This window comes from Vibrio sp. R78045 (assembly GCF_042466085.1).
GTDB lineage: Bacteria > Pseudomonadota > Gammaproteobacteria > Enterobacterales > Vibrionaceae > Vibrio > Vibrio cyclitrophicus.
In genome coordinates this window covers 980,418-1,095,760 of sequence record NZ_JAXHBS010000008.1, presented here as the reverse complement: position 1 = coordinate 1,095,760, position 115,343 = coordinate 980,418, and the positions used below count along the sequence as shown (strand labels likewise).

The window sequence follows — 115,343 nt, the reverse complement described above, 5'->3', positions numbered from 1 at the left end:
TCAATGTTAGCAAGTGCTAGAGACAATGCTTCAAGGATGTGTGCACGGTCGCGCGCTTTCTTCAGTTCAAAGATAGTACGACGAGTCACAACTTCGCGACGGTGGTCTACGAAGCACTTAAGCATGTCTTTGATGTTGAACAACTGTGGTTGACCATTGTTCAGCGCAACCATGTTGATACCGAAAGTTGTTTGCAGTTGAGTTTGTGAGTAAAGGTTGTTCAATACAACTTCACCGACAGCGTCACGCTTACATTCAATAACAATACGCATACCATCTTTATCAGATTCGTCACGTAGAGCACTGATGCCTTCAACTTTCTTATCTTTAACCAGTTCAGCAATCTTCTCGATCAGGCGAGCTTTGTTTACTTGGTAAGGAATCTCAGTAACGATAATGGTTTCTTTACCATTTTTCTCTACTTCAATATTCGCTTTTGAACGCATGTAAACTTTACCGCGGCCAGTTTTATAAGCATCTACGATGCCTTTACGACCACTGATAAGTGCTGCTGTCGGGAAGTCAGGACCAGGGATATAGTCCATTAGCTCATCAATAGTAATATCTTCATTATTGATAAATGCTAAACAGCCATCAACAACTTCACCAAGGTTATGTGGTGGGATGTTGGTAGCCATACCTACTGCGATACCAGAAGCACCGTTTACCAATAGGTTAGGAATTTTTGTAGGAAGTACTGCTGGAATTTGTTCTGTACCATCGTAGTTCGGTACGTAGTCCACAGTTTCCTTATCAAGGTCAGCCAGGAGCTCGTGAGCAATTTTCGCCATACGAACTTCGGTATAACGCATTGCAGCCGCGGAGTCGCCATCGATAGAACCAAAGTTACCTTGGCCATCAACTAGCATGTAACGCAGTGAGAACGGTTGAGCCATACGAACAATAGTATCGTATACAGCACTATCACCATGCGGGTGGTATTTACCGATTACATCACCTACTACACGAGCAGACTTTTTATATGGTTTGTTCCAATCATTACCCAGTACATTCATCGCGAACAAAACGCGGCGGTGTACAGGTTTTAGGCCATCACGCACATCTGGAAGGGCACGACCAACGATGACGGACATCGCGTAGTCTAGGTATGAACCTCTAAGCTCATCTTCAATATTTACGGGCGTGATCTCTTTCGCTAGATCGCTCATAGAGCCATTTTCCCTCTATAGTCAGATCGTATTTTTGAATACGTATAAGACCGAAAAATATAACACAAATTTACCTACGGAGGCATCACTTTCCCTCTCCTTTTACCATCTTGTGACCCTTGTAGCCAATCAATTGATGAGAAATTGCACCTCCGCATCATATCTCGCTGAAACATGGTCACTTTACACCCAATAAGTTCGCAAAATTGTAGATCTTCTGGTCAAGGCGAAAAGGCAAGTTATAATGCCTGCAATTTCATGGATGCCGTATTTAACTTGGAAATGCCGATTATGACTAAATCACAGAATGTAGACCCAGCAGAAATCAAGAAATTTGAAGACATGGCGTCACGCTGGTGGGATCTAGAAGGCGAATTTAAGCCTCTACATCAAATCAACCCACTACGCCTAAACTACGTGCTAGAAAAAACTGAAGGTTTGTTTGGTAAGAAAGTGCTCGATGTTGGTTGCGGTGGTGGCATTTTAGCGGAAAGTATGGCAATCGAAGGTGCTGTAGTGACAGGGCTAGACATGGGCAAAGAACCACTTGAAGTGGCACGCTTGCACGCACTAGAAACTGGCACCAAGCTCGATTACATCCAAAGTACCATTGAAGACCACGCAGAAGAGAATCCACAAACTTACGACGTGGTCACTTGCATGGAAATGCTAGAGCACGTGCCTGATCCACAATCAGTGATCACCGCATGTTCAAAATTGGTCAAACCGGATGGCCACGTTTTCTTCTCTACGTTGAACCGCAATTTTAAATCTTACTTGTTTGCGATTGTTGGTGCAGAGAAGCTACTAAAGATAGTTCCTGAAGGCACTCACGAGCATGACAAGTTCATTCGCCCAGCTGAACTTATCAAGATGATTGATAATACATCTCTACAAGAACTCGGCATCACTGGGCTGCACTATAATCCACTGACAGACACTTACCGATTAGGTCGCAGTGTTGAAGTCAATTACATCGTGCATACGCAAAATTTCGCTTAAAAAATATCAGCTATCCTACCGTAAAATTTTTTCTAAAAAAGACTAATGAAAAAGGTTGCAATTAACATAAGTTTGCGACTTTTTTCAGTCTAAATTTCGTGCGCTAGCTTCCATTTTGACCACCTAGATTTAAATTTAATCGCCTAAAATCCATCGCCCATTTTGCTCAAAGATCAAGGGATTTTTTTTTATAGGCGTGCAAAAATAAAGCATCATTAAAAGCCGACTTTTATACAATCAAGTCTCATCTATCTTCATCAGTTAGTGGTCACTTACAGTTTTTTTTCAATCCACCACTTATCCACAAGCAACCCAATTTCTTTACCTTGAAAAAGTTCGGTTGTAGCACTATCTTGTAACCCAACAAACAAATGACCCCTATATGTTGTGTTTGAACTACAATATATGGGTAGACCAAGATCACAAAGCCGACACGTAATTTACAAAAATTACACAGAAATACACAAAAACACGGCCTTGTTCAGTTTTGTTAGGGAAATTAAGCAGAATGAACCAACAACTTACTGTTACCAAGCGTAACGGGCGCAAAGAAACCATCGATCTAGAGAAGATTCACCGCGTGATCACATGGGCAGCTGAAGGCTTGCACAATGTTTCTGTATCACAAGTAGAATTGAAAGCTCACATTCAGTTTTACGACGGCATCACCACGACTGACATTCATGAAACTATCATCAAGTCAGCAGCGGATTTAATCTCTGAAGAGACTCCTGATTACCAATATCTAGCAGCACGTCTGTCAGTATTCCACCTACGTAAAAAAGCGTATGGCGAATACGAGCCACCTGCGCTTTATGACCACGTTTCAAAACTGGTCGATATGGGTAAATATGACAGCCACCTAATGCAAGATTACACGAAAGCTGAGTTTGAAGAGCTAGACCAGTACATCGACCATAAGCGTGACTTAGACTTCTCTTACGCGGCAGTTAAGCAGCTTGAAGGTAAATACTTCGTGCAAAACCGTGTAACAAAAGAAATCTACGAGAGTGCTCAGTTTCTTTACATCCTAGTGGCTGCGTGTCTATTCGCTAAATACCCTAAATCGACTCGTCTTGACTACATCAAACGTTTTTACGACGCATCGTCTACGTTTAAGATTTCTCTACCTACACCGATCATGTCTGGTGTACGTACGCCTACGCGTCAATTCAGCTCTTGTGTACTGATCGAATGTGGTGACAGCCTTGATTCAATCAACGCAACAGCAAGCTCAATTGTTCGTTACGTATCTCAACGTGCTGGTATTGGTATCAACGCAGGTCGTATCCGTGCGCTGGGTTCTGAAATCCGTAATGGTGAAGCGTTCCACACTGGCTGTATCCCTTTCTACAAATACTTCCAAACAGCAGTAAAATGTTGTTCACAAGGTGGTGTTCGTGGCGGTGCGGCAACGGTATTCTACCCACTATGGCATGGTGAAGTTCAGTCTCTATTAGTACTGAAAAACAACCGCGGCGTTGAAGAGAACCGTGTTCGTCACATGGACTACGGCGTACAGCTGAACAAACTCATGTACTCTCGTCTTGTTCAAGGTGGCAACATCAGCCTGTTCTCACCTTCTGACGTACCTGGCCTTTACGATGCGTTCTTCGAAAACCAAGACCGTTTTGAAGAACTATATGTTAAGTACGAAAACGATCCTTCAGTGAAGCGTGAAACGGTTAAAGCCGTTGAGCTGTTCTCTCTGCTAATGCAAGAGCGAGCTTCGACTGGTCGTATCTACATTCAGAACGTTGACCACTGTAATACACACAGCCCGTTTGATTCTGAAGTGGCTCCTGTTCGTCAGTCGAACCTATGTCTAGAAATCGCGCTACCAACTAAGCCACTTTCTAACGTAGAAGATGACGAAGGTGAAATTGCACTATGTACGCTTTCAGCGTTTAACCTAGGCGCAATCAACGAGCTAGACGACCTTGCTGAGCTTTCTGAACTGGTTGTTCGTGCACTTGATGCATTGCTTGATTACCAAGACTACCCACTTCCAGCAGCACGCAAGTCGACAATGAACCGTCGTACTCTAGGTGTGGGTGTCATCAACTACGCATACTACCTAGCGAAAAACGGCGTGAAGTACTCTGATGGCAGCGCAAACAGTCTGACTCACCGTACTTTTGAAGCAATTCAATACCACTTGTTAAAAGCGTCTGTTGAACTGGCGAAAGAACAAGGCCGTTGCCCATCTTTCCACGAGACCAACTACGCGAAAGGCCTACTGCCAATCGATACTTACAAGAAAGATATCGACTTAGTATGTGAAGAGCCACTGCACTACGATTGGGACACGCTACGCGAAGAGATCATGGAGCACGGTCTGCGTAACTCTACGCTAACAGCGCTTATGCCTTCTGAGACTTCGTCTCAAATCTCGAACGCAACTAACGGTATCGAGCCACCACGTGGTTACGTATCAGTGAAAGCATCGAAAGACGGCATCCTTAAGCAAGTGGTTCCTGACTTCTTAAATCTTAAAGAGAACTACGAGCTACTTTGGAACATTGGTTCGAACGATGGTTACCTGCACCTAGTGGGTATCATGCAAAAATTCGTTGACCAAGCTATCTCTGCAAACACTAACTATGATCCAAGTGTTTACGACAGCGGTAAAGTACCAATGAAGAAGCTGCTTCAAGACCTACTTACAGCGTACAAGTACGGTGTTAAGACGCTTTACTACCATAACACTCGTGATGGTGCTAAAGACGACCAAGGCGATGCAGTTCAAGTGCCGGAAGAAGATTGTGAAGGCGGCGGTTGTAAGATCTAAACCGCAATAAACATTAAGACCCCAGAGAAGAGTTATCTTCTCTGGGTTTAAAGCATTAACAGGGCCCGTTTTATTACGGGTCTTTAAAGGATTTGAGGCATTTATGGCTTACAGTACTTTTTCTCAGCAAAAAAATGACCAACTAAAAGAACCAATGTTCTTGGGTCAGTCGGTAAACGTTGCACGTTACGACCAACAAAAATTCGAAATCTTCGAAAAGTTGATCGAGAAGCAGCTTTCTTTCTTCTGGCGTCCAGAAGAAGTAGACGTATCTAGCGACCGTATCGACTACAACAAGCTTCCTGAGCATGAAAAGCACATTTTCATCTCTAACTTGAAGTACCAAACGCTTCTAGATTCTATCCAAGGCCGCAGCCCTAACGTTGCCCTACTTCCACTGGTATCTCTACCAGAAGTTGAAACTTGGATTGAGACTTGGTCTTTCTCTGAAACGATTCACTCTCGTTCTTACACACATATCATCCGTAACATCGTCAATGATCCAGGTGTAGTATTCGACGACATCGTTGAAAACGAAGAGATCCTGAAGCGTGCGAAAGACATCGCGTTTTACTACGATGATTTAATCAAGCTGACGGCTGACTACCACCGCTACGGCGAAGGCAACCACAACATTAACGGCGAAGACGTTAAGATTTCACTTCACGACCTGAAGAAGAAGCTTTACGTATGTCTAATGTCTGTAAACGCACTAGAAGCGATTCGTTTCTACGTGAGTTTTGCATGTTCATTCGCATTCGCTGAACGTGAGCTAATGGAAGGTAACGCGAAGATCATCAAGCTAATCGCTCGTGATGAAGCTCTTCACCTTACTGGTACACAGCACATGATTAACTTACTGCGTAATGGCCAAGATGACTTCGAATTCATGCAAATCGCTGAAGAGTGTAAGCAAGAGTGTTTCGACCTATTCAAAGAAGCAGCAGAGCAAGAAAAAGAGTGGGCAGAATACCTATTCAAAGATGGCTCTATGATTGGTCTGAACAAAGACATTCTTTGCCAATACGTTGAGTACATCACTAACATCCGTATGCAAGCGGTTGGTTTAGGTACTGCTTACCCAGAAGCAACGTCGAACCCAATCCCATGGATCAACGCATGGTTATCTTCAGATAACGTACAAGTTGCTCCACAAGAAGCTGAAATCAGTTCTTACCTAGTTGGTCAGATCGACAACGAAGTAAAAGCTGACGACTTTGAAGGATTCGAGCTGTAATGCCAACAATCAAAATCAACAAGCTGACTTCGATTGAATCTAACCCTTCAAACACTCTATTGGAAACAATGGAACAAGCTGGGTTAGAGCCAGAATACAACTGCCGAGATGGGCATTGTGGCGCTTGTCGTTGCACGTTGGATTCTGGGGAAGTCGAGTACGTTGGTTTTGCTATGGCTTACACGCAAGGTAATGAAATATTACCTTGTATCTGTAAAGCAAAGACTGAGCTATCGCTGAGTAACGTTATTCACAGAAACAAGCAAAAACGCGCATAAGCCAACTGGCTTTAGGTCGCTTTGTTCGAATATCGTCAATAAGAATTAAAAAGGGTCCGCTTCCTTTAGGAGTGCGGACCCTTTTCTGTTTATGTCTTTAGGTATCTGAAACAACTCGTCTATCACTCAACCAAAATCTTCCTGTTCGCTTGTGTCATACAAAACCAAACGTTTATTGCTGAGTCAGGTTAAGAGTCACAGAGCCAATATAACAAGCGCTTCGGCACTCTCCACAGCCGTTACACTTATCTTTGTCCACTGTAGGCAACTCTCCTACTTCAATGTGTATCACACCTGCTGAACACGCAGTTTTGCATGCTGAACAGTCCATTTGCATGTAATTATTGCAGCTATCAGCAAAGCTCGGCTTGAGGTCGATATAAGGCGTGACCGTTGGATGAAGTGCGCCAGTTAGGCACACTTCAGTGCATTTGTTACACATAGAACAACTGTTGTAATCCAAATTCAACAGCGCACTACCCTCTAGCGTCTCAATCACGCTATTCGGACACGCTTGCTCACACAGTCCACAACTGTCGCAAAGGCGCTCAAACAGCACCTCATCGACAGCCCTAGGTGGTCTAGCATGTAAGCGCTGTGATTTCTCTTCATAACTTGCAGCAGCTTTAACTGGCTTAGAGAGTCGAGTTAAGAAACCACGCCTATTCGAATTTATTTGCTCAGACATTAGTCGATATATAACTTTTTAGTGGCAACGTTTAAATTATATTCAGATGTTAATTGATTAAGCCAATTTATTACATCACTTGATAGCTTCTTATAAAATGATAAATCTGATGCTGTATTTAATTTATCTAAATAAGTAGAAGACCAAGGTAATAAGTGACACTCAAGCAATTCACGAGCTGAATTAATATTATTATTTTCTAACAAATACGCATGAGCGAATAACATTAAACCAAATTGATCTTCTGGCTCTCTTAAACCTGTATCCAATTCAATTTGGTTTAATTCTAGAAACTGTCGATATTCCACAGTCGATGCACCAAACACCACACGGTCTTTATCTAGGTACACAGACCCCCAAGGCGGAGCTGGCATGTCTCCCACACCTTCGAACAAGCGGCTGAACTCTGCTGCGAGCGCATCTTCATCTTCACTTCTCAATGCCTGCAAGCATTCTTCAGAGAGCACTTCGCTCTCAACCAAAGCTTCAACAATGGTGACCAACTGTTCTTTACTTGTCGCTTGATAAAATAGCGAACCCAATAATTTATGCGTATCGATAATCATTATTATTTATACCGTTATAGGTTTAAAGATAATTATATAAATAAGACGATTTAATTCTTTGATCTATTTTATACATTCGATTCATAAGATTTAAATTTCGCTCTTATTTGATGCCAATCAATCAACAATCCAAAATAAAAAAATAAAGAACAAACTACCTATAAAGTACTAGCCATCAATAGCAAAAGGCATCTTAGAATGACGAATAAGAAAGAATCTGGGGTAATGAACCTTACTCGAAGAGGCTTCATGAAAGCTTCTTCTGCAGTAGGTAGTGCAGCCGCACTTGCGGGCGGTATCGCTTTACCTTTCAAATCCAAACCAGTAGCGGCTGCGGTTGCTGAGAATGTGGATGAGAAAATCGTATGGAGTGCATGTACAGTAAACTGCGGCTCTCGCTGTCCACTACGTATGCATGTACAAAACGGTGAAATCAAATACGTAGAAACAGATAACACGGGTACTGACGAATACGGTCATCACCAAGTGCGTGCATGTCTACGTGGTCGCTCTATGCGCCGCCGTGTTTACAACCCAGATCGCCTGAAATACCCAATGAAACGTGTGGGTAAACGTGGTGAAGGTAAGTTTAAGCGTATTAGCTGGGAAGAGGCTTTTGATGAAGTCGCTGGCACTATGCAACGCCTTATCAAAGATTACGGTAACGACACTATCTACCTAAACTACGGCACAGGTACGCTTGGTGGTACGGTAACTAAGTCTTGGCCACCAGCACAAACGCTGATTGCGCGTCTAATGAACCTAAGTGGTGGTTACCTAAACCATTACGGTGACTACTCAACAGCGCAAATCGCGAAAGGCTTGAGCTACACCTACGGTGGTTGGGCAAACAACAACTCTTTCTCTGACTTAGAGAACACTAAGCTTAACATCCAATTTGGTAACAATCCTGCTGAGACTCGCATGTCTGGCGGCGGTCTGATCCACCACTACATAGAAAGCAAAAACAAATCAAACGCAAGAACGATCATCATCGATCCACGCTACACCGATACTGCCGGTGGCCGTGAAGATCAGTGGATCCCAATTCGTCCTTCTACGGATGCTGCATTGGTAGCCGGTCTTGCACACGTGATGATCACTGAAGACCTCGTAGACCAACCGTTCCTAGACAAATACTGTGTCGGTTATGATGAGAAGACCCTTCCTGTATCAGCACCTAAAAACAGTGACTACAAATCTTATATCTTAGGTTTAGGTGAAGATGGCGTAGAGAAGACACCAGAGTGGGCTTCTAAAATCACAGGCATTCCGGTTGATACTATCGTTAAACTAGGCCGTGAAATGGGCACAGCGAAACCATGTGCCATCCACCAAGGTTGGGGCCTGCAACGTACTGCGAACGGTGAACTAGCTTGTCGTGCAATCGCGATGCTATCGCTACTCACCGGTTCTGTGGGTGTATCAGGCGGTTCAACAGGCGCTCGTGAAAGTGACATCAACATTCCGTTTGTTCGCTTCCCTACTGTGCCAAACCCAGTTGAAACGTCAATTTCAATGTTCATGTGGACTGACGCAATTCACCGTCACCACGAGATGACAGACATCACTGATGGTGTTCGCGGTGCTGAGCGCCTTAAGAACCCAATCAAGATGATCTGGAACTACGCAGGTAACTGCATCATCAACCAACACTCAGACATCAACAAGACACACGCGATTCTTCAAGATGAAAGTGCTTGTGAAATGATCGTTGTGGTTGATAACCATATGACTTCTTCTGCGAAATACGCCGACATCATCCTGCCTGACTTAACGACATCAGAGCAAGACGACTGGTGTATGGATGGTAAAGCATCGAATATGCCTTACTTCATCTACGCACAGAAAGCGATTGAGCCTCAGTTCGAAGCAAAATCTATCTACGAGATGTGTACGCAACTTGCTAAACGCATGGGCGTAGAAAAAGAGTTCACAGAAGGCCGTACTCAAGAGCAATGGATTGAGCACCTTTACGCAGAAACTCGTAAGAACGATCCAACACTGCCAACCTTCGAAGAGATGAAAGAGCTGGGTATCTACAAACGTAGCTACGACCACCACTACATCGCTTACGAAGATTTCCGTAAAGATCCTGAAGCGAACCCACTGACCACACCAAGTGGCAAAATTGAGATCTACTCAGAGCAACTGGCTGATATCGCGAAGACTTGGAAGCTGAAAGAAGACGAAGTGATTCACCCACTTCCGATTTACGCGGATTCGTTTGAAGGTCATAACGATCCACTAGCAGAGAAGTACCCACTTCAGCTAACCGGTTTCCACTACAAGGCTCGTACTCACTCGACTTACGGCAACGTTGCAGAAATCAAAGCAGCAGCACCGCAAGAGTTATGGATCAACCCAATCGATGCAAAAGAGCGTGGTATCGAAAACGGCGACATGGTGAGTATTTTCAACGACCGTGGCGAAGTACACATTCCAGCGAAAGTGACACCAAGGATTCTTCCTCGAGTTGTCGCACTAGGCGAAGGTGCATGGTACGCACCGGATGGTCAGAAGATCGACCATGCAGGCTCCATCAACGTGCTGACGACTCAGCGCCCGAGCCCACTTGCTAAGGGTAACCCTCAGCATACAAACCTAGTTCAAATCAAAGCGCTAAACAAAGCATAAGGTAGGTTGGAATGAAACAATACGGCTTTTACATTGATTCAAGTAAATGCACGGGTTGTAAAACCTGTCAGCTTGCTTGTAAAGATTATAACGATCTAGACATCAAAACGAACTACCGTCGCGTATACGAATACGCAGGTGGTGGCTTCACTCAAGATGGTGATACTTGGGTTCAGAAAGATGTCTTTTCTTACTACCTATCTATCGCTTGTAACCACTGTACTAACCCAGCGTGTGTGAAAGTGTGTCCTTCGGGCGCGATGCACAAACGTGATGAAGACGGTTTGGTTGTGGTTGATGAGAGCGTATGTATTGGTTGTCAGCACTGTAGTAATGCATGCCCTTACGGCGCACCACAATACAATGCGAAGAAAGGTCACATGACCAAATGCGACGGTTGTTACCAACGTGTTTCTGAAGGCAAACAGCCTATCTGTGTTGAGTCTTGCCCACTTCGTGCATTGGAGTTTGGCGAAATCAATACACTTCGCGAGAAGTACGGCTCTGGTGCGGATGTGGCTCCACTGCCATCTTCAACCGAAACGCTACCGAACATCGTGATTAAGCTGAACAAAAACGCGAAGCCGACTGGCGATACCAGTGGTCACCTAGCAAACCCGAAGGAGGTTTAAGATGATTTTTCATGAGTGGTCTTTAATCTTCTTTACGGTGCTGGCTCAAACAGCAGTGGGTGGTTACTTATTGATTGGCGCACGTGCACTGGTACTGGGTCATGACGAAGAGAAGCTGAACAGCTACAAGGTTCCAATGTTCATTCTATGGGCACTAATGGGTCTTGGCTTCATGTTCTCGACAACGCACCTTGGCTCTCCACTGCGCGCGTTTAACGCTTTTAATCAGCTCGGTTCGGCTTGGTTGTCTAACGAAGTGTTCTTCGGTGCGGCATTCTTCGCTGTCGGTGGCCTGCAATGGCTATTGTCTGTGGTTAAGAAAGGTGGCGTAGCTATCCAGAAAGCACTGATGGTTGGCGCGATGGTACTGGGTGTTATCTTCATGTATGCGATGATCAACGTATACATGATCAACACCGTACCCACGTGGGACAACATCTATACACCACTGAGCTTCATCATGACGATGGTTGTGGGTGGTTTGTTGCTATCTCAGTTCGTTCTTGTGTTCGCAAACGACAGCCACTTTACGGTTGACCGTAACATCACCATGTTGGCTGTAATTACTGTTGCGATAAGCTTACTTGTGACAGTAGGCAAACTGAACCTAATCGGTGACATCCAAACTTCAGCAGCAAAAGCATCTGAGTTGGTTGACGGTTTAGGCAGCTATGTGATTCTTCAAGTTGCATTACTGATGGCAAGCTTACTGATTTGGATTCTACCTATGCTGAACAAAGCAAAAGTGAATCCAGTAAACCTAAGCCTAGCATTGGTACTGTTCTTAGCTTCTGAGTTAATCGGCCGTGGTTTGTTCTACAGCCTACACATGACAAGCGGTTTGTAATCGAGTTCTTACAGACATGAGTTACGTGTAAACATCGCTGCTGGTTTGGTTATCTAGAAGGCTAGATAAACTAAAGGCCCAACACCTATTTAGATGTTGGGCCTTTTTATTTCGTTTTTCCTAGCATTTCCAGTACAGGCTCCGTGAGTTCGCCTAAATGCTTACTTAATAATAGTCGCCGGAATAAACATGTCTTTCAATCGCTTAACTGAAGAGTATGTGCCGAACATCGGTTTGTTATCTAGATGCCTTCTCAACATATCGGCGGCAACGGTCTTAATCACGTTGCGTTGATCTTCACGCGAGTACTGGCGATAAAATTCAAGCACCTGACCCCATTCGCCTGCTTCAGTCGACAATGCAACGCTGAATGTATTGCCTTCCAGCTTACCAGTCACCAAAGCCAATTCAGTTCCGCATTTCTCTCTTGTTGCTCCAGCCAGAGCAAAGGTTGCGGCTAACGGATCGCTCTTTTCAAGTTCGCTCTCTTTTGGCTCAGCCATCACCCACGAATGTCCAAAGCAATCTTCAACCTGCTCATTCAATTGCAGCCACGCTGACAGTGCGCCTTTGGTCGACACTTCAGACACAGATAGCGTCTTCTTTTTTTCCGCCATGATGTGGCCAATATGGTCAATCATCGGCTCGTCAACACTGACTACGTTACTTTCTAATAGTTTGTAAACCATCTGCATTAACTTAACGCGAGTTTCTAAACCAGATTTTGGCCCAAACAGCTTCACCTCAATAAATGGCAGATAAGAGCGGTAACCTAGCTCATAGCCTTCAGGAAGCTTCAGTTGGTCTAACACATCAGAGATACCGGACTCAGATAAACCAAACGTAAACAGCCTGCTGCATTCAGAAGCAACCACTTGAGGGTATGTACGCGATAAATCAGGAAGAATCTCAAACGTCACCATGCGTTTGAATTCACTCGGGACACCCGGCGTGAAATAGAAAGTCGCATCGTTGATTTTAAGTTTGAAACCACACGCAGTACCAACTGGGTTATCGACAATCTCTGAGCTAGCAGGAAGCAGTGCCTGCTTAAGATTACTGTCAGGCATTGGCATACCACGTCCAGAGAACATCTCTTCCATACGAGCAAGCCATTCAGGGAACATGACGAGTTTCTGCTCGGAAGCAGTAGCTGCCGCTGCAGCACTCATGTCATCGGTTGTCGGCCCTAGGCCACCATTAACGATAACCACATCATAGTTAAAGCTCAGCATCAGCAGTTCTTCAACAAGAGCATTCATTTGATCACCCACGGTTGAGCGCTTAGCAAGAGCAAAACCATGCTGATAAAACTCAGCAGACATCCAAGCTGCGTTTGTATCTACAATGTCTCCATGAAGAACTTCTTCACCTGTGCTTAACATTGCGATTTTCGTCATATTTCTATCCCTTGTTGTCATAAAAAGACACTGCATTATTTACAAACTGGTCTATGGTTGAATTTGGAACAATTCGCCTTTTCACTAATATTAATCATGTTAAACCTAAGGTTTTCTTAGGAAAAGCGATAAATTATTAGTTCCCTAAATCAGGCATTTAATAGATAATTGTGACCCTGATCAATTCCAAACTTTCTCATGGAGACCCTTGTGGCCAAATCACCGTTACTAGCAAAGGTTACTGCTGCATTTTCAATGCTAATGTCAGTTAACTCGGTTGCAAGCCAATACGACTTCGACCAGCCAATCAACCTTTCTTACTCGGATGAATGTGCTCAAGATTACTGTTTTAATGACAACTTGTACACCTACAAGCCTAGTACCAATTACGCACTGAGCGAACCAAGTGACGAGTACGACTTCTCAATCCAACAACCAAAACATTTGTTGGTGAGCCAGGAGAAAGATTGGGATTACCTAATGGGTCAAACCTACACTATTCTTGGCTTAAGTGTCGCGACAGTAGGTCTAATGACTCTTCTCCCTGAAAGTATCACTAAGTGGGATGATGACCAACGTGATATCAGTTCGTTAGGTAAAAAGTGGAAAGATAACGTTTCTGATGGCCCAGTATGGGACCGTGATGAGCACTTCTTAAATTACGTGATGCACCCGTATTTCGGTGGGGTTTACTACACCGCGGCTCGCCACGCGGGTTACGATGAATTTGAGTCTTTCCTATACTCTTGGACCATGTCGACATTTTTCTGGGAATACGGCGTAGAAGCATTCGCGGAAGTACCTTCCTGGCAAGATCTCTTCATCACGCCATTCTTCGGTGCCGTTGTCGGTGAAATGATGCTAGAAGCAGAACAAGACATCGTTGCTTCAGGTGGCGAAGTGATGGGCTCTCAAACCATGGGGGATGTGTCTCTATTCTTCCTAAACCCTGTTGGCCATATCCATTACTGGGTAAGTGATGCATGGGGCGGTGACGCAGAAGTGAACCTGAATACTAACCCTTGGTGGGATAACCAAGACGCAGCGCGATTTGCCTACGACGCAGGCGCACCATACGATTCTCAATTTGTTGGTATGAACTTTAAAGTCACGTTCTAAACCAGCCTCCACGTGACTTGCTAAGCCGTTTACTCGTTGCTTGCTAAGCTTCTGAATCACAAATAACAGCGACAACTCTTTCAAAAAGCGGCTCTCTAGCCGCTTTTTTTGTGCCCTACTCTTCATTCTCTTTTTTTGTATCACAGCTTAGTTTCAAAAATTGACGTAGGTCAAACATTGTTCGATGTAAACTTCTACACTGAAATTAAAGAACTTTATCGCATGATATCAAACATTTAATTAGTAACGATTAATTGAGACTTTGGGGGCTGATATGAACAGTACATTTATCGTAAACTTTATTGGAAAGGCATCACCAGCAACAATCAAACAACTTGCTGCGGTTACTCACGAAAACGACGGGAAATGGCTCATCAGTAAAGTGAACTTTATTGAAGACCAAGTCGCAGGCGTACTCAAGGTTCAACTTCCAGCCATCAACGAATCAATTGTCAAAGAAGCTTTCAGCGCCAATACTGACTTGATCGTGCAGTTTGTTGATTCAGACCATACTCATAACGCACAAGATACAATACATCACCTACGACTCGACTCGAACGACCGAGCAGGTATCGTCAACGAAGTAACACATGTATTGGATAGACAAGGGATCAGCATTCTCGATATGGATTGCCACCGAGTCTTCATCGCTGGCGGCGGTGGTGTTAGCTCAAGTTTGTTCACTTCCAAGATCGCCGTTAAGCTACCAATAGAAGTTTTGATTGATGACGTAGTGAATGAACTCGAAACACTCAGTGAAGATACTCGAGTGATGATTGAGAGCTAACAGATAGCGCTTAACTTCTATCTTTTCACTGGTAACATTTATCTAAAAACAAAAAAGAGCAGCTCATCGGCCGCTCTTTTTATCGTTCTAATGCAATGTTTGGTTACTTAACCGACCATTGTGACAATGAACGTTTAAAGTCTTCATAGCCAAACTCATTCAACTTTTGAACTTCGCCACCGCTACGCTCGCAGTAGATTGACGGCATTTTTAGGCCATTGAACCAGTTCAGTTTCACCATGGTGTAACCCGCGCTGTCTAGCAGGTGCAGCTTTTGACCAATCTTAAGTGGCTCATCAAAGCTTGCTTCACAGAACTGATCGCCCGCAAGACATGAACACGAACCAATTACATAGTCATGGCTACCATTTTCTGAAGCTTCCAATACCGATGCCGGTTCATTGTAGATAAGCGTATCAAGGCGATGCGCTTCGGTTGCCGAGTCGACAATTGCCGTTTTCTTCACGTTCTCTACGATATCAACTACTGTCACGACCAGATCCGTCGTTTTAGTAATGATCGCTTCACCCGGTTCAAGGTACATCTGCACGCCGTGCTTTTCAGAAAAGGCTTTTAGTGCAAGGCCCAACTTCTCGATGTCATAACCCGGCCATGTGAAGAACACACCTCCGCCCATGCTCACCCAATCCAACTTATCGAGGTGATCGCCAAACTGCTCTGAGATTGAATCAAGCAGGCCGATAAATGCATCGACGTCTTTGTTCTCGCAGTTCATGTGGAACATCGCGCCATTAATCTCGTCGAAGATCTCAGGCTTAATGTGATCAGCCTGAACACCTAAACGAGAGAATTGACGCGCCGGATTTGCTAAGTCTTGTCCTGCGTAACTTACGCCCGGATTTAGACGTAAACCCAGCGACGCTTTACCTTCAACAATATGGCGGTAAGCTTCGAATTGGCTTTGTGAGTTGAAAATCATCTTGTCGCAAATATCCGCAACTTCTCTCACGTCATCTTCGCTGTAACCCACACTGTAAGCATGCGTCTCACCACCAAAGGTTTCGTGACCAAGTTTCACTTCGTATGGGCCAGAGCTTGTCGTGCCATCGAGGTAAGGTTTGATGATGTCAAACACACCCCATGTCGAAAAACACTTCAGTGCCAATACCAACTTCACACCTGAAATCTCTTTCAGCTGCTTAGCTATCTCTAAATTTGCAATCAACTTGTCTTCGTTGATCATGAAGTATGGGGTTTTTAGTTCGTTGTTTTGCATGTTAATACCTTGCGGCCCTCGAGTTCACGAAGGCACATGATAATCGAACAAAGCCGACGCAACAGCATCGGCTTGTATTTGTACGTTCTTGTCATTCTGAAAACTTTGGATTGAATACGCAGAACTTTACCCTTGTAGCTAGGACATCGCGCGAAGTTTACGAATGTAAATAAGCACGATGGACAACGCAACGAGGGCAAAGAGCCAGAATTACTTCAAAGTATGGATCAGAGGTAAACCAGCTGCAGGCTCTAGCTCTTGGACATGCCAATCTAGACCGATCTCAGGCATCGTTGCTAGAAACGGGTCTGGGTTTAGCTGTTCCATGTTGAACACACCTTTATCAGCCCATTCGCCACGGAAGAACTGAAGTGCAGCCGTAATCGCTGGAACACCTGTTGTGTAAGAGATCGCTTGGTGCTCTACGTCTTCGTAAGCCACTTCGTGGTCTGCGTTATTGTAGATGAATACGCTGCGCTCTTTACCGTCTTTCTTACCTTGAACCCAAGTACCGATACACGTTAAGCCCGTGTAACCCGGAGCCAAAGATGTTGGGTCTGGTAGTAGTGCTTTAAGAACATGCAAAGGCTGAACCACAGTACCATCGTGCAGTGTTAGCGGATCTGGGCTAAGAAGACCGATATCACGCATGCAGTTGAAGTAGTTCAAGTATGCATCACCAAAGCCCATCCAGAATTCGATACGCTTAGCTGGGATGAACTCTTTCATTGAACGAACTTCATCATGCGCCATTGAGTAAACTTTGTGAGAACCACAGTTCGGGAATTCAAATTCAAGCATACGAGAGTGACAAGGTACTTGTTTCCACTCTTCATTTTCCCAGTAGAAAGAATCGCCTTGGATCTCAAGCATGTTGGTTTCTGGGTCAAAGTTTGTCGCAAACTTCTTGCCGTGATCGCCAGCATTCACGTCCATCACGTCAATTGAGTCAATCTCATCGAACAAGTGCTTAACCGCGTACGCTGCAAAGATTGATACCACACCTGGATCAAAACCAGCACCAAGAATACCTGTGATGCCCGCTTCAGCGAACTTCTCACGGTAGCCCCACTGCCAATCGTAAGCTTGTGGTACTTGTTGACCTTCAGAACATAGGTCAACCGCTACCGATGTATCTAGGTAAGATACTTTAGATTGGTAACACGCTTCCATGATCGCCATGTTTACCCAAGGAGGACCAGCGTTGATAACTAGATCAGGCTTAACTTCTTTAATCAAAGCAACAAGCGCATCAACATCGTCAGCGTCTACTGAACGTGCTTCTAGCTTCTTAGTTAAATCTTTAAGGTTGTTTTTACCTTTAATCGATTCGATGATTTTTTCACATTTCGCGATTGTGCGCGAAGCGATTGTGATATCACCCAGTACTTCGTTATTTTGTGCTGCTTTATGTGCAACAACCCAACCAACGCCGCCTGCACCAATTTGTAGAATAGCCATAGTATTAATTACCCTTGTTGTTCTGCTAGCTCAGTGGCTAGAGTCTGAATTTTGTTAATTAGAGATTTGAAATCTGATGTTTTTAAGCACGGGTTCAAGATAGTAAATTTCAGCGCGCTTTTACCATCGACGACCGTTTCGCCAAGAACGGCAACGCCACGAGTCAGCGCCTCCAGTCTTAACGTCTGATTCAGTTTGTCTAAATCAAGAACGCCGTTTGCCGATTGCTCATTGCTAGGCACCGAGCGGAACAGCACAGTAGACAGTGACGGCTCAGCAAGTAACTCAAAATCGTCATGCTTCTGAATCAGATCGGCAACTTGAAGCGTCTGCTCTAAGAGATGGTCGTACATATCGCCCAATTGCTTTGGCCCAACGCTTTGCATCGTCATGAAAACTTTCAGTGCATCGAAACGCTTGGTGGTAGCAATGGATTTATCGACCAGATTCGGCAGCTCATCGTGCTCACGATTCAAGTAATCTGCGTGATGCAGTAAGTACTTAAAGTTCGCTTTGTCTTTGAGCAGCACCGCACCACAGCTGATTGTTTGGAAGAACAACTTGTGGAAATCAACGCTGACAGAGTCCGCTTTTTCGATGCCTTTTAGACGAGCTTTATGACTACTTAAGATAAGCGCGCCACCATAAGCACTGTCGACATGGAACCAAAGATCTTGTTGGTTAGCGATATCAGCTATCGCTTCCAGGTCATCAATCGCACCATGATCGGTTGTGCCCGCCGTGCCAACCACAGCAAAAGGAATCAGACCTTGTGCTTTAAGTGCTTTCACTTCTGCATCTAGCAAGTCAGCTTTGATGGTGCCGTTTGCATTGGTATCGACACAGCACACTGCAGCTTCGCCTAATCCCATTAATGATGCGGATTTTTGAACCGTGAAGTGAGATTTCTTTGAACATAGGATACGCAGTTTGCTCGCGTACTCAGGTAACCCCAACTTTTGAATCGAGTGACCGTCGTGCTTATCGGCAACCCAGTCTCTTGCTAGCAACAAGCCCATTAAGTTACTTTGCGTACCGCCGCTGGTGAAAACACCGTCAGCTTGTGCACCAAGTTGGTATTTGTCACACATCCAATCCACGACGCGCTGCTCAACATAAGTCGCAGCCGATGCTTGGTCCCATGAATCCATCGATTGATTCAACGCCGCGATAATCGATTCAGCGGCTACCGAAGCCATAAGAGGTGGAGTGTGAAGGTGTGCAATACAGTCTGGGTGTTGCACAAAGATAGAGTTTGCAGCGACAAGGTCTGCAGTGCTATCTACAACATCAACCAAAGCGTATTGGTTGTTATCGAGATCGACAGCATTGATGGCGGCTTCTAGCACTTTTGGATCTAAACCCGAATAAGGGCTTTCAACCTGTTCAAAAACGGCTTTCATCGCTTGAGTAGTTTGGTTCATCACGCTAGCAAATTCGTCGCTACCGCCTAAACCCGTCTGGATGAAATGCTTGTTCCATTCCTGATTTGATTCTTCGCTTTGTGTTTGGTCTTGTCGTAAACCACCACCCGCTGCGATGATCGCTTCTTCCATGACGCGCAATGCAAAGTCGATCTGCTCAAAAGAGATAATCATAGGTGGAAGGAAACGAATTACCGAACCATCACGACCACCCTTTTCAACCATCAAGCCGCGCTCTAATGCTGCTCGTTGAATAGCTAGGGTTAATTGGCCGTCTGATTGCGGCTCGCCAAATTTGTTGAGTTCGCCGTTTGGTTGCTTGATCTCAGCACCAAGCATCAGGCCTTTACCACGAACTTCAGCAATACAGTTCACACGCGATTGAATCTTCTCAAGCCCATGACGTAAGTATTGGCCTGCGATGTTTGCGTGCTCAACTAAACCATCTCGCTCGATGATTTCCAACGCCTTAGCGCCAGACACCATTGCTAACTGATTTCCACGGAATGTGCCGGTGTGTTCACCAGCTTTCCAAGTATCGATACTCTTATCGAATACAAGCAACGACATCGGCAGTCCGCCGCCAATCGCTTTAGACAAACATAAGATATCAGGATTAATACCTGACTCTTCAAACGCAAAGCGATGACCCGTTTTACCCACACCACACTGAATTTCATCAAAGATCAGTAAGATGCCGTGTTCATCACAGATACGACGTAGACCTTGTAACCAAGATGCTGGAGCAGGGATCACACCGCCCTCACCTTGTACAGGCTCAACGATCATCGCAGCTGGTTTCATGATGCCGGATTCATCATCATTCAACATACGTTCGATGTAACGAATGCTCGCGTTAGCACCTGCTTCACCACCAATACCAAACGGACAGCGCAGGTTGTATGGGAAAGGCATAAAGTGCACATCAGACATCAAGCCGCTACGACGCTCTTTAGTGCCGAGGTTGCCCATCATGCCCATAGTGCCGTTTGTCATGCCATGGTAAGCACCACGGAAAGCAAACATGGTGTTACGACCTGTGGTTTGCTTCGCTAGCTTGATAGCCGCTTCTACAGCATCAGCGCCTGATGGACCACAGAATTGAAGAACCGAGTTATCTGAAAAGTCTTGAGGAAGAAAAGCTTTAACTCGCTTGATAAACGTCTCTTTCGCTTGAGTCGTGATATCAAGAGTCTGGTATGGCAAACCTGAGTCAAGTTGGTCTTTAAGTGCTTGGTTAATTTCAGGGTGGTTGTAACCCAAAGAAAGTGTACCTGCACCGGCTAAGCAATCGAGAAATAGTTGGCCACGAGTATCTTCAACTAAAACGCCACATGCTCTTTTAATTGCAATTGGCAAGCGTCTTGGGTAAGAGCGAACATCCGATTCATGCTGTTCTTGCTCAAGCAAAATAGCGTCGGGTGTTAGATCGTGCGTTCCTTCTAAGATAGGAACCATAGTTGAAAATGAGTTTGCGATACTGTTGATATCGACTTCAAAGGCTGTAGTCATAAAAGTCCCCTTGAATGTGTTCATACTCACCTCCATCAGACGCAATTACACTCTGTCCCTCTATTGATTTAGAGAGAATTCATAGTGAAACACGCGTATTGTCTAGAAATGAGATATAGCTGTACGCTCGCATAAGTCAAATGACAAATACGAAATTAGGCCGTCTTAGGACAGCAAAAATTGGTTAGCGCGAGCTCAAGGTTCAGTAATACTACTGTTTTGAAGAATTGGGCATTTTTGCAGGATCGGGCAGCTATGAGGAGCTGGCCCCTTTGGAAATGCAGAGCTGATTAGCAATGTAGTTTTAAATGAGTTCAATGTTGGGTTTCCCATTAACATGACGAATTGCGCCATAAGTATCCCGTCTATCAGCTAAAGGACTAGCCAATACCTACCCTACGTAATGTCCCAATCAGCAAGAATGGTCATTACGCGTATCCCCCAGAAGCGATCGCTGCTCTTTTTGAACATCGGTCATTCCGAGATTGCGCGGGAAAGTAACATAAAGTGAAATGAACGATCAATAGTTTTTAATAATAGCTTGATAAATAACAACGGTGATTGAGGAATTGATGTAAATATCGTCAACACTATCGTTTAAGAAAGAGATTCCCGATTCATTGGTTCCTCATGCCCGAGGAGGATGACGAGAATATACAAATGCTAGTACGGTGACTTTAAAGCTGCTAGAGAGGCTTTGAGGTCTGGGCGTCACTCCCTAGAGCGAGAAACGAGTTCATAGAGAATCTCGCTTTTTAAAACTAACTTGTCTAAACAAACTTGATTGCGAAATTTTGAAGTAGAGTTAGAAATAGGTATGAATTTTGAGTTCGAACAACAAGAGTTCTTAAACGTAAAGCTAAACGCCAGAAACCAAAAAGCCCGAACATTTCTGTTCGGGCTTTTTAATTTGGAGCGATACATCGGGTTCGAACCGATGACCTCAACCTTGGCAAGGTTGCGCTCTACCAACTGAGCTAGTATCGCATTTGCTACATCCGTTAAGACGTAGACTTTAATAGATGGTGCCCCGGGCCGGACTTGAACCGGCACAGCGCGAACGCCGAGGGATTTTAAATCCCTTGTGTCTACCAATTCCACCACCAGGGCACGCAATTCTTTATTGCGATGCCGATTACTGAAAAGTAAAACACCATCTTAATGCTGACGCCAATCAACATTACAAATTTTGGAGCGATACATCGGGTTCGAACCGATGACCTCAACCTTGGCAAGGTTGCGCTCTACCAACTGAGCTAGTATCGCATTTTCATTCATGTTCTTTCTAGTAAGAAAGAGAGAATGGAGGCGCCTCCCGGAGTCGAACCGAGGTCCACGGATTTGCAATCCGCTGCATAGCCACTCTGCCAAGGCGCCTTAGTAACTCCAACCGAATCGCTTATTGCCATCCTCTTGGGTACGGGATGCATTCTACGGATTCAGACGATTGAGTCAATATTATTTTTGTATTTTTAATTCGTTTGAATAGATTTCATACGAAACAGCCTAAATAGCTGACTTTATGTGCAAAGCACGCTGTGAACAGGCTCTTCAAAGGAGATCTATATCACATTAGATATCCACTATTGATCACTTAAACTTAGGTTAAAGATCAAAAAAGCGAGCCTCAGCTCGCTTCTTCATCAATGGTGTTTTTCATCCAACAAATCGTCTTTGGCAGCCATCAAGTATTGTGCCATTGACCAGTAAGTAAGAACAGTTGCCACATAAAGTGCAATGTAACCCACCCATACCATCCAATCATCATAGCGCCAGATAAGCACCCAAAGGGCGAACATTTGAGAAACGGTTTTTACTTTTCCAACCCAAGATACCGCAACACTTGCGCGTTTACCGATTTCAGCCATCCATTCACGAAGTGCCGAAATGATAATTTCACGAGCTATCATAGTCACTGCTGGAATAGTTATCCAAATCGAGTGGAAATGCTCAGTAATCAAGATAAGAGCCGTAGCAACCAGTACTTTGTCGGCTACAGGATCAATGAATGCGCCGAAACGAGAAGTTTGTCCAAGTTTACGAGCTAGCATGCCATCTAGCCAATCTGTAAAACCCGCTACCCAAAAAACCATCGCTGCAGCAAAAGGAGCCCATTGATAAGGTAGGTAAAAAACGACAACGAATACTGGGATCAAAAATAGTCTCAGTAAGGACAAAATGTTAGGTATATTCAAACGCATATTATTGGGCTCTTATTAATTGCGCTTTAATGGTGCGGGATTTTTACTATTGTTTCAATGCTTGATAAATGTTTTCTGCCAAAGAATGACTAATGCCCGGTACTTTGGCTATTTCTTCGACAGTTGCACGCTTAAGTTCTTGTAAGCCACCCATATATTTCAGCAAAGCTTGACGACGTTTAGGCCCCACACCTTCAATTCCTTCCAAAGCACTCGTTCTTCGCGTTTTACCACGTTTCGCTCTATGCCCTGCAATCGCATGATTATGGCTTTCATCACGAATATGTTGGATAAGGTGTAGTGCTGGCGCATCACTTGGTAAATTGAACTCTTCACCTTCAAGGGTCACTAAGGTTTCCAAACCAGGTTTACGTGTTATCCCTTTCGCTATACCCATCATTCTTGGTCGAAACGGCCAATCGTCCCAATATTGAGAAATAATCTCATGAGCACGATTCAGTTGGCCCTTACCACCATCAATGAAGATGATATCTGGGATCTTGTCGACATCAAGTTGCTTTGAATAGCGCTTTTCAAGTGCCTGAGCCATCGCGGCGTAGTCATCGCCTCCAGTAATACCAGTAATATTGTAGCGGCGGTATTCCGGTTTAACGGGGCCTTCCTGATTGAACACTACACAAGAAGCTATCGTACTTTCACCCATAGTATGACTGATATCAAAACATTCCATGCGCTTGATAGCATCCATCGACAACACTTCTTGAAGCTCTTTGAAGCGTTGGTTGATGGTCATCTTATGATTAATCTTGGTGGTAATTGCCGTTAAAGCATTGGTATTCGACAATTTAAGGTAACGACCTCGAGTCCCTAAAGGATTGGTATTGAAGTGGATCTTCCGACCCGCAACTTCACACAAAGCTTCTTGAATCGGTGTGACATCTTCCATCAAATCGGCGTTGAGAATGAGGCGAGTTGGTATAGTTCTCGCTTCGTTATGTGCGAGATAATATTGACTTAAAAAGCTCGAAAAAACTTCTTCTCGCACCGTATTGTTGGGAATTTTAGGAAAATGGCTTCTACTGCCTAATACCTTACCTTGACGGATCATCAAGATATGAATACAAGCCACGCCATTCTCTTGAGCAAAGCCCAACACGTCCATATCTTCCATTGAATCATCAGATACGTACTGTTGCTCTTGCACCCGTCTAATCGCTTGGATTTGGTCGCGGAAAGCGGCCGCTTGCTCAAAGCGAAGCTCTTGGCTAGCCTTGTCCATTTTGTCGATAAGCGTTTCAAGGACGAGCTTGTCTTTCCCCTGAAGGAATAGACGAACGTAGTCGATAAGCTCGCTGTATTCTTCATCAGAGATAATTGAACTGACACATGGCGCAGCACAGCGGCCAATTTGATACATCAAACACGGGCGCGTTCTGTTGGCATAAACCGTATCTTCACACTGGCGAGCAGGAAAAATTTTTTGTATTAAGTGTAACGTCTCACGCACAGCGCCAGAATCAGGATAAGGACCAAAGTATTCACCTTTTTTCTTCTTAGCACCGCGATGCATCGACAAACGAGGATGCTTATGGCCACTAATAAAAATATAAGGGTACGACTTATCATCACGCAGAAGTACGTTGTATTTCGGTAAATACTGCTTGATGTAGTTGTGCTCAAGAATAAGAGCTTCTGTTTCCGTATGAGTCACAGTGACATCGATTTTGTCGATATTACTGACTAGAGCACGTGTTTTTTCACTGTCTACTTTTTTACGGAAATAGCTGGAAAGGCGTTTTTTGAGGTTCTTAGCTTTACCGACGTAAATAACGACAGCCTCGGCGTTATACATTCGATAAACGCCAGGCTGCTCTGTTACTGTCTTAAGGAATGAGACTGAGTCAAACAAGTTGGTCACTATACGATCTCAGTGTTAAAGGGTCTCAGTGTCTAACATTCCATGTCTAATCGCTAAATGCGTCAACTCTACATCACCACTGATATCCAGTTTGCTGAACAAACGGTAGCGGTAGCTGTTAACTGTTTTAGGACTTAGATTGAGTTGTTCCGAAATATCCGTCACTTTCTGACCTTTGGTAATCATCATCATGATTTGAAGTTCACGTTCAGATAAGTCTGCGAATGGATTTTCAGACGCAGGCGAGAATTGGCTCAAAGCCATCTGCTGCGCAATTTCTGGTGAAATGTATCGTTGGCCACTGTTGACCATTCGAATAGCATTTACCATTTCATCCGGACCTGCACCTTTAGTAAGGTAACCTGCAGCTCCAGCTTGCATCACTTTAGTTGGAAACGGATTTTCCGTATGAACAGTTAAAACGATGATTTTAATATCAGGGTTGAAACGCAAGATCTTCTTGGTTGCTTCTAAGCCACCAATACCAGGCATATTCATATCCATCAAAATAACGTCAGTATTGTTAGTACGACACCATTTTGCAGCATCTTCACCGCTTTCAGCTTCCCCTGCTACGTTCATTCCACGGACGTCTTCAATAATACGTCGTATCCCTGTGCGAACCAGCTCGTGATCATCTACAAGGAAAACATTTATCAAACTTGTATCTCCACACTATTAATTGGCTCTGCAACCACTGTGTCGTTTCATCTGTTTGAAACAATTAAACAAAGGAACAGTGGATCGCAGCATCAAGTACATCTTAACTTAATTAGTAAAAAAAAGCTCTGTTGAATATGTGCTGAAACACGAACTTTAGCAAGTACTTATTTATAAATAAGCCAACTAAAACAATAAGCTTTTGGTTAAAATCAACTAGTTAAGACAACACCCAATAAAATTACACAAGACAAAGATATTTTCAATAACATTAAATCACCATTCGCGACAATTTCGGTTATTTGCTTATAGAGTCCCGTTATTTACAACGATTAACTAGAATTTAGTGACTATTTCTGCCGTCTATTGTGCGTAAAGGATAGCTAAATGGTAGTATTCGACTCCCCATTTCAATAGGTTACTACATTGGATATTCAGCAAGGATTCGTACTCACAAGACAAGCAAGAGACTTTTCAGGGCGTACTCAAATCGATTTATGGCTAAGTACTCCCCAAGGCCCTACTTTGCTGACGATTCAAAATGAAAAACCTGTGTTCTTTGTCGCTCAATCTGACGTGCAAGCATGTCAGGCGATTGCGACTAAAGAAGCTATTGACTGCCAATTTAAACTACTAGAATTGGCCACTTTTGAGCAAACGCCTCTGGCCGCGTGTTATACCTCTTTATCGAGAAGTAGCTTCGGTTTAGCGCAAGCCTTTCACAACGACGAAATCCAGACTTTTGAAAGTGATGTTCGATTGGCTGACCGATATTTGATGGAACGCTTTATCAAAGGAAGTATCGAGTTTACTGGGGCTGCCATCCAAAAGAACAAACATCGTAGAGTTTCTAATGCAAAGTGTAGATCAGGCGATTACTTACCTAACTTGTCAGTAGTGTCACTTGATATTGAATGCTCAGAAAAAGGCGTGCTTTATTCCATTGGCTTAGACAGCCCGATGGACAGCCGAGTCATCATGGTCGGCGAACCACAAGAAGCAGACACCAACATCCAATGGGTTGTCAACGAAAAAGTGCTGCTTGAAGCGATGATAGCTTGGTTCTCGGAGTTTGATCCTGACATCATCATTGGTTGGAATGTCATCGACTTCGATTTTAGGCTTCTGCACAAACGAGCTGAATGGAATGAGGTAAAACTCACTATTGGTAGAGACAACCAACCAAGCTTCTTTCGCAGTTCTGCACAAAACCAGCAAGGCTTTATTACCATTCCCGGGCGCGTTGTCCTAGATGGCATCGATATGCTAAAAACGGCAACCTATCACTTTCGCTCTTGGTCTCTTGAATCTGTATCCCAAGAGCTACTTGGTGAAGGCAAAGACATCCATAACGTTCACGATCGCATGGATGAGATCAATCGGATGTTTAAATTCGATAAACCTTCACTCGCCAAGTACAACCTTCAAGACTGTGTGCTCGTAAACCGCATCTTTGAACACACTCACCTACTCGACTTCGCGATTGAGCGTTCTCGATTAACCGGTGTAGAGCTGGATCGTGTTGGTGGCTCAGTGGCAGCATTTACCAATTTGTACATGCCTCAGATACACAGAGCGGGGTATGTCGCGCCTAACTTAGAGCCGGAGAACTGGATTGCGAGTCCCGGCGGTTATGTGATGGATTCGATTCCCAACCTGTACGACTCAGTTTTAGTTCTCGACTTTAAAAGCCTGTATCCATCAATCATCCGCTCTTTCTTGATTGACCCTATGGGGCTGATTGAAGGGTTAAAGCTGGAACTAGGCCCAGGAGAAAACCAAGCGGTCGAAGGTTTTAGAGGTGGTCAGTTCCACCGTTCTAAACACTTTCTGCCAGAAATGATTGAGAACCTATGGGCAGCACGTGATGTGGCTAAGAAGAACAACGAAAAAGCATTTTCTCAAGCGATTAAGATCATCATGAATTCATTTTATGGAGTGTTGGGGTCTTCAGGTTGTCGCTTCTTCGATACTCGCCTGGCGTCATCCATTACCATGCGTGGTCATGAAATCATGAAACAAACCAAAGTTCTGATTGAAGACAAAGGCTATCAAGTTATCTACGGTGACACCGATTCAACCTTCGTGTCTCTGAATGGCAGTTATGACCAACAGCAAGCCGACGAGATTGGCCATGAATTAGCGGCTTACATCAACGATTGGTGGACGAATCACTTAAAAGAAACCTACAACCTGACTTCTATACTCGAATTAGAATACGAGACTCACTATCGCAAGTTTCTTATGCCGACCATTAGAGGCTCTGAGACAGGGTCGAAGAAACGTTATGCAGGCTTGATCAATCAAGGCGACCAAGAGAAGATCATCTTCAAAGGGCTTGAAAGTGCGCGAACCGATTGGACACCTCTCGCGCAGCAATTCCAACAAACTTTGTATGAAATGGTATTTAACGATCAAGACCCAACGGACTATATCAGACAATTTGTCGATGAAACCTCTGCTGGTAAACACGATGATTTACTGGTGTACCAAAAGCGCTTACGCCGCAAATTACACGAATACCAAAAGAACATTCCACCACAGGTTCGCGCAGCAAGATTAGCAGACGAGATCAATGCTCAGCTTGGTCGCCCTCTTCAATACCAAAACAAAGGACGTATTGAGTATTTGATTACTATGAGTGGTCCTGAGCCCAAAGAGTATTTAAAAAGTGGCATCGATTATCAGCACTATATCGACAAACAAATCAAACCGGTTGCAGAAGCAATTTTGCCGTTTATAGGACTGGATTTTGAAAGAGTTAGCGGGCAGCAGCTAGGTCTGTTCTAGATTGAATCCTCTTCCAAAGTGGTCATTGAAGCAAAAAAGCAGAGAAGTGCTGTGTTACTCAGCCCACTCTGCTTTTTAGTATTCATTGGGAGGTTACTAATCTCTATCCGATACGAAACTCAGTTTTTTGATATTGCTTAACCAGCCATTCCCCAAAACCATCAAGAATCCCTATTACCGAACGTTTAGGAATCGGTTTACCAGAAAGTAAAATGCCTAACCTGTGGATTTCGACGTCTTTATCTGGGTGATACTTCAAGAACTGTTGACCACACTCTATTGGGTCATCGAACCAATATTTGTCACGATACATCACCAAAGAATAACTCGCTCGCAGTAGCTTTTTAGCAATGACCACTTGCGCGGCCACTTGTTGTTCTGGCGTTGTTGCTCGGGCGATCTTATTGCGATACACCGCTAACCAGTTTTCCGCATCCATATTCCAGTGCTTAGCGATTTCCCAACTTGTTTCAAAATCACCATAACAATCCGATAAGTCTTCACCATGCACGCACACAGCTAAATGTTTCAGCATAAAGCCCCATGTGAATATGTTGTCGAAATCAACGATCTCGCTCACCAAGGTGGTTTTGATCGCCACTTGTGTGACCTGAGGGAAGCTCTTTTGAAAACGCCACTTAATGGTGTTTAACAACGTGGTTCGTTGGTCTGGGAAAGGACGATGAGTAACCACAACAACATCAAGGTTCGACCGACCGACGACGGCTTGCTTACGCGCTACACTGCCATAAATATAGACACTGTGTAGATTAGAACCTAACCCACCTTTTAGAAAGGTAATCAGATCGTTAACCACAGGTTGGAATTCAGGTTGAAAAGGCTGTGTTGGGTCAATAACAGGTAGCTGCATAGGTCGTTTCGGTAAATAAAATAATGATTTAACTGTCTCTCTATGATCGCTTAGGTGACTTTATGATTCAAGCTATTCCTATTTATAGCGTCTACGAGATATAATCACCGGATAGACCCAATAAGGACAAACACAAAATGCCTAGAGCAAGTGAGATTAAAAAAGGTTTTGCGATCAATGTTGATGGTAAAACAATACTCGTAAAAGATATCGAAGTAACAACACCAGGTGGCCGTGGTGGTCAAAAGATTTACCGCTTCCGAGGTCACGATGTAGCAACTGGCGTTAAAACAGAAGTTCGTCACAAGGCTGACGAAATCGTTGAAACTATCGACGTGACTAAGCGTGCAGTGATGTTCTCTTACGTTGATGGCAACGAGTACATCTTCATGGATAACGAAGATTACACACAATTCATCTTCAACGGTGAAATGATCGAAGACGAACTGCTGTTCATCAATGAAGAAACGCAAGGTATGTACGCTATTCTTATCGATGGTAACGCAGCTACTCTTGAGCTTCCTTCTTCAGTTGAACTAGTGATCGAAGAAACTGACCCTTCAATCAAAGGCGCGTCTGCTTCAGCTCGTACTAAACCAGCTCGTTTATCTACCGGCCTTACTGTTCAAGTTCCTGAATACATCGCGACTGGCGACAAAGTTGTAGTGAACACCGCTGAACGTAAATACATGAACCGCGCAAGCTAAGATACTTATTATGACCGAAGCTAACGACCTTATGTCTTACGACGATGCAATTGATACTGCATATGACATCTTTCTAGAGATGGCACCTGACAATCTTGAACCTGCAGACGTGATTCTATTCACAGCGCAGTTTGAAGATCGTGGCGCTGCAGAACTTGTTGAAACTGGCGATGATTGGGTTGAACATGTTGGCTTTGAAGTCGACAAAGAAATCTACGCTGAAGTGCGCATTGGTCTTGTGAATGAAGCTGATGACGTTCTAGACGATGTATTTGCTCGCATGCTAATCAGCCGTGACCCAGAACATAAGTTCTGTCACATGCTGTGGAAACGCGACTAATACCACTGTCGACGCTCATCTGCATGAGTAAACAAGTATTCATGTAAGCGAGTTAAAAGTTAGCCGAGCCGATTGCTCGGCTATTTTTATCACGCTATCTCCCATCGTGATTACTCACTTTCATCATCAACTTTAGATTCACTGATTATGACCAAAGCAAAAACAGACACACAATCAAAAGGCTACGCCTGCATTGGCCTAGTTAACCCAAAGACACCTGAAAACGTAGGCTCAGTTATGCGAGCGGCTGGCTGCTACGGCGCCAACTCTGTGTTTTACACCGGCACACGTTACGACCATGCGCGAAAATTCCACACAGATACCAAAGAAAAGCACCTAGCGTTGCCTTTAATTGGTGTTGAAGAGCTAAAAGATATTATTCCAGTAGGCTGCGTGCCTGTTGCTGTTGATCTGATTGAAGGTGCTAAGCCTCTGCCTGATTACAAGCACCCACCACGCGCGTTTTACATTTTTGGTCCAGAAGACGGCACGCTAAAGAAAGAGATCACCGATTTCTGTCGTGACACGATTTACGTTCCAACTAACGGCTGCATGAATCTAGCGGCCTCTGTGAATGTTGTGCTCTACGACCGATTGGCGAAAGGCGATAACTTCTCGAATCACAAGTAAATAGAACGAGATACGAAGAGATTTGTAGCTTCACGCAAGAAAAGCGCAAGGCGCAAAGCACAATTGCTGTCGATTACTTCTGCGCTTTTCTCTACTCGATTACTCGCATCCCGCATCTTTTATTTCTTCTAGACGTAAAAAAACCTGCTCAATGAGCAGGTTTTTTAGTATTCAGTATTTTCAACTAATAAAGCTTTAAGCTTAAAAACTGAAGTAACTACTTGCGTAATTACTGACGTGTTCTTGGCTTAGCTGGTTTAGCCGGACGTCCATTGTTCAATTTAGGCTTGCTCTTGTTAGTCTGAGGCTTGCCTTTGCTTGCTGTTGGAGTGCTACGACCTGATTCTGGAGTTGTAGTACCGCGAGTTGCAGGCTTCTTACGCTTAGTCTGGTTACTACGGCCTTTTGGTGCATTTGCACGCTCTTCGTGACGCTTAACAGCACGACGAATTTTTTGGCTACGAGAACGCTCACGCTTACGAGAAGTATTTGAAGGATCAAGATCCAACAATGTTTCTTTCTCTGGATTTAGCTCAACCAACTGACGTAGGTAGTTAACTTCTTCAAGGTCTAGCTCTTTCCAACCGCCGCGAGGCAGTTTCTTATCAAGGTAGATATCACCGTAACGTACACGTTTTAGACGGCTTACTGTCGTTTCTTGTGATTCCCAAAGACGACGAACCTCGCGGTTACGACCTTCGTTAATCGCTACGTAGAAAGTATGGTTCATACCTTCACCACCAGCGTAAACCACATCTTCGAAACGAGCCATGCCATCTTCTAGTTCAACGCCGCGCACAAGGTTCTTAACCTTCTGCTCGTTCACTTCACCAAATACACGTACTAGGTATTCACGTTCAACCTGACGGCTTGGGTGCATTAGGCGGTTTGCAAGTTCACCATCAGTAGTGAAAAGCAAAAGACCCGATGTGTTTGCATCAAGACGACCAACTGAAATCCAACGAGAACCACGGATCTTAGGTAGACGATCGAAAACAGTACGGCGACCTTCAGGATCGTGACGAGTACACAGCTCACCTTCTGGCTTGTAGTAAGCCAGCACACGACAAACTACTTCTTCAGAAGCTTTACCAGTAATAGTGTGACCATCGATACGAATCACTGAGTTCTCGTCTTCAAGACGCTCGCCCAGTTTCGCAACTTGACCGTTAACACTTACACGACCAGATTTGATTAAACCTTCTAGTTCACGACGAGAACCGTGACCAGCTCGCGCTAAAACCTTCTGTAATTTTTCGCTCATTTACTCTTTTCTACCTAATTGTCGTCTTCACAGACGTCGAATGAATTTTTTCGCGACCAAATCGCGGTCGCGTATTATCGCAAATAACCTGCCAAAAAGCACTTGTTATTTACTCAAGCAAGTTTGCTGTTTCGTTACAGACTGTTAATCAGTAACGCTATTATTCAAACGGTGCTGGATCGCCGGCACCACGACGTAAAACAACGGCGTCATCGTCGCTGAAGTCAATAACTGTGGTTGGTTGCTCACCTAAGTAACCGCCATTCAAAATGACATCAACCGCATGCTCTAGGCTGTCACGAATTTCTTCAGGGTCCGATTCAGTTGTCTCGTTCCCCGGAAGAATCAGTGACGTCGACATCAATGGCTCGCCCATCGCTTCCAACAAGTCGAGTGCAATCTTGTTGTCTGGGACACGAATCCCAATCGTTTTACGCTTGGCGTTCATCAGACGCTTTGGCACTTCTTTGGTTGCTTTAAAAATAAACGTGTAAGCACCGGGCGTATGCGCCTTAAGCAGGCGGAATGCGACGTTATCTACTCGTGCGTACAGAGACAATTCAGAAAGATCACGGCATAACAACGTGAAATTGTGTTTGTCATCGATTCGACGGATCTTACAGATACGTTCAAGTGCTTGTTTATTTTCAAGCTGACAGCCCAGCGCATAGCCGGAATCTGTTGGATAAACCACCACACCGCCATTGCGAATAATCGCAACCGCTTGGGTAATTAAGCGTGCTTGTGGGTTATCTGGATGTACATAAAAAAACTGGCTCATTGTTGATCCTCGTTATCGAATCTCTCGACTCTATCATCAGAAGGAGCTGGTTCACCTAAATACTGTCATCGGTATCAGATGGTGGAACCGTTTGAAACTCCCAATCTTTCCATACTTCTTCGACCCCAGAAGGTAGCCAGAGATTACGTCCAAGTTCCATCCACGGGGATGGATAATGGAAGTCGCTGCCTTGGGAGGCTAATAGTTTGTATTGTATAGCATAATCCGCAAGTGTGCGTCTTTCTTGTTGTGCTTGTTGAGGTTGAGCTACTTCCATAGCGTCACCTTTTGCTTCAACAAATGCGGCTAACAAACGCTTAACCCACTTTGCTGTAAGGCCATATCGCGCAGGGTGTGCTAATACAGCCTGTCCGCCGGCTGCATGAATTGCCGTGACAGCATCGCTCATAGAGCACCAAGTTGGCGGCACGTAGCCTGGGTTATTGCGAGTTAGAAACTTTTTAAACACCTGCTGCATGGTTTTCGCATAACCGTTATCAACTAGCCACTTAGCAAAGTGAGCGCGAGTAATCGGCGCATCACCAGCAATCAACTTAACCTCATCGAGAACCCCTTCTTGGGTCGCTTTCTCAAGGCGCTGAGCAATCATCTCCGCACGTCCAATACGATGTTGCTTTTGTTGGTCAATGAGTGCTTTCAACTCTGTTGACTCAGGATCGACATTTAACCCAACAATATGGATATCCTTATTTTGCCAAACCGTTGAAATCTCGATGCCGTTAATCAACTGAATAGGAAGATTGTTATTAGCAATATAGCTGCGTGCTTCTGCAAGCCCATCAGTCGTGTCATGATCTGTAATCGCTAACGCTTCGATGTTAAAGCCTAACGCTCGGTCAATCAGCTCAGGAGGGGTAAGTCGGCCATCTGAGGCTGTTGTATGACTATGTAGATCAATTCTCATATATTCTTTTTCATTGTTTTCAATTTTTATCGTTATATTTGTGTCAATGCACTTGACCTGCAAGCGCAAAACTAGTTAACTAGTACACAAATACGAAGTATCACATTTGATAGGTTCACTATGTTACAAGAATTTAACCAAAACCATAAAGATAAAGTTTTAGAACTTTCTTCAATAGAAGCAAGTTCAGAGCTTAATTGGTGGCGCACTTGGACAAGTTCTTGGTGGGCTAACGTGTACTTCTAGTTAAACAGTTTGTTTATAAAAAAGTTATCACTAAGCCCGCTTTCATAGCGGGCTTTTTAATTTGTCGAACATCTCACATTCAACTGACTAACAAATCAACGAATTGACCATATTCTAGATTGGGTGAACAGTATCTTTATGCGACTATGTACGACAGGAAATTTAAAGAATCATAAAGGAGGTCTTGTGAACAAGGCCATTGAAATCAAAAAGCTGGGAACCATTGAGGTCATCAATTCTTCAGTTCCTTACTCGCAAGATCCAACCAGCGTTTTTCATACTTTGTGTGAAAACAAAACAGACAGTCTGTTGTTGGAATCTGCTGAGATTGAATCTAAACAGAACCTGACAAGCCTACTCCTTATCGACTCTGCTGTTCGCATCGTATGTCGCGGACATGAAGTAACCTTTCAAGCATTGACTGAAAACGGTCAAGCGCTTATCGAACACCTAACTCAAAATGTGAAAGCAGAAATTAAATCTGACCTGACTGATAACGTTTTGACGCTGACTTTTATCGAGCCAAGCAACGAAGTAGATGAAGACTCACGTTTAAGAGAAGCCTCTTCATTCGATGCTCTACGTTTAGTGCAGCACAGCTTTGAGCAAGACGCAGATAACAAACACGCACTATTCATGGCGGGCTTATTCGCTTATGACATCGTGGCGAACTTTGAACCGCTAGGTGATGCTGAAGCAACCAACAATTGTCCTGACTTTGTCTTCTACGTAGCTGAAACACTATTGCGTTTCGACCATCAAGAGAACGAAGGCCTACTTCATGCGAGCTTGTTCGCTCAAGATGACAGCATCAAAGTACGGCTAACTGAGCGCTTAGCCGAAATTCAAACTCAGTGTCAATCACTGAAAGCCATCACAGAAGTAACACCGCTCAACAACGTTGACGCTGTACCAAGCGTTTCAGATGAAGACTTCTGCCAAACGGTTCGTGACCTAAAAGAGTACGTAGTAAAAGGCGATGTATTCCAAGTAGTACCTTCACGCCGCTTTACGCTGCCTTGCCCTGCTCCACTGGCAGCTTACAAAGAGCTTAAGCAAAGCAACCCAAGCCCTTACATGTTCTACATGCAAGATGAGCTGTTTACTCTGTTCGGCGCTTCTCCAGAAAGTGCGCTGAAATACGAAACTGAAACCAACCAAATCGAAATTTACCCAATTGCTGGTACTCGTCGCCGCGGTAAGCGCCCGAATGGCCAAATCGATTTCGATCTAGACAGCCGTATTGAGCTTGAACTGCGCACCGACAAGAAAGAAAACGCAGAACACATGATGCTAGTAGACCTAGCGCGTAACGATGTGGCTCGTATTGCTGAAGCAGGCACTCGCCACGTAGCAGACTTGCTAAAAGTTGACCGCTACAGCCATGTGATGCACTTGGTTTCTCGTGTTGTAGGTCAGCTACGTGAAGATTTAGATGCCCTACACGCTTACCAAGCTTGTATGAACATGGGTACGCTAACGGGCGCACCAAAAATCCGTGCAATGCAGCTTATTCGTGACGTAGAAAAAACGCGCCGTGGTAGCTACGGCGGTGCAGTCGGTTACCTAACCGGCGAAGGTACTTTAGATACTTGTATCGTAATTCGCTCTGCTTACGTTGAAGATGGCATGGCACAAGTACAAGCAGGCGCGGGCGTGGTGTTCGACTCTGACCCACAAGCAGAAGCTGACGAAACTCGCGGCAAAGCTCAAGCGGTCATATCTGCGATTCAAGCAGCTCATACTAAAAACCTAGCAAGTAAGAAGGAGTCGTAATCATGGCTGATATTGTATTCATCGATAACTTCGATTCGTTCACTTACAACCTTGTAGACCAGTTTCGTTCATTAGGTCACAGTGTGAAAATTTACCGTAACAACATTCCTGCAAAAGTAGTTGAAGCGGCGATCAACGAACTAGACAACCCTGTTGCACTGCTTTCGCCAGGCCCTGGCGCTCCGGCTGATGCGGGCTGCATGCCTGAGCTGATTCAGCGACTAAAAGGCAAAGTGCCAATGATTGGTATTTGTTTAGGCCACCAAGCGATTGTTGAAGCCTATGGTGGCACCGTTGCAGGCGCAGGCGAAATCATTCATGGTAAGGTGTCGATGATGGAACACCAAAACCATGCGACTTACCAAGGCTTACCTTCGCCGCTGGCTATCGCTCGCTACCACTCTTTGGTGGCAACGCATGTATCCGATAGCCTAACAGTGACCGCTGAAGTCGATGATTTGGTCATGTCTGTGGTTCAAGAACAAGACAAGGTGTGTGGATTCCAATTCCACCCTGAATCAATTATGACAACTTACGGTGCAACGCTTCTTGCGAACGCTATCGAATGGGCTCTTGAGAAAAAGACGATATAGGAAACGATCATGGAACAGATTAATAAACTTTACGAACAGCAGTCTCTTACTCAAGAAGAAAGCCAACAGTTATTTGATGTGATCATCAAGGGTGAGCTCGATCCAATCCTGATGGCTTCTGCACTGACTGCACTTAAAATCAAAGGCGAGACGCCAGACGAAATTGCTGGCGCGGCGAAAGCACTGCTTGCCAATGCAAACCCGTTTCCACGCCCTGATTACGATTTTGCAGACATCGTAGGTACAGGTGGCGACGGTCATAACACCATTAACATTTCGACGACTTCAGCATTCGTTGCAGCCGCTTGTGGCCTAAAAGTCGCGAAGCACGGTAACCGCAGTGTATCGAGCAAATCAGGCTCTTCTGACCTACTGGATTCGTTTGGCATCAACCTAGCAATGACTGCGGAAGACACGCGTACGGCTGTCGATGAACTTGGCGTCGCATTCCTATTTGCTCCGCAATACCACGGTGGCGTGCGTCACGCGATGCCTGTTCGCCAAACCATGAAAACACGTACTATCTTCAACATCCTTGGCCCACTGATTAACCCTGCTCGCCCTAACATCGAGCTAATGGGTGTTTACAGCAAAGAGCTTGTACGCCCTATCGCGGAAACCATGCTGCAAATGGGCATGAAGCGCGCGGCGGTTGTTCACGGTAGCGGACTTGATGAAGTAGCGATTCACGGCGAAACCATCGTTGCTGAAATCAAAGATGGTGCAATTCACGAATACACAGTGACACCGGCAGATTTTGGTTTAAACACTCACCCTCTTGAAGCTATCAAGGGCGGCGAGCCAGAAGAGAACAAAGCCATCACAACAGATATCCTTACGGGTAAAGGCACTGAAGCTCAAGTTGGTGCAGTAGCCGTGAACGTTGCTCTGCTGATGCGCCTATTTGGTCACGAAGATCTAAAAGCTAATGCACAGCAAGCGATTGACGCAATGAACTCTGGCAAAGCATACGAGCTTGTACAAAAGCTTGCTGCACACGCCTAATGAACGACGGAGTTGAGACAAAGAACATGACACAGACTACCGATAAGTTGTCGACCCACGTTTCAGTCAAAGAAGCTGAAATGGCGGAAGTATTAGCAAAAATCGTTCGTGATAAATACCTATGGGTTGAAGCGCGTAAGCAGACTCAACCATTGGACGAGTTTAAAGCGTCACTAACTGCAACAGACCGCAGCTTTTATGATGCTCTGAGCGGCGAGCAAACTGTTTTCATCACTGAATGTAAGAAGGCATCACCGTCAAAAGGTTTAATCCGTGACGAGTTTGATTTGGACTACATTGCATCGGTTTACAACAACCACGCAAACGCAATTTCAGTGCTGACAGACGAGAAATACTTCCAAGGTGACTTCGAGTTTTTACCTAAGGTTCGTAGCATTGCTAAGCAACCTATCCTGTGTAAAGACTTCATGGTTGATACCTACCAAGTCTACTTAGCTCGTCACTACTCAGCTGACGCAATTTTGCTAATGCTATCGGTATTGGATGACGAAGAATACAAAGCACTTGCTGACGTCGCTCACTCACTCAACATGGGTGTGCTTACTGAAGTCAGTAACGAAGAAGAACTTCACCGTGCTGTGGCTCTAAACGCTAAGGTGATCGGCATTAATAACCGTAACCTACGTGACCTTTCGACGGATCTGAACCGTACTAAAGAGTTGGCTCCGCTGATTCGCGAACTGGCTCCAAACGCAGTCGTGATTTCAGAGTCTGGCATCTACACACATCAACAAGTTCGTGACCTTTCAACATTTGCAGACGGCTTCCTAATCGGCAGCTCTCTGATGGCTGAAAAGAACCTTGAACTGGCCGTTCGTAAAGTAACGCTGGGCGAAAACAAGGTGTGTGGTTTAACTCACTCTGACAATTCTGCCAAAGCGTATCAAGCAGGTGCAGTATTCGGTGGTCTGATTTTCGTTGAAGCGTCTAAGCGTCATGTGGATATCGAAGCGGCTCGTTTAACGATGAGCGGCGCGCCATTGAACTACGTGGGTGTGTTCCAAAACCACAGCGTGGCAGATGTTACTAACACGGTTTCTGAGCTCGGTTTGTTTGCAGTACAACTGCACGGTGATGAGTCTCAAGCGTATGTTAATGAGCTAAAACAATCACTGCCTGAAAACGTTGAGATTTGGAAAGCTTACGGTGTGGCTTGCGGCGCTGAGAGCGCATTACCAGAATTACTGGAAAGCAACGTGACTCGTCACCTGCTAGATACTAAAGTGGGTTCTCAAACAGGTGGTACAGGTCAAGCGTTCGATTGGAGCCTGATCAACAACCAAAGCGCAATCATGTTGGCGGGTGGCCTAAACCCAGAAAATGCTAACCAAGCGGCTAAGTTGGGCTGTTTAGGATTAGACCTCAACTCTGGCGTTGAATCCGCTCCGGGTAAAAAAGACGCAGACAAACTGCAACACGCCTTTGCAGCGATTCGTAATTACTAGTCCAAGCTCGGCTCTAGGAATTAGAAAGCAGAAACTAAAAACATATTTGTGAGCTTTGCTTTAGCGAAGCTCAAACAAGATTAAATGTCTTGGTGTGAATACACATCAATAGAATTGAAGGAATAACACAATGGCTAAACTCGATGCCTACTTCGGTGAATACGGTGGTCAATACGTACCGCAGATCCTAGTGCCAGCACTAGACCAACTAGAACAAGCATTTATCGATGCACAAGCCGATCCTGAGTTCCGCAGTGAATTCATGACGCTTCTGCAAGAGTACGCAGGTCGTCCAACGGCACTAACGCTAACGCGTAACCTGACTAAAGGTACAAAAACTAAACTGTACCTAAAGCGTGAAGATCTACTTCACGGCGGTGCTCACAAGACAAACCAAGTTCTTGGCCAAGCATTGCTAGCAAAACGTATGGGTAAGCAAGAAATCATTGCTGAAACAGGCGCAGGCCAACACGGCGTTGCAACAGCTCTAGCGTGTGCTCTGTTAGGCCTTAAGTGTCGCGTTTACATGGGTGCAAAAGACGTTGAACGTCAGAGCCCGAACGTATTCCGTATGAAGCTGATGGGCGCAGAGGTTATCCCTGTTCATTCTGGTTCTTCAACGCTAAAAGATGCATGTAACGAAGCGCTACGTGACTGGTCAGCAACTTATGAAGACGCTCACTACCTGCTGGGTACTGCGGCTGGCCCGCACCCATTCCCAACGATTGTTCGTGATTTCCAACGCATGATCGGTGAAGAAACGAAGAACCAAATTCTAGCTCGTGAAGGTCGCCTTCCTGATGCCGTTATCGCTTGTGTCGGCGGTGGTTCAAACGCTATCGGCATGTTCGCTGATTTCATTGAAGAAGAGTCTGTTCGCCTAATCGGTGTTGAGCCTGCTGGTAAAGGTATTGATACCGACCAACACGGCGCGCCACTTAAGCACGGTAAAACGGGTATCTTCTTTGGTATGAAAGCACCATTGATGCAAGATGAGAACGGCCAAGTAGAAGAGTCTTACTCTGTTTCTGCGGGTCTAGATTTCCCATCAGTTGGTCCTCAACACGCGCACCTAAATGCCATAGGCCGTGCTGAATACGACAACGTGACCGATGACGAAGCGCTAGAAGCGTTCCAATTGATTGCACGTAAAGAAGGTATTATCGCAGCGCTAGAGTCATCTCATGCTGTGGCTCATGCTGTTAAAATGGCTCACGACGACCCAGAGAAAGAACAGCTATTAGTGGTTAATCTATCTGGTCGTGGTGACAAAGACATTTTCTCCGTACACGACATTCTTAAAGAGAAAGGAGCATTATAATGGATCGCTATCAATCACTCTTCACTCGCTTAGCTGAAAAGAATCAGGGCGCATTTGTACCATTCGTAACGGTTGGCGATCCTAATCCTGAGCAGTCTCTTAAGATCATGGAAACACTCGTTGAAGCGGGTGCTGATGCACTTGAGCTTGGTATTCCATTCTCAGATCCACTTGCTGATGGCCCAACAATCCAAGGCGCAAACATTCGTGCTTTAGATTCTAAAGTAACGCCAGATGTGTGTTTTGATCTTATTGGTCAAATTCGCGCTAAATACCCAGAGCTACCAATCGGCCTACTGATGTACGCGAACTTGGTTTACGCACGTGGTATAGAAAATTTTTACGAACGCTGCGCAAAAGCAGGTATCGATTCAGTATTGATTGCTGATGTACCAACCAACGAAAGCGGAGAGTTTGTTGCTGCAGCGAAGAAGTTTGGTATTCACCCAATCTTTATTGCTCCGCCAACAGCAAGCGATGAAACACTTCAGTCAGTATCTGAGTTAGGTGGTGGTTACACTTACCTACTTTCTCGCTCAGGCGTAACTGGTGCTGAAACAAAGGCAAACATGCCAGTAACGGCGCTGCTTGACCGCTTGAACAAGTTTGACGCGCCACCAGCATTGCTTGGTTTCGGTATCTCGGCACCAGAGCAAGTAAAAGAAGCCATTGAAGCAGGCGCTGCCGGTGCCATCTCTGGCTCAGCTGTCGTGAAAATCATTGAGAGTAACGTAGAACAACCTGAAGAAATGCTAAAAGCATTAGCTGAATTTGTTACACCAATGAAAGCTGCGACGCAAAAATAATAAATAGACTCCCACTAGTGCGATAATTTGCGCTGTGGGAGTTTTTCTCCGAGAACACGCCCAAACCCTCTAAATTGTTAAATTTATGCTAAAAACAACACTTCATACAAACCTGTAGCACATCTATAACACCTCACCAAAACATCACTATTATTTATAAAAAATAATGGCAAACTAAAAAGCAATCGTTTGCCTTAGTGCAAAAAATCATCAAGTGACATTTGATTACTGCTTTTTGATAGACTTTCACATCCGCTCATATTGATAAATGTAAAGGATACGTGTAAAACTCTTCACGAAATAATTCGCCAATGGTACATCGTACATTGGTGGGTAGTTCTGGGATTTTTATATTTAGTAGCACAGAGGTTATGGAAGTGTTAAAAGAAAAGAGTTTACTAAGCAACATCGGCGTTCAAGTCGTTATTGCAATGATCATCGGTACCCTAGTCGGAGCGATGATGGGTGAGAGTGCAACAATGTTCGCTCCACTGGGTGCTATCTTCATCAATTTGATCAAGATGCTCGTTATCCCTCTAGTAGCAGTTGCACTAATTTCAGGCGCTGCTGGCTTAGGCAATAGCTCATCTGCAGGTAAAGTTGGTGTAACTACACTGGGTTACTTTGCACTAACATCTGCACTTGCTGTAGCACTAGCACTTGTTATGGGTGAAATATTCGAACCAGGTCGTGGTATCGATGTGACTGGCGTTGAAGGCATGTTCTCTTCTGAATACGCTGCGAAGGGCGAACTTCCAACGTTCTGGGCAACCATCACTGGCATGATCCCTACCAACGTTTTCCAATCACTGAATGAAGCAAACATTCTGCAAATCCTAGTTTTCTGCTTGTTCTTTGGTATTGCGATTTCTAAACAAGCAAAAGAGAAACGTGACCCAATCATCAATGGCGTAAACGCGATTGTTGACGCTATGGTTTGGATGATCAACAAGGTTATGATCATTGCACCACTTGGCGTATTCGGCCTAATGGCAGAAGCAGTTGGTACATTCGGTTTTGGCGCACTAATGGTTGTGTTCAAACTTTTCGTCGTGTACATCGCTGCGATTCTGATCTTCGGCTTTGTGGCTTACCCACTGATGATTCAAATCTTCACTAAGACTTCTGCGAAGAAGTTCCTCGTTGCAATGAAGAAGCCTCAAGCGGTTGCACTATCAACAGCCTCTTCAATGGCGACACTACCAGTAACAATGGAAACGGTAGAGAAGGAACTTGGCGTTCGTAACTCAACGGCTTCATTCGTTCTTCCTCTAGGTGCGACGATCAACATGTCTGGTAACGCAATTTACTACGGCCTAGTTGCTATCTTCTTCGCACAGCTGTTCAACATCGACCTGTCTATGGGTGCTTACGTTGCTATCATCGTAACCTCTACGTTAGGCGCAGTTGGTCAAGCCGGTGTTCCAGGTCCTTCTTTCCTAGTAGTTGCGGTTCTTCTAGCGGCTGGTATCCCTATCGAAGGTCTACCTCTGTTGTTCGCTCTAGACCGTATCTTCGACATGATCCGTACTGCTCTGAACATCACTGGTGATGCAGCATGTGCAGTCATCGTTGACTCTCTGATCGAAGACGAAGTACAAGAAGCTGAGCTAAAGAAGCAACAAGCTTAATTAAAAGCCAATCGGCTTAATCGTAAGTTAAGCAAATTAACAATGATGTCTTTTAATAAATAAAACCGCCTTCATTGAAGGCGGTTTTTTAATTTTAAATAATCAGCAGTCCCTGAAAATCACTCGTTAACTTTCGGTATAGAACTGTCACTATTTATTATCTGCCATTAGTTTATTAAACCAAATGCGCGAGGCAACGCTAAACTAATTTCAGGAATGAACGTAATAGCCAGCAATGTGACGATCAATACGGCACAAAACGGCATGATACTTCTTATAACATTCTCAATCTTGGATCCACTGACACTACAACCTACAAATAGCGCGGTACCAACGGGTGGCGTTGCAATACCAATACATAAGTTGAAGATAATCATCATCGCGAAGTGAATTGGGTGCATACCTAAATGTTCAGCAATCGGCATAAAGATAGGGGTAAAGATCAATACGGCAGGCGTAAGATCCATAAACATCCCCACAATCAGTAGAATCAAGTTCATCAGGATAAAAATGATGATCGGATTATCTGAAATAGAGAGCATCCAATCACTGATCATTGTTGGTAGACCGGTAAAAGCCATAGCCCATGACATGATGGTTGAAGCACCAATCAAGAACAGCATGATACCCGTGACCTGAACGGTTTCTCTACAGATTATCGGAAAATGCGCCCATTTGAGGGTTCGGTAACAGAGTGACAGAATAAAAGAGTAAAGAACCGCTATACATGCCCCTTCTGTTGCAGTGAATATACCACCAATAATACCGCCAATAACAACAACAATAAGCCCTAAGCTTGGCGTTGCTTGCCAAACAATATTCAACACATCTTTCGTTGTGAAGCCGTCATTCGCACTTGTTTTGTAGCCTTTCTTTTTAGCAATGAAATAGGCTACGACCATACAGCTCAAGCCCATTAAAATACCTGGGACATAACCCGCGATAAACAGAGCCGCGACAGATGTTCCGCCCGATACCACTGAAAATACGATCAATGAATTACTCGGCGGTATCAATAATCCTGCTGGGCAGGATGCAACGTTTACTGCTGTTGCTAAATTTTTATCATAACCATCTTTTTCTAATTCAGGGCCTAAGGTTTTACCCACTGCTGCTGCTGCTGCAACGGCGGATCCTGAAACAGCGCCAAACATCATATTTGCAAAGATGTTAACGTGAAAAAGTGAGCCAGGGATCCAACCAACCAAGAGCTTTGCAAGGTTGATAAGCCGACTAGCGATACCACCCACATTCATTATATTGCCAGCGAGGATAAAGAAAGGGATTGCTAATAAACTGAAACTATCAATACCGGTAATAATTTTTTGACCCGCAGTAATACTGGCGACTTCAAACGGCAAAATGAAATACATGATCGTTAAAGATGACATGGCAATTGCAATCGCAATCGGCATGCTTATCGCGATCATGAATAAGAATAGGCCTAACAGCCAAACACCAATGGACAAATCCATAATATAGAGTCCTTTTAAAACTTACTTTTTGTTGGGTTCACAAAAAAGATCAAACGTATTCATGACCAAATAGATGAGGATAATAACGGCTGAAATCGGCAATATTGAATAAACCGTCGACATCGGTAATTGTAATGCTGGAGAGAGTTGTTGCGTGGTTCTTCCCATTAAAGCGATGCCACCTTGAAGCATGGCTAAAGAGACAAACGAACCAGAGATCACATTGATAAGTACTTGTAATGCGATATGTGCTTTACCCTTAAGATAACCATCCAATAACGTTATTGCTAAGTGTCCTTTGATACCGAATAAATAACTTGCTCCTAATAAGCCAAGCCAAACCATCGCATAACGAGCAAGTTCATCAGTCCAGTTGCTTGGGTCATTCAAAACATAACGACTAAAAACCTGCCAAGTAACTGTAACGACAAGTAACATTAATGCAAAAGAAGAGACAAAAAGAATCAACCTATCAAGTAGGTTTCTGAAAGTTGCTAACATGGTGTGATACCTCAAAAAATTTTGCCTTAGCAAAGCCAAGGCAAAATTATATTTTCACTAATACTGATTAAAGAGCTTCAATTTTTTCAATGAATGGAGCTAGTTTTGGATCTTTTTTCGCTTCATCAATCATAGGTTTAACAGCAGCGCGGAAAGGGGCTTTATCAACTTCAACAAACGTTACGCCTTCTTTCATTCCTTTCTCTTTGTTCATGTCATCTGTTGCGTCCCAGATTTTAATCTGCTCTTCAAGAGACTCTGCTGCTGCTTCTTTTAAGATTTTCTGCTCTTCTGCAGTTAATGAACCCCATTTATATTCTGAAATAATGATCACATCAGGTGTCATCATGTGCTGATCCATAGAATAAAATTTAGCGACTTCACTGTGTTTCATTTCAACTAAACTAGAAATATTGTTTTCAGCACCATCAATTACGCCTTGCTGAAGTGCTGTGTAAACCTCATTAAAAGGGACAGGTGTCGCTTTACCACCTAATAGGTTCACCATTTCCATCATGGTTGGAGAACCAGGGACTCGAACTTTCATGCCAGCAAGATCGGCAGGTGAGTTAATTGCTTTTTTAGCGTAGAAGCTACGTGTACCTGAATCATAGAATGTAAGACCAATGAAGCCTTTACCTTCACTTGAAAGCAACATCTCTTGTGCAGCTTCACTTCGCATGAACGTTCTCATGTGTGGAACATCACGGAATAAGAAAGGCAGTGCATTAACTTTAAAAGTTGGTTCAAAAGATTCTGCTAATCCACCGTTGATTTTAGCCATATCAATCGCACCGGTAACAACTTGCTCAGCTTGGTCACGTTCAGAGCCTAGTTGACCGTTTGGGAAGATCTTAATCGTAAGGTCACCATTCGATTTTTCTTTAACCTTATCAGCCATGATCACCATCCCTTGGTGAGCCGCGCTTTCTAATGACATTGCATGCCCTAAAGTCAACGTTTTTGCTTGAACGCCAAATGCCATAAGAATTGATGCCGCTGTAATCGTCAGTAGGTGTTTTTTCATGTTCTTCTCCAGAATCCATTTTTGTAAGAGGTACAGTTTGTATATGGCACGTTATAGCTGAGCTTGAAATCTAACGTTCAATTGCATATCGCTCATAGCAGTAACGTTTCATTACAATATTCTTACCCTTATGATTTTTGTATTACAATACGATGTGAAAATAATGTGGTCTGAAGCTCATTAATCAACCAGAGAGATGGTTTGATTGTGATATCAATCATACTTGCTATACCACCCTGTCATTTAGATCGTAAAACGACCTAATTTAGCGCTAATTTTTAATTTTCGTTGATTTTTAAAGCAGACACAAAAAGCCTTAGTTACAAATAGCACAATATCTTTGTGTTATTTTAAGACTTAATTTGTACAGGTTACCTAGAGATATGGCATAAGTTGGAAAGGTCTCTAACTAGAAACAAGTGAGTTAGAAATAGCTTGAAATAGAACATAAGTTGAAGATTAAGCTGAAAAAGTACTGATTTAAACTGACTATTCGAGCCAGAGTTAGCATTCCGTAACAGAGCAACAGAAGACGTCTTGCCATATTTGACTATCCATACTTAACCATATAGATAGAATAGAAAATCCGAGGGCCAACTTGCCCTCGGATTAAGCTTTCGAGAAGAAGGTTTCAATCAACTGAAACCACCCCATTCATTATGTTGGATCTAAAAAAGCTGTCTGATCTTTGGCTATAAATCACTGCCATAGATATCAAACGTGAAGTACTTGGCAGCAATTTTGTCATAAGTACCGTTAGCTCTGATCTCTTCAATCGCAACATTGAATTGATTAGCTAGCTTCGAATCCTGCTTTCTAAGTGCTAACGCAGTACCCTCACCGATATAGGCTTTATCCGTTACGGCTTTACCCTTGAATTCAAAACCCTCACCTTCTTTCTTATCTAAGAAAGCCAGTGAAAGTTGATCTGAATTACCAAAAGTCACATCTAAGCGACCATTTTGCAGGTCCAAATAAACTTCATCTTGCCCAGTGTAACGCTTGATGTTTGCGACATCCCCAAACTTGTCGGTTACGTAACGATCGTGAATCGTTCCTTGCTGTACTCCAATAGTTTTACCATCGAGACCTTGCTTATCAATATCAAACTTTGCACTTTTGGCTGCAACAAACACAGCGGGTGTTTGGTAGTACTTATCCGTAAACAATATTTTGCTTTTACGTTCTTCGGTAATGCGCATAGACGCCATAATCACATCTGACTTTCTTGCTAATAAGCTAGGAATTAATGAATCCCAGCTTTGCGAAACCCAAGTACACTCTAATTTTGCCTGTTCACACAAGGCGTCAGCTATTTCAATATCAAAGCCAACAGGTACGCCTTCGCTATTTTTATAATTGAATGGCGGATACGTAAAATCTGACGCCAAACGGATTTCTTTTGCCTGTACAGTGGTACCAAGTAAAGCGGCCGCACAAGCGATTCCTAGTATTATCTTTTTCATCATTGCCATCCTAGATATGATTTTTATCAAGTTGAAATTGAGGTTCTTGAGATTGTTGTTTCTGTTGTAACTGTGCTTGGTAGCTTGCTAGTGACGCTATAACTTCAGTCATACTCTCAGGGCTACCAATAGTGATCCGAACACAGTTGCGTAATGCAGGTTCATGGTTTTGGTTCCTGGTCACAATGCCATCTTTCGCCAATACACTGAACACTTCATGCCCTGGCTTTTGGCGTAATAAAATGAAGTTGGTCGATGATGGATAGACATGTTCTATGAAATCAAACTGCGTTAACTCGTCAGCAAATCGGTCACGTAACTCCACAAGCTTTGAAGTTGCATCTGACATCACCAAGATTCGTTCAGCGGATAAAGCCTCCAATACAATTTGAGAAGAGCAATCAGGCATTGGGTAAGGCGGAATAAGCTTAGCGACATACTGCATCACATTTTTACTCGCCAGAATAAAACCACAACGAACAGCTGCTAATCCAAACGCTTTCGACAAAGTACGAATCACCACTAGATGAGGATAACGCTCAATAAGGCTCACCGCCGACGTCTGAGGTTCAAATTCAATATACGCTTCATCCACCACCACCAAAGATTTACCTTCGGTTCCCTCAAGCACCTGAATCAAATCTGATTTAGGAATCACGTTACCCGTCGGGTTATTTGGTGAACACAGAAAAACAATATTTGCTCGATCGGCTTTTTTGACGATATCAGCGACATCTAGGCTAAAATCTTCCTGTAATGGGGAGTCGAGTGTTTCAATCGCCAATGCGTCGGCACAAAATTCATACATCGCGTACGTTGGGGAGCAAATCAGTATATTATCGCTCGCTGGTTTGCAGAATGTTCTGATCAGCAAATCAATCGCTTCATCTGCTCCTCGAACGGCTAAGGTCTCGGCATCAGTTCCACAATAAGCTTGGTAAGCCTTGGCAATATCTTGCGGAAAAAAATCTGGATAACGGTTATAACTAGTCTCGTTTTGAAACAAAGCGCTTTCCAACTCGTTGGCATTTAACCAAACACGTCCGTCACCACCAATTCTTCTTGCCGATTGATAAGGTATTAATTTTTTTACAGCCTGAGGCACTAAGTTGTCAATAAATGATGTCAAAGAACTATCCCTTCCACTCAATCACAATGTCTTCACCACTTGCCTTCATATTCAAAATAGATGCGTTATACACATATTGAATCACAAATGATGAGTAAGTATTTGCATTCAAACAGAACACTATTGATAAATGAATCGAAATAATTACATAATAGCCATGATTAAAATTCATAGGTATAGACATGAATAACACGTTGCCTTCAACTAAAACCTTGCTCGCCTTTCTGTCAACGGCAAGGCATCTCAACTTTACACGCGCGGCACATGAACTCAATGTCACGCAAGGCGCGGTGAGTCGGCAAGTTTTGACGTTTGAAGAAAATCTTGGGTGCGACCTTTTCTATCGTCATGCTCGGGGGTTGTCATTAACACCCAAAGGAGAAGAACTGGTTCCGCTCATCCAAGATACAATTCAGCGACTGCAATCCGCACTGAACCAAGTGGCGAGTTCCCCTTCCAAAATTAAGCTAAACGCACCGAGTTGCATTACCTCTTGGTTGCTACCAAAACTGATGTCTTTTCAAGAAGCCTACCCTGAGATTGATGTTGAGCTCACTTCTACCATCAAGCATGTTTTTGAGCCAAGTTTTGACCCGTTCGATGCCGTGATTACCTATGGCAAGAAGCCGAGCCAACAATCGATCGTCAGCCAGTTATTGTTCAACGAGCAACTCGCACCCGTCTGCCAAGCGCAAAGCATCAAACCCAATCACCTTACCAGTGGTTCCTCTTCTCTAATCAAACCGCACCAACTCGCTCACTACACGTGGTTACACGCCAACAATGAACAAAGTGATTGGCGACTTTGGTTGGAGCACATAGGAAGTCATGACCTTTCGAGCAAGAATAACCAACAGTTCGCGACACTCGATCAAGCGATGAATGCAGCTATTCAAGGATTTGGAATTGCGATAGGCGACATCACGCTTGCCAAGCAAGATATTGATTTAGGCAGATTAGTCAAAGTGAGTGAAGACAGTGTCTTTTCAGGAAATGGTTACTTCTTAATTCAGCCCAAGAATCGCCAAAATGTATCCCTAACTACATTGGTCGAGTGGCTTGTCGGTTAACAACGGGGAAATTGCCAAGCTCAAAGACCATAAGGCTTCAGTAAAGCGTCATAATGAGAATGACAACGTTCTCAAAATAAAACTATTTTCCGTCAGCGACGTATTGTTTGGTTGAGAACAGAATTAGCTTTCATTTAACTGATTGAAAAAAGAATCAATTCAATTTGATAACAGAAATATTCTGTGTCTGTGACCCAAATGGCATTCGAATTGCTTTGTCATAGATAACCCAAACAATTTACAGCAGGTTGTCTTTTCTTCGCACCCTGTCACGGAGGATAGGCTATGACCTTACAAAGACATACATATTACGGCTTAATTCACCATGGGGTTAAAACCTTATTAATGGATAGAATCGGCCACTTCACAGAGCGTGAATATCACGAGTTTCTCGACCTAACGACTGGCAAATCAACCTGTTTTGCGATGAGCGAGCAAGAACTCGAAAATACGCTAGATGATTTGAAAAGTGAGGGTTACCTTGAAGACATCAAGAAACTGATACCTCGCTACCAAACCACATCAATGCGATAACTGGCTTGAAATCGTTATAAACGATTAGCGGTTAGATGGAATTAATTGTTACCCAATTGTCTCGGGCTATTTAGCATCGGGACAGTTTTCGTTAGACTGTTGGCAACTCAACTAACTGGACATTCAGTGCCACATGAAACAAATTCTTGATTTCATTCCTCTCATGATTTTCTTTGCGCTGTATAAGATGTACGACATCTACACAGCTACAGGCGCATTGATTGTTGCTTCCGCAGTACAAATCGTTTTGACGTACATTGTCTACAAGAAAGTAGAGAAAATGCAGATCATCACATTTTTGATGGTTGCCGTATTTGGTGGCATGACCATCTTTCTGCATGATGATAACTTCATAAAATGGAAAGTAACCATCGTTTATGCATTGTTCGCTATCGGCCTGACCGTCAGTCACCTAATGGGCAAGTCAGCGATTAAAGGCATGCTGGGTAAAGAGATCACACTTCCTGAAGCGGTATGGAGCAAGATCAACTGGGCTTGGACTTTATTCTTTACTCTATGTGCCATTCTCAACGTTTACGTTGCTTTCAGCCTACCCTTGGATGTTTGGGTAAACTTCAAAGTGTTTGGCTTACTGATCGCTACTTTTGCATTTACCTTGCTAACGGGTGTCTACATCTATAAGCATCTACCAAAAGATCAGCAGAACGAGTTAACGGATAAAAATACCGACGAGAAGTAACCCTAAGGGATGAGTCCTCATCCCCTTTTTGATACAATTATTATCAATATGCTATTTAACAGTGGCCAATGATACTCGTGATCATTGGCCACTGATTGTTTGTGTTCGGTGAATACGTTAAAAATACGACCACCGCGAGCGCGGCAAACACATCTATTTAAATTTAAAACAATCAATACCATTAAGAGTACAACAATGACTATTCAATCAACTTTGAACCCGATTGGTTCTTTACTTCTTCGCACATTGGCGATGCCTTCTGATACCAATGCAGCAGGCCAGATTTTCGGTGGTTGGATAATGTCTCAGCTTGACCTTGCTGGCGGCATACTGGCGAAGGAGATCTCTAACGGCAAGATTGTCACTGTTTCAGTATCGAGTATTGAGTTCAAACAGCCGGTTTCAGTGGGTGATGTTGTGTGTGTTTATGGTGACTGCACCAAGATTGGCCGTAGCTCGATGAATATCGACCTAGAAGTGTGGGTTAAGCCTGTACTTGATCACGGCATCGGCGACCGATATAAGGTTTGTGGAGCAACGTTCAACTACGTTGCTGTCGATGAGGGTGGTAAGCCTCGCCCGATCAATAAATAGTACTTTTCACCAAGCTGCTAATGTAGACGGTCTTTAGTTTCAACGAATGAAATCGCTAAAGACCATACTTCTCTCTCGCACCATTTCACAATTTCTTATCATTAGCTCTTCCAATACCAATTAGTTCGCGTAAATTAGCAAGATAGCGAATTTAAACGCCCCCAATTCAGTGAAGTAAAATAAGGATATACCAATATGTGGTACGTGATTTTTTCTCAAGACGTCGAAAATTCATTAGAAAAGCGCCTAAGTGTTCGCCCACAACATCTAGAACGCCTGCAAACACTTCACGATGAAGGCCGACTTTTGACTGCTGGCCCAATGCCTGCGATTGATTCAGACAACCCTGGTGAAGCCGGCTTCACTGGCTCTACTGTAATTGCTGAGTTTAATTCTTTAGAAGACGCACAGGTATGGGCAGACGCAGATCCGTACATTGAGGCAGGTGTCTACCAAAATGTCATTGTAAAACCATTCAAGAAAGTATTTTAACGTGAAAAAATGGATTATTGGCTCTCTGGCTTTAGCTCTGCTCGCAGGCTGTGCTTCAAGTGAGCAAGACCAACAAAGACAGCTTGAAATGATGGCGCAACACCGTGCTGGCGTTTTATCTGCCGGCCTGCCGATTGAGTATGGCCCACTGTCAGTCATGCGTGTACTGGCAAAAAATACCGTTATCGAGATCATGATGATCTACAACCAAGACGCTAAAGGTGCTAAGCCTTTAAACCAAGTCGTAGATATGAGTGTTAACAGCTACTGCACCAACTCTGAAGTTAGAGCAAACCTTGACATGGGCTTGGCTTACAACATTAAGGTTCGCAACACTCGCGGACAACTGATGGTTGAAAAGCTAATCAGCAAAGAGACATGTCAGAGCATTAACTAGATTTGATTTCTAACGTTAAGCTAGTACAAACAAAAAAGGCCTTGCAGATGCGAGGCCTTTCTTTTCTCAGACTTTTGTTTTTAGAACGATAACACCCTAGCTTTAATTATGCTGATGCTTCTGCCGACTCCCACTCTTTACGCAGCATTTTAGTCGCTGAAACTAAATTAGCCAGTGCCGCTTCTGTCTCTGCCCAGTTACGCGTCTTCAGCCCACAATCAGGGTTTGCCCACAAACGTTCTGCTGGGATTTTCTTTGCCGCTCTTTTAAGTAAATCAACAATCCACTCTTCTGAAGGAATGTTTGGTGAGTGGATGTCATAAACGCCAGGCCCAATCGCATTCGGGTAGTTGAACTCTTCAAACGCTTTCAGCAGTTCCATGTTCGAACGAGAAGTCTCTATGGTAATCACATCGGCGTCTAGCGCAGCGACTGAATCAATGATCTCGTTGAACTCGCTGTAACACATGTGGGTGTGAATCTGAGTTTCTGGTTTAGCACTCGCAGCTGAAATCTTAAAGGCATCCACTGCCCACTCTAAGTATTCTGCATGGTCACGCTTTTTCAATGGCAAACCTTCACGAATGGCAGGCTCATCAATTTGAATAATGTTGATACCTGCGTCTTGCAAATCAGACACCTCATCTCGCAACGCAAACGCCAGTTGATTGGTTATCTCTTTGCGTGAAATATCTTCACGTGGGAATGTCCAACACAAGATAGTAACAGGCCCAGTTAGCATGCCTTTCATCTGCTTTGAAGTCAGAGATTGAGCATAGGTCGACCATTCCACCGTCATTGGTTTTTCACGCTCGATATCCGCAACCACAATCGCAGGTTTCACGCAACGAGAGCCATAACTTTGTACCCAACCAAATTTGGTAGTTTGGAAGCCTGCTAGATTTTCAGCAAAGTACTCCACCATATCATTACGTTCAGCTTCACCATGAACCAGTACATCCAAATCAAGTGCTTCTTGTCGTTTCACCGCATCCGCAATATGACCTTTCAACGCGGTGTTGTATTCCGCTTCACTCAGTTTGCCAGTGCGGTAAGCACTACGCTGAACACGGATCTCTCCGGTTTGTGGAAATGAACCAATTGTTGTGGTTGGCAATAATGGTAAACCTAACACCTCAGACTGATGTGAAGCGCGTTCGGCATAAGGAGCACTTCGCTCGGTTAGGGTTTTGGTAATGGTGTTAATACGAGCTTGAACCTGCGGCTTATTCACATGAGTCGCGCTCTTGCGTGCAACAATCGGCTGGCTGTAGGTTTCACACGCCAAGATAGCATTGTGGTTACCGTCTAGTGCCGCACCCAATATACTCACCTCGGTCACTTTCTGTTTCGCGAAAGCAAACCAACTCTTCACTTCATCGCTGAGTGAATCTTCTAACTCAAGGTCGACTGGACTATGCAAAAGTGAACATGAACTTGCTACCCAAAGTTTGTCTCCTAGCTTCTCTTTCACTGGTTGTAGTAACTCTAGTTGAGCGGCTAAATCAGCTCGCCAAACGTTTCGTCCATTAATCACCCCTGCTGAAAGTACCCAGTGTTCAGGTAACTTACCCACTACTTCATCAAGTTGCTGTGGTGCTGCTGCTAAGTCGATATGTAGGCCATTAACTGGTAGCTCTACTATCTTATCTAAGGTATCAGTCACCGAATCAAAATAAGTAGTGAGCAGCAGTTTTACATCACCTTGAATCACTTGATACGCCAACTTGAATGAATCTGCCCATTGACTCTCAAGCTCAAGAGAAAGAATTGGTTCATCGATTTGAACCCACTCAACCCCCAACTTAGCGAGTTTTGCCAAAATTGCTTGGTAAGCGGTAAGAAGGCGCGGAAGAAGAGATAAACGATCAAAACCCTCCTCCACTTCTTTACCAAGATATAAATAAGATAACGGGCCTAACAAAACTGGCTTCACCTTATGCCCGGATTTTATCGCTTCACTCACTTCGTCAAACAGTTGTGGCCAGCTCACTTCAAAGGAATCGTCTTTGCTGAACTCAGGCACAATGTAATGGTAGTTGGTGTTGAACCACTTAGTCATATCAGAAGCCGCAGAGCTATCTTTAGTGCCGTCACTAGACGTATGCGTACCACCGCAACAAGTCGACTGAACCTGAGATTGACCACGCCCCACACGGAACAAAGTATCTAAATCTGGGAAGGATTTTTCATCTTCAGAACCACCAGTATGGCGCTTTGGTACGTGGCCTAGAAGTAAAGTCGTTGTTAATACATGGTCGTACCATGCGAAGTCACCCGCAGTTGCAAAGCTAAGATTCGCGTCAGCTTGTACATTCCAGTTACGATTTCTTAGTTCGCTACCGAGTTGCTTTAAATCTGATTGGTTAATCTCACCGCGCCAGTATTTTTCTAAAGTGAATTTGAGTTCGCGTTTTTCGCCGATACGTGGGTAGCCTAAAATATGCGTTGTCGTAGTCATGAACCTGTTCCTTATTCAATAATTTTTAGTGTTCGATCAAACTGCCTAGCTTATGGTTTAAGTTCTTTATAAGGCGTCTGGATGGCTAAACTATCTCCCTAATCTGAACGATGAACAACGTCCAAATATTCATCTTGTTTATTAAAAATATTCATCTTGAATAATCTAAAGCTGAAAAAATTAAATCCATCTGGACATCTAGACGTTTACAAATGAAAGAAAACCCCGTAGGGTGATTATTAAGAAATATTGAATTGGCTTAGGGAATATGAGGAAAACTCATGATAGAGCTTAAACACCTTCGAACATTGACTACCTTAAGAGACAGCGGCTCGCTAACAGCGACGGCAACTTCTCTTCACTTGACTCAGTCGGCGCTTTCTCACCAACTGAAAGATCTTGAGGCGCGTATCGGTGGTCAGCTTTTCCTACGTAAAACTAGACCAGTTAAGTTCACCTCTGAAGGTGAGATTTTGCTTAGGCTTGCCGATGAGATACAGCCAAGAATAGCTAAAGCGGAGAACGAACTCGCGAGCCTGAAAGAGGATGTGAATGGTCGTTTGCACATGGCGATTGAATGTCACTCATGCTTCCAATGGTTAATGCCTGCTTTGAAGGAATATCAAGTGGCTTGGCCAAGCGTAACGCTAGATTTCTCGTCAGGCTTTGGGTTTGAGCCGCTACCCGCGCTAATGGCAGGCGAGCTAGATTTGGTGATCACCTCTGATATACAGCCTCGCTCTGAGGTTCACTACGAACCACTCTTTGATTTTGAGATGCGTTTGATCACCGCAATCAACTCACCTTTGGCAGAAAAAGCGAGCATTGAACCGCAAGATCTTAGCGATCTCACCATGCTCACCTACCCTGTTCAAAAACAGCGTTTAGATGTCGTGAAGCACTTTTTACAGCCTGCGGGTGTTGAACCTAAAAAGTGGAAACAAGCGGACAACACGTTAATGCTAGTTCAAATGGTATCAGCAGGTTTGGGAGTAGCGGCTCTACCAAACTGGGCGATCAGTGAATTCTCAAGACAAGGGCTGATTGCCAGCAAGCCATTAGGCAAAGGACTATCAAGAAGACTGTTCGCAGCGGTAAGAAACTCTGAGAAAGATAAACGTTACCTGCAAGCTTTCTTTAGCACGGCAAGACAGCAAAGTAAGAGTCACTTAGATGGCATAGAGGTCGTTTAAAGATGATTTATGGCTAAGTTAAGCTCGATCGATTCGTCAGAAACAAAAAAGTCACAGATAATCTGTGACTTTTTTTCTCTCAACACCCACAACACGCGATGCATGTCATTTTCGATAAAAGATGCGCTAATCTTTAGCTTATCTCGAGTAAGACTTAAACTGGTTAGTCAATGGATCGTATTGATAGCCAAGCATATCGAGCTTGCCCACAACACTTTCTGTATCCATTTCATACATGCTGATCAGCTCTTCAAAGCTATCACATTCTAGGCGAAGTTTTTCATTAACGATTCCTAGCAAAATAATGCTATCGAAACCTTTGACGTTGCTTAAATCCATCTCGTACTCCTTACGAACACACTGACTAGAGTTAAGTTTAGAACGCTTACCAACGTCACGCTAAAAAACAGATCACACTTCTTAACAAGAATACGTAATTAATGAAAGTGCGTGATTAAAGCGCCCAAACTGGCGTTAAACCCACAACGGCCACCAATAACATCAACAACGAAATACTCAGTTGAAGCTTTTCAGGCGTTCTTGCGAACAGTAAATGCCAACACCACACCACGATTGAGGAGATCAACAAAGCAAAACTAAATAGCAAAGTGGAAATCACAGGTTCTAATTGAGCTTCAGACAAAGAGTAAACACTCACGACGGTCGCCAGTACTACCAACATACCGGTTAGCACGCCCACAACAGGAAGCACTCGATGAAATGCCTGCAACCGTGTCCTTGCAATCGTCAGTAGTAGATGGCCAAACGCTGCTCCTAACAGTACCACTAGCAGCAAAGTAGTAATGATACCAACAGCGGTTGCTTGCTCAGTCGCTTGTATAGCAACATATGACAACGCTAAACCACAGGCCAAGTACATCACCCAGATAGGACCAGAATCGCGAGTCTTCTTGGTTTGAACTTGAGAATAGAAATAAAAGATCGCGAACACGACCAGAAAGGCTTCAATTTTTACAGAAGCAACAGCAAGCCAAAGCACGCCAATCGCAGGTAACATCTTGTGGATACGACCACGCTGTCCTGGGCAAATATCTCCTTTCACCAAGATGAGAGTTAAGATCAGTTGGGCTCCTAGAAGCATCGGAGCAAATTGTACTAATAACGTTTCGACCATTGTGGATCTACTTATTCAGACTTATTTTCGCCGAATAATATCAAAAACTGCTGCGAACACTAATCAAAATCACAAATTAGCGACGTTACTCAAAGCTTAAACTATGATGTTGTATGGCTCTTTTGTCAGTTACATGACCAAAATGACGAAAGACATCAGAACTAACAGGGGCATGTTCTACTGGCTAGTCTAGTCTCATGCCGCTATAATTCCCGCCTCAAAAATCAGAGGTTGAAATATGTACAGCGATATAACTCCTATTCACGAACACAAAAAATACTGGGCCGAGTGCTACGGAACTGCACCCTTTTTACCGACCAGTAGAAAGGAGATGGGTGCTCTTGGATGGGATAGCTGTGACATTATTATTGTAACTGGTGACGCGTATGTCGATCACCCGAGCTTTGGTATGGCTATCATCGGCCGCCTTCTTGAAGCTCAAGGTTTCCGCGTCGGCATTATCGCCCAGCCTAAGTGGGATAATAAAGATGCATTCATGAAGCTAGGAAAACCTAACCTATTCTTCGGCATCACCGCGGGTAACATGGACTCCATGATCAACCGCTACACCTCTGATCGCAAATTACGTCACGATGATGCTTACACGCCAAATAACGAAGGTGGTAAACGTCCTGACCGTGCAACTCTGGTTTACTCTCAGCGTTGTCGCGAAGCCTACAAAGGCACGCCAATCGTGCTTGGTGGTATTGAAGCAAGCTTACGTCGCGTAGCTCATTACGATTACTGGTCAGATAAAGTTCGTCGCTCTGTATTGTTTGATGCAAAAGCTGACATTCTTCTTTTTGGTAACGCTGAGCGTGCACTGGTTGAAGTCGCGCACCGCATTGCTGATGGCGAAGACATGTCTACGCTAACGAATATCCGTGGTACTGCAATCAATATTGCTGCAGCCCCTGAAGGCTTCAAGATCATTGACTCTTCTCGTATCGAAAAACCGAACAAAGCGTATGTTCCGGTTAACCCATACGAAGTTGAAACGCAGTGTGATACCAAGAAAGACGAAAAAGAAGAAGTAAAAGCACAACCGATTACGATTCGTCCTTCTCGCCACGATGCAAAAACAACAGCGGTTCGTATCCCAGGCTACGAAAAGCTAAACAATGACCGTATTCTTTACGCTCACGCTAGCCGTATTCTGCACCTTGAGACAAACCCGTACTCAGGTCGTGCTCTAATCCAACGTCACGGAGATCGCGAACTTTGGGTTAACCAAGCGCCAATTCCATTGACCACAGAAGAAATGGACTACGTGTTTGGCCTTGCTTATAAGCGTGTTCCGCACCCTATGTACGGCAAAGCGAAAATCCCTGCATACGACATGATCAAAACCTCGGTTAACATCATGCGTGGTTGTTTTGGTGGTTGTTCTTTCTGTTCAATCACAGAGCACGAAGGTCGTATCATTCAGAACCGTTCGAAAGAATCTATCTTGGATGAAATCGAAGACATTAAAGATAAAGTACCGGGCTTCACAGGTACTATTTCTGACTTGGGCGGCCCAACGGCGAACATGTACCGTTTAGGTTGTTCAGATCCAAAAGCAGAAATTAACTGTCGTCGTCCATCATGCGTGTTCCCGAAAATCTGTGAAAAGCTAAACACAGACCATCAACACACCATCGACCTGTACCGCTCTGCGAGAAAAGTACCGGGCGTTAAGAAGATCATGATCGCTTCTGGTGTACGTTACGACTTAGCGATTGAATCTCCAGAATACGTTCGTGAGCTTGTGACTCACCACGTTGGTGGTTACTTGAAGATTGCTCCAGAGCATACTGAAAAAGGTCCGCTGGATCTGATGATGAAGCCGGGTATGGGCACTTACGATCGTTTCAAAGAGATGTTCGAGAAGTACAGCGCTGAAGCCGGTAAGAAACAGTACTTAATTCCTTACTTCATCTCTGCTCACCCGGGCACAGAAGATGAAGATATGCTTAACCTTGCAATGTGGCTTAAAAAGCACAACTACGAGTGTGACCAAGTACAGAACTTCTATCCATCGCCAATGTGTAATGCAACGTCGATGTACTACTCAGAGACTAACCCTCTGAAACGCGTGAAATATAAAAAGCGTGAAGATGTTCCTGTACCGAAAGGTGATCGTCAACGTCGTCTGCATAAAGCTCTGCTTCGTTACCACGATCCTGAAAACTGGAAAATCATCCGTGAAGCGCTGATCAGCATGGGTAAACAGCACCTAATTGGTGACAAAGCAAACTGCCTAGTACCCGCAGAAGACTTTGATGCGCAAACACCGGCACAACGTCGTAAATCTGGTCGTCACGGCTCACAACGTTTTGCAACTAAGCACAGTAAAGCTCAACCGGGTCTTGGCGGCGAAAGCCCACGTAACCATTCTAAGCCTGGTGGCAATAAGCCTAAACCGGGTGGTAAGAAGCCAACAGGTAGCCAAAACAACGGCAATCAGGGTAACGGAAAGCAGAACGGTAATGGTAATAAACCAGCGACTGGCTTCATCAAAAAAGCCCCTGGTAGCCAGCAATCGCAAGGCAATAGCGGCGGAAATAGCAAGCCAAACCGCAGTAAAGCGGGCAATGGTCAAGGTGGTAAACCTGCGAGTAACGGCAAGAATCGCCAACGCGCAACACAGCGTTAATATAGCTATAGCGACTTCATTTACTTGGTTATCATATTAATAAAAAGCGCAGCTATTTAGCTGCGCTTTTTTGTATCTTGAAACATGACGACATTATCTTGAGTTCCACCAACTATGACCGCTGCCATTGATTAGGGTAATGGATAATATTGTGGAAAATGGCTTTTTCTTGCCCTGTATTTTTATAACCATGACGCTGTTCTGCATTAAAACGAACGGCTTGTCCCGAGCTTAACTCATGCCAACTATCATCAAAGAAAACCGCCATTTGACCTGAAATACACAAAATATGCTCCGTCACACCGGCACTATGAGGTTCAGAGAAATGTTGATAGTTTTCTGCCAACCTAAGCTCATACAATTCGAAGCCTACAGATGGCTCAAAAGGGAACACAACACTTACCGAGAAACCGTCCTTCAAGCTTTCGTCGCGTAATATATTCGCATCTCGGAACAAGCTCACCAGTTCGTTGTTTGAAGAAGGCAAAATCAAACTTGAGAATGACACATTAAACCCAGTAGCTATTTGCCATAGTTTTGCGACCGTTGGACTAGACTCACCACGCTCAATCTGACCAAGCATAGCTTTGCTTACCCCAGTCGCTTTCGCGGTCGCATCGAGGCTCCATCCTTTTTCTTTACGAATCCGCTTTAGATTTTGGCTTACCTGTAATTCGGTTTTCACGTTCAAGTTATTTTGTACACTTAAAGCTTCTCCTGCATTCGAAACTTCATCTGCTTTCAAACGACCTTCGGCATTCAGGCTACCCATTACATTCAAGCGGTCTTCTGTATTAACGTTTTTCGACATGTTTTCGTTCATCTACCTATTTGAGTTTGCTCGTATATTAAATTGTTACGAATAGCTATTACGAACAAGTTTATACAAATAGCACTTGTGCGCTATAACGCACAAGTGCTAAGTTACTCCTATGTATGTTATAACGCACAACGAGAGTGGTTAATATGGATCAAGTTAAGTTTTCTCACATCAGTACTGGTTTCATTGCAGTATTTATCGGTTATGCGAGTGCGGCGGCGATCATTTTCCAAGCTGCTAGCAGTGCTGGCGCGAATCAAGAGCAAATTGCATCTTGGTTTTGGGCACTTGGAATAGGTATGGGCATGTCAACTCTTCTACTGTCATGGCGATATAAGCAACCGATTGTGACGGCTTGGTCTACACCGGGTGCGGCTTTACTCATTTCATCGCTGGATGGACTCACCGTAGAACAAGCCGTCGCGATCTTCCTATTTAGTTCGCTCCTCATCACCATTACAGGTCTAACAGGGGTTTTTGAAACACTTCTTAAGCGAATACCTACGTCAATCGCCTCTGCAATGTTAGCTGGTGTGTTGTGGATGTTTGGCATCGGAATGTTTTCTTCTATGTCTCAAGAAGCTGTCATCATCAGCACTATGCTAGCCGCTTATATTCTCGCTAAACCTAGGTTTGGGAATCTTTTGATACCTTTTATTCTACTACTCGCAGCCATGATGAGTGGCATCGCGGGAAAGTTGGATTTATCGAATGTGAACTTAACGCTGACTCAACCTATGTTCATCACACCCGATTTTGACTGGTCATCTTTATTGAGTGTAGGGATTCCCCTATTTATTGTGACAATGGCATCCCAGAACTTACCGGGTTTCGCCGTATTAAAAGCCAATGGTTATAACCCACCAGCATCTCGAATTATAACCACAACAGGCGTTACCGGTTTATTGCTTGCGCCATTTGGCGGTTTTGCTTTTAATTTGTCGGCACTGACAGGGGCAATATGTATGAGCCCAAACGCGGATCCGAACCCGAAGAGCCGCTACAAAGCGGCTTTAGCTGTAGGCGGTTTCTATTTATTGGCAGGAGTATTCGGAACAACCTTTGTCTCTCTGTTTTCGTCTGTTCCTCAATCCATCATCGTAGCTATCGCTGGGCTAGCTTTGCTACCGACATTGGCTAACAGCTTAACAACCGCACTTTCGGATGAAACACATAGAGAAGCGGCGTTATTCACTTTTTTACTGACCGCATCTGGGATTAACTTTGCCGGAGTCGCCAGCGCATTTTGGGGGCTTTGTTTAGGTTTAATTTGCTACACAATCAAAAACTGGCAGTTAGAAGTCGCTAAAACAAAACAAACCCAGCCCAAACGGGCAAACACAGGAAAATAGCAGAGTCAAAGCTACCGTTCTCCTCGCTTAGCAATCACCTTAAATGGAAGGCAAGTCATTGGATGGCTTGCCTTCCATTTACTTGCCTAACGAGTAAATACCCAATATTGACTGAACAGGTAGTTAGTCACCATACCAACCAAGGTGCCGACGGCCATTGCGATAAATACAACCCCAGTAATAGGGGGAAGCAGACCCGTCATTAGTTTGAAGCACAGTATATTAGGTACTGCAGATATCGATGCCGAAAACATGAATTTTTGCCACTGAATCAATTTTTCAGACCAATTACCCTGCCCTCTAAACCCAAAAGTAAGCACGCGATTACCAAACCATGTGGTCGTTGCAGCGGCAATGAAAGAACCAATTCGTGCAATCATTAGGGGTACTCCAAAGACGTAATGAAGCAATGCAAACACTAAGCAATCAACAACAAAACCGCCAACACCAACCACTGCGAACCGAACCATCTTGTGATGGGACTGCAGCCTTTGACTGTGTATCTGCAGCTTGTTATTGAGCATTCGTAGCCCTGAGTTAACGCTGAACATCACTTTGGCTTTTAATATGACTCAACGACAAAGTTGGTTTGCTCGCTTGGCTATGACAGCTGAACAAAGCGCGTTTTATTTTCACCGTAGGTTCCAAAATACAGGTTAACGCGTTGTCTTTAATCTTGGTTTCTACTTCCACCCTTTTACCTATCAAATAGAACTTGTCGATTCCGTCTAGTTGCTCTACATCAAGTAGCTTTTTCGCTTGTCCTTGGCTATAAAATTGCCCAGAGAACGGTCGTTTTCCTACATAAAAACTTGGCGCTGAATCGGTGATCTGTTCGAAGATAATACGGTCACTCTTCTCGTTCGCCTTACCTAAGTTTAGGTAAACCATCGCAATCATCAGCAACACTGGCAGAACTAAAGCTACGCTCGAAAACCACTTCTTATCTTTTTCCACAACAAGTATCGCGACCAGTAAACCAAGGGATGGAATACCCGGTAACACATAAGCGGGAAGAATATTTCCCGCCATAGTAAAAAGAATCAGAGGTGAAATTAACCAACACACAAGGAAGGAAAATAACCCACGATTTTTGGCATTAATCTCTGCAATTTTCTTACGTCGAGTAAACGCCAATACAGGTAATACAAGCGACCAAGGGACAGCAGCTTGAATCCAGAATACCCAGATCATACCTCTCGCTTGATCATGTGCAGAACCGTATAAATCTCCCTCCCAACCACTCACCACAAAACGCTTAAAGTGCTCGCCAACAATGAAGTAATCAATAAAACCCGGTGTTGCCATTTCGGCCATGATGTACCAAGGTAAAGCGATCACTAGCATCACACCTAAGCCAGACAACAATGGAAAGCGTTGCCAAAGTACTTTAAAAGCACCAAACAAGCCGTGTTGTAAAACCAACCAAGGGAATACAGCGATCCCCATAATGACAATTGCAACAGGCCCTTTTGCAAGCAGACCTAGTGCTAACCCAATAAAGCCGACATAGCCCCACAAAACTCCATTAGGCTGCGGACTTCCTTCTCTTTCCCAATCCTCTCCACCTAGCCAACATAAGTAAAAGCCCAGCATCGCAATAGTCATAGCTAACGTTAATGCCATGTCTGTCATGACGGCACCTGCCGCGATAGAGAAAATGCCGCATGTCGCCAATACAACTGCAGCGACCAAGGCACTTTGACCGGTTCGCTTAGCCATGTACGCAACCAGCAAAATCGTCGTAAAACCAGCTAACCAATGCGGAGCACGCACAGCAAACTCACTCAGGCCGAACAACTCAATACCAGCCGCACTCATCCATGTGAACAACGGTGGCTTGCCCCAGAAAGGAATGCCGTAATCAAACTGAGGCGTTAACCAATTCCCAGTTTCAACCATCAAGCGAGCCATCTCCCCGTAGCGCGCTTCGGTGGTGTCCATTAACGGGTATGTCGCCAAAGATAAAAGTCTTAAAATCAGTGCAAAAGCCAACAAATACCATAGGTGTGTTCGGTTCAGGCTCATGCTGACTCCTCTAATTTAAAATGTGTTTTTAATGCAGGGGTATCGACCACCGATTGGATCAGATAAAGAGGGCGATTCTTGGTTTCAATGAAAATACGACCTATGTACTCCCCCATTAAACCAATACTCAGGAGTTGAATGCCGCCAAGAGCCAGTTGTACGACCATCATTGATGGATAACCCGTGGTTGGCTCACCAAACATCATGGTTTTAAACACGATGACCATTCCATACACAAAAGCAGTCAGCGCGACTAAGCCACCCAATGCTGTAGCAAGGCGCAGTGGTCGAATTGAGAACGAGGTAATGCCATCCATCGCCAATCCAATAAGCTTCAGGTAGTTCCATTTGGTCTCACCACAGAAGCGAGCATCACGCTTAAATTGGAGCGTTGCTTGTCGGAAACCCGGCCATGAGAAAATGCCTTTCATATAACGGTTACGTTCTGGAAGTTGATTAATATGGTCGACAACTTCTCGGCTTAACAGTCGGAAATCACCCACATTCTCAGGAACATCGATCTTCGCAGCCACATTCATTACTTTGTAAAAGCTCGCTGCTGAAAACTTCTTAAACCATGTTTCACCGTCGCGCTGGCTACGCTGCATATTGACGACGTCATAACCCTCGCGCCACTTGGCAATCATTTGCGGGATCAGTTCGGGTGGATCTTGTAAGTCAGCGTCTAGCAAAATCACCGCTTGTCCACGACAGTGCTCAAGGCCTGCGCTCATCGCTGATTCTTTGCCAAAATTACGGCTTAAACCGATAACAGAAATTGAGCTATTGATTGAAGTGAATGAACTCACCAACTCCAAGCTGTTGTCTTTACTTCCATCGTCGACATAAACGATCTCGCTCGTGATCGGCAAGCTATCAAGAACTTTAGTGAGCCTAGAGTGGAACTCTTCCAACACCTCTTGCTCATCGTAAAAAGGCACAATAATAGACAGAGATACAGCAGGGTTGATCTGCGATGTAGATATCTTAGGGCGGCTAATATGAAGTTCAGACATAATACATTCTTCCATTGACTAATCTGCAGTCAATCTACTCGCCCATAAGTGAAAGTTATGTTATTGACATATTTTTCACGCTCACTCAGGATAATGTTACCGTCTATTTCTGTATGAGAATCAAAATGAAACGAGTTCTATTAGTCGAAGATAACCGTGAAATTGCCGGGGTCTTATTTGATTATTTTGAGTGTATTGGTATGGAACTCGATTACGCGGACAATGGCGAACTTGGACTGCAGCTCGCAATGGAAAACTCATTTGATATCATCCTATTGGATCTAATGTTACCGAGAATGGACGGCCTAACGCTTTGTAATAAATTACGAGAGCAAGGCAATGCGACACCGATTCTGATGCTGACCGCCTTGGATAGCCGCGAAGATATGTTGAAGGGTTTTGCACATGGTGCCGATGACTATCTCACTAAGCCTTTTGATTTGGATATTTTGGAAGCGAGAATGAACGCATTAGTTCGTCGCTACCGCGGAAAAGTAGCCTCTTCTAAACTTCAATTCGATGAACTCACCATCGATCAAAAAACCCGTAAAGCTTACCGTCAAGACAAACTGCTCGCACTCAACCCAACGACTTACACCATACTTGAGATGCTGTGCCAAAGTGCACCTGAAGTGGTCACTCGTGAAGCTATCTCATACCAGCTTTGGGAGGAAGACGAGCCCAATAACGATGTGTTACGGAGTCACATCTATCAATTACGAAACCAACTCGACAAGCCCTTTAACAACCAAATGTTGATTACTGTCCCTAAAGTAGGATTCCGTTTGGAGTCTTCAAATTGATTTTGAACGTTCTCACTAGCACTAAAACTCTAACTGGCCGCCTAGCGGTTTTCTTTGGGGCAATGGCGGTCATTGTCTCGGTCTTTACCTACATAGTGTTTATGTCTGCACTTTATCTATCAGAAGATCGGGTGGGCGAAAGACGTATCTTGATTGACCGAAACTATGCGGTTGAGCAATTTCAGTCAGGGGAGAGTGGTAAAATTCGCATCGATGGTCTTACCATGGCATACAATGACCCTTCATTCATCCCTATCGAATACCGGAAATACATTGAAGGTAAAGAGAGCTTTGTTGGTGAGGTAGGAGAAGAGCCTGATTCACGAATGGTGTATGTCGGTGAGTATTCTGACAAAGGGAAAACCTATCCAATCATCCTTTTATCTGAAGTTGACCGCGTCGAGTTTAGCCATGACGAATTAGTGTACGCAACAACATTCGTTTTAACATTACTTTCCATTTTAATTTTTAGCTTTGGCGCTTTGCTCTATCGATTATCGAAACGACTGATAGAACCTTTCAACTTACTTTCAGAGCAACTCGAGACAAATAAATTAAACCTAAGTGAAGAGTTCGGTGTAAGTGATAACGCCGCCGTTGAGTTTCGCCAATTAACTGATCAGCTGAATCAATATCGTCGTGAAATTAATTCATTACTCAAACGAGAACAAGCCTTTGCTCGATACTCTAGTCATGAGTTAAGAACGCCACTGACGGTTGCTCGTGGTGCAAACAAGTTATTACTAAGAAGCGAAACAACGGAGTTTCAATCTCGTCAGGTCGAACGGATAGATGATGCGATTGTACAGATGTCAGAAATGGTCGATGCCTTACTGGGCCTTGTGCGTTATGAAAGAAACAGTGATGACGCGCCGCTGCGCTTATTTTGCCAACAAGAGTTAGAAAGCATCATTTCGAAGAACTCGTTACAGGCAAATGACAAACAAATAGAAGTATCCTTACAGGTTCAATCAGAACCCACCATTCAAGCCACCAGTGCTATCATGAATATGCTGGTCGGCAACCTATTAAGGAATGCCATTGCAGCGACCAATAGTGGCACTGTCATGGTTTCTTTGTCCGAAGAAAGTATTATGATTGAAGACCAAGGTGAAGGCTTACAGGAACAGTACAACCCCAATGGCCATGGATTAGGTTTATTGATCGTCGACGACTTATGCCAACGCTTCAATTGGGGCTTTGAGCTCGTCAATCGTAATGGAGGTGGATGTAGCGCCAAGATCACCTTTGAAACGAGCTCAGCTTCATCGACGTCGATAGCAACTGAGCAAGTAAACTCTTAACATCGAACTCGATATCCAATGAAAACTTGATTTAGTTGGTTTACAGCGCTTGTAGGCTACTAGATACTCATTAGTCCTATTTGATATAAAAATGCTGGCTTCTTAGTCAGCATTTTGTTTAAGTGCAATGAAACTAAATAATAGCCCTGTAACTCAACATCTATACAACGACCACACCTTTTTCTTGAAGCGTGACGATCAGCTCCACTCTCATTTTTGCGGCAATAAAGCGCGAAAGTTCATGAAACTTCTCGAAGACGAACACCCTAATACGACAACCTTAATCAGCTACGGTTCTGCGCAAGCTAATTCGCTATTCTCGCTCGCTGCACTGGCAAAGATTAAAGGATGGACCCTTGAGTTCTACGTCGACCATCTGCCTCAATGGCTACATGAACGCCCAATCGGTAACTATCGTGGCGCTGTAGACTTGGGCGCAAAAGTCATTTCAGTGAGAGATGCTGGGTCGCAGCTGCATCCAAAAGAGTACATTGAACAAGTTAGACAACCTGACTGCCATTGTATTGTGCTACCTGAAGGTGGACGCTCTCAACTGTCTGAATATGGCGTAAAACAACTGGCGATGGAAATACTCAGCTGGACACGTTTCGAAAGTCAACATGAGTTCGTCGTTGCCTTGCCAGCAGGCACAGGTGCTACTGCACTCTACCTTCATAAACATTTAAAGTTACATAACATCCCTGTATTAACTTGCGCCTGTGTTGGTGGTAGCGACTATTTAACGCAGCAATTCAATGAACTTGGTGAAGCCGACCATCCACAGATCTTACCGCTCAAAACTAAACATCACTTTGGTAAATTATATAAAAAGGATTATCAAACTTGGTTGGATCTTCAAGAACAAACCGATATTGAGTTTGATCTACTTTATGACCCATTAATGTGGCAATGCTTAGAACAGTGGCAACAAGACAACCTGACTAAAACCATTATCTATGTCCATCAAGGTGGCATATTAGGTAATGAATCTATGCTGCCACGCTATCAACGCAAGTACCCTGATATCTTCAGCAACAGTAACAACGCATCTTGGTAGTCGTTTTTTACCCTCTCTCATAATCAAATAGCCACAGCATCTCATTACGGTGGCTTTTTATTGATCGTACTATCACTCTATGTCTACCTTAAAAATCAAACATCAAATATCAAGAAGGAATCTGGCGAGAATCCTAGCGTTATCTATACTTTTGATTGAATTATCATTTGTCATCTAAAGGATTAACGCATGCGAACACTCACTACGCTAAGTTTACTTGCAGCTCTACTTCCCTTTTCTGTGATTTCTGGAGAAAACGTTACTTACCAAGTTGACGGTGTGGACTATGAAGGTTATTGGAGTGAAGCCAGCGACCAAGCGCCTTTGGTGCTGCTAATACATGATTGGGATGGCTTAACCGACTACGAAAAGAAACGTTCCGAGATGCTCAATGAACTGGGGTACAACGTGTTCGCCATCGATCTATTTGGTAAAGACATTCGTCCAACCGAAGTGAAAGACAAAAAGCAACACACAGGCGAATTGTATCAAGACAGAGAAAAAATGCGTACGCTGCTCAATGCTGGAGCCATGGAAGCGGAAAAGCTAGGTGGTAACTTAGATAACAACGTGATGATGGGGTATTGTTTTGGTGGCGCAGCCGTATTGGAGGCCGCGAGAGCAGGTATATCCTCCAAGGCTTACGTCACCTTCCACGGTGGCTTATCGACACCAAAAGGACAAGATTACTCTCAGACAAAAGCGCCAGTTGTTGTGTTCCACGGAACCGCTGATGCCATGATATCAATGGAAGATTTTGGCAACCTCGCAGCTCAACTCGAAACAACCAAAGTCCCACATGAAATGATCACCTACAGTGGTGCTCCGCACGCATTTACCGTGTTCGGCTCAAATAACTATCAACAAGAGGCCGACCAGAAATCGTGGGAGCGCTTCACTCATGTATTAGAAACAACCACGAGATAAATATTCGATATAAAACTTGAGCCAGTACCCCATTCTTAACGATGAAGATACTGGCTCGACCATGACATCATTCAGTTACAAGTAACGAGCAATATTCAAATCATCGGCTTCAATATCAGTTGTAGAGCCACTGACCACACTCGCTAACAACTTTCCCGAGCCACACGCCATTGTCCAACCTAGCGTCCCATGTCCTGTATTCGTAAATAGGTTTTCGATTGGCGTTTTACCGATAATAGGCGTGCCGTCGGGTGTCATTGGCCTTAACCCTGTCCAATATTCTGCCTTAGTAAAATCCCCCGCCTGAGGGAAAAGATCTTTTATCACCATATCTATCGTAGCTTTGCGTTTTTCAGGAATATGGTAGTCGAAACCAGCCAGCTCAGCGGTACCTGCAATCCGAATACGGTCATCAAATCGGGTCATCGCGACTTTGTAGGTTTCGTCCATCACGGTAGAGGTTGGTGATTTCTCTTCATTAATGATAGGCAATGTCAACGAATACCCCTTCACTGGATACACAGGAATTGTCAGGTTGACCTGCTTAAGGAGATCTCGAGAGTAACTGCCAGAAGCCACCACATAAGCGTCCGCTTTAAATTCACCTTGGGTGGTGGTGATGCTTTCAATAATTTGATTCTGATGATTTAACTTAACCACTTCGGTATCAAATTCGAACCGGACTCCCAACCTCTTGGCTTTCTCGGTCAAATTTAAACAGAACTGATGACAATCGCCCGTTTCATCGTGAGGTAGATAAAGGCCGCCAACGAGCTTATCTTTAACATCTGCTAAACCCGGCTCTACAGCTAAGCATTGAGCGACATCAAACAGAGAATGTTCGATCCCACTCTCTTTTAACAGCTTCATATCCTGCTGAATGAAGTCCAATTGCTTCTCGCTGCGAAACACTTGCAATGTACCTTTCTGCCTACCTTCATAAACCAAGTCTTCACTGGTTCTTAGGTGAGTCAGGCAATCTCGGCTGTAGTTGGCTACCCGCAACATGCGCGATTTATTCTGGGCGTACTTGGCTTCATTGCAGTTGGTGAGCATCTTAGTCGCCCAAGAAACTAAGTCAGGAGACAGTGACGGTTTCACTTTCAAAGGCGAATGCTCTTGAGTGAGCCACTTCATTGCTTTTAATGGAATACCAGGAGCAGCCCATGGTGAAGAATAACCGTAAGAGATTTGGCCAGCATTAGCAAAGCTGGTTTCCTTACCACTAGAATCTTGGCGGTCGATTACCGTGACAGAGTGCCCCTCTTTCGCTAGATACCAAGCACTGGTCAATCCAATAACGCCACTACCAATAACAATAACTTCCATGCTCTTCCCCTAATGCCCAGCAAAAACTCAATTTTCTGGGCACCGCTTTCAATTCAGATACTACTTTCGTTAATGGTTTGTAACTTATTCTCCAGGCGTTGACTTAACAATAGTCAAACTGTTGATAAAAAGTCAATTTGGCTTAGAGGCCAACCCAGAAGTTTAGAACTGTGAGGTTGAGTACGTAGTTAAGTTGTAGTTAAGTGGAAGAATAAGTTGCTCATACCGTTAGAGAGTTAACTAGAGGAAGACACGAACTGGTAAGCTATGGATAAATACACAACGGTAACGATTTAGAGCATCTCTATATCAACCTAAATATTATAAGCATCATGACTCAAGAACGTCACATTCTCGAGTAAGAAATCTAACAGCGTTTCGGCTTGAAGCGTCAGTGCTCTGCCTTTTAAAGACTGAACCTTAACGGTCGCTTTCGAAAACATTTCCAACTCTGTGGTCACCACTTCGATTTGCCCCGATTTAATCTCATCAAGCACGGTAAGCTTTGGCATAAACGTGACGCCCAACCCTGCTGACACAAAGTTAGTGAGAGCCGTTACCGAGTTAGTTTGAAGCTTTGGTTGCAAAGTAAGGTGAGACATTTGTTCTGCATGCTTCACTAACCGTCCCATGCCAGTCGAGTTATCGATTAATGCGACAGAAACATCTTTAACGTCTTGAAGTGTTACTGGCGCTTCTTTCATCGTCAAAAAGTGCCCTTTGGGAGCGATAAGCTCCAACGGATGACTACGCTCAACGTGTGAATGCAATTTAGGGTGTGGAGCAGACGCGTAGGTAATCGCAAAATCTATCTGTTGATCTTCCAGCATTTTAACCGCATCTAACGCTCCAGCAATCTCAATCGACAAATTAATATCCGGATAACGAGTCATGAAAGTTTGCATCGGCTGAGAAACCAAGTTGGTTATAAAACCTTCACCAATTGCGATACTGACATTGCCACCTTTCAGGTTTTTCAGCTTAGTTAGCCGAGTTATTAACGCCGTCTCTCCCCGAACGATTGAACGGTAGTAATTCAGTAGCTCGTTACCCGCTTCTGTTAAAAGCGACTGTCGATTATTACGTTCCCATACTTTCATTTCCGCTTGCGCTTCGAGCTGCGTCAGCATTCGACTCATCGCCGCAGGATCAACGTTCATCATCGTTGATGCCTTGCGTAGTGACCCATATTTTGATAACGCATTCAGATATTCAAGTGCTCGAATATTAAAGTGGTGCATTCAACTTCCTTGTGGTTCGACTAACACAAAGTAAGCCTCTCATAATTCTCTAATTTACCCATCTAGGAATTGAGATGGCAGCGCGGCAAGTTTGGAAGTTGTGGGCTGAGTCACCAAGAAAAGCATTTAAAGCAGGCAAAAACGCTATACAAAAAGTGAACATACACATCTTCATAAAACAAAAACACAACTCAATTCAGTAAAGAAGTGAGTTGTGTTTGATGTCTATAGTCGACAGTTCAAAGACTACAGCCACGAGCTATTTTATGGCAAGCAGCTTATCGACAAACTCAGCGAAACCGTACCCACCAGGCTTGCTCATCACCACTGATGGATGATGCTCTAAACGGTTCCAGTAATGCTGAATATTCGCCACACCGACACTGTTAGGCAAAATTTCAAACATGTATTGGTCGTTCATCGAATCTCCCACATAGCAACTACGTTCAACTATCTCTTGGTTAGATAGCCCCTTCTCCTTAAGAAAAGCAGTCGATGTCGCTTTCTTAGAGTGCTCACCATACCAAGCATTAATGTGAATAGAGCTTGCTGTAGCGTGAGCGCCTAGCTCGTGAATCTTAGTTACGATTTCTTCAATAATAGCGTCGTCGACTTTTGGACGATTTTGACCAATATCGATCGCTACCTCACACAAACGATAAGACTGATCTAGCGTTAAATTGAGCCCTGGGTAATCGCTCAAAATAGCCAATACTTGTTCTTTTAGTTTACTCTGGTTGGCACTGACTTCTGGTAAAGGGATATCAGAGCGCAACGTAAGAAAGCCGCCTTTCTTTTCCAGAATAAACGCACCGTTCTCACCGAGAACCGCATCAACAGGCCACAACTGAGCAATGTGATCACACCAACCGGCACAAGCGCCTGTTACTGCAACCACTTTTCTCCCCGAATCACGAAGTTTACTCAGTGCTATTAGGGTTTGCGGTGGCAATTGACCTTGCCATGTTAAGGTGTCATCCACATCGGTTAACACCCAATCTATGTTTTTCCATTTTGGGTTCAATTCATTCAATACCGAATTCATTTCTACACCTCTAAATAATTAATCACAAAACAGTGTTAAAGCAAATTCGGTAAAAACATCACTAAGCTTTCAGAGAAAGTCAGCAACATCAGAACCGTGAGTAGTGCTAGCAACAACGGAGCCACTTCTTTCACGAAGTCGACCATACGAACTTTTAAAATCGAGCAAACCGTAAACATCATCGAACCAAATGGCGGAGTCACACCACCAATCATGATATTCACAATCACGATAATGCCGAAATGAACCGGGTTAACGCCTAGGTTAAGCACAGCAGGAAGCAGCAATGGCGTGAGTATGATCATTGCAGCGCCGCCTTCGATGAACATGCCAACCACTAATAGCAGTACGTTAATCAACAACAGCAAGACTAACTTGTTGTCGGTGAGCTCTATCAAAGCAGACGCGACATTGTGCGGGATTTGCTCTAGGGTCATGTAGTAACCGAAGACCATCGCTCCGATAATAATGAACATCACGCTACTCGTACCCTGCACCGTTTCACGCATGATTAGCGGGATATGTCTTAGGCCAAGTTGACGATAAACAAAAATACCAATAATCGCACAAAGCAATACTGCGATTGCACCCGCTTCTGTCGGTGTAAACAAACCAAAACGCATACCAAGAATAATGCCGAATGGAATCAGTAACGCGGGAATCGCTTTTAGAAAGTAATGAAAACGCTCTTTCGCAGAAGCAGGCTCAGAACGAGAAGGCTTATAACGACGCTTGCGTGCGATAAACGCGATTGTCACCATCAGCGATAACGCCATCAAAAATGCAGGTACATAGCCAGCAATAAACATCTGATGAACGGAGACATTCGCTAACAGCGCAAAGATGATTAAGTTAATACCCGGTGGAATAACAGGGCTGATACTTGATGACGCCGCCGTCACTGCAGCTGTAAATGGCAGATCATAACCACGCTTGGTCATTTCAGGCGCAAGAATCTTCGATTGCATCGCGGCATCGGCATTCGCAGAGCCAGAAATACCGCCCATTAACGTACTCAGCGCCACATTAACCTGCGCGAGACCGCCCGTTTTATGGCCAATCATCGAATCTGCAAAAGCCAATAAGCTTTTACTGATCCCCGCATAGTTCATCACCGAACCAACCATGATAAAGAATGGAATAGCCAACAATGGAAATGACTCTGTCGAGCTAATAAAGCGCTGCATTACCAAGCTGACGGGAATTGAGTCATTGATAAAGAGAAAGTACACCATTGCCGATGCGATCAATGAAAACGCAATGGGTATATTCAATAGAAACAGAACAAAAAGAATGAGGATTGGAAGATAGCTTTCCATTAATCGTACCTACTTAAAAGAGCGCTTTAGAGAAGCAATATCGCTGACGATGAATCGAACCGTGTGGATTGCCATCAATGAAAAACAAACTAACAGCACACCATTGATAGCAAAATATGACATGCCCATCACTGGCGTTACCTTGTTAGATAACATCAGGTATTGATAACTCAGAACAGCCATCAAGATGTTAAGAGCCAGTAGGAAGAGGGAAACACATAACCTAAACGGGGTTTTGGCTTTTTCCGGCAGCATGGCGACCACCACATCAACACCCATGTGGAGCTTGTGTTTATAGCAGGAACTAATGCCTAAATAGACAGCCCATATGAAGCAAATAACTGAGAGTTCTTCGCTCCATGGGACAACAAATCCAAAGCCATAACGTAAAACAACATTAATAATGACTACTAGAACGGTAATCGAAATAGCAATAGAGGCGAGGATTTCTTCAATATTTTTCAATAAAAACAAAAGACTTCTCCTGTGAAATATCCAACATAACGTCGGTTACTTCAGGAATAAAACGGCCTGAAGGGAATCAGGCCGTTTTCATTAACGAATTAATCTACATTCGCAGAGTTACTGTGCAGCTCGAATCGTTTCCAACTCTTTCATGATCGTTGCGTGTATGCCTTCGCTCCATGTTGGGAATTGGTTGTATACGTCAGCCGTCAACTCATTGAACTCGTCAGAGTTAACTTCATTAAACGTAACACCTAGCTCTTCAAGTTTTTGCGTGTATTCAACATCCAGTTTAACTAGCTCTGCAGTATTAGATTCTGCGCCTGCTTCGAGCTCTTCATTGACGATTTGCTGTTGCTCTGGCGTAAACTTGTCCCAAAGAGTCGGTGAAATGTAGATACCAACCGTGCCTAGGAAGTGTTTAGTCAAAGACATATTCTTCGCTACTTCGTAGATTTTAGTTGAGTACATCGTCAGGATAGAACCTTCAAGACCGTCAACAACGCCTTGTTGAACACCTGCATAGGTTTCTGGGAATGGCAGAGAAGCTGGAGCCGCCCCCATTGCAGAAAGCGTGCTGATAAACAACTGGCTTTGTGGAACACGGATACGCATCCCTTTCATGTCTTTAGAGTTCACGATCTCTTTATTGGTGATCATGTGACGGAACCCAAACATGTAGTCAGCATTCAATACTTTAATGCCTTTTTCTTCAGCTTTAACCTTCAAGCCCGCGACAAATTCCGTATCCATCATCGCTAAGTATTCATCATACGTGTTGTACAACATTGGGCCTGCCAGTGCTGCAAAGTCGGGTACGTAATCGCCTAGGTAGGTTAAATCCTCAACGGCAATCCAGTTTGCGCCGTTAACGACTTGCTCCAAGTTGTCTTTATAAACCGGTAATTGACCACCAGGGAAAACTTTAATGTTTACAGAACCATCGGTTCTTTCTCGAATTTTATCGGTCGCTTTAATTAGCTCCTGTGTTAATAACTCATTTTGAGTGAACACAAGGCTCATGTTGATGTTGATCGGATCGCCTTTGACTTCAGTTCCAGCCTTGTCAGCTTCACCACAACCAACAAGCAACGTTGCCGCCATAATTACTGTACCTAATAGCTTTTTCATTTTTAAATCACCTTATCGTGGCTATCTTGTCTAAATATAGAGGGTGTTATTAAGTTTTCGTAGAGTATGTAAGTGAATTATTACATTCATATGAACATTTATCTTAGTAACTTGAACACACTGAGGATGAGGTCTCACTATTGTACAAACTCTATACAACTTATTTTAGCTAGATCTCATTTAAAATAGCTCGATATAGAAGGTAGATAATAAATCTGTAATAAAGTGGAGCTACTGTCTCCTAAATTTTCAAATGAACATCGAGAACAAATTATGCTTACAGCCCACCGTGGTGCAGCTTCTTTAGCACCAGAAAATACCTTAGCCAGTATTGAGCAAGCGGCAAAAGTAGGCGCTAACTGGGTTGAAATTGATACCCAGCTCAGTGCCGACGGTATCCCTATGGTTTTTCACGATAAAACGGTGAATCGTTGTACTAACGGTACAGGAAACATTGCCGACTTAGATCTAACAATGCTCAAGACTTTAGATGCTGGCAGTTGGTTTGGTAATGAGTTCGTAGGCACTCCAATTCCTACATTAAATGAAGCGTTAGACAAATGTCTCGAACTTGATTTAACACTGAACCTTGAGATCAAGATTTATAACGATAAAGCCATCAAGCCTTTAGTTAAAGAAGTGATCGCATTGATCAAACAAAAACACTTCCCAATTGAAAAACTGCTGATCTCTAGCTTTAAAAAGGAAGCATTAAGTATTTGCCAAGAGCTAATGCCTGAAGTTAGACGAGGATTTATATGTGAAGTATGGAATGATTTCAGCCTTGAATCACTCCAGCCGCTTGACCTATATAGCATTCATATTGACCATCGAATCCTTGATGAACCGATAGCCAAAGCTATCAAGACTTCTGGTGCGATCCTTAAAATATGGACGCTAAATGACCCACTATTGGCCAGCAAATATCTCAACCTCGGTGTCGATAACATCATCACCGATGTACCACATAAATTTTAGTGAGCTTCTATGGAACTGAACCACCGTCAAAAACAAATACTCGCAACACTTAAAGCGAACCAAGACATTCAGATCGACCATTTGGCTGAACTATTTTCCGTAACCACTCAAACCATTCGTCGTGATGTGAATCACTTGTGTGAGCAAGGTTTGGCGCGAAGAGTGCACGGAGGTGTCAGCTTACCGACAACATTGACTAACACCAGTTATCGATTCCGTTCAGGTGTTGAATCTGAAACAAAAGACAGTATTGCGATGGCGGTTGCAGACGCGATACCTGAAGGTTCAACGGTTATGATGGGCATTGGTACAACGGTCACCCGTATCGCACAATACTTAGTGGCAAAGCCGGCATTACGAGTGATCACCAATAATCTGCAAGTCGCTCGTATCCTTGAAGCAAACGAGCAGATTGAAGTGTATTTAGCGGGTGGTTTGTACCGAAGAGAACATCAAGACATGGTGGGAAGTAGCGTAGTTCACTTCTTCTCAGATTTTGAAGCCGACATTGGCATTTGTGGTTGTGGTTCAGTAACTGATAGCCATTTCGCAATGGAACATGAACAAGTTGAAGCCGACCTATCCAAATCAATTATCAAAAACAGTAGAGAAAGTTGGCTTGTCGCAGACGCAAGTAAATGGGGACGCTTTGCCGCTCTAAAAGTCGCAAAGCTGGGTGATTTTGATCGTATATACACGAATTACACCCAATTACCTTCTGAACTAAACAGTCATTTAGTCGAATACGAAACGCATCAATAAAGACAAAATACATAGCGAAATACAAAAAGCCTAGTATCGCTAGGCTTATAAAATTACGAACATAGTTCGTGATAATAGCTACATCCCAACAAAGAAACTAATTACCAGTGCGTTAATCAAATCAACAAAGAAACCACACACTAGTGGCACCACAATGAATGCTTGTGGGCTTGCACCATAACGATGGGTCACCGCGGTCATGTTCACAATCGCGGTAGCGGTCGAACCTAATGTAATACCACCAAAGCCAGAACATATCACCACTGAGTCATAGTTTCTTCCCATCAAGTAATAGACGACAAAGATGGTGAATAGCAGGGAAAGCAAAATCTGGATACTCATGACAACAGAGATATAGCCAAACAACCCATCAAGATCCCAGATGCGTAGCCCCATTAACGCCATGGTCAAGAACATCCCCAAACAGATATCAGAGATCATCGCCAATCCTTTACGGCCTTGAGCGATTTTCTCTTGCGTGCGACGCTTCTTAAATAGTGCACGTCCAACGTTACCGATTAGGATGCCTGCGATTAAACAGCTAACGAATAGTGGCAGTTTCAAACCCATAGCGTCAATAACTTCACTCAGGCTGTAACCCAGCATCAGAGTGAGGTTAAGAATTAACCATGCCCATAGAACGCCATAATGACTCAATTCTGTACGTGTTTCGCTTTCTTGAAATGCACCAACCGTCACATCTTCTTCATTAGATGGGTTGATTTTATGCTTATTAAGTAGATAGTTTGCAATTGGGCCACCAATTACACATGCCGCTATCAAGCCAACCGTATTTGAAGCCACACCGAGTTCTAACGCATTAGATATACCAAACTCTTCAACAAACATGGGTGCCCAAGCAAGCGTGGTACCAACGCCACCAATCAGACTCACAGAGCCGGATAACAAACCTGCTTTCGCGTCCATCCCAAAACCTGAAGCCACAACCATACCAACTACGTTTTGCAACACGATAAAGACGGTAGCCAGACACAGCAAAATGAACAGTGGTCGCCCACCTTTTATCAGCGTTTTAATATCCGCTTGAAGTCCAATACCAGCAAAAAAGTAGAGAAGCAAAAAATCTCTGACATCTAAACTAAATGTAATTTGAATTTCAAACAGATAGTAAAGCGCTGCTACGGTCGCAGCACAAACAAAGCCACCAATAACGGGCTCTGGCAATGAATATTTCCTTAGTACTTCAGAGCGCTCAATCAAACCTTTACCGATAAAAAGTAATGAGATCGCGATAGTAAAGGAAAGCATTGGAGAAACGAGGGTTTCTGTCATGGGGTATTAGATTCCTGATTGTGGGATTATTCATATTATTGCTTACTCTTGATCATCTAGATCCATACCAAAAAATCAAGCTTTTATCGGTTAAAAAGGCGCCTAATATGATTCTATTTAAATCGGCATAAATAGAGTAAATGATGACCAGGAAAGCATTACAACAACTTATACGAGAGTGTGTGCAGAAGGCGTAGAATTGTAGGGTTTCTAGAACGAGAAAACCCCAGCATTTCTGCTGGGGTTTCGAATAGTGGTGGAAGGATGGGGATTTGAACCCCAGATACGCTATAAACGTATACTCGCTTTCCAGGCGAGCGCCTTAAGCCACTCAGCCATCCTTCCACAAATTTTGTGTCGAGCTTGTTGCTCAACGAGGCGCTACTTTATTGATTCTGCTTGCTTTGGTCAAGGGGCATTATCAAAAAAAGTACCTTTTTCAGTTTGTTCGATTACAAATTAACTCATTAGCTCAAAAACAAACCAAATTTCATTGTGCCTTTGTGCCTACGCTTGTTGGGAGTAGCCCGGAACTCGAAACCATTTGCGGCACATATCTAGGAAGTAACCGTAAAGTACACCCATACCACATGAGATAACCGCATTACTGGTGACTGCGGTCACGATCTGCTCGCTTGAAGCACCAACTGCCAACAAGATACCTGCATAAACAGGAGACTGGAATAACACGTAAGCCATTAGGTCGGACAAATTCTTCATCAAAGAGCTTTGTGAAAGCTTTGCACCATTGCGCAAGAACCAGTCACGAAAGACACCATAAGGCCAAGCAATAGCAATATTTACCGGAATAGACAACGTTCGTGAAGCAAGAGATTGCTCGAACGTCATACCTGAGATAAACACTTCTACGATCATGCCAGAGATAAAACAGAAAATTACCATAGCAAATGTATCCGCAGCGGCGTTACGAATACAAAATGGACCACGAGATTTCATTGACAACAAACCTAAAATATATCACTACTTGGATAGTGATTTAGTAACATATAAACAAGGTGTTTTTTAACCTTGCCAGATAATGTCGCTATTAAAACACAACTTAAGCAGTCATACATTCCAAATTAAAAATCAAGTTGTAAATTAACAACCAAAAACCATTTAAAAAGCAGTCACTTCCACCAGAAAATCATACACAGGTCAAATAACGGGCAATTCGTTGTTTACTTTCTGTAATTAAATAACACTCAAGCCATAGGTAAATTTACAGTAATGATATTAATAGTGTCTTGAGTAGGAGGAGCTCCCATAGAAACCTGCTCTAGAGCTTTATCGACTTGAGATGACAATTCGGGATTATTCATAGGCTTAATGTGTAGACGTAAGCTCTCCAATGCAAATTGAATCAACTCTAGGTTATTGTCTTCAAGTGCTACATACAACGTCACTAACAGCTCTTCAGTATTATCTTTGTTTCGTAGATCGGGTTTAGGTAGAGAACGACTTTGGCTCTTCTGTCCATGAAGATGCGTTCTCTGGGAGTTCACATTATGATTATGACGCACCACGTCCTTGCTCATTTTTTCATTGCTAACTGTTTCTTGGTGAACTTCATCAATACGTCCTTCCTCATAACCTTCATCTTCATGGAATTGGTAAAGCTTATGCGAATAACGGAATAAAGCGTCGTCTAATTCACGTTCATCAATGGGCTTGGCGACAATGTAATCCACACCAGCGCCGAGCATTCGTTCGCGAGTCTCTTTAAAGACATCGGCAGTACAACCAAATATTAAAACTGATGAAACATCACCGATTAAAGCGCGAATAGCTGTTGTTGATTCAACGCCATCCATCACTGGCATATGGTTATCCATCAACACCAAATCAAAATGCTCTGCGACCACAGCTTGTATCGCAAGCTCACCATTTTCGACACTTTTGCACATGAAGCCTTTACTGCTCATGAACGTTTCAATAATGACGGTATTGGTTCGGTTATCCTCAACAATCAGCACTTTTAAGCCAGAATAATCTAACTTTTTGTGTGGCAAGCTCTCTATCTCACCCGGTTGACAAGGTTGGATTTTCAACCGAACGTCGAAGCTCGTACCTATTCCTTCTTCACTAGTAACCGTAATACTACCATCCATCAGCTGAGCAATTTTCTTCACGATCGCTAAGCCTAGGCCGGTACCACCAAAACGTCTTGTAGTCGAAGATTCTGCTTGTTCAAAAGGTTTAAAGATACGCTTTTGCGCTTCTTTGGAAATGCCAATCCCGGTGTCACGAACTCGAATACTGAGGTAGGTGTCATTTCCTTCAACAACTTCTTTAAAATACACCTCGACAAAACCTCTGGAGGTAAACTTCACAGCATTGTTTAATAGGTTGAACAAGATCTGGCGCAGCCGAGCCTTATCCGAGAAGTACCAACGCCCAGAAGGCACCTCAGAATAAACCTTAAATTGGAGCCCTTTTTCAGAAGACAATGTGTAGTAGACGCTGTTGATACTGCCAATGATTGAATCTAAAGGAAAACGCGTTTCATCAAGATCCAACCTACCCTGCTCGATCTTTGAAAAATCTAGGATCTCATTCAGCAGTGTCATCATATGATCGCCAGACTCATACAAACTCTTAAGGTGCTTTTCTTGCTCTGTATTTAAAGGGGTTTTAAGTAGGATTTGTGCGGTACCCAATACCCCGTTCATCGGGGTACGGATTTCATGTGACAACGTTGCCAGAAAAGCAGTTTTCGCATTAGTTGATGCTTGAGCTTTAACCTTTTCCGCTTCGAGGTAAATGGTCTTTTCATTAAAGGTTTTGATCAAATGACCGATTTCATCTTGGCTTGAGTACTCAACATCAATGATTTCACCGGCTTTAGAACCATCGACCTTTGCTGCAATGGCGGTAATTGGGCTAATCAAATAGCGGTTTAACAAGTAATAACCCGCCATCACACACAGTAGTAATAGAGGTACAATGCCGCCTTCGATACTCATGACTTGACGAAACACTTCGTCTGCAACGCGTGACTTAGAGTTAACCACATCAACTTGCCAACCGAATTCACCAAATTGATTACTACTGATGTAGATCCCTTCAACAAGATTGAAATTATGAGACACCAAGACTTGGTTAAGTTTGTCCCTAAGCGTAATACCAAGATCATACTCTTCCGCATGGTTCTTAATAAAACCCAATAACTCTTCGAGAGAGAGATCCACCGTTGCCACGCCAGCAAAGATGCCATCATAATAATAAGGGGATGAAGCGGTGATCATTCGAACATGGGTGTATGGATCGATATAAACATCGCTCCACAAAATGGTTCCCTGGCTTCTGTTAATGACGGAGGTATACCAATACTCTTGATGATAAGGTGCAGTCTTAGGATTGTTATAAGAGAACAGCTGGTCAATCTTGCCATCGTCTGCTTTATTGAAAAAATAACTATTCAGTTGCATTTGAGGATTGAACATATAAGGTTCTGGCCAAATACCTGCACTGACGATCGTGTTGTCACTTGCCGCCAACATCGACTTAAACAAAGGAAGGACCTCAGCACCGCTTCGTTGTGCCTGAGCAAGACCAACTAAACTGTCAACAAAGCCTTCAGAGCTATTGAGAGGTTCTGTAATCAATGCAGAAAGAAGCTCTGTACGGAGATCTAGGTTCTCTTGTAATTTGGCTCGCACAGGGGATTCTACGACGTAATACGTCACACTACCGACAATAGCGATAAACATTGCAAGGTATAAGCTAAGCGCTACCATGCTTTTTTTCTTTAAAGACGACCGTATCTGCATAATTTTTTATTGTTTTCTTTTCTGTTAAACCTAGTGTTTATCATCAATGACATCAAGCCTTTTTAGATTGAAGCTTGATTGGTGTAAGTTCATTGGTACTATAAGTGCAAATATGTTCCCTTTTACGGTACCTCACTTTGACTTTACAAGATATTCTTGCGCTTCCAGAGTTGGAAGGAAAGCTAATCACAGAACACAAAACTATGGGATTTGTCACTGCAATGGCAGCGTCGCCTAATGTGTTAACCCCGCACGAGTGGCTACCATTCCTTTGGGGGGGGGAAGAAGTCGCTCCTTTTACTGATGGTGAACAGCTTGAAAGCTACATTGAAGTTATCATCGCGCTTTGGAACAAAACTCGCCCAGAGTTAATCGAAGGCACTTGGGTTTGGCCTGAAGCTTGTCAATTAGATGACGAGGAAGTGGTAAACACAGCAGCTCGTGATTTTTGTGAAGGCTTACTTCAAGGCTGGCAGATTGCACGTGACGACTGGGAGACTCTGATGCCTGAAGACAGTGAAGACAACGCGTTAGTTGGCGGTGTACTGCTTTCACTAAGTATGCTGTACGATCCTGAAACCTCAATTGCAACACTTGCAGAGCAAGGTATTGAAGGTCTTGAACAATTCGAAGAGATCTTTAACGCTGTTCCTGTGATGCTTTGTGGGCTAACGCAACGCGGCATCGCATTAGCTGAAGCTCAATAATAATGATTAGCTAGATATAAAGAAGGCCTCTCGATGAGGCCTTTTTTTGTTTGAAAAGAAATCAAATACGCGTTCTAAAAGCCTTTCCAATCAAAATCATCAATTCGCTCATCGGCGATATAAAACAACTTGGTCCCACTACTAACCACTTGATCCAATTCTGGGTTGAGTTCAATTCCGCTACCGGAATCTATTGCAATCAACGTTGCTTGATACTTCTTTTTAAACGCCGAGAAGATTGGCGCAACGGTGACAGGCTCGGCATCTTTAGGGTAATAGGTTGAATACTGTGTCATCCCCCTTGTAGAACTCAATAGCTCTTGATGCAACGCACTTGATCCTGGATCAACCGCAGCCTTTGCCAACATTTCAGCACCGACTGCTGGTATACACTCAGAATTAGGACAATGTTTATGTAGCAGATCACTCAATGCTTCATCTTTAAAGTAAACGAGTAGATGCGCTTTAGGGTTTCGATTCGCGCAGTAAAGTGCCGCGGATAATGTAATGTCGTCTTCTGGGTTATCAATCAAGATACAACTGGCTGACTCGATACCGGTTTTCTCCATCTCTTTGCCATCAGTGTAGCTGTTCACTTTAACAAAGTTGATTTCTCCAGGTAACGGATTTTCAATATCCGAACGAGTACACAACACTATTGGTCGCTTACCCGTTTCTTCATGCTGTAACATACGAATTAGATGAATCGTTCTTTGTTCATTCCACCCAAGCATCAAAATGTGGTTGTCCACTCTAACTCTCCTTTTTCCTAGCAAGCCCGCTCGCCAATATTCAACACCTTCTGTCGCTACCTTACCTAGCAAGGCCGCGAAAAGACTCAGTCCACCCGGAATCACAAACAATATAACGATCCATTGCCCTGCTTCTGTTGTGGGCGATAAATCACCGTAGCCAACCGTAGACGCAGTCACGACTAGGTAGTAAGCGAACGTGGTAAACGAGCTGGTTAGCGCTGTTTCACCCGCTAAATACAAACTCGACCACGACAGAAATACGTAGCCTAAGAAGGTGAACAGTAAGTTTTTTCCATTCAAAACAAAGATATTTGCTTTGACCCAACGTTTGAGTTGTAACCAGATTATCATTCGAGCCTCAAATCCTTCGATCTTACTTACATGCTAGAAAAAATACCTGATATCAACAAGATGTATCATCAGAAAAAGATACATGACCACAAGATTGATACTAGCGAGCTATCTTTAGACACAAAAAAACCAGCACTATTGGCTGGTTTTTCGTTGGTTAGATAAAAGAACGGCTTACGCGTTACCTTTTACCTGCACATTTAACTGCTCAGCAAAATCTAGCATGCGGTTCAGTGGGATAAGAGACTTCACACGCAGTTCGTCAGAAACGAAGATCTCGTGTTGCTCACCACCGTTCTCAAGCGCATTTTCAATCGCTTCAAGGCCATTCATCGCCATCCAAGGACAGTGTGCACAGCTGCGACAAGTTGCACCAGCACCCGCTGTTGGCGCTTCAATCAGTTCTTTTTCAGGAACCAATTGCTGCATCTTGAAGAAGATGCCTTTGTCTGTCGCCACGATCATCTGTGGGTGAGGAAGCTCTTTCGCCTTCTTAATAAGCTGGCTTGTTGAACCTACAGCATCCGCCAGTTCAACCACACTTGCTGGTGATTCTGGGTGAACCAAAATAGCCGCTTCTGGGTATACCGATTTCATTTTCTTCAAAGCATCAGCTGAGAACTCATCATGAACGATACACTCACCTTGCCAAAGCAGCATGTCGGCGCCAGTTTGATTTGCGATATAAGAACCTAGGTGACGGTCTGGGCCCCAAATAATGGGTTTGCCTTCGGCGTCTAGGCTTTCAACGATTTCTAAAGCGATACTCGACGTAACCACCCAGTCTGCACGAGCTTTAACAGCCGCAGAGGTGTTCGCGTATACAACCACGGTATGGTCAGGATGAGCATCACAAAATTCTGTAAATTTATCAGCAGGACAGCCAAGGTCAAGTGAACATTCCGCTTCCAGCGTTGGCATTAATATGCGCTTCTCGGGAGTCAGAATCTTTGCAGACTCACCCATGAAACGAACACCAGCGATGATCAGCGTACTTGCTGAATGACGGTTACCAAACTTGGCCATTTCCAATGAATCGCCAACAAAACCACCAGTATCTTCAGCCAGAGCCTGAATTTCAGGGTCTGTGTAGTAGTGTGCAATTAGAACTGCATCTTTTTCTTGAAGTAGTGTTTTGATATTCGCGATGTGTGCCTGTTTCTGAGCATCACTCAAAGGAACTGGCTTAGGCGGAAACGGGTAAACTGTATCAATTTTATCTAGTATATGACTCATTGCTCTTGCTCTACGCAACTTCTTCCGAGAATCCGAGTATTCTACACAGGACAGCGATTGGGATCAAAAAGGATTGGTTGCAAACGGCTACTCGCTAATACTCAAAAAGCATAAACAAGTCTTTATGTAACTATTACGAAGGGAGTAACTGGTTACCTAACAGCAGTAAGCCAGTATTTATCGAAATACTGCGGATATAAAAAAGAGGTACCTAAGCACCTCTATTTTTGATTTATAAGTGAGTCTTAGCCACTTTTGCCGAGGCACTGTTTGGATACTCGGTCACGACTTGTTGGTAATATTTTTTAGCTTGCGTCGCATTGTTGTTACGCGTTGCTATATCACCAAGCTTAACCAGAGCATCTGCTCGCTTATTTGAGTCTTTGTAAGATACAACAGCGGCAAAACTTTTCACGGCTTCTTTATCTTGCTTCTTAGCAAAATAAAGCTGACCTAACCAGTAATGAGAATTAGGCGTGAAAGTAGAATCTGGGAAGTCTTTTTGAAACTTTTGGAATGCTGCGATAGCACCCGTGTAGTCTCGTTGCTTTAGAATCATGTCTACAGCATTTTGATAAGCGGTTTGCTCATCAACATCGGTACTGAACGTACCAGAGGCATCTTTAGAGCCTTCGCTCGCTGCTACTGCTACCGTTGCTGTTCCGGCTGCTTTCACCTCGCCTCTTACACGATCCAGTTCAATGAACAGTTCACGTTGGCGCTCTAGCATTTGTTTCATATCGTAACTGTTTCGTTCCAGCTCACCACGAAGTTCACTGATCTCCAGTGCCATGTCGTCGATTTGCTGTTGCATTTGAAGCTGAACGAGGTTTCGATTTTGAAGCAGGCGCTCTAAACGCTCAATATCTGATTCGTTAGATGCTGATCGAGAGGAAGATGTTGAATTGGTTGCGGTGCTATTGAGATCGGATACTGGGGCTGGTGCAGCGAACGCAATGTTCGCTGCACTTGCCAGTAACGAAAGCAAAATGACTCGCTTTGTGTTACTGAACATGAGGCAATTCCTCAATTATATAATCTACTAAAATTAGTAAACTAGTACTGCGCGACGGTTTTTAGCGTACACATCTTCAGATTGACCAAGAAGAAGTGGCTTCTCTTCACCGTAGCTTACGATAGAGATTTGGTCAGCTTGAACACCTAGAGCTTGTAGGTATTTCGCTACAGCTTGTGCACGGCGCTCGCCAAGTGCGATGTTGTACTCAGGAGTACCGCGCTCATCAGCGTGACCTTCGATAGTAACGTTCATGTCAACGTTCTTAACTAGGTAAGCTGCGTGAGCTGCTAGCATTTCTTCGTAGTCGCCAGCGATAGTAGAGTTATCGAATGCGAAGTAGATTGTTTGAGTTTCACGTAGCGCTTGCTCTTTAAGCTCTTGCTCAGACAGTTGACCGTTAGCGTCAATTGGCGTTACAACAGTTGTATCTACGTTGCCTTCTGTACCTGAAGTTGTTTGGTTGCTTTCAGTACCAGATGTTGCAGATGTTGCTTCATCAGTTGAGCTACATGCCGTTACTGCCATCACTGGTAGTGCAATCATCAAGCCTTTAAGAACTTTGTTAAGTTGCATCTTTTTTTCCTTACGTTATCAAACTTAGTTTCTACAGCCGACTAAGTGCTATAGATAGTTAAATGCCACAATAGTTAACACTATCAATAGCTAATAGAATGTATCACTTTACCTAGAGGAACGGTGACCATGCCGGCGCTCTTACGCGTCCGTTGGTTGCCGGTAATCTAGCTTTAAAACGGCCATCGATAGAAACCATCGATAGTACATTTGTTTTATTGTAAATAGAGCTATAGATAACCATACCTCCATTCGGTGCAATACTTGGGGATTCATCTAACAGAGTTTTTGTTAGTACCTGAACCGCACCCGTTTCCAAATCCTGTTTCGCCAAGTTGAAACCTGAATTACTACGATTGACCATGATCATGAATCGTCCATCAGGGGTGATTTGACCACCTAGGTTTTGGCTACCTTGCCAAGTAATACGAGACGTCGAGTTATTTGACAAATTTACATTATAAATCTGAGGTTTACCACCACGATCCGAGGTAAAAATAAGAGACTTGCCATCTGGGTGCCAGAACGGTTCAGTATTATTTGAACGACCACGAGTAATCTGAGTCAGCTTACGACTAGCAAGGTCAAGTGTGTATACCTGAAGGCTGCCTGTCTTCGATAATACCAATGCCAATGTTTTACCATCCGGTGAGAATCTTGGCGCACCATTGTGACGAGGGTATGACGTCACCTTCTCACGTTCACCGGTATAAATATTCATAATGAATATTTCAGCTTGGCCATTTTGGAAACTCACATAAGCAAGCTTCTTACCGTCTGGTGACCATGCTGGTGACATCAGAGGCTGCTTAGAACGAAGCACTAAGCGCTCGTTGAAACCGTCATAGTCAGCCACACGAAGTTGGTATGGGTATTGGTCTTTATCGTTTACGACCACATAAGAAATACGGGTTAAAAACGCCCCTTTTTCACCAGTCAGCTCTTCATAAACTAAGTCAGCTATACGGTGCGCATACTCTCTCAAGCGTTTACCTGGAACCGTCGCTTTCTTGTTAAATAGAACGTGGTCTTTAGAAAGTACGAGTTGGCCTTCATCACTCAACGCGCGGCTTTGCCCTTTGGTTAACTGACCACGAACAATGTCGATCAATTGGTAATTAACCACATACTGCCCTTCGGCATTCTTAGTGATGCTACCGGTAAGCAATGAATCAACACCTAGATTCGTCCAAGCATCAAAATCCACCTCAGCTTCACTGTAGGGTGTTTGAGGCATTTTGCTTGTTGCAACAGGGCTGAATTTACCACTGCGTTGTAAGTCAGAAGCGATAACCGCTGATACATCGTGTGGTAATGGCTCTTCGCCTTCCCAGCGGAAAGGTACAATAGCGATAGGTCTTGCAGAGTTTATACCGTCTGTAATAACCAGCTCCAGCGCTGCATGTGCAAACTGGCTGCTTGTCGCTATTATGAAAACAAAACTCAGTAATAGTTTTTTTAACACAAGTTCGTCCTTTTACTCTGGTGATACAGTTAAGTTAATGTCTTTCAGTGATTTCACAATGTCTGGGTCTTTAGGCAACGGATAAGATTGCACTTGAGCCACGGCACGCTTGGTTGCTGCACACAATCGGCTATCACCATCCAAAATACTCAAGCTTCCCAAAATCGCATTCGAACCTGTTGGAATAAGCTTAAGGTTCACTCGACAAGAGCGCCCTCTATAACTGTCTTCTAACAGTAAGTTTTGCTGAATAAGTTGAGTATAAATCGCACCATAGCGTTGTGCTTCATCACTTATAAATTGTTGTTTCGCCGAAGAATTTTGAGTCGACTCAGTTTCAAGCCCAGCAAAGATATCGTTCAATGCTGCTTCCTGCTGTTTACGCTCTTTTTCTGCTTTTGCTGCAGCTTCTTTTGCCTTACGGGCTTTTTCTGCTGCGGCTGCCGCTTCTTTTTCTTTCGCTATGCGTTGCTTTTCGGCGCGTTCAGCAGCTTCTTTCTCTTTACGAGCTTTGTCTGCTGCTTCTTGCGCGGCTTTTTCTTTTGCCACGCGTTCTTGTTCCGCTTTTGCGATTGCAGCTTCTTTGGCCTTACGCTCGTTTTCTGCTTTCACTAACGCAGCTTCTTTCAACTTACGATCTGCTTCTGCTTTAGCGGCTTTCTTTTGCTCTTGCTGTAAACGCGCTTCTTCAGCTTGACGTTGTTTCTCTTTCTCAACTCGACGTTTTTCAGCTTCACGAGTCGCTTTTGCTTCTTTCGCTTGCTGCTCTTTCAGCTTGCGAATGTTTTCTTCTTCAGCTTTACGATTCTTTTCCAGTCGTTCACTTTCACGTCTGAGCTTGTCTAGACGTTCTTGCTCTTTCTTGCTCGCGGCTTCTCGTTGTTGACGAATCTGTTGAGCTTGCTGGCGAACCAACTGAGGGTCAATCACCACAGCTTGAACCATCTGCCCTGTCGGCTTAGGTTCTGACATCGTGAAATCCGCTCCCCAAATGAGCGCAACGAATAAAATGACGTGCAGCCCAAGAGAAATAAGAAGCGGTGTTCTGAAATTATTGGATTTTTTATTATTCGCTTTCATGAATGCTACGGAGCTATTCCCTTATATCCGTTAAAAGGCCAACCTTTGGCACACCTGCACGGCTTAATTCATCAAGTAACAAAACCACTTCAGCGTAAGGTGTTGCGGCATCACCGCCAACCGCTACTGGAGAGCTTGGCTTCAGAGACAATTCAGCTTTCACTCGGACGATAATCTCCTCCAGTGACAAGCCACGCTGTACTTCTTCGTTATTCACGCTCAAACCAAATTCACCGTCTTTGTTCACTTCGACGATAATAAAGCTCGCGTTGTCATCACCCAATAGGTCTTGTGCTGACTTAGCTGTTGAAGCCTGAGGCAATTCAACATCAACACCTTGGGTAACAAACGGTGACGTCACCATAAAAATGATCAGCAATACAAGCATAACGTCGATGTAAGGTACAACGTTAATCTCTGCTGTCATCTTGCGTTTTTTAGGTTGGTATCCAGCCATCTATTATTCCCTGCCAGCCATCGCTTGACGGTGAAGAATACTGTGGAACTCTTCAGAAAAAGTCGCGTAATTGTGCTCGAGCTTACCTACACGGCTGCTGAAACGGTTATACGCCATTACTGCTGGGATTGCAGCGAACAAACCCATTGCTGTTGCGATAAGTGCTTCCGCAATACCAGGTGCAACCATCGCTAACGTAGCTTGTTTTACTTCACCGAGTGCGATAAATGAGTGCATGATGCCCCAAACCGTACCAAATAGGCCGATGTATGGGCTAATAGAACCGACGGTCGCTAAGAAAGGTAAGTTGGTTTCTAGCTCATCAACTTCACGCGCAACCGCAACCCGCATTGCACGACCAGTACCTTCCATAATGAAGTCTGGAGATGTCGCATTTGATTTACGTAGGCGAGCGAACTCAGTAAAGCCTGCGTAGAAAATCTCTTCTGTACCAGAAAGCTCATCTTTGCGTTTATTGCTCTCTTGATACAATTTAGCAAGATCAACACCAGACCAGAACTTATCTTCAAACACTTCAGTTTGTTTAGAAGCTTGAGATAACACTTTACTTCTTTTTATGATCATTGCCCAAGAAACAACAGACATGCCCATAAGAACTAGCATGACCATTTTAACCAGTAAACTGGCTTCTAAAATTAGGCCTAAGATTGAGATTTCAGCAGTCACTATTCGTTAGCTCCGTAAGAATAAATGTTGGCATTGCCTTGGGTTTCATTTTTTGATTGTCGATACATGCTACCTTAACCATTGCTTTACACAATGCTTTGCCATCAGGATTTACGATCTCTTGACAGAAGACCAAGCTAGCTCGCTTCAATTCGTAAATATTTGTAATGACTTGTAAAGAGTCATCAAGACGTGCGCCTCGAATAAAATCAATGTCCATATGTCGGACTACGAAACCGATATTTTGTTCTAACAATACTTGTTGAGAAACGCCAATCGAGCGCAGCATCTCAGTTCGAGCACGTTCAAAAAACTTGAGATAGTTAGAATGGTACACGACCCCACCCGCATCGGTATCTTCGTAATATACGGTTACTGGCCACGTAAACGGCTTAGATAATCCCTGCAAATTAATACCACAACCCAAAAACGATAAAGATATCACTATAACCTAACTCATTATCATTAATAGTATATGGCTGTGAATTTTTGAGTTAAGAGACGAAAAAAAAGGCCATCTGTATAAGATGACCTCTTTTTGACTAAAAACCCAACAACGACCTAGGTTTACTTTGTAACAAACCTAATCCGCAGCCTTATTTAGATAAGGCGTAACGCCGTTAGGTAGAGCAAAATTGTTAGTGAAACGTATGGGCTAAACAGCAACTGCCACATCCAAGCTCTTGGCTTAAACCCGATACCGTAAACCATGCTTGAGCAAACTGCCCAAATAAACATTGGCCCAATGATCGCGTTAAAGCCACCGATGCTTGTCGCATACGCTTCAGGATCCCACATCACTAAACCAACATGCATGAAGCCCAATATCAGGGATAAGGCTCTTAACAGAGTCTTATCCATTGGTTGATGCAGTTTAGCGACTTGCTCTGCGAGATTACTCACTGTCTTTGTCCATCATTTCTGAATGCTCAAGCCAAAGAGCATTGATGATGCCGAATGCACATGCTAGAAGTACACCCAAAATCCATGCGAAATACCACATAAAATTTCTCCTAAGTTATTTCACTTCTAGCTTAGTAAGCTGAAACGTCGTTATCTTCGATGTGTTTCTTATCCAAACGACCGAACATTTTGTAATATGTCCAAGTTGTGTAGCCAAGAATCACAGGAACCATTACCGCCGCAACAGCAGTCATTAGGCCAAGAGTTAGCTCACTTGCCGTAGAATCCCACATAGTCAAACTATGGTTAGGGTTCAGGCTTGATGGCATTACGAATGGGAACATTGCAAAACCAGCAGTCAAAATAACACCAGCATTAGATAGACTCGAGAACAAGAATGCGAAGCCACCGCGTTCAAGGCGAGATGCAATCACAGCAAGTAGTGGCATTGCTACACCAAGAATCGGTGCTGCCCACATTGCAGGGTACGTTTCGAAGTTTGTCATCCACGCACCAACTTGAAGTGAGACTTCTTTGTTTAGTGGGTTTGAATCAGCAAATGTATCAATAGTGCTCGTAATTACATAGCCTTCGATAGATTGAACCCAGAAGCCACCAATAACGAATAGAGCAATAGCAATTAGGCCAGTGATCTGAGCAACGTTACGTGCACGGCTGTGCAGTTCTTCTGTTGTCTTCATTTGAAGCCATGTAGCACCTTGCATCACGAACAACATCAGAGCCAACACGCCACATAGCAATGCAAATGGGTTTAGCAGAGCGAAGAACGTACCATGGTACTTAGACATCATTAGGTCGTTCAAGTCGAATGGTACACCTTGTAGTAGGTTACCAAACGCCACACCAAAAATGATTGGCGGAACGGTACCACTGAAGCAAAGTGCATAATCCCAAGCCTTACGCCATTTTGGTTCTTCTATCTTTGAACGGTAATCAAGAGCAAGTGGACGTAGCCAAAGTGCTGCTAGAGTCACGTACATAGCAAAGTAGAAACCAGAGAAAGACGTCGCGTAAACTAATGGCCATGCAGCAAACAATGCACCACCAGCCGTAATTAACCATACTTGGTTGCCGTCCCAGTGAGGGGCAATAGTATTCAGCATAATACGACGTTCAGTGTCGCTCTTACCGATAACAGGTGATAGGGCTGCAACCCCCATATCGAAGCCATCAGTCACGGCGAAACCAACCAGTAGAACACCGATCAATACCCACCAAATAAGTCGTAAGCTTTCGTAATCAAACATAATATTCCCTCACTTATACTTCAACTGAACGGCTAACTTTGTCTTCAACAGAGCTATCGTTTTGTTCGAAGTGGTAACGGCCTGTCTTTAAGCTACTTGGACCTTTACGTGCGAATTTCAGCATTAGGTAAACTTCAGCAATCAAGAACACTGTGTAAAGTGCAAGAATTGCGAATAGAGAAGTCCAAAGCTGACCGATAGTTAGTGCTGATGCGGCAACGTTAACCGGTAGGATTTCACCAACCGCCCATGGTTGTCGACCAAACTCAGCAACGAACCAACCCGCTTCAATCGCGATCCAAGGCAATGGGATTGAGAACAGCGCCGCTTTAAGTACCCATGGTTTCTGTTCAATCTTCTGACGACACGTTTGAACAAACGCAGCACCGAATACAAACAGCATAATGAAGCCACAAGCAACCATCAGACGGAATGACCAGAATAGAGGCCAAACTGTTGGGATAGAATCATCCGCAGCCATTTGGATTTGGTCTTCTGTTGCATCAACAACGTCGTCTGTGTAGCGCTTAAGAAGTAGACCGTAACCTAGGTCACCTTTCACTTCGTCGAACGCAGCCATGTTTTCTTCAGATTTGTCGCCTGCACGTAGCTTTTCTAACAACTCATACGCGTACATACCAGTGCGGATACGATCAACGTGATCATCACGTAGGTCACGCAGGCCCGTTACTTCTTTATCAAGAGAACGTGTTGCGATGATACCCATTACGTAAGGAATTTTAATTGCGTAGTCAGTATTCATTGTTTCTTGGTTTGGAATACCAAAAACAGTAAACGCGGCTGGTGCTTCTTCAGTGTGCCACTCTGCTTCAACAGCAGCTAGTTTTACTTTTTGAACTTCACCAAGCTCGTAACCAGATTCATCTCCTAGCACGATAACTGACAAAATTGCCGCCATACCGAAAGAGGCTGCAATCGCAAAAGAGCGACGAGCAAAGGCAACGTCACGACCTTTAAGAATATAGTATGAGCTGATACCAAGGATGAACATTGCACCCGTTGTGTAACCAGACGCTACCGTATGCACGAATTTAACCTGTGCTACTGGATTTAGTACAACTTCAGCGAAGCTCACCATTTCCATACGCATCGTTTCAAAGTTAAATTCTGCACCCACTGGGTTTTGCATCCAGCCGTTTGCTACCAAGATCCAAAGCGCTGAGAAGTTAGAACCAAGAGCGACTAACCACGTTACTGCTAAGTGTTGACGCTTTGACAACCTGTCCCAACCGAAGAAGAAAAGACCAACAAAAGTAGACTCTAGGAAGAATGCAACAAGCGCTTCGATAGCTAGCGGAGCACCAAAGATGTCGCCAACGTAGTGAGAATAGTAAGACCAGTTAGTACCAAACTGGAACTCCATGGTTAAGCCTGTCGCTACACCAAGGGCAAAGTTAATACCAAACAATTTACCCCAGAACTTAGTCATGTCCTTGTAAATTTGCTTGCCAGTCATTACATAGACTGACTCCATAATGGCAAGTAGAAATGCCATACCTAAAGTCAGTGGAACAAATAAGAAGTGATACATCGCTGTAAATGCAAACTGCAATCGCGACAGATCAACAACATCAATCATGGTAACTCCTTTGTGTCGGCTGAATGACACTTGTGTGATTAATCACCGCAAAAATCCATGTTAAAACAATTTATGTAATTGTTATTACAAATTGAAATTTGTAGCAAAAACGTACCGTTATAGTTAGATTATTGTTAAGCATGAGCTAATATAGCTAGCGCTAATATTACTTGTAAAATCAGTATGTTTCAAAAGGTTTATAGGAGAAGCTTGCTTTGATTTGTATCAATATTAGTCCAGCAAATTAGAGTTATTTTTGAACAACTATGATTAAAATCACACCAATTTAGCTTCCATTAATAACAGCGCTTAATATCCGTGACAAAAGCTAGACATCGCTACAACATGCAAATCACAACTACCTATAAAGTATTAACAAAAGATATGACAAGTTATTTCATTTTTTGTTACCTAAATCAAACTCGGAATCAAAGTTTCCATTTTTGAGATCCGATACTCGGCCTTTTTATCGACTTGCTCAAAGAGTTGTTATTCAATAAAAACCAAAAAATCCCAGTGCTTATGCAACTGGGATCTTTAAAAATGAATAATCTAACGATTGGAAGGTTTGTCGATTCCGAAGTGTAAATACGCTCTGTCGGTAGCAATTCGGCCTCGCGGGGTTCGTTGCAAGTAGCCTTGTTGAATCAAGTATGGTTCCAGCACATCTTCAATGGTGTCTTTCTCTTCGCCAATGGCTGCTGCCATGTTGTCAATACCCACAGGACCACCACCAAACTTCTCCATAATCGCGAGTAGAAGCTTTCTGTCCATATAGTCAAAACCTTTGGCATCGACGTCCAACATATTGAGTGCCTTGTCCGCCACGTCTGGGCAAATATGCCCATCGCCTTTCACTTCCGCATAATCGCGCACACGGCGTAATAAACGGTTTGCTATACGCGGTGTACCTCGAGCGCGGCGAGCAACTTCTAATGCTCCTTCCGACTCCATCGAAAGTCCAAGGCAATCAGCACTGCGCTGAACGATATTTTGCAGATCTTCGACTTTGTAGTACTCAAGGCGTTGAGTAATACCAAAACGATCACGCAGTGGAGACGTCAGTGAGCCAGCACGCGTGGTAGCACCAATCAATGTGAAGGGAGGAAGATCAATCTTGATAGAACGCGCCGCAGGGCCTTCACCAATCATGATATCCAGTTGGTAGTCTTCCATTGCTGGATATAGAACCTCTTCAACCACAGGGCTTAAACGGTGGATCTCATCAATGAATAACACGTCGTTTTCTTCAAGATTAGTCAACAGAGCGGCCAAGTCGCCCGCTTTTTCTAATACCGGGCCTGAAGTCGTGCGAATGCTAACATCCATTTCGTTCGCGACAATGTTTGCCAATGTGGTTTTACCTAAACCAGGAGGGCCAAATATCAACAAATGGTCCAGAGCTTCATTTCGCATTTGTGCTGCTTGAATGAAAATTTCCATCTGGTTGCGAACGTGGTCCTGACCTTGATAGTCGGCTAACGCCTTTGGACGTATTGCACGGTCGATAACATCTTCATCTTTAAAGACCGGATTATCCGGTGCAATCAGGCGATCAGCTTCAATCATAAATTTTGCTATTCCTAACTCTGCTCTTCCTGACTTTGCGCTTCTTGAATCTGTGTAAAGGCAAAGTGAATGAGTCTATTATATAGAACAAGTATATGGGAGATTAAACCATCGACTTCAATGCTTCTCGAATCAATTGTTCGCTGGTCATGCCATCTTTAGCCACTTGAGCTACAACTTTAGAGGCTTGAGTCGGTTTATAACCCAATGCAAGTAGTGCGCTTACCGCTTCTTCTTCAGCATCGTGAACCGTTGGCAGTGAGTCCATTGGCGCTGCGTCCGTTGCAGGAGTAAATAGATCACCTGCACCCCACCCTTTCAAGCGGTCTTTCATTTCAACAACTAGACGCTCTGCTGTTTTCTTACCCACACCCGGTAGTTTCACTAGCGTAGAGATGTCTTCACGCTCAACGCTCTGAACGAATTGGCTCGCCGTCATTCCAGAGAGAATACCAAGACCAAGCTTAGGGCCAACACCGTTTGCTTTAATCACTTCACGGAACAGCGCACGCTCTTTAACCGTGTTGAAACCATAAAGTAGTTGCGCATCTTCACGAACAACAAAGTGAGTGTAGATAATTGCCTCTTCGCCAACGTTTGGTAATTCATAAAAACAGCTCATTGGCATTTGAACTTCATAACCAACACCACTCACTTCGATTAGTAATTCTGGTGGCTGTTTTTCTATTAATGTACCGCGTAGACGTCCGATCACAATTCACTCTCTTGATGGAATATAATTTGAGGGACAGAATATAAAAGAACTGGATGCTTATCCAGTTCTTTGTGTTTATTGGGATGATTTATTTAAGCTTGCTTAGCTTGAGAAACCGAATGATTCTGGCTTCAGAAACGCCATAGCCTAGGTTATCGGTAACGCCCTTTTCTTGCACCTGTTGCTTTACCCGCAAGCGCTATCAAAGTTTTATTGGTGTTAGCGTGAGTGATCGCTACACCTAAAGCATCAGCAGCATCAGCCTGTGGCTTGGCTGGTAACTTAAGCATGCTCATCACCATATTCTGAACCATAGACTTGTCAGCACCACCGTTACCCGTCACCGCTTGTTTAATCAAACGAGCCGCATATTCATGTACAGGCAAGTCTGCATTCACCGCAGCCACTATCGCACTACCACGCGCTTGACCAAGTTTAAGTGCTGAATCAGCATTCTTCGCCATGAACACTTGTTCGATCGCGAATACGTCAGGCTGGAACTGGGTGATGATTTCGCTCACACCGGCATAGATCTGCTTTAAGCGACCCGGCAATTCTTTTTCTGACGTGCGAATACAACCGCTACCTAAGTAATATAGATGGCGACCATTTTGACGAATCACGCCATAGCCGGTAATGCGAGAGCCAGGGTCAATCCCTAAGATAATAGACATAACTTCAAATACTGATTATTTATACATGCTTTATGGGCTTAGTATATCGGACGCAAAAAAAAATGCCCGTCAAATTAACGGGCATTTCGTTGTTCTGCGAAAGAAAAAGTTCTATCAAAAACTAAGTTTTGTTGAAAGCTAAAGTGCTATCTAAGACTTAAGCTCTATCGAAAACTCACTGCTTGATTAGAAAGCTGAGCTTAATCGTTTGATTAGTCTTCTTTCTTAGCTAAGTTAACAGCGATTGCTAGCTCTTCCAGTGATGCTGGGTTTGCTAGGCTTGGCGCGTCTGTTAATAGACATGCTGCTGCTGTTGTTTTCGGGAATGCGATAACGTCACGGATGTTCTCTGTACCACAAAGAAGCATTGCTAAACGGTCAAGGCCGAATGCTAGACCAGCATGTGGTGGCGTACCGTACTTAAGAGCTTCAAGCAGAAAGCCGAACTTCTCTTGTTGCTCTTGTGCTTCGATACCTAGGATACCGAATACAGCCGTTTGCATTTCTGCGTTGTGGATACGTACCGAACCGCCGCCCACTTCGTAGCCGTTGATTACCATATCGTATGCATCAGAATTAGCTGCTGCTGGGTTCGCTTTTAGCTCTTCCGCGTTCACACCAAGTGGTGATGTGAATGGGTGGTGCATTGCGTGCAGGTTGCCTTCGCCATCTTCTTCGAACATTGGGAAATCGATAACCCAAAGAGGAGCCCACGCTTTCTTGTCAGTTAGCTCTAGATCATCGCCTAGTTTAATACGAAGTGCGCCCATTGCTTCTGCAACAATGCTTGCTTTGTCTGCGCCGAATAGAATGATGTCGCCAGACTCAGCTTCTGTACGCTCAAGAATGCCGTTGATCACATCTTCGTTTAGGAACTTAGCAACTGGAGATTGGATACCTTCCATGCCTGCAGCACGATCGTTAACCTTCATCCAAGCTAAGCCTTTCGCGCCGTAGATGTTTACGTGTTCAGCGTAACCGTCGATTTGCTTACGAGTTAGCTTAGCACCGCCCGGAACACGGATAACCGCTACGCGACCTTTTTCGTCGTTAGCTGGGCCAGAGAATACTTTGAACTCAACGTCTTTAACCAAGTCAGCAACGTCAACTAGCTCTAGTGGGTTACGTAGATCTGGCTTATCAGAACCGAAACGACGAATCGCTTCAGAGAAAGGCATTACTGGGAATTGGCCTAGTTCAACATCTAGAAGTTCTTTCCACATATCGTGAACAAGCTTCTCAGTCACGTTACGTACTTCTTGAGAAGTCATGAACGATGTTTCGATATCGATCTGAGTAAATTCAGGCTGACGGTCAGCACGTAAATCTTCATCACGGAAACATTTAACGATTTGGTAGTAACGATCAAAACCAGACATCATCAGCAGTTGCTTGAATAGCTGAGGAGATTGAGGAAGTGCGTAGAAGCTACCTTTGTGAACACGGCTTGGTACTAGGTAGTCACGAGCACCTTCTGGAGTCGCTTTCGTTAGTACTGGCGTTTCGATGTCTAGGAATAGGTTCTCATCGAGGAAACGACGAACGAAGCTAGAAGCACGTGCACGAAGCTTGATACGGTCGCTCATTTCTGGGCGACGAAGATCGATGTAACGGTACTTAAGACGTTGCTCTTCAGAGTTAGTTTGGTTGAAGTCTAGTGGAAGCGCTTCTGAACGGTTGATGATCTCTAGGCCTGTCGCGTAAAGCTCTACTTCACCAGTAGCCATGTCTTTATTTACTTGGCTGTCAGGACGAACACGTACTTCACCAGTAAATTTGATACAGAATTCATTACGCAGTTGGTTAGCGATCGGGAAGATATCTTTCATATCTGGATCGACAACAACCTGAACGATGCCTTCACGATCACGCATATCAATAAAGATAAGACCGCCTAAATCACGGCGACGGTTTACCCAGCCGCACAATTCTACAGTTTGTCCCGCCAGGGACTTGTTCAGGTTACCACAGTAATGGGTACGCATAATGAATTTCCCAATCTCTTAATTATTTACTAATTTCCAAGCTGTCAGTGGTAATTCCACACAACAGAGCAAAGGAACATTTATACGCGGAAACTCGCCTAAAATCGACCTTCCACATTCGAATTTATTGTGTTTTATCTGGCTTTGCTGCTTTTTAGCCCACCAAGTGCGCAAAGATTCACCAAAACCAGGAAAATTGCGATAATTATATCTCGAAAGTACCTTAATCAGCAAAACTCTCGTACAGTAGATTTTAGGGCGTGATGGATAACGGTGTAATAGATGAATGATCGTGAAATAACAGCAGAAACTTTACCTTTAAGACTTGGATTAACCATGTGGTCTCACTCTGAATGGCAAAGTCAGTTCTATGGCAGAGGCACCAAGCCAGCCGAACGCCTAGAAAAGTACACGCAAGTTTTTCATACCGTTGAGGGCAACACGACCTTTTACGCTACGCCAAGTATGTCGACAGTTCATAATTGGAAAGCCGCCAGTCACGATGATTTCAGGTTCACCTTTAAGTTGCCCAAATTTATTACCCACCAGCAACAACTCAGACACTGCCAAGCAGAGCTCAAAGAGTTCTTGATGACTATGTCGCCACTCCACGATCGCATTGGTCAATGGACAATTCAACTGCCACACAGTTTTGAGCCCAGCATGCTGCCTGCCCTACAAAAGTTTTGTACGTTATTTCCAAAAGACATGCAGCTTGGCGTTGAAGTTCGACACTTGGGTTTCTTTGATAAGGGTGATGCAGAGAAGCGCTTCAATCAGTGGCTAGTTGAGGAAGGCATCAATCGCATCATTATGGACAGTCGCCCTGTGTTCTCAGCGCCACCAACCACGGAAGCGGTGATCGATGCGCATCAGAAAAAGCCGCGTGTTCCCGTTCATGCGATTGCGACGGCCAATAACCCGATGATTCGATTTATTGGCCACCCAGACCAAGAACCTAATATTGAGTTTTTTAAGCCTTGGTTTGCCAAAATTCCAAACTGGCTTAATGAGGGCAAACAACCCTATTTAATGATCCACACCCCAGACAATAATCACGCACCTGAGCTTTCGATAGCGATTTATAAGCACTTACAAAAGCAAGTGTCTGAAAATACGTCATTGTTATTACCCGATCTCGCTCAGTTTCCGGCACAGAAAGGCAATCATCAAATCTCGATGTTTTAATCCCTCACCCTTATATACAGCCAAACACTAGGAGTAATCTCAGTTTTCGTGACAGCAGTGTTTTTTTTACGTAAAATACGTCCCCTTTTATTTGGTACGAAATCTGTGCCAATTACGCTGACTGTCGAGAGAGAATGCCATGAGCAACACAGACAATATCTTTTCCGCTCCTATTGATAAAATTGGAGACTTCACCTTTGATGCAAGGGTTGCTGAAGTATTTCCGGATATGATTCAACGCTCGGTGCCCGGCTACAGCAATATCATCTCTGCGATCGGCATGTTAGCTGAGCGCTTTGTAAAGCCACATTCAAATATATATGACCTAGGTTGCTCTCTTGGCGCGGCTACGCTTTCAATGCGCAGACACATTCAACAAGAAGGTTGCACGATTTTCGCTGTTGATAATTCAGAAGCGATGGTTGAGCGCTGTAAATTGCACGTTAATGCTTACCGCAGCGATACACCTGTCGAAGTGATTGAAGCGGATATTCGTGAAATCGAAATTAAAGACGCCTCTGTTGTGGTGCTGAACTTCACGCTGCAATTTCTGTCTCCGGACGACCGATACGCATTACTTGAGAAAATTCATGCGGGCCTGCGTCCTGGTGGGATCTTAATCCTGTCAGAAAAATACGTATTCGAAGACGAAAGTTCAAATGAATTGCTTATCGACCTGCACCACGACTTTAAACGTGCTAACGGATACAGCGAGCTGGAAGTCAGCCAGAAACGCAGCGCTATCGAAAATGTGATGCGTCCAGATTCAATTCCAGTTCATAAGCAGCGTTTTGAAAAGATTGGCTTCTCAAGTAGCGAAGTGTGGTTCCAATGCTTCAACTTCGGTTCGATGTTCGCGATTAAATAGCGCTGAACCACAATTGGCTAAAATCTGAAGCTCTCATACTTTAGCCCTTAATTTCCCTGTGTTATGGCTATAAGGCTGTACACATTATGAATTCCACAACGGTTAATATTATTCATGTTTAATTTTGCTAACTTTTATCAACTCATTGCCCAAGACACTCGCCTACAGCCGTGGCTCAATATTCTTCCTCAACAGCTGACGGATTGGCAAAATGCAGAGCACGGTGACTTTGACCGTTGGTTACGTGCACTGAACAAGATCCCGCAAGGCGTGCCTGATCAAGTTGATTTAAAGAACTCTGTAACTATCGGCAGCAGCACACCATTTCAAACGGGTGAGCTTAAAAAGCTAGAGAGCTTATTAAAGACGTTCCACCCTTGGCGTAAAGGTCCTTATACCGTTCATGACATTCATATCGATACAGAATGGCGCAGCGACTGGAAATGGGACCGTGTACTTCCGCATATCTCACCACTTAAAAACCGCTCTGTACTCGATGTAGGTTGCGGTAATGGCTACCACATGTGGCGTATGCTTGGCGAAGGTGCTCGCTTAACGGTGGGTATCGATCCCTCTCACCTATTTTTGGTTCAGTTTGAAGCGATTCGTAAGTTGATGGGCGATGATCAACGCGCTCACCTGTTGCCTCTAGGTATTGAGCAGCTGCCAAAGCTAGAAGCCTATGACACGGTATTCAGCATGGGTGTGCTTTACCACCGCCGTTCACCGCTTGATCATTTGATCCAATTAAAAGACCAATTGGTATCTGGTGGCGAATTGGTGCTTGAAACGTTAGTGATTGAAGGTGACGAAAACGCTGTTCTTGTTCCTGTTGACCGCTACGCGCAAATGAGAAATGTCTACTTTTTCCCATCAGCTCGCGCTCTAAAACGTTGGCTTGAACAGGTTGGCTTTGAAGGCGTACGTATTGTTGACGAAAATGTCACAACGATTGGTGAACAACGCACAACAGAATGGATGACGCACAACTCTCTACCTGATTACTTAGACCCGAACGATCCAAGTAAAACAGTAGAAGGTCACCCTGCACCACGACGTGCGATTCTAGTGGCGACAAAGCCATAAACTTAATAGCAATAAGAATACGAACTCGACAGCAACAAAACTTTAAATTTCAGGCCACAAAATCAACATTTCTTGTGACAAAGAAATCATAATTTTCTGCGCTGAGAGCTCTACTTAAAAGAGCGTAAATTGAACAAAAGTTGACTTATGTTTAATAAGTGAGCTATTTCAAATAGCAATAATTGGCGCAGCGCTCACATTGCGATTCAATATGACCAGACTCTTACAATAGGATGCTTCACGCATCCTTTTTTGTGGGCTAAACTCTTAAATAGTCTGAACTATTCTCTAATTTTCAAAGGTTTTTTTATGTTTAAGCGATTATCGCCAATTGTGGCGGTTGGTTTGCTCTCTGGCTGTACCCTGACAAACGGTGCGGCCTACCACCAAGAAACTCTCGACGCTATTTCCCGCTCAGAGACAAACATCGCAAATAAGGTTCAAAATCTTGAACTGCAACTAAGCAATCAAAGTGATTACATTGAAAGCTTAGAAGATGAAATCACTACCCTATCTAATCAATTAGATGTTCATCTAACAAACATGGAACACCGCGTTATTGAAGAGTTAACGGAAGAGGAACCGGTTGCGGTTGCTGCGGCACCTATTGCCCCAACATTGCAGCCAACCATTCTTGGAGGAATCGAAAAAGTATCTATTGACTCTATCAAGCAGAGCTTTGATGCTCGTGTTGATACTGGCGCAACGACTTCTTCTTTGAACGCTGTCGACGTCAAAGAATTCGAACGTGATGGTAAGAATTGGGTTAAGTTCCATCTAGACGATAAAGCACAAGCCGTAGAAGACCAGAAATGGATTGAAGCACCTGTTGTACGTTATGTAAAAATCCGTCAATCAACCAATGATCAAGCAGAACGTCGAGCTGTGATCGAATTATGGGTGAAAGTTGGAAAAATCCATGAAAAAGCGCAATTTACATTGGCGGATCGCTCTCAAATGAGTCACCCTGTATTACTAGGGCGCGAATTTATCAAAGACATAGCGCTAGTAGATGTAAGTAAAAAGTACGTACAAACGGAAGTTAAATAACAATAGTAGGGTAAGCTATGACGTCTAGAATTCCATTTTATATCTCTATTTTCCTGCTCATCGTAGCAGGTATAACGTTGAGTATGTTCAGACATACCACCTACGGCGTACCTTGGACTCCAGGGGAAACCAGGCAAGTTTGGGATGTTGAAGCTCGCATCGAGTTCAACGCAGTAGGTAAAGAAGCAAAAGTTTCACTAGCCGCTCCTCATACTCAGTCTAACTATACGCTTATCGGCGAATCGGCTTCATCACCAGGTTACGGTATTTCTTATTTGAATACTGAATCAGGTCGCCGTGCAGAGTGGTCTATTCGCTATGCAGATGGACCGCAAACCATCTACTACAAAACACAATTCTTAGTCGACAACCAAGCAAAAGTGAACGATACCCCACCAGAGGGGGAAGTTACACAGCCAAGTTTCGACGGTCCAGAGGAAGCGGCATCTCTTGCATTGATCGATAGAGCGACTAAACGTTCAGCTGACAATCTAACGTTCACTCGTGAGCTAATCAAAACGCTTAACGATCCTGACAGCCAAAACTCAGCGCTGATTCTGAACAACATGACGAAAGTAGAAGCGACACACAAGCTACTTTCAGCAGCAAAAATACACAACAAAGTAGTTGGTGTTATCGAACTGGAAGATGGACGCCGTCGTCAATCCATCCAGAACATGATTCAAATTTGGGATAATGACCAATGGATTTTATTCTCTCCTGAATCAAGCCAACAACAAGTGCAACAAAACCTACTCATCTGGGATGAGTCGAACGTATCTCTATTGGACGTTGTAGGTGGCCAGAACAGTAAAGTTCACTTCTCTATGATTGCTCAAGAGGTTTCGCCAACTGAAGCAACCAACAGCAAAGTATCAGCTGATCAGCTATTGAACTTATCAATCCACAGCCTACCGTTAGAAGAACAAGCGATGTTTAAAACCATCATGCTGATCCCTATCGGTGCCCTAATTGTTGTGTTCTTACGCGTCATCATCGGTTTGAAAACGTCTGGTACGTTCATGCCGGTACTGATTGCGGTAGCGTTTGTTCAAACTCAACTTGTAACCGGTATTGTCGGCTTCCTATTAATTGTCGGTACAGGTCTTGTCATACGCAGTTACTTGTCCAAACTCAACCTCTTATTGGTTGCAAGGATATCCGCCGTAATCATTACGGTGATCATGATTATCTCCGTGTTTACTGTGGTCGCGTTTAAAGTAGGGTTAACTGAAGGGCTATCCATTACGTTCTTCCCAATGATTATCTTGTCTTGGACTATCGAACGTATGTCTATCCTTTGGGAAGAAGAAGGCGCGAAAGAAGTTGTACTGCAAGGCGGCGGCTCACTATTTACTGCGGTACTTGTTTACTTAGGTATGACTAACCCGTTCATTCAACATTTAACGTTCAACTTTATTGGTTTGCAGCTGGTTATTCTAGCGACCATCTTGCTACTAGGTAACTACACAGGCTACCGCCTAACCGAGCTTCGTCGCTTTAAACCGCTAGCGGAGGACTAAGTTATGTTTGATCAATTTACTTCACCGTTTAAGTTGAAAGACAAAGGCATAATGGGGATGAACAAGCGTAACCATAGTTATATTGGTCGCTACAATGATCGTTCCAAGTATCCACTGGTTGATGACAAGCTTAAGACTAAGATCATTGCTGAACAAGCAGGTGCAACCGTACCAAAGTTGATTGGCGTGATTGGTCATCAAGCTGAAGTAAAAACAATCCACAAGATGGTTAAAGAGTGGCCAGGTTTTGTAATCAAGCCAGCTCAAGGTAGTGGCGGTAAAGGCATTCTTGTTGTTACCTCTCATAAGGACGGCGTTTATACTAAACCATCCGGTTCAACCATTAATGAAGAAGATGTAGAGCGCCACATCAGTAACGCGCTAGCTGGCCTTTTCTCACTCGGTGGTAAGAATGATGTCGCTGTAGTTGAAAACCTGATTAAGTTCGATGAGTGTTTTGACGGCTTCAGTTACGAGGGTGTGCCAGATGTTCGAATCATTGTATTCAAGGGCTACCCTGTAATGGCAATGATGCGTCTATCCACTTCCGCATCTGATGGTAAGGCGAACTTGCACCAAGGTGCTGTGGGTGTCGGTATTTGTATCGCAACCGGCAAGGCCGTTCGTGCGGTTCAGTTTGACCATCCAGTGACACACCACCCAGATACGGGTAAAGAGTTGGCGCTACTTCAGGTGCCGCATTGGGAGAAACTGCTGACCCTTGCATCAAGTGCTTGGGAAATGACGGGGTTAGGCTACATGGGGACGGACATGGTTTTAGACCAAGAAGAAGGCCCAATGGTACTGGAGCTCAATGCTCGTCCTGGATTGGCAATACAAATTGCAAACGGTGCTGGTTTATTACCTCGCTTGCATCATATTGAAAACCTAGGCACACCCGCTGAATATCCTAAACCTGCAGAGCGTGTTGCCTACGCTGCTAAGCAGTTTGGTGTTCACGGAAACGAAATAGTTCCGAGCTAAGCTCATCTAATAAAAAGCCAAACGACTGAGCAAGTAATTTATACTGAATCTAGCTCAATAAAAAACCGCATAGCTCTGAGAGTTACGCGGTTTTTTAATACCTGTAATTTAACTTAACGAACCGAGCGAAGCCTCTGCTACTTCACTCTCAGGCTCACGAATGGGATCAATTCGCACAGCCGCCACCTTAAACTCAGGGATCTTCGCGTGTGGATCCGTCGCTGTCGTCGTTAAACGGTTAACCGGTGATTCGACAAAATGGAATGGAATAAATACCACGCCCTTTTGCATTCGCTTAGTTACAAAAGCCGCGATTTCTATTTCCCCACGACGCGTTGATACCTTGAGCATCTGACCATTCGAAATGCCTAACGCTTCAGCATCATGAATACTCACCATGGCACGTGGCCCCGCTAAGTTATCCAGGCCTTTGGTTTTACGCGTCATAGTACCTGTATGGAATTGCTCTAGGATACGCCCTGTCGTTAGAACTAACGGATACTCTTCATCCGGTAACTCCGCAGCGTATCTAAACGGAATCGCCTCCATTTGACCACGCCCACGGGTAAATTGGGTCTGGTGCATGATACGAGTGCCATCAGGGTTATTCTTATTACTCGGCCATTGCACGCCATTGACCGTAATATTCTCCCAACGTAAACCACCATACTGTGGTGTTACACGTGCTATCTCATTGGTGATATCGGCAACGGTTTTATAGTCCCAACCACCGCCCATCGCATTGGCCAGCATTTGGATAATCACCCAATCTTCTTTCGCATTACCGGGTGGATTAACCGCAGCATTAATACGCTGAACACGACGCTCTGTATTGGTGAAGTGGCCAGATTTTTCAGCAAACGAGCAAGATGGTAAAACAACATCAGCATACTGCGCCGTTTCGGTTAAGAAAATGTCTTGGACCACAAGGAAATCTAAAGCTTCAAGCCCTTCAATTACATGCGCTTGATTTGGGTCACTGAGCACAGGGTTTTCACCCATTACGTACAAACCGCGAACATTCCGATGGCAGGCGCCATCAATAATTTCAGTAAGCGTTAAGCCCGTTTCAGCAGGAAGTTCGGAAACACCCCACTCCATCGCAAACTTCTGGCGCACCATCGGGTTATAAACCTTTTGATAACCCGGCAAGTTGTTTGGCAAAGCCCCCATATCACAAGCACCTTGCACGTTAGATTGTCCGCGTAAAGGGTTAATACCACCACCTTCAATACCAATGTTGCCACACAAAAGTTGCAGGTTAGCGATTGAGCGTACATTGTCGTGGCCTGTGGTGTGTTGTGTAATCCCCATCGAGTAATACACCGCTGTGCGCTCTGCAGTACCAATCAAACGTGCCATTGCGAAGATGTCTTCCGCTTTAACGCCAGTCACCAATTCCACTTTATCGAGAGAGTAGCTTGGTGACATGACCTCTTGGAGCAAGGTATCAAAGCCATCCACACGATCTTCGATATAATCTTGGTCATACCAACCGTGTTTGATGATCTGCTGCATCACACCATTAATCAGCATCACATCAGTACCCGGGCGATGCGCTAAGTAGAGTTCCGCATGGTCCGCAATATCGATTCGTTTTGGATCAGCGACGATCAATCGCGCTCCACCATGTCTCACCGCTTGCTTGATATGTGAGCCTATAATTGGGTGTGCTGAAGTCGTGTCTGAACCTATGATAAAAATCACATCTGAGTGCTTGATACTTGGAATATCATTGGTCATTGCACCGCTGCCCAGCGAAGCCTCTAAACCTGTAACAGTCGAAGCATGACAAAGACGAGCACAGTGGTCGACGTTGTTAGTTCCAAGTTCTCGACGTATGAATTTTTGGAATGCATAGTTATCTTCGTTAGTCGTTTTAGCTGACGAGAAGCCCGCCAAGGCATTGCTACCAAAACCTTGTTTAATCGCGGTAAACTTATCTGCAATGAGCGCAATCGCTTCATCCCAACTAGCAGGTTGTAACCAACCATCTTTGCGTATTAGCGGCGTAGTTAAGCGTGCATCACTACCAACAAAATCAAAACCAAATCGGCCTTTAACACACAACATGCCTTCATTAACCGGAGAGTTTGCGCCTTCGATGTAGCGAATCTTATTTTGCTTTTCATCAACGTGCATGGTTAGCTTACAACCCACACCACAGTAGGTGCAGATAGTATCGACTTTCTTAAGAGTATCGGTGTCACCTTGCTTTCTATCACGCGCATCCACCATCGCACCGGTAGGACAAGCCTGAATACAAGAGCCACATTGAACACAGTTAGAATCACCCATTAGTGTCTTGTCTGCTCCAAAATTAGGGCGACACTCAGGCCTTGATGCTGGCTTGCCATTTGACTGATTCATGAAGCTTAGAACACCATGAACATTCTGTTCGCGACAAGCTTGGATACACTGACCACAACTGATGCAGCGGTTGGCGTCAAAGATGATGAATTCAGAACTGTCATCGACAGCAAACTTCTGCCGTGTCGAACCAACTTTGGATTCCTCTGCACGAATCACCTGCCAGTTCTCATTCGAAGCCACATCGATTTTGTACTCTGGATGTGTTTGCGTGGCCTTGTATTCAGTCGAATAATCTCTCAGATCACAATCTGTATTTGCTTGGCAGCCACATTCTAGGCATCTCGCTGCTTCCGCTATTGCATCTGCATTATCAAAGCCTGTTTCAACTTCATCGAAGCTTTGCTCGCGTTGTTCTGGGGTGAGCTCTGGCATGATTTTACGCGCCATGCGCTGTATAGATTTGTATTGCTCAGGATCGACTGCTTTTAGCTGCTTGTGCTTTCTTGAGTTGAACGGTTTAGCGGGAATATTTTCCATATCACCGTTGAAGAATCGGTCAATCGCTTGCGCAGCAATACGCCCATCTCCTACCGCTTCTACTGCCGTCGCAGGACCACGTCGAAAGTCACCAATACTAAATATATTACCAGTGCCCGTATACATCGTCTGCGGATCAGCGTCCGCGGTATTCCAACGTGTCAGTGGAATATCAATCTCTTCGTTATCCATAAAGCTTAGATCAGGCTTTTGCGATACTGCAGCAATAACGGTATCAAATGCTTCAGCAAAGAATTCGCCGGTTGGTTTAGGGCTACGACGACCTGAAGCATCAGCAGGACCTAAAGCCATACGCTCCAATCTTATCTCTGTTACATGGCCATTTTCATCGGCTATGTTTTCTACCGGGTTAGTCAAAAAGTGGAACTTCACACCTTCATGTTCAGCTTCTTCTATTTCGTAATCTTCTGCTGGCATTTCATCTCGAGTGCGACGGTAAATTAGCGTGGTATCAGCGCCATCACGTACCGCTGTTCGAGCACAGTCAATTGCAGTGTTACCGCCACCGATCACTGCTACCTTTTTTCCTGTGACATACTGCTGATCGGTCACGTAATCTTTAAGGTAATCGACACCCAAATAGCAACCACCGAGCTCGCTACCCAGATAGTTCATTTCAACCGCTTGCGATGCACCAACCGCTAAACAAACGGCATCGAAACCGTTGCTTAAATCAGACAGTGTAAAATCGACGCCCAGTTTTTTGTCACACTCAACCACCATTCCATTACGACACATGAGTTCGATTTCTTTATCTAAAATCGACTTAGGTAAACGATATTCAGGGATACCATAACGCAGCCAACCACCTGCTTTGGGCATCGATTCATAGACACTGACGTCATAGCCTTCGTTAGATAGATAATAACCTGCAGTAAGACCGCCAGGGCCACTGCCGACAATTGCGATGCTCTTACCCTTATTTGGTTTCTTAGCTGGCATATAGCTCTCTTGAGCCGCTAAGTCAGCATCGGCAGCGTGTCGCTTGAGTTGGCGAATCGCGATCGATTCATCGACCAAATTACGACGACATTCAGTTTCACAAAAAGCAGGACACACACGACCAATTGAAAGTGGCATTGGTAATGTCTTTTTAATCACTTCAATCGCTTTAATGTGATCATTTTGAGCAATATGGTGCAGGTAAGATTGGATATCGACCCCAGCAGGACAAGCCGTTTGGCATGGCGCCTCACAGTCAGCGTAATGATTTGTCATTATACGATTTAGTGCTTCTTGTCGATGAACAGTCAGTTGCTTTGACTGAGTCGTAATCTCCAACCCATTAGACACTTCAAGCTCACAAGAGCGAGTCACACCAACGCCATCTACCTCAACAACACACAAATCACACGGTACTTTATCCGCTGTTTTGTTCAAACCACATAAAGATGGAATCTCCAAACCACATGTTTTTGCCGCTTCAAGAACGGTTTGTCCTTGTTCGACGATTCGAAATTTCCCATCAATGACGATTTGAATCATAACTATGTCCTGCCTTTACCTTTCGCAAATTTGCGAGTTATCAATAATTGAAAAATAAGTAATACAATATTATTAATATTATTAAATCTATGTCATTACCATACATTATTTGTGGTTTTGTGCGTGTGACCTCAAACAAGTTCCATTGATAATACCCACAATCTATGAGTGGTCTTATCCGTGCATGAGAAAGACTGAAACAACAGTTGCATGAATATAGGAAAACGTATGAATGATAGAGGGCTGGATAACTTGTAAGGAGTAAGATTTGAGGTACAAAAAAGCCCCTATTGATTAGGGGCTTTGAATAAATATCATCGAGGCGCTATCGAGCTTATAGCTTAGCTATCAAGGTCATAACTCGGCTATCAAGGTTATTGCTCAGCTTCTTCGAGAAGCTCTTGCACCGGAGATGCCGGTTTGTTTTGGGCAAAGCCTCTTAGTCCAACAACGTGTACATGTTCGTGGTCTTTGAAAACCTTACGAACCAGTTTGTAGGTTGTGCCTTTCTCTGGGCTAATGTTCTCTGGCGCAGCAATCAGAAGTTGCATACCTAAACGGTCACACAGTTCAAACAGCGTAGAGATCGACTTAGAATCCAAACGTGCGGCTTCATCAAGGAACAACAAACGACATGGAACGATGTCTTTACTACGAAGTCGACGAGACTCTTCTTCCCAGCTCTGAATAACCATCAATAGGATTGATTGACCAGTGCCGATCGCTTCACCTGTAGACAATGCACCAGATTCTGCTTGTAACCAACCATCTGAACCACGGTTAACTTCAACACTCAGCTCTAGGTAGTTACGGTAATCGAGTAACTCTTCACCCAGCACTTGCGGAGAACGTTGACCCGTGTCGATATGTGGGTTCACACGTTGGAACAACTTCGCCATCGCTTCTGAGAAAGTAAAGCGCGTTGATTCGAACAAGTCTTTATGTTGTTCTTGTTGAGTCGCTAACCCTGATAGCAAGATCTCGTGGCTTTCACGGATCTTAACGTTCAGACGTACGCCCTTAACCTGACCAAAGTAAATGTTAGACAGACCTTGGTTCAGCATTCGAATACGGTTCTGCTCGCGCTGAATCGTTTTCTTGATGATACTAGCTACTGACTCAGAGCTAATCGCCAGGCGGTTTTCACGCTGCGTCAGTTCTTCTGTTAGTCGAGCTAGCTCTACTTCCATCTCTTCGATTGCTTCGACCGGATCATCCGTATGAATGATGTCTTGGCGAATACGCTCACGGAGGTGCTGGTAAACCGCAATGTAGAACAGAACCTTACGCTCTGGATGTGCGTTGTCTTCAGATAAACGCAGTGAATCACGTAAATCGTCATTGTCAGCGACAGCCAGACGTAGCGCACCCAGTGATTTATCCGACATAGAGCGAAGCTCGCCCGCCGTTAGGTATGCCAGTTCACGCTTGTGTAGGCGACGTTCAACATCATTTTCACGAGCTAAGCGAAGTACTGAACACCAGCCAGCTTTGGCTGCAACTACAAAGGCACGAAGCTCTGTGTACTCTTTCTGTACTTTCTTAAGACGCTTAGCCAGTGCTTTCATCTCAAGCTCTGTTGACGTAATCGTACGCTCGTATTCGCTCTTACGGCTGCGAGACGTGTGCAAACGTTCTTGAAGCTCGTCACGACGACGTACAGCACGCTCTTCAGCGCCTTCATCAGCGTTTACGCCAAACTCTTGTAGCTCTTGTTTGAACTCTTGAACCGTTTCTTGTTTCGCTTGATGTGAGCTCTTCAGTGCCGCCAATACTTGGTTGTATTGGTTCATCTGTTCGCGAGCTTGCTTCAAGCCATCGCGGCCTTTAGTTCTTGCTTGTTCAGCTTGAACCAATTTCGCTTTTAATTGCTCGCTCAGTTCACTGCTTTTATTAAGCAAATCAACAGAGTCCGCGTAAGCAAAGTAGTGACGACGCTCAATCAAATCAGACAGCGCGAACACTTTACCTTTTAGCGTTTGTAGCGCGTTGTCTGCTTGACGATATTCGGCTTCCAAAGCTTCGAACTGCTCCGGGTCAACGTCTAGTGCAGATACGATTTGCTCTAGAGAAGTAAGCGCTTTACCGTGAGTATTCAAGTAAGACTTGGCTTCACTTAAACGCTCTAGTTGCGCTTCCAATTCAGCTAAGCGATCAGCCAATGTTTCGTCTTCTAAAATACGAACCATTGGCGCTAATTTATCTAATGCACCAAGTGCCTGCTTGCTTTGTAGAAGCTGACTGCGTTGCTGCTGCTCTTTAGAGTTAAGCTCAGCCAGAGAACGAACAATTTGATTACGCTTATCACGAATCGCAGCTAGTGCTTGTTCTGGGTCTGCGTTAAACGCAACGTGCAGATGCTTCGCAACAAAGCTATTAAATGCTTGGTATAGTCGATTCAATTTTTGAGAGTCAAACGCGGCTTTGGCGTGGTTTTCAACGACCACATTACGCTCTTCACGCAATTTTTCTAGGCGTTGTTCACGAGCCGCACGGCCAAATAGCGGGATCTCAGGGAAGCGAGAGTAACGCATTTGGCGATCGTTCAGTTGAACACACACCGCACCTTCAAGCTCATCGGCATTGAATGAACTATCATCAAACGCGTCTACATCACCTTCTAGGATATAAAGGTCTTCTGGACAGTCATCAAGATCGACCAGTTTCTCTTTAATGCCATCCAAATCAGAGACCACAATCGCATGACGAGCTGGACCGTACATCGCACTGAAGTAGGGTGCATCGCCAATGGTGATATCATCGTAGATCTCAGAAAGCAGCACACCACCAAGGGTATCTGCTAGGCCCTTCAAGCGAGGATCGTTTGAACCACCTGGAGATGCTAAACGCTCAATTTCTTGCTCAAGTTCAGCGCGGCGAGTGGCTAGCTGATCTTTTGCTACTGCTTGAGACTTTTCGTCTTCAAGCACTTGCTGCATTTGAGTCATCACTGCTTGGCTGTCTTCTAGCTCAGCTTCTGTTTGGTCTCTTAGCGCTTCAAGTGCATCGTTAGCTGTAATCCACGCCGGAGCAATTGATTCAAGCTTCTGAATCTCTTGGTCGTAGTTTAGTTGTACACGACGTTGCTCACTCTTCGCTTCACGCAGTTCTTCTTGAGCGTACTCTAGAGACTCGATCTGCATGGTATGACGTTCGCGTTCTTCATCGAAAACCGCTTCGTCAGTCAGCGAAACGTTATGTTGTTTTTGATATTCGATCGCAAGCTCTTTTGCTTGACGCTGCTGTGCTACATCACGAGCTATATCGCGGTGCTGAGCACGCCACTGTTGTTCATTTTCAACAACGTGTTTGGCATTGCGGCCTTTTTCTAGGGCTTGTTTAGCACTGTGAGACGCATCTTTACGCTCAACATCGCCAACAATGCTCTTAACAAGAGACAGCGCTTTGTCGAACTGTGCAGAGGCAGCAGAAGACATGTCGAGCTTATGTTTCGTCGCCAGTAGAGTTTGAGTACTTGATTCTTCCTGTGCTTTTAGCTCTGAAACCAGAGTTAATGCGCTTTCTGCAGTGATAGATTCATCACCAAGCAGCTGCTTAGTTTTCTCTAATGCTTGAACCGCTTGCTGGTATTGAAGTGCACGAGTCTGCTGAACATCCAACGCTTGTTGGTAATCAGCAAGCTGAGTTTTCAGGCTATCCACTTCTTCTTCAGTAATGGTTGCCTGCTCTTCAGCAAGAAGTACTCGCTCTTGAGCTTCTTCAACCACCATCATCTGCTCTTCTAGACGCTCATTAAGCTCTTCTAGATCTTCGCTATAACGAGCAATTTTCTCTTGCTGGCGAAGTGCAGTTTGAACCAACTGAAGATGATCCGAAGCCGCTTGGTAATCTTGCTCTAGTGCCGATTCTTGGTCGACAAGTAACTCTAGTTCTTCTTGAACGCGGTTCAACAAGTTGTTTTGATCAAGCAAGGTTTCACGAGAACCAAACAGTTCACCACGGAACTTCATGGTTTGATCAAGCTTGTTGCGACGATCGTTGGCATGGCGCATGTAATCTGCTGCCACGTAATTGGTCGATTCCGTGATCAAGTGCTTGAACAAGTCACGATCCGACTGAGTTGTCTTGATCGCTTCTAGCGTCATGCGGTTCTCGCGCAGTGCCGATTCCATATCTTGGAATGCTTTCTTCACACCACCATTTTGCGGTAGAAGGTAATCACGCAGAGAACGTGTAATCGCACTTGAGATACCACCGTAAAGTGATGCTTCAATTAGACGGTAGAACTTAGAACGGTCGCTGCTGTTACGCAGTTTCTTCGGTACTACACCGTACTCAAACATCTGTGAGTGATAATCAACAATAGAAGAGAATGCTTTAAAGTGAGCGCCTTCGTATTGTGCAACTGCTGCTTTCACATCGTTCAATTGACATACACGAGCGTGGCTGTCTGAAACGTTCTGAATCAGTACATCCGTTGGTTTCACATGGCTAGGAAGGCCTTGGATAACGAACGGCTTGATGTCTACTTTCTTGTCACGACCCGCAACTTGCTGCAGTTTTACTGCAAACAACAGGCGTTGATTACGAGAGTTCACAACATCTAGCGCCGCATAACATGCGCCAGGTTGAAGCTTACCGTAAAGGCCTTTATCACGAGATGACTGCGAACTGCCCGCTTCCGTTGTATTACGGAAATGTAGAAGGCTTTGGTCTGGGATCAGTGCTGTGATGAATGCCGCCATTGTGGTCGACTTACCTGCACCGTTACCGCCAGAAAGCGTTGTAACCAATCCATCAATATCAAAAGTACGTGCGAAGAAACCGTTCCAGTTGACCATGGTTAATGATTGATACTTACCTCTTTCAATCATGCTTCACCTTCTACTTTTGTTTGTTCGCCGTCGTTTGACTCAAGGTCAAAGTCAGCTTGATCGTTAAAAATGTCTTGTTGACCGTTTTCATCTATGCCTGCATCGACTTCTGATACAGCTTCTGCTTGCTCTTCATTCAACAAGCTGCCTTGGTTAGGCTCTTGCGTATGCACCACAGCTTCACCGTCACGGATAAGGCGTAATTGCGCTTCTTTCATGTCATCGCCAACACGAACGTCAGCACCAAAGCGGAATACCGCTTCGCTGATACGGAAT

The 115,343-nt window shown here is 44.1% G+C and carries 97 protein-coding genes, 5 tRNA genes, 2 pseudogenes and 1 other annotated feature (2 of these 105 cut by a window edge); of the genes and pseudogenes, 43 read left to right on the top strand and 61 right to left on the bottom strand.

The window, feature by feature from the left end:
- On the bottom strand, positions 1-1,169 hold the start of the coding sequence (gyrA, locus tag SJY39_RS07425; RefSeq protein ID WP_010438123.1) for a DNA gyrase subunit A. It extends 1,519 nt beyond the left edge of the window; only the first 1,169 of its 2,688 coding nucleotides appear in the window; it begins with the start codon at positions 1,167-1,169; its stop codon lies off the left edge, out of view.
- Positions 1,170-1,427: 258 nt separating this feature from the next.
- On the opposite strand from gyrA, the gene ubiG reads away from it, so the two are divergent.
- The 4 genes from ubiG (at position 1,428) to yfaE (ending at position 6,477) form a co-directional block, all read left to right on the top strand.
- Positions 1,428-2,171 carry a bifunctional 2-polyprenyl-6-hydroxyphenol methylase/3-demethylubiquinol 3-O-methyltransferase UbiG gene (gene ubiG, locus SJY39_RS07420; protein ID WP_016769292.1) on the top strand — a complete coding sequence of 248 codons (744 nt, stop codon included), beginning with the start codon at positions 1,428-1,430 and terminating at the stop codon, positions 2,169-2,171.
- 508 nt (positions 2,172-2,679) lie between these two features.
- Positions 2,680-4,962: a class 1a ribonucleoside-diphosphate reductase subunit alpha gene (gene nrdA, locus SJY39_RS07415; RefSeq protein WP_016769293.1), complete on the top strand. Its 2,283-nt coding sequence runs from the start codon at positions 2,680-2,682 to the stop codon at positions 4,960-4,962.
- 103 nt (positions 4,963-5,065) lie between these two features.
- Positions 5,066-6,199, top strand: a complete 1,134-nt coding sequence (gene nrdB / locus SJY39_RS07410) for a class Ia ribonucleoside-diphosphate reductase subunit beta (protein WP_004733365.1) — start codon at positions 5,066-5,068, stop codon at positions 6,197-6,199.
- A complete protein-coding gene (gene yfaE, locus SJY39_RS07405) occupies positions 6,199-6,477 on the top strand; it encodes a class I ribonucleotide reductase maintenance protein YfaE (RefSeq protein ID WP_010438115.1) in 279 nt (92 codons plus the stop codon). The genes nrdB and yfaE overlap by 1 nt, the downstream gene beginning before the upstream one ends.
- 172 nt (positions 6,478-6,649) lie before the next feature.
- On the opposite strand, the gene napF is transcribed toward yfaE, so the two are convergent.
- Together napF and SJY39_RS07395 are read right to left on the bottom strand one after the other, a co-directional pair.
- Entirely contained in the window at positions 6,650-7,165 is a 516-nt protein-coding gene (napF, locus tag SJY39_RS07400) for a ferredoxin-type protein NapF (RefSeq protein WP_016792957.1), read from the bottom strand.
- The gene (locus SJY39_RS07395; protein ID WP_010438111.1) at positions 7,165-7,731 is read right to left on the bottom strand and encodes a molecular chaperone TorD family protein; all 567 of its coding nucleotides are present in this window, start codon (positions 7,729-7,731) and stop codon (positions 7,165-7,167) included. The genes napF and SJY39_RS07395 overlap by 1 nt, the downstream gene beginning before the upstream one ends.
- 198 nt (positions 7,732-7,929) lie before the next feature.
- Between SJY39_RS07395 and SJY39_RS07390 the strand changes: the two genes are divergently transcribed.
- From SJY39_RS07390 to SJY39_RS07380, 3 genes are read left to right on the top strand one after another with little or no spacing between them, the layout of a single operon-like run.
- Positions 7,930-10,368: a DmsA/YnfE/YnfF family dimethyl sulfoxide reductase gene (locus tag SJY39_RS07390; RefSeq protein ID WP_016792958.1), complete on the top strand. Its 2,439-nt coding sequence runs from the start codon at positions 7,930-7,932 to the stop codon at positions 10,366-10,368.
- Positions 10,369-10,379: 11 nt separating this feature from the next.
- Positions 10,380-11,000: a DMSO/selenate family reductase complex B subunit gene (locus SJY39_RS07385; protein ID WP_004733360.1), complete on the top strand. Its 621-nt coding sequence runs from the start codon at positions 10,380-10,382 to the stop codon at positions 10,998-11,000.
- 1 nt (position 11,001) lies between these two features.
- The gene (locus tag SJY39_RS07380; RefSeq protein WP_016769296.1) at positions 11,002-11,847 is read left to right on the top strand and encodes a DmsC/YnfH family molybdoenzyme membrane anchor subunit; all 846 of its coding nucleotides are present in this window, start codon (positions 11,002-11,004) and stop codon (positions 11,845-11,847) included.
- A gap of 161 nt (positions 11,848-12,008) precedes the next feature.
- On the opposite strand, the gene SJY39_RS07375 is transcribed toward SJY39_RS07380, so the two are convergent.
- Positions 12,009-13,247 carry a CinA family nicotinamide mononucleotide deamidase-related protein gene (locus SJY39_RS07375; protein ID WP_016789264.1) on the bottom strand — a complete coding sequence of 413 codons (1,239 nt, stop codon included), beginning with the start codon at positions 13,245-13,247 and terminating at the stop codon, positions 12,009-12,011.
- A gap of 210 nt (positions 13,248-13,457) precedes the next feature.
- Between SJY39_RS07375 and SJY39_RS07370 the strand changes: the two genes are divergently transcribed.
- Complete coding sequence (locus SJY39_RS07370; RefSeq protein ID WP_010438089.1) at positions 13,458-14,366, top strand: DUF3943 domain-containing protein; 909 nt, start codon at positions 13,458-13,460, stop codon at positions 14,364-14,366.
- A 274-nt stretch (positions 14,367-14,640) separates the two neighbouring features.
- On the top strand, positions 14,641-15,153 hold the full coding sequence (locus SJY39_RS07365; RefSeq protein ID WP_010438087.1) for a glycine cleavage system protein R: 513 nt from the start codon (positions 14,641-14,643) through the stop codon (positions 15,151-15,153).
- A 103-nt stretch (positions 15,154-15,256) separates the two neighbouring features.
- Here the strand turns inward: SJY39_RS07365 and nspC are convergent, their stop codons facing one another.
- The 10 genes from nspC to uvrY all read right to left on the bottom strand — a co-directional run bounded on the left by nspC (position 15,257) and on the right by uvrY (position 25,527).
- Entirely contained in the window at positions 15,257-16,390 is a 1,134-nt protein-coding gene (gene nspC / locus SJY39_RS07360) for a carboxynorspermidine decarboxylase (protein ID WP_010438084.1), read from the bottom strand.
- 210 nt (positions 16,391-16,600) lie between these two features.
- Complete coding sequence (locus SJY39_RS07355) at positions 16,601-17,851, bottom strand: carboxynorspermidine synthase (protein ID WP_010438082.1); 1,251 nt, start codon at positions 17,849-17,851, stop codon at positions 16,601-16,603.
- Between the two features lie 8 nt (positions 17,852-17,859).
- The gene (locus tag SJY39_RS07350; protein WP_016769300.1) at positions 17,860-20,811 is read right to left on the bottom strand and encodes a pyridoxal phosphate-dependent class III aminotransferase; all 2,952 of its coding nucleotides are present in this window, start codon (positions 20,809-20,811) and stop codon (positions 17,860-17,862) included.
- Positions 20,812-21,698: 887 nt separating this feature from the next.
- Positions 21,699-21,774 (bottom strand) — tRNA-Gly (locus tag SJY39_RS07345).
- Positions 21,775-21,810: 36 nt separating this feature from the next.
- Positions 21,811-21,897 (bottom strand) — tRNA-Leu (locus SJY39_RS07340).
- 80 nt (positions 21,898-21,977) lie between these two features.
- Positions 21,978-22,053, bottom strand: a tRNA-Gly gene (locus tag SJY39_RS07335).
- Between the two features lie 37 nt (positions 22,054-22,090).
- Positions 22,091-22,164: transfer RNA gene (locus tag SJY39_RS07330), tRNA-Cys, on the bottom strand.
- Positions 22,165-22,430: 266 nt separating this feature from the next.
- A complete protein-coding gene (gene pgsA / locus SJY39_RS07325) occupies positions 22,431-22,988 on the bottom strand; it encodes a CDP-diacylglycerol--glycerol-3-phosphate 3-phosphatidyltransferase (RefSeq protein ID WP_010438068.1) in 558 nt (185 codons plus the stop codon).
- Between the two features lie 46 nt (positions 22,989-23,034).
- Positions 23,035-24,867, bottom strand: coding sequence for an excinuclease ABC subunit UvrC (uvrC, locus tag SJY39_RS07320; RefSeq protein ID WP_016792959.1), 1,833 nt, complete (start codon positions 24,865-24,867; stop codon positions 23,035-23,037).
- 15 nt (positions 24,868-24,882) lie between these two features.
- A complete protein-coding gene (gene uvrY, locus SJY39_RS07315; protein WP_010438064.1) occupies positions 24,883-25,527 on the bottom strand; it encodes a UvrY/SirA/GacA family response regulator transcription factor in 645 nt (214 codons plus the stop codon).
- A 426-nt stretch (positions 25,528-25,953) separates the two neighbouring features.
- On the opposite strand from uvrY, the gene SJY39_RS07310 reads away from it, so the two are divergent.
- Positions 25,954-28,317: a DNA polymerase II gene (locus tag SJY39_RS07310; RefSeq protein WP_016789267.1), complete on the top strand. Its 2,364-nt coding sequence runs from the start codon at positions 25,954-25,956 to the stop codon at positions 28,315-28,317.
- Between the two features lie 103 nt (positions 28,318-28,420).
- Here the strand turns inward: SJY39_RS07310 and SJY39_RS07305 are convergent, their stop codons facing one another.
- A complete protein-coding gene (locus tag SJY39_RS07305) occupies positions 28,421-29,188 on the bottom strand; it encodes a hypothetical protein (RefSeq protein ID WP_016768367.1) in 768 nt (255 codons plus the stop codon).
- 137 nt (positions 29,189-29,325) lie between these two features.
- On the opposite strand from SJY39_RS07305, the gene yeiP reads away from it, so the two are divergent.
- From yeiP to SJY39_RS07290, 3 genes are all read left to right on the top strand, one after another.
- Entirely contained in the window at positions 29,326-29,895 is a 570-nt protein-coding gene (yeiP, locus tag SJY39_RS07300) for an elongation factor P-like protein YeiP (protein ID WP_010438058.1), read from the top strand.
- Between the two features lie 10 nt (positions 29,896-29,905).
- Positions 29,906-30,235 (top strand): HI1450 family dsDNA-mimic protein, encoded by a 330-nt coding sequence (locus SJY39_RS07295; RefSeq protein WP_004741258.1) that lies wholly within the window; start codon positions 29,906-29,908, stop codon positions 30,233-30,235.
- Positions 30,236-30,382: 147 nt separating this feature from the next.
- A complete protein-coding gene (locus SJY39_RS07290; RefSeq protein WP_010438051.1) occupies positions 30,383-30,865 on the top strand; it encodes an RNA methyltransferase in 483 nt (160 codons plus the stop codon).
- 229 nt (positions 30,866-31,094) lie between these two features.
- Here the strand turns inward: SJY39_RS07290 and rluB are convergent, their stop codons facing one another.
- The 3 genes from rluB to SJY39_RS07275 all read right to left on the bottom strand — a co-directional run bounded on the left by rluB (position 31,095) and on the right by SJY39_RS07275 (position 33,835).
- Entirely contained in the window at positions 31,095-32,129 is a 1,035-nt protein-coding gene (gene rluB, locus SJY39_RS07285) for a 23S rRNA pseudouridine(2605) synthase RluB (RefSeq protein ID WP_016768368.1), read from the bottom strand.
- A gap of 160 nt (positions 32,130-32,289) precedes the next feature.
- Positions 32,290-32,910, bottom strand: coding sequence for an L-threonylcarbamoyladenylate synthase (locus tag SJY39_RS07280; protein ID WP_009848751.1), 621 nt, complete (start codon positions 32,908-32,910; stop codon positions 32,290-32,292).
- Between the two features lie 55 nt (positions 32,911-32,965).
- On the bottom strand, positions 32,966-33,835 hold the full coding sequence (locus tag SJY39_RS07275; RefSeq protein ID WP_016792960.1) for a PHP domain-containing protein: 870 nt from the start codon (positions 33,833-33,835) through the stop codon (positions 32,966-32,968).
- A gap of 120 nt (positions 33,836-33,955) precedes the next feature.
- Here SJY39_RS07275 and SJY39_RS07270 point away from each other — a divergent pair, with 120 nt between their 5' ends.
- From SJY39_RS07270 to SJY39_RS07235, 8 genes are all read left to right on the top strand, one after another.
- The gene (locus SJY39_RS07270) at positions 33,956-34,081 is read left to right on the top strand and encodes a trp operon leader peptide (RefSeq protein ID WP_004729790.1); all 126 of its coding nucleotides are present in this window, start codon (positions 33,956-33,958) and stop codon (positions 34,079-34,081) included.
- Positions 34,028-34,142 (top strand) — a sequence feature (Trp leader region). (Overlaps the previous gene by 54 nt.)
- A 125-nt stretch (positions 34,143-34,267) precedes the next feature.
- On the top strand, positions 34,268-35,857 hold the full coding sequence (locus SJY39_RS07265) for an anthranilate synthase component 1 (protein ID WP_010438042.1): 1,590 nt from the start codon (positions 34,268-34,270) through the stop codon (positions 35,855-35,857).
- A 2-nt stretch (positions 35,858-35,859) separates the two neighbouring features.
- Positions 35,860-36,450 (top strand): aminodeoxychorismate/anthranilate synthase component II, encoded by a 591-nt coding sequence (locus SJY39_RS07260; RefSeq protein ID WP_016792961.1) that lies wholly within the window; start codon positions 35,860-35,862, stop codon positions 36,448-36,450.
- 9 nt (positions 36,451-36,459) lie between these two features.
- Positions 36,460-37,455 carry an anthranilate phosphoribosyltransferase gene (gene trpD / locus SJY39_RS07255; protein WP_012604340.1) on the top strand — a complete coding sequence of 332 codons (996 nt, stop codon included), beginning with the start codon at positions 36,460-36,462 and terminating at the stop codon, positions 37,453-37,455.
- A gap of 26 nt (positions 37,456-37,481) precedes the next feature.
- Positions 37,482-38,921, top strand: coding sequence for a bifunctional indole-3-glycerol-phosphate synthase TrpC/phosphoribosylanthranilate isomerase TrpF (trpCF, locus tag SJY39_RS07250; protein WP_032546071.1), 1,440 nt, complete (start codon positions 37,482-37,484; stop codon positions 38,919-38,921).
- A gap of 130 nt (positions 38,922-39,051) precedes the next feature.
- Positions 39,052-40,242 carry a tryptophan synthase subunit beta gene (gene trpB / locus SJY39_RS07245; protein ID WP_010438034.1) on the top strand — a complete coding sequence of 397 codons (1,191 nt, stop codon included), beginning with the start codon at positions 39,052-39,054 and terminating at the stop codon, positions 40,240-40,242.
- The gene (gene trpA, locus SJY39_RS07240) at positions 40,242-41,048 is read left to right on the top strand and encodes a tryptophan synthase subunit alpha (protein ID WP_016783868.1); all 807 of its coding nucleotides are present in this window, start codon (positions 40,242-40,244) and stop codon (positions 41,046-41,048) included. The genes trpB and trpA overlap by 1 nt, the downstream gene beginning before the upstream one ends.
- 311 nt (positions 41,049-41,359) lie before the next feature.
- Complete coding sequence (locus SJY39_RS07235) at positions 41,360-42,679, top strand: dicarboxylate/amino acid:cation symporter (protein ID WP_371956731.1); 1,320 nt, start codon at positions 41,360-41,362, stop codon at positions 42,677-42,679.
- Between the two features lie 167 nt (positions 42,680-42,846).
- Here the strand turns inward: SJY39_RS07235 and SJY39_RS07230 are convergent, their stop codons facing one another.
- The 5 genes from SJY39_RS07230 to hisC form a co-directional block, all read right to left on the bottom strand.
- Positions 42,847-44,154 (bottom strand): TRAP transporter large permease, encoded by a 1,308-nt coding sequence (locus SJY39_RS07230; RefSeq protein WP_010438025.1) that lies wholly within the window; start codon positions 44,152-44,154, stop codon positions 42,847-42,849.
- A 21-nt stretch (positions 44,155-44,175) separates the two neighbouring features.
- The gene (locus tag SJY39_RS07225; protein WP_010438022.1) at positions 44,176-44,655 is read right to left on the bottom strand and encodes a TRAP transporter small permease; all 480 of its coding nucleotides are present in this window, start codon (positions 44,653-44,655) and stop codon (positions 44,176-44,178) included.
- 67 nt (positions 44,656-44,722) lie between these two features.
- Positions 44,723-45,682 carry a TRAP transporter substrate-binding protein gene (locus tag SJY39_RS07220; protein WP_010438019.1) on the bottom strand — a complete coding sequence of 320 codons (960 nt, stop codon included), beginning with the start codon at positions 45,680-45,682 and terminating at the stop codon, positions 44,723-44,725.
- Between the two features lie 692 nt (positions 45,683-46,374).
- Entirely contained in the window at positions 46,375-47,148 is a 774-nt protein-coding gene (locus tag SJY39_RS07215) for an ABC transporter substrate-binding protein (RefSeq protein ID WP_010438016.1), read from the bottom strand.
- Positions 47,149-47,158: 10 nt separating this feature from the next.
- Positions 47,159-48,277 (bottom strand): histidinol-phosphate transaminase, encoded by a 1,119-nt coding sequence (gene hisC / locus SJY39_RS07210; RefSeq protein WP_016783865.1) that lies wholly within the window; start codon positions 48,275-48,277, stop codon positions 47,159-47,161.
- A gap of 182 nt (positions 48,278-48,459) precedes the next feature.
- Between hisC and SJY39_RS07205 the strand changes: the two genes are divergently transcribed.
- The 6 genes from SJY39_RS07205 (at position 48,460) to SJY39_RS07180 (ending at position 52,064) form a co-directional block, all read left to right on the top strand.
- The gene (locus SJY39_RS07205) at positions 48,460-49,347 is read left to right on the top strand and encodes a LysR substrate-binding domain-containing protein (protein WP_010438010.1); all 888 of its coding nucleotides are present in this window, start codon (positions 48,460-48,462) and stop codon (positions 49,345-49,347) included.
- A gap of 285 nt (positions 49,348-49,632) precedes the next feature.
- Complete coding sequence (locus SJY39_RS07200; protein ID WP_010438008.1) at positions 49,633-49,881, top strand: hypothetical protein; 249 nt, start codon at positions 49,633-49,635, stop codon at positions 49,879-49,881.
- A 133-nt stretch (positions 49,882-50,014) separates the two neighbouring features.
- Positions 50,015-50,581, top strand: coding sequence for a septation protein A (locus tag SJY39_RS07195; RefSeq protein ID WP_016792963.1), 567 nt, complete (start codon positions 50,015-50,017; stop codon positions 50,579-50,581).
- Positions 50,582-50,776: 195 nt separating this feature from the next.
- A complete protein-coding gene (gene yciA / locus SJY39_RS07190; RefSeq protein WP_010438001.1) occupies positions 50,777-51,175 on the top strand; it encodes an acyl-CoA thioester hydrolase YciA in 399 nt (132 codons plus the stop codon).
- A 195-nt stretch (positions 51,176-51,370) separates the two neighbouring features.
- Positions 51,371-51,667 carry a YciI family protein gene (locus SJY39_RS07185; protein ID WP_010437999.1) on the top strand — a complete coding sequence of 99 codons (297 nt, stop codon included), beginning with the start codon at positions 51,371-51,373 and terminating at the stop codon, positions 51,665-51,667.
- Between the two features lies 1 nt (position 51,668).
- Complete coding sequence (locus SJY39_RS07180; protein WP_010437997.1) at positions 51,669-52,064, top strand: GspS/AspS pilotin family protein; 396 nt, start codon at positions 51,669-51,671, stop codon at positions 52,062-52,064.
- 106 nt (positions 52,065-52,170) lie between these two features.
- Here SJY39_RS07180 and metE read toward each other — a convergent pair whose 3' ends face one another.
- Complete coding sequence (gene metE, locus SJY39_RS07175) at positions 52,171-54,525, bottom strand: 5-methyltetrahydropteroyltriglutamate--homocysteine S-methyltransferase (protein WP_016783862.1); 2,355 nt, start codon at positions 54,523-54,525, stop codon at positions 52,171-52,173.
- 281 nt (positions 54,526-54,806) lie between these two features.
- Here metE and SJY39_RS07170 point away from each other — a divergent pair, with 281 nt between their 5' ends.
- A complete protein-coding gene (locus tag SJY39_RS07170) occupies positions 54,807-55,718 on the top strand; it encodes a LysR substrate-binding domain-containing protein (protein ID WP_010437993.1) in 912 nt (303 codons plus the stop codon).
- A 138-nt stretch (positions 55,719-55,856) separates the two neighbouring features.
- Here SJY39_RS07170 and SJY39_RS07165 read toward each other — a convergent pair whose 3' ends face one another.
- Positions 55,857-56,057 carry a DUF4250 domain-containing protein gene (locus tag SJY39_RS07165; RefSeq protein WP_010437991.1) on the bottom strand — a complete coding sequence of 67 codons (201 nt, stop codon included), beginning with the start codon at positions 56,055-56,057 and terminating at the stop codon, positions 55,857-55,859.
- A gap of 115 nt (positions 56,058-56,172) precedes the next feature.
- Complete coding sequence (locus SJY39_RS07160; RefSeq protein ID WP_016768378.1) at positions 56,173-56,853, bottom strand: hypothetical protein; 681 nt, start codon at positions 56,851-56,853, stop codon at positions 56,173-56,175.
- Positions 56,854-57,091: 238 nt separating this feature from the next.
- Here SJY39_RS07160 and SJY39_RS07155 point away from each other — a divergent pair, with 238 nt between their 5' ends.
- On the top strand, positions 57,092-59,491 hold the full coding sequence (locus tag SJY39_RS07155; protein ID WP_372263934.1) for a YgiQ family radical SAM protein: 2,400 nt from the start codon (positions 57,092-57,094) through the stop codon (positions 59,489-59,491).
- Between the two features lie 112 nt (positions 59,492-59,603).
- Here the strand turns inward: SJY39_RS07155 and SJY39_RS07150 are convergent, their stop codons facing one another.
- Positions 59,604-60,314 carry a helix-turn-helix domain-containing protein gene (locus tag SJY39_RS07150; protein WP_010437972.1) on the bottom strand — a complete coding sequence of 237 codons (711 nt, stop codon included), beginning with the start codon at positions 60,312-60,314 and terminating at the stop codon, positions 59,604-59,606.
- 143 nt (positions 60,315-60,457) lie between these two features.
- Between SJY39_RS07150 and SJY39_RS07145 the strand changes: the two genes are divergently transcribed.
- The gene (locus SJY39_RS07145) at positions 60,458-61,663 is read left to right on the top strand and encodes a benzoate/H(+) symporter BenE family transporter (protein WP_010437969.1); all 1,206 of its coding nucleotides are present in this window, start codon (positions 60,458-60,460) and stop codon (positions 61,661-61,663) included.
- A gap of 86 nt (positions 61,664-61,749) precedes the next feature.
- On the opposite strand, the gene SJY39_RS07140 is transcribed toward SJY39_RS07145, so the two are convergent.
- Genes SJY39_RS07140 through SJY39_RS07130 form a run of 3 tightly spaced genes read right to left on the bottom strand, consistent with a single transcriptional unit; the run spans position 61,750 to position 64,707 of the window.
- The gene (locus SJY39_RS07140) at positions 61,750-62,214 is read right to left on the bottom strand and encodes a GtrA family protein (RefSeq protein ID WP_016783858.1); all 465 of its coding nucleotides are present in this window, start codon (positions 62,212-62,214) and stop codon (positions 61,750-61,752) included.
- Positions 62,201-63,691: a glycosyltransferase family 39 protein gene (locus tag SJY39_RS07135; RefSeq protein WP_016792965.1), complete on the bottom strand. Its 1,491-nt coding sequence runs from the start codon at positions 63,689-63,691 to the stop codon at positions 62,201-62,203. The genes SJY39_RS07140 and SJY39_RS07135 overlap by 14 nt, the downstream gene beginning before the upstream one ends.
- On the bottom strand, positions 63,688-64,707 hold the full coding sequence (locus SJY39_RS07130; protein WP_016783856.1) for a glycosyltransferase family 2 protein: 1,020 nt from the start codon (positions 64,705-64,707) through the stop codon (positions 63,688-63,690). The genes SJY39_RS07135 and SJY39_RS07130 overlap by 4 nt, the downstream gene beginning before the upstream one ends.
- 125 nt (positions 64,708-64,832) lie before the next feature.
- Between SJY39_RS07130 and SJY39_RS07125 the strand changes: the two genes are divergently transcribed.
- From SJY39_RS07125 to SJY39_RS07110, 4 genes are all read left to right on the top strand, one after another.
- A complete protein-coding gene (locus SJY39_RS07125; protein ID WP_010437961.1) occupies positions 64,833-65,510 on the top strand; it encodes a response regulator transcription factor in 678 nt (225 codons plus the stop codon).
- On the top strand, positions 65,507-66,814 hold the full coding sequence (locus tag SJY39_RS07120) for a HAMP domain-containing sensor histidine kinase (RefSeq protein ID WP_010437958.1): 1,308 nt from the start codon (positions 65,507-65,509) through the stop codon (positions 66,812-66,814). Before SJY39_RS07125 ends, SJY39_RS07120 begins: the two co-directional genes overlap by 4 nt.
- Positions 66,815-66,941: 127 nt before the next feature.
- Positions 66,942-67,871 (top strand): pyridoxal-phosphate dependent enzyme, encoded by a 930-nt coding sequence (locus SJY39_RS07115; protein WP_010437956.1) that lies wholly within the window; start codon positions 66,942-66,944, stop codon positions 67,869-67,871.
- Positions 67,872-68,060: 189 nt separating this feature from the next.
- Positions 68,061-68,798, top strand: a complete 738-nt coding sequence (locus tag SJY39_RS07110) for a dienelactone hydrolase family protein (RefSeq protein ID WP_016768383.1) — start codon at positions 68,061-68,063, stop codon at positions 68,796-68,798.
- 75 nt (positions 68,799-68,873) lie between these two features.
- On the opposite strand, the gene SJY39_RS07105 is transcribed toward SJY39_RS07110, so the two are convergent.
- From SJY39_RS07105 to SJY39_RS07080, 6 genes are all read right to left on the bottom strand, one after another.
- On the bottom strand, positions 68,874-70,127 hold the full coding sequence (locus SJY39_RS07105; RefSeq protein WP_010437950.1) for a D-amino acid dehydrogenase: 1,254 nt from the start codon (positions 70,125-70,127) through the stop codon (positions 68,874-68,876).
- Between the two features lie 314 nt (positions 70,128-70,441).
- Positions 70,442-71,368: a LysR family transcriptional regulator gene (locus tag SJY39_RS07100; RefSeq protein WP_010437948.1), complete on the bottom strand. Its 927-nt coding sequence runs from the start codon at positions 71,366-71,368 to the stop codon at positions 70,442-70,444.
- A gap of 259 nt (positions 71,369-71,627) precedes the next feature.
- Positions 71,628-72,413 (bottom strand): HAD-IIB family hydrolase, encoded by a 786-nt coding sequence (locus SJY39_RS07095; RefSeq protein ID WP_010437946.1) that lies wholly within the window; start codon positions 72,411-72,413, stop codon positions 71,628-71,630.
- Positions 72,414-72,448: 35 nt separating this feature from the next.
- Positions 72,449-73,732 carry a TRAP transporter large permease gene (locus SJY39_RS07090; RefSeq protein WP_010437944.1) on the bottom strand — a complete coding sequence of 428 codons (1,284 nt, stop codon included), beginning with the start codon at positions 73,730-73,732 and terminating at the stop codon, positions 72,449-72,451.
- A 9-nt stretch (positions 73,733-73,741) separates the two neighbouring features.
- A complete protein-coding gene (locus SJY39_RS07085) occupies positions 73,742-74,206 on the bottom strand; it encodes a TRAP transporter small permease (RefSeq protein WP_010437942.1) in 465 nt (154 codons plus the stop codon).
- 108 nt (positions 74,207-74,314) lie between these two features.
- Complete coding sequence (locus SJY39_RS07080) at positions 74,315-75,328, bottom strand: C4-dicarboxylate TRAP transporter substrate-binding protein (protein ID WP_010437939.1); 1,014 nt, start codon at positions 75,326-75,328, stop codon at positions 74,315-74,317.
- 273 nt (positions 75,329-75,601) lie between these two features.
- Here SJY39_RS07080 and SJY39_RS07075 point away from each other — a divergent pair, with 273 nt between their 5' ends.
- Together SJY39_RS07075 and SJY39_RS07070 are read left to right on the top strand one after the other, a co-directional pair.
- Positions 75,602-76,306, top strand: coding sequence for a glycerophosphodiester phosphodiesterase family protein (locus tag SJY39_RS07075; RefSeq protein ID WP_016790371.1), 705 nt, complete (start codon positions 75,602-75,604; stop codon positions 76,304-76,306).
- A 9-nt stretch (positions 76,307-76,315) separates the two neighbouring features.
- Positions 76,316-77,068, top strand: a complete 753-nt coding sequence (locus SJY39_RS07070; RefSeq protein ID WP_010437933.1) for a DeoR/GlpR family DNA-binding transcription regulator — start codon at positions 76,316-76,318, stop codon at positions 77,066-77,068.
- A gap of 78 nt (positions 77,069-77,146) precedes the next feature.
- Here SJY39_RS07070 and gltS read toward each other — a convergent pair whose 3' ends face one another.
- The 5 genes and pseudogenes from gltS to SJY39_RS07045 all read right to left on the bottom strand — a co-directional run.
- Positions 77,147-78,361 (bottom strand): sodium/glutamate symporter, encoded by a 1,215-nt coding sequence (gene gltS, locus SJY39_RS07065; protein WP_010437930.1) that lies wholly within the window; start codon positions 78,359-78,361, stop codon positions 77,147-77,149.
- A 254-nt stretch (positions 78,362-78,615) separates the two neighbouring features.
- Positions 78,616-78,706: transfer RNA gene (locus SJY39_RS07060), tRNA-Ser, on the bottom strand.
- Between the two features lie 162 nt (positions 78,707-78,868).
- Positions 78,869-79,318, bottom strand: a complete 450-nt coding sequence (locus SJY39_RS07055; RefSeq protein WP_010437929.1) for an L-alanine exporter AlaE — start codon at positions 79,316-79,318, stop codon at positions 78,869-78,871.
- A 248-nt stretch (positions 79,319-79,566) separates the two neighbouring features.
- Positions 79,567-79,833, bottom strand: a pseudogene (locus SJY39_RS07050) (histidine kinase); the annotation flags it as partial.
- A 128-nt stretch (positions 79,834-79,961) separates the two neighbouring features.
- A pseudogene (locus SJY39_RS07045) lies at positions 79,962-82,101 on the bottom strand (ATP-binding protein); the annotation flags it as partial.
- Between the two features lie 170 nt (positions 82,102-82,271).
- Here SJY39_RS07045 and SJY39_RS07040 point away from each other — a divergent pair.
- Entirely contained in the window at positions 82,272-82,841 is a 570-nt protein-coding gene (locus SJY39_RS07040; RefSeq protein ID WP_010437925.1) for a UPF0149 family protein, read from the top strand.
- Positions 82,842-82,915: 74 nt separating this feature from the next.
- On the opposite strand, the gene SJY39_RS07035 is transcribed toward SJY39_RS07040, so the two are convergent.
- The 17 genes from SJY39_RS07035 to aspS all read right to left on the bottom strand — a co-directional run bounded on the left by SJY39_RS07035 (position 82,916) and on the right by aspS (position 99,177).
- Entirely contained in the window at positions 82,916-83,947 is a 1,032-nt protein-coding gene (locus tag SJY39_RS07035; RefSeq protein WP_010437923.1) for a potassium channel family protein, read from the bottom strand.
- A 174-nt stretch (positions 83,948-84,121) separates the two neighbouring features.
- The gene (nadA, locus tag SJY39_RS07030; protein ID WP_010437921.1) at positions 84,122-85,183 is read right to left on the bottom strand and encodes a quinolinate synthase NadA; all 1,062 of its coding nucleotides are present in this window, start codon (positions 85,181-85,183) and stop codon (positions 84,122-84,124) included.
- A gap of 232 nt (positions 85,184-85,415) precedes the next feature.
- Positions 85,416-86,198, bottom strand: a complete 783-nt coding sequence (gene ybgF / locus SJY39_RS07025) for a tol-pal system protein YbgF (RefSeq protein WP_010437918.1) — start codon at positions 86,196-86,198, stop codon at positions 85,416-85,418.
- Positions 86,199-86,231: 33 nt separating this feature from the next.
- Positions 86,232-86,774: a peptidoglycan-associated lipoprotein Pal gene (gene pal / locus SJY39_RS07020; RefSeq protein WP_010437916.1), complete on the bottom strand. Its 543-nt coding sequence runs from the start codon at positions 86,772-86,774 to the stop codon at positions 86,232-86,234.
- 112 nt (positions 86,775-86,886) lie between these two features.
- Positions 86,887-88,239, bottom strand: a complete 1,353-nt coding sequence (gene tolB / locus SJY39_RS07015) for a Tol-Pal system beta propeller repeat protein TolB (protein ID WP_010437914.1) — start codon at positions 88,237-88,239, stop codon at positions 86,887-86,889.
- Between the two features lie 12 nt (positions 88,240-88,251).
- On the bottom strand, positions 88,252-89,319 hold the full coding sequence (gene tolA, locus SJY39_RS07010) for a cell envelope integrity protein TolA (RefSeq protein WP_016768401.1): 1,068 nt from the start codon (positions 89,317-89,319) through the stop codon (positions 88,252-88,254).
- A 13-nt stretch (positions 89,320-89,332) separates the two neighbouring features.
- Positions 89,333-89,776, bottom strand: coding sequence for an ExbD/TolR family protein (locus tag SJY39_RS07005; protein ID WP_010437899.1), 444 nt, complete (start codon positions 89,774-89,776; stop codon positions 89,333-89,335).
- 3 nt (positions 89,777-89,779) lie between these two features.
- The gene (tolQ, locus tag SJY39_RS07000; RefSeq protein ID WP_010437896.1) at positions 89,780-90,463 is read right to left on the bottom strand and encodes a protein TolQ; all 684 of its coding nucleotides are present in this window, start codon (positions 90,461-90,463) and stop codon (positions 89,780-89,782) included.
- The gene (ybgC, locus tag SJY39_RS06995) at positions 90,453-90,890 is read right to left on the bottom strand and encodes a tol-pal system-associated acyl-CoA thioesterase (RefSeq protein WP_016788831.1); all 438 of its coding nucleotides are present in this window, start codon (positions 90,888-90,890) and stop codon (positions 90,453-90,455) included. The genes tolQ and ybgC overlap by 11 nt, the downstream gene beginning before the upstream one ends.
- Positions 90,891-91,063: 173 nt before the next feature.
- Positions 91,064-91,366: a cyd operon protein YbgE gene (ybgE, locus tag SJY39_RS06990; protein WP_010437891.1), complete on the bottom strand. Its 303-nt coding sequence runs from the start codon at positions 91,364-91,366 to the stop codon at positions 91,064-91,066.
- A complete protein-coding gene (gene cydX / locus SJY39_RS06985) occupies positions 91,359-91,466 on the bottom strand; it encodes a cytochrome bd-I oxidase subunit CydX (RefSeq protein WP_000270284.1) in 108 nt (35 codons plus the stop codon). Before cydX ends, ybgE begins: the two co-directional genes overlap by 8 nt.
- Positions 91,467-91,497: 31 nt before the next feature.
- Entirely contained in the window at positions 91,498-92,634 is a 1,137-nt protein-coding gene (gene cydB / locus SJY39_RS06980) for a cytochrome d ubiquinol oxidase subunit II (RefSeq protein ID WP_010437847.1), read from the bottom strand.
- 13 nt (positions 92,635-92,647) lie between these two features.
- On the bottom strand, positions 92,648-94,234 hold the full coding sequence (gene cydA, locus SJY39_RS06975; RefSeq protein ID WP_010437845.1) for a cytochrome ubiquinol oxidase subunit I: 1,587 nt from the start codon (positions 94,232-94,234) through the stop codon (positions 92,648-92,650).
- 552 nt (positions 94,235-94,786) lie between these two features.
- A complete protein-coding gene (ruvB, locus tag SJY39_RS06970) occupies positions 94,787-95,803 on the bottom strand; it encodes a Holliday junction branch migration DNA helicase RuvB (RefSeq protein ID WP_010437843.1) in 1,017 nt (338 codons plus the stop codon).
- Positions 95,804-95,906: 103 nt separating this feature from the next.
- Complete coding sequence (ruvA, locus tag SJY39_RS06965) at positions 95,907-96,518, bottom strand: Holliday junction branch migration protein RuvA (protein WP_010437841.1); 612 nt, start codon at positions 96,516-96,518, stop codon at positions 95,907-95,909.
- A 152-nt stretch (positions 96,519-96,670) separates the two neighbouring features.
- Positions 96,671-97,192 carry a crossover junction endodeoxyribonuclease RuvC gene (gene ruvC, locus SJY39_RS06960; RefSeq protein ID WP_008219936.1) on the bottom strand — a complete coding sequence of 174 codons (522 nt, stop codon included), beginning with the start codon at positions 97,190-97,192 and terminating at the stop codon, positions 96,671-96,673.
- A gap of 212 nt (positions 97,193-97,404) precedes the next feature.
- Complete coding sequence (gene aspS / locus SJY39_RS06955; RefSeq protein ID WP_010437836.1) at positions 97,405-99,177, bottom strand: aspartate--tRNA ligase; 1,773 nt, start codon at positions 99,175-99,177, stop codon at positions 97,405-97,407.
- A 282-nt stretch (positions 99,178-99,459) separates the two neighbouring features.
- Here aspS and SJY39_RS06950 point away from each other — a divergent pair, with 282 nt between their 5' ends.
- The 6 genes from SJY39_RS06950 (at position 99,460) to SJY39_RS06925 (ending at position 105,876) form a co-directional block, all read left to right on the top strand.
- On the top strand, positions 99,460-100,365 hold the full coding sequence (locus SJY39_RS06950) for a DUF72 domain-containing protein (RefSeq protein ID WP_016768405.1): 906 nt from the start codon (positions 99,460-99,462) through the stop codon (positions 100,363-100,365).
- A gap of 139 nt (positions 100,366-100,504) precedes the next feature.
- Entirely contained in the window at positions 100,505-101,233 is a 729-nt protein-coding gene (gene cmoA, locus SJY39_RS06945) for a carboxy-S-adenosyl-L-methionine synthase CmoA (protein WP_010437832.1), read from the top strand.
- 114 nt (positions 101,234-101,347) lie between these two features.
- The gene (gene cmoB / locus SJY39_RS06940) at positions 101,348-102,319 is read left to right on the top strand and encodes a tRNA 5-methoxyuridine(34)/uridine 5-oxyacetic acid(34) synthase CmoB (protein WP_010437830.1); all 972 of its coding nucleotides are present in this window, start codon (positions 101,348-101,350) and stop codon (positions 102,317-102,319) included.
- Between the two features lie 309 nt (positions 102,320-102,628).
- Positions 102,629-103,369 carry an ATP-dependent zinc protease gene (locus SJY39_RS06935; RefSeq protein ID WP_010437828.1) on the top strand — a complete coding sequence of 247 codons (741 nt, stop codon included), beginning with the start codon at positions 102,629-102,631 and terminating at the stop codon, positions 103,367-103,369.
- Between the two features lie 17 nt (positions 103,370-103,386).
- Positions 103,387-104,892 carry an inactive transglutaminase family protein gene (locus SJY39_RS06930; RefSeq protein ID WP_016786660.1) on the top strand — a complete coding sequence of 502 codons (1,506 nt, stop codon included), beginning with the start codon at positions 103,387-103,389 and terminating at the stop codon, positions 104,890-104,892.
- Positions 104,893-104,895: 3 nt separating this feature from the next.
- On the top strand, positions 104,896-105,876 hold the full coding sequence (locus tag SJY39_RS06925) for an alpha-L-glutamate ligase-like protein (protein ID WP_010437811.1): 981 nt from the start codon (positions 104,896-104,898) through the stop codon (positions 105,874-105,876).
- 108 nt (positions 105,877-105,984) lie between these two features.
- Here the strand turns inward: SJY39_RS06925 and fdhF are convergent, their stop codons facing one another.
- From fdhF to mukE, 3 genes are all read right to left on the bottom strand, one after another.
- Positions 105,985-110,232, bottom strand: coding sequence for a formate dehydrogenase subunit alpha (fdhF, locus tag SJY39_RS06920; protein WP_016789276.1), 4,248 nt, complete (start codon positions 110,230-110,232; stop codon positions 105,985-105,987).
- A gap of 374 nt (positions 110,233-110,606) precedes the next feature.
- Complete coding sequence (gene mukB, locus SJY39_RS06915) at positions 110,607-115,067, bottom strand: chromosome partition protein MukB (RefSeq protein ID WP_016789277.1); 4,461 nt, start codon at positions 115,065-115,067, stop codon at positions 110,607-110,609.
- Positions 115,064-115,343: the end of a chromosome partition protein MukE gene (gene mukE, locus SJY39_RS06910; RefSeq protein ID WP_016783843.1), read on the bottom strand. The gene runs 527 nt beyond the window's last position; the window shows 280 of its 807 coding nt (coding positions 528-807); its start codon lies beyond the right edge, outside the window — the gene reads right to left on this strand; the stop codon is at positions 115,064-115,066. Before mukE ends, mukB begins: the two co-directional genes overlap by 4 nt.

Bases quoted from the DNA above. Each gene is read 5' to 3' on its own strand.
- SJY39_RS07095 (WP_010437946.1), bottom strand. From the start codon at position 72,413: ATGAATTCGGTATTGAATGAATTGAACCCAAAATGGAAAAACATAGAT.
- nadA (WP_010437921.1), bottom strand. From the start codon at position 85,183: ATGAGTCATATACTAGATAAAATTGATACAGTTTACCCGTTTCCGCCT.
- SJY39_RS07170 (WP_010437993.1), top strand. From the start codon at position 54,807: ATGATAGAGCTTAAACACCTTCGAACATTGACTACCTTAAGAGACAGC.
- SJY39_RS07165 (WP_010437991.1), bottom strand. From the start codon at position 56,057: ATGGATTTAAGCAACGTCAAAGGTTTCGATAGCATTATTTTGCTAGGA.
- SJY39_RS07135 (WP_016792965.1), bottom strand. From the start codon at position 63,691: ATGAGCCTGAACCGAACACACCTATGGTATTTGTTGGCTTTTGCACTG.
- SJY39_RS07290 (WP_010438051.1), top strand. From the start codon at position 30,383: ATGACCAAAGCAAAAACAGACACACAATCAAAAGGCTACGCCTGCATT.
- cmoB (WP_010437830.1), top strand. From the start codon at position 101,348: ATGTTTAATTTTGCTAACTTTTATCAACTCATTGCCCAAGACACTCGC.
- SJY39_RS07225 (WP_010438022.1), bottom strand. From the start codon at position 44,655: ATGTTAGCAACTTTCAGAAACCTACTTGATAGGTTGATTCTTTTTGTC.
- SJY39_RS07155 (WP_372263934.1), top strand. From the start codon at position 57,092: ATGTACAGCGATATAACTCCTATTCACGAACACAAAAAATACTGGGCC.
- pgsA (WP_010438068.1), bottom strand. From the start codon at position 22,988: ATGCGTTTGAATATACCTAACATTTTGTCCTTACTGAGACTATTTTTG.
- yciA (WP_010438001.1), top strand. From the start codon at position 50,777: ATGACTATTCAATCAACTTTGAACCCGATTGGTTCTTTACTTCTTCGC.
- aspS (WP_010437836.1), bottom strand. From the start codon at position 99,177: ATGCGTACCCATTACTGTGGTAACCTGAACAAGTCCCTGGCGGGACAA.
- SJY39_RS07200 (WP_010438008.1), top strand. From the start codon at position 49,633: ATGACCTTACAAAGACATACATATTACGGCTTAATTCACCATGGGGTT.
- SJY39_RS07110 (WP_016768383.1), top strand. From the start codon at position 68,061: ATGCGAACACTCACTACGCTAAGTTTACTTGCAGCTCTACTTCCCTTT.
- tolA (WP_016768401.1), bottom strand. From the start codon at position 89,319: ATGAAAGCGAATAATAAAAAATCCAATAATTTCAGAACACCGCTTCTT.
- napF (WP_016792957.1), bottom strand. From the start codon at position 7,165: ATGTCTGAGCAAATAAATTCGAATAGGCGTGGTTTCTTAACTCGACTC.
- ubiG (WP_016769292.1), top strand. From the start codon at position 1,428: ATGGATGCCGTATTTAACTTGGAAATGCCGATTATGACTAAATCACAG.
- SJY39_RS07145 (WP_010437969.1), top strand. From the start codon at position 60,458: ATGGATCAAGTTAAGTTTTCTCACATCAGTACTGGTTTCATTGCAGTA.
- SJY39_RS06935 (WP_010437828.1), top strand. From the start codon at position 102,629: ATGTTTAAGCGATTATCGCCAATTGTGGCGGTTGGTTTGCTCTCTGGC.
- yeiP (WP_010438058.1), top strand. From the start codon at position 29,326: ATGCCTAGAGCAAGTGAGATTAAAAAAGGTTTTGCGATCAATGTTGAT.
- cydA (WP_010437845.1), bottom strand. From the start codon at position 94,234: ATGATTGATGTTGTTGATCTGTCGCGATTGCAGTTTGCATTTACAGCG.
- SJY39_RS07375 (WP_016789264.1), bottom strand. From the start codon at position 13,247: ATGACGAAAATCGCAATGTTAAGCACAGGTGAAGAAGTTCTTCATGGA.
- cydB (WP_010437847.1), bottom strand. From the start codon at position 92,634: ATGTTTGATTACGAAAGCTTACGACTTATTTGGTGGGTATTGATCGGT.
- SJY39_RS07205 (WP_010438010.1), top strand. From the start codon at position 48,460: ATGAATAACACGTTGCCTTCAACTAAAACCTTGCTCGCCTTTCTGTCA.
- trpD (WP_012604340.1), top strand. From the start codon at position 36,460: ATGGAACAGATTAATAAACTTTACGAACAGCAGTCTCTTACTCAAGAA.
- SJY39_RS07080 (WP_010437939.1), bottom strand. From the start codon at position 75,328: ATGAAAAAGCTATTAGGTACAGTAATTATGGCGGCAACGTTGCTTGTT.
- SJY39_RS07160 (WP_016768378.1), bottom strand. From the start codon at position 56,853: ATGGTCGAAACGTTATTAGTACAATTTGCTCCGATGCTTCTAGGAGCC.
- SJY39_RS07090 (WP_010437944.1), bottom strand. From the start codon at position 73,732: ATGGAAAGCTATCTTCCAATCCTCATTCTTTTTGTTCTGTTTCTATTG.
- SJY39_RS07305 (WP_016768367.1), bottom strand. From the start codon at position 29,188: ATGCAGCTACCTGTTATTGACCCAACACAGCCTTTTCAACCTGAATTC.
- SJY39_RS07215 (WP_010438016.1), bottom strand. From the start codon at position 47,148: ATGAAAAAGATAATACTAGGAATCGCTTGTGCGGCCGCTTTACTTGGT.
- ruvC (WP_008219936.1), bottom strand. From the start codon at position 97,192: ATGTCTATTATCTTAGGGATTGACCCTGGCTCTCGCATTACCGGCTAT.
- SJY39_RS07115 (WP_010437956.1), top strand. From the start codon at position 66,942: ATGAAACTAAATAATAGCCCTGTAACTCAACATCTATACAACGACCAC.
- gltS (WP_010437930.1), bottom strand. From the start codon at position 78,361: ATGACAGAAACCCTCGTTTCTCCAATGCTTTCCTTTACTATCGCGATC.
- metE (WP_016783862.1), bottom strand. From the start codon at position 54,525: ATGACTACGACAACGCATATTTTAGGCTACCCACGTATCGGCGAAAAA.
- SJY39_RS07295 (WP_004741258.1), top strand. From the start codon at position 29,906: ATGACCGAAGCTAACGACCTTATGTCTTACGACGATGCAATTGATACT.
- ybgF (WP_010437918.1), bottom strand. From the start codon at position 86,198: ATGTTCAGTAACACAAAGCGAGTCATTTTGCTTTCGTTACTGGCAAGT.
- SJY39_RS07125 (WP_010437961.1), top strand. From the start codon at position 64,833: ATGAAACGAGTTCTATTAGTCGAAGATAACCGTGAAATTGCCGGGGTC.
- SJY39_RS07355 (WP_010438082.1), bottom strand. From the start codon at position 17,851: ATGGCTATTCTACAAATTGGTGCAGGCGGCGTTGGTTGGGTTGTTGCA.
- SJY39_RS07130 (WP_016783856.1), bottom strand. From the start codon at position 64,707: ATGTCTGAACTTCATATTAGCCGCCCTAAGATATCTACATCGCAGATC.
- SJY39_RS07070 (WP_010437933.1), top strand. From the start codon at position 76,316: ATGGAACTGAACCACCGTCAAAAACAAATACTCGCAACACTTAAAGCG.
- SJY39_RS07235 (WP_371956731.1), top strand. From the start codon at position 41,360: ATGGTACATCGTACATTGGTGGGTAGTTCTGGGATTTTTATATTTAGT.
- trpB (WP_010438034.1), top strand. From the start codon at position 39,052: ATGGCTAAACTCGATGCCTACTTCGGTGAATACGGTGGTCAATACGTA.
- yfaE (WP_010438115.1), top strand. From the start codon at position 6,199: ATGCCAACAATCAAAATCAACAAGCTGACTTCGATTGAATCTAACCCT.
- SJY39_RS07035 (WP_010437923.1), bottom strand. From the start codon at position 83,947: ATGATAATCTGGTTACAACTCAAACGTTGGGTCAAAGCAAATATCTTT.
- SJY39_RS07275 (WP_016792960.1), bottom strand. From the start codon at position 33,835: ATGAGAATTGATCTACATAGTCATACAACAGCCTCAGATGGCCGACTT.
- ruvB (WP_010437843.1), bottom strand. From the start codon at position 95,803: ATGATTGAAGCTGATCGCCTGATTGCACCGGATAATCCGGTCTTTAAA.
- SJY39_RS07395 (WP_010438111.1), bottom strand. From the start codon at position 7,731: ATGATTATCGATACGCATAAATTATTGGGTTCGCTATTTTATCAAGCG.
- SJY39_RS07380 (WP_016769296.1), top strand. From the start codon at position 11,002: ATGATTTTTCATGAGTGGTCTTTAATCTTCTTTACGGTGCTGGCTCAA.
- SJY39_RS07140 (WP_016783858.1), bottom strand. From the start codon at position 62,214: ATGTTCAGCGTTAACTCAGGGCTACGAATGCTCAATAACAAGCTGCAG.
- rluB (WP_016768368.1), bottom strand. From the start codon at position 32,129: ATGAGCGAAAAATTACAGAAGGTTTTAGCGCGAGCTGGTCACGGTTCT.
- trpA (WP_016783868.1), top strand. From the start codon at position 40,242: ATGGATCGCTATCAATCACTCTTCACTCGCTTAGCTGAAAAGAATCAG.
- SJY39_RS07390 (WP_016792958.1), top strand. From the start codon at position 7,930: ATGACGAATAAGAAAGAATCTGGGGTAATGAACCTTACTCGAAGAGGC.
- SJY39_RS07005 (WP_010437899.1), bottom strand. From the start codon at position 89,776: ATGGCTGGATACCAACCTAAAAAACGCAAGATGACAGCAGAGATTAAC.
- SJY39_RS07055 (WP_010437929.1), bottom strand. From the start codon at position 79,318: ATGAAATCTCGTGGTCCATTTTGTATTCGTAACGCCGCTGCGGATACA.
- SJY39_RS07100 (WP_010437948.1), bottom strand. From the start codon at position 71,368: ATGCACCACTTTAATATTCGAGCACTTGAATATCTGAATGCGTTATCA.
- SJY39_RS07365 (WP_010438087.1), top strand. From the start codon at position 14,641: ATGAACAGTACATTTATCGTAAACTTTATTGGAAAGGCATCACCAGCA.
- SJY39_RS07220 (WP_010438019.1), bottom strand. From the start codon at position 45,682: ATGAAAAAACACCTACTGACGATTACAGCGGCATCAATTCTTATGGCA.
- SJY39_RS07230 (WP_010438025.1), bottom strand. From the start codon at position 44,154: ATGGATTTGTCCATTGGTGTTTGGCTGTTAGGCCTATTCTTATTCATG.
- SJY39_RS07150 (WP_010437972.1), bottom strand. From the start codon at position 60,314: ATGAACGAAAACATGTCGAAAAACGTTAATACAGAAGACCGCTTGAAT.
- SJY39_RS06950 (WP_016768405.1), top strand. From the start codon at position 99,460: ATGAATGATCGTGAAATAACAGCAGAAACTTTACCTTTAAGACTTGGA.
- nrdB (WP_004733365.1), top strand. From the start codon at position 5,066: ATGGCTTACAGTACTTTTTCTCAGCAAAAAAATGACCAACTAAAAGAA.
- pal (WP_010437916.1), bottom strand. From the start codon at position 86,774: ATGCAACTTAACAAAGTTCTTAAAGGCTTGATGATTGCACTACCAGTG.
- nspC (WP_010438084.1), bottom strand. From the start codon at position 16,390: ATGCAAAACAACGAACTAAAAACCCCATACTTCATGATCAACGAAGAC.
- fdhF (WP_016789276.1), bottom strand. From the start codon at position 110,232: ATGATTCAAATCGTCATTGATGGGAAATTTCGAATCGTCGAACAAGGA.
- SJY39_RS06930 (WP_016786660.1), top strand. From the start codon at position 103,387: ATGACGTCTAGAATTCCATTTTATATCTCTATTTTCCTGCTCATCGTA.
- SJY39_RS07280 (WP_009848751.1), bottom strand. From the start codon at position 32,910: ATGAGCCAGTTTTTTTATGTACATCCAGATAACCCACAAGCACGCTTA.
- SJY39_RS07185 (WP_010437999.1), top strand. From the start codon at position 51,371: ATGTGGTACGTGATTTTTTCTCAAGACGTCGAAAATTCATTAGAAAAG.
- SJY39_RS07270 (WP_004729790.1), top strand. From the start codon at position 33,956: ATGTTACAAGAATTTAACCAAAACCATAAAGATAAAGTTTTAGAACTT.
- SJY39_RS07385 (WP_004733360.1), top strand. From the start codon at position 10,380: ATGAAACAATACGGCTTTTACATTGATTCAAGTAAATGCACGGGTTGT.
- cydX (WP_000270284.1), bottom strand. From the start codon at position 91,466: ATGTGGTATTTCGCATGGATTTTGGGTGTACTTCTAGCATGTGCATTC.
- SJY39_RS07195 (WP_016792963.1), top strand. From the start codon at position 50,015: ATGAAACAAATTCTTGATTTCATTCCTCTCATGATTTTCTTTGCGCTG.
- SJY39_RS07075 (WP_016790371.1), top strand. From the start codon at position 75,602: ATGCTTACAGCCCACCGTGGTGCAGCTTCTTTAGCACCAGAAAATACC.
- nrdA (WP_016769293.1), top strand. From the start codon at position 2,680: ATGAACCAACAACTTACTGTTACCAAGCGTAACGGGCGCAAAGAAACC.
- mukB (WP_016789277.1), bottom strand. From the start codon at position 115,067: ATGATTGAAAGAGGTAAGTATCAATCATTAACCATGGTCAACTGGAAC.
- SJY39_RS07105 (WP_010437950.1), bottom strand. From the start codon at position 70,127: ATGGAAGTTATTGTTATTGGTAGTGGCGTTATTGGATTGACCAGTGCT.
- cmoA (WP_010437832.1), top strand. From the start codon at position 100,505: ATGAGCAACACAGACAATATCTTTTCCGCTCCTATTGATAAAATTGGA.
- SJY39_RS07260 (WP_016792961.1), top strand. From the start codon at position 35,860: ATGGCTGATATTGTATTCATCGATAACTTCGATTCGTTCACTTACAAC.
- SJY39_RS07350 (WP_016769300.1), bottom strand. From the start codon at position 20,811: ATGAACACATTCAAGGGGACTTTTATGACTACAGCCTTTGAAGTCGAT.
- trpCF (WP_032546071.1), top strand. From the start codon at position 37,482: ATGACACAGACTACCGATAAGTTGTCGACCCACGTTTCAGTCAAAGAA.
- SJY39_RS06925 (WP_010437811.1), top strand. From the start codon at position 104,896: ATGTTTGATCAATTTACTTCACCGTTTAAGTTGAAAGACAAAGGCATA.